This is a genomic window from Allobosea sp. P4_C6 (assembly GCF_056402015.1).
Genome location: NZ_JBFUIF010000010.1, coordinates 1 through 109,721 on the forward strand (window position 1 = coordinate 1; position 109,721 = coordinate 109,721).

At 67.0% G+C, this 109,721-nt stretch carries 108 protein-coding genes and 4 tRNA genes (1 of these 112 running past the window's edge); 61 read left to right on the forward strand and 51 right to left on the reverse strand.

The window, feature by feature from the left end; genetic code table 11:
- Positions 1–242: 242 nt before the first annotated feature.
- From AC1DVA_RS09500 to AC1DVA_RS09545, 10 genes are all read right to left on the reverse strand, one after another.
- Positions 243–1,016, reverse strand: coding sequence for a hypothetical protein (locus AC1DVA_RS09500; protein ID WP_476805730.1), 774 nt, complete (start codon positions 1,014–1,016; stop codon positions 243–245).
- Between the two features lie 47 nt (positions 1,017–1,063).
- On the reverse strand, positions 1,064–3,796 hold the full coding sequence (gene tssH, locus AC1DVA_RS09505) for a type VI secretion system ATPase TssH (protein WP_476805731.1): 2,733 nt from the start codon (positions 3,794–3,796) through the stop codon (positions 1,064–1,066).
- 11 nt (positions 3,797–3,807) lie between these two features.
- Positions 3,808–4,872, reverse strand: coding sequence for a type VI secretion system baseplate subunit TssG (gene tssG, locus AC1DVA_RS09510; RefSeq protein ID WP_442864990.1), 1,065 nt, complete (start codon positions 4,870–4,872; stop codon positions 3,808–3,810).
- Complete coding sequence (gene tssF / locus AC1DVA_RS09515) at positions 4,869–6,830, reverse strand: type VI secretion system baseplate subunit TssF (RefSeq protein WP_265053805.1); 1,962 nt, start codon at positions 6,828–6,830, stop codon at positions 4,869–4,871. Before tssF ends, tssG begins: the two co-directional genes overlap by 4 nt.
- A gap of 4 nt (positions 6,831–6,834) precedes the next feature.
- Positions 6,835–7,383: a type VI secretion system baseplate subunit TssE gene (locus tag AC1DVA_RS09520; protein ID WP_265053806.1), complete on the reverse strand. Its 549-nt coding sequence runs from the start codon at positions 7,381–7,383 to the stop codon at positions 6,835–6,837.
- Positions 7,384–7,441: 58 nt separating this feature from the next.
- Entirely contained in the window at positions 7,442–7,924 is a 483-nt protein-coding gene (locus AC1DVA_RS09525) for an Hcp family type VI secretion system effector (protein ID WP_265053807.1), read from the reverse strand.
- Positions 7,925–8,060: 136 nt separating this feature from the next.
- A complete protein-coding gene (tssC, locus tag AC1DVA_RS09530) occupies positions 8,061–9,566 on the reverse strand; it encodes a type VI secretion system contractile sheath large subunit (RefSeq protein ID WP_265053808.1) in 1,506 nt (501 codons plus the stop codon).
- A 58-nt stretch (positions 9,567–9,624) separates the two neighbouring features.
- Entirely contained in the window at positions 9,625–10,155 is a 531-nt protein-coding gene (tssB, locus tag AC1DVA_RS09535; protein ID WP_265053809.1) for a type VI secretion system contractile sheath small subunit, read from the reverse strand.
- A gap of 122 nt (positions 10,156–10,277) precedes the next feature.
- Entirely contained in the window at positions 10,278–11,723 is a 1,446-nt protein-coding gene (locus tag AC1DVA_RS09540) for a type VI secretion system protein TssA (protein WP_476805732.1), read from the reverse strand.
- Positions 11,724–11,793: 70 nt separating this feature from the next.
- On the reverse strand, positions 11,794–12,351 hold the full coding sequence (locus tag AC1DVA_RS09545) for an OmpA family protein (protein ID WP_476805733.1): 558 nt from the start codon (positions 12,349–12,351) through the stop codon (positions 11,794–11,796).
- Between the two features lie 118 nt (positions 12,352–12,469).
- Between AC1DVA_RS09545 and AC1DVA_RS09550 the strand changes: the two genes are divergently transcribed.
- The 3 genes from AC1DVA_RS09550 to tagH all read left to right on the forward strand — a co-directional run bounded on the left by AC1DVA_RS09550 (position 12,470) and on the right by tagH (position 16,401).
- On the forward strand, positions 12,470–14,329 hold the full coding sequence (locus AC1DVA_RS09550; RefSeq protein WP_476805734.1) for a type VI secretion system Vgr family protein: 1,860 nt from the start codon (positions 12,470–12,472) through the stop codon (positions 14,327–14,329).
- Positions 14,330–14,346: 17 nt separating this feature from the next.
- A complete protein-coding gene (locus AC1DVA_RS09555; protein ID WP_265053813.1) occupies positions 14,347–14,895 on the forward strand; it encodes a DUF6931 family protein in 549 nt (182 codons plus the stop codon).
- Positions 14,896–15,012: 117 nt separating this feature from the next.
- On the forward strand, positions 15,013–16,401 hold the full coding sequence (gene tagH, locus AC1DVA_RS09560; protein WP_476805735.1) for a type VI secretion system-associated FHA domain protein TagH: 1,389 nt from the start codon (positions 15,013–15,015) through the stop codon (positions 16,399–16,401).
- 212 nt (positions 16,402–16,613) lie between these two features.
- Here tagH and AC1DVA_RS09565 read toward each other — a convergent pair whose 3' ends face one another.
- The 3 genes from AC1DVA_RS09565 to AC1DVA_RS09575 form a co-directional block, all read right to left on the reverse strand.
- Positions 16,614–16,967, reverse strand: a complete 354-nt coding sequence (locus AC1DVA_RS09565; RefSeq protein WP_265053815.1) for a RidA family protein — start codon at positions 16,965–16,967, stop codon at positions 16,614–16,616.
- Positions 16,968–17,029: 62 nt separating this feature from the next.
- Entirely contained in the window at positions 17,030–17,818 is a 789-nt protein-coding gene (locus tag AC1DVA_RS09570; protein ID WP_265053816.1) for a hypothetical protein, read from the reverse strand.
- Between the two features lie 68 nt (positions 17,819–17,886).
- Positions 17,887–18,387 (reverse strand): PAAR domain-containing protein, encoded by a 501-nt coding sequence (locus AC1DVA_RS09575; RefSeq protein WP_265053817.1) that lies wholly within the window; start codon positions 18,385–18,387, stop codon positions 17,887–17,889.
- 177 nt (positions 18,388–18,564) lie between these two features.
- Here AC1DVA_RS09575 and tssK point away from each other — a divergent pair, with 177 nt between their 5' ends.
- The 6 genes from tssK to AC1DVA_RS09605 are packed head-to-tail and all read left to right on the forward strand — an operon-like array spanning position 18,565 to position 28,542.
- Positions 18,565–19,902 (forward strand): type VI secretion system baseplate subunit TssK, encoded by a 1,338-nt coding sequence (gene tssK / locus AC1DVA_RS09580; RefSeq protein WP_265053818.1) that lies wholly within the window; start codon positions 18,565–18,567, stop codon positions 19,900–19,902.
- On the forward strand, positions 19,899–21,338 hold the full coding sequence (tssL, locus tag AC1DVA_RS09585) for a type VI secretion system protein TssL, long form (RefSeq protein WP_476805736.1): 1,440 nt from the start codon (positions 19,899–19,901) through the stop codon (positions 21,336–21,338). The genes tssK and tssL overlap by 4 nt, the downstream gene beginning before the upstream one ends.
- 9 nt (positions 21,339–21,347) lie before the next feature.
- Positions 21,348–24,977, forward strand: a complete 3,630-nt coding sequence (gene tssM, locus AC1DVA_RS09590; protein WP_476805737.1) for a type VI secretion system membrane subunit TssM — start codon at positions 21,348–21,350, stop codon at positions 24,975–24,977.
- A gap of 4 nt (positions 24,978–24,981) precedes the next feature.
- The gene (gene tagF / locus AC1DVA_RS09595; RefSeq protein ID WP_476805738.1) at positions 24,982–25,686 is read left to right on the forward strand and encodes a type VI secretion system-associated protein TagF; all 705 of its coding nucleotides are present in this window, start codon (positions 24,982–24,984) and stop codon (positions 25,684–25,686) included.
- Positions 25,655–26,494: a PP2C family protein-serine/threonine phosphatase gene (locus AC1DVA_RS09600; RefSeq protein WP_265053822.1), complete on the forward strand. Its 840-nt coding sequence runs from the start codon at positions 25,655–25,657 to the stop codon at positions 26,492–26,494. Before tagF ends, AC1DVA_RS09600 begins: the two co-directional genes overlap by 32 nt.
- The gene (locus tag AC1DVA_RS09605; protein ID WP_476805739.1) at positions 26,491–28,542 is read left to right on the forward strand and encodes a serine/threonine protein kinase; all 2,052 of its coding nucleotides are present in this window, start codon (positions 26,491–26,493) and stop codon (positions 28,540–28,542) included. The genes AC1DVA_RS09600 and AC1DVA_RS09605 overlap by 4 nt, the downstream gene beginning before the upstream one ends.
- 112 nt (positions 28,543–28,654) lie before the next feature.
- On the opposite strand, the gene AC1DVA_RS09610 is transcribed toward AC1DVA_RS09605, so the two are convergent.
- The 3 genes from AC1DVA_RS09610 to AC1DVA_RS09620 all read right to left on the reverse strand — a co-directional run bounded on the left by AC1DVA_RS09610 (position 28,655) and on the right by AC1DVA_RS09620 (position 32,410).
- Positions 28,655–28,933 carry a hypothetical protein gene (locus tag AC1DVA_RS09610; protein ID WP_265053824.1) on the reverse strand — a complete coding sequence of 93 codons (279 nt, stop codon included), beginning with the start codon at positions 28,931–28,933 and terminating at the stop codon, positions 28,655–28,657.
- A gap of 73 nt (positions 28,934–29,006) precedes the next feature.
- Positions 29,007–30,791 (reverse strand): transglycosylase SLT domain-containing protein, encoded by a 1,785-nt coding sequence (locus tag AC1DVA_RS09615; RefSeq protein WP_476805740.1) that lies wholly within the window; start codon positions 30,789–30,791, stop codon positions 29,007–29,009.
- Positions 30,792–30,856: 65 nt separating this feature from the next.
- Positions 30,857–32,410, reverse strand: a complete 1,554-nt coding sequence (locus AC1DVA_RS09620) for a methyltransferase regulatory domain-containing protein (RefSeq protein ID WP_476805741.1) — start codon at positions 32,408–32,410, stop codon at positions 30,857–30,859.
- 63 nt (positions 32,411–32,473) lie between these two features.
- On the opposite strand from AC1DVA_RS09620, the gene AC1DVA_RS09625 reads away from it, so the two are divergent.
- The 3 genes from AC1DVA_RS09625 to AC1DVA_RS09635 all read left to right on the forward strand — a co-directional run bounded on the left by AC1DVA_RS09625 (position 32,474) and on the right by AC1DVA_RS09635 (position 33,868).
- On the forward strand, positions 32,474–32,635 hold the full coding sequence (locus AC1DVA_RS09625; RefSeq protein WP_265053827.1) for a hypothetical protein: 162 nt from the start codon (positions 32,474–32,476) through the stop codon (positions 32,633–32,635).
- Between the two features lie 54 nt (positions 32,636–32,689).
- Positions 32,690–33,718, forward strand: a complete 1,029-nt coding sequence (locus tag AC1DVA_RS09630; protein ID WP_476805742.1) for a trans-3-hydroxy-L-proline dehydratase — start codon at positions 32,690–32,692, stop codon at positions 33,716–33,718.
- A gap of 76 nt (positions 33,719–33,794) precedes the next feature.
- A tRNA-Gly gene (locus AC1DVA_RS09635) sits at positions 33,795–33,868 on the forward strand.
- 196 nt (positions 33,869–34,064) lie between these two features.
- On the opposite strand, the gene AC1DVA_RS09640 is transcribed toward AC1DVA_RS09635, so the two are convergent.
- Positions 34,065–34,310 (reverse strand): hypothetical protein, encoded by a 246-nt coding sequence (locus tag AC1DVA_RS09640; protein ID WP_476805743.1) that lies wholly within the window; start codon positions 34,308–34,310, stop codon positions 34,065–34,067.
- A 56-nt stretch (positions 34,311–34,366) separates the two neighbouring features.
- On the opposite strand from AC1DVA_RS09640, the gene AC1DVA_RS09645 reads away from it, so the two are divergent.
- From AC1DVA_RS09645 to AC1DVA_RS09680, 8 genes are read left to right on the forward strand one after another with little or no spacing between them, the layout of a single operon-like run.
- Positions 34,367–35,134 (forward strand): flavin reductase family protein, encoded by a 768-nt coding sequence (locus AC1DVA_RS09645; protein WP_476805744.1) that lies wholly within the window; start codon positions 34,367–34,369, stop codon positions 35,132–35,134.
- A gap of 22 nt (positions 35,135–35,156) precedes the next feature.
- Positions 35,157–36,161, forward strand: coding sequence for an MsnO8 family LLM class oxidoreductase (locus tag AC1DVA_RS09650; RefSeq protein WP_265053830.1), 1,005 nt, complete (start codon positions 35,157–35,159; stop codon positions 36,159–36,161).
- A gap of 26 nt (positions 36,162–36,187) precedes the next feature.
- Positions 36,188–37,531, forward strand: coding sequence for an LLM class flavin-dependent oxidoreductase (locus AC1DVA_RS09655; RefSeq protein ID WP_476805745.1), 1,344 nt, complete (start codon positions 36,188–36,190; stop codon positions 37,529–37,531).
- Positions 37,532–37,566: 35 nt separating this feature from the next.
- Positions 37,567–38,103, forward strand: a complete 537-nt coding sequence (locus tag AC1DVA_RS09660) for a GNAT family N-acetyltransferase (RefSeq protein WP_265053832.1) — start codon at positions 37,567–37,569, stop codon at positions 38,101–38,103.
- A 37-nt stretch (positions 38,104–38,140) separates the two neighbouring features.
- Complete coding sequence (locus AC1DVA_RS09665; protein ID WP_476805746.1) at positions 38,141–39,940, forward strand: amino acid ABC transporter permease/ATP-binding protein; 1,800 nt, start codon at positions 38,141–38,143, stop codon at positions 39,938–39,940.
- A 32-nt stretch (positions 39,941–39,972) separates the two neighbouring features.
- Positions 39,973–40,905, forward strand: coding sequence for an ABC transporter substrate-binding protein (locus tag AC1DVA_RS09670; protein ID WP_476805747.1), 933 nt, complete (start codon positions 39,973–39,975; stop codon positions 40,903–40,905).
- 43 nt (positions 40,906–40,948) lie between these two features.
- The gene (locus AC1DVA_RS09675) at positions 40,949–41,884 is read left to right on the forward strand and encodes an ABC transporter substrate-binding protein (protein ID WP_265053834.1); all 936 of its coding nucleotides are present in this window, start codon (positions 40,949–40,951) and stop codon (positions 41,882–41,884) included.
- Positions 41,885–41,919: 35 nt separating this feature from the next.
- A complete protein-coding gene (locus tag AC1DVA_RS09680; protein ID WP_476805748.1) occupies positions 41,920–42,957 on the forward strand; it encodes an LLM class flavin-dependent oxidoreductase in 1,038 nt (345 codons plus the stop codon).
- 161 nt (positions 42,958–43,118) lie between these two features.
- On the opposite strand, the gene AC1DVA_RS09685 is transcribed toward AC1DVA_RS09680, so the two are convergent.
- Entirely contained in the window at positions 43,119–44,129 is a 1,011-nt protein-coding gene (locus AC1DVA_RS09685) for a DUF2891 domain-containing protein (RefSeq protein ID WP_476805749.1), read from the reverse strand.
- A complete protein-coding gene (locus AC1DVA_RS09690; RefSeq protein WP_476805750.1) occupies positions 44,126–45,052 on the reverse strand; it encodes a hypothetical protein in 927 nt (308 codons plus the stop codon). Before AC1DVA_RS09690 ends, AC1DVA_RS09685 begins: the two co-directional genes overlap by 4 nt.
- A 75-nt stretch (positions 45,053–45,127) precedes the next feature.
- Between AC1DVA_RS09690 and AC1DVA_RS09695 the strand changes: the two genes are divergently transcribed.
- On the forward strand, positions 45,128–46,057 hold the full coding sequence (locus tag AC1DVA_RS09695; protein ID WP_476805751.1) for a LysR family transcriptional regulator: 930 nt from the start codon (positions 45,128–45,130) through the stop codon (positions 46,055–46,057).
- Between the two features lie 20 nt (positions 46,058–46,077).
- Here AC1DVA_RS09695 and AC1DVA_RS09700 read toward each other — a convergent pair whose 3' ends face one another.
- A complete protein-coding gene (locus AC1DVA_RS09700) occupies positions 46,078–47,049 on the reverse strand; it encodes a Bug family tripartite tricarboxylate transporter substrate binding protein (protein ID WP_476805752.1) in 972 nt (323 codons plus the stop codon).
- Positions 47,050–47,251: 202 nt separating this feature from the next.
- On the opposite strand from AC1DVA_RS09700, the gene AC1DVA_RS09705 reads away from it, so the two are divergent.
- From AC1DVA_RS09705 to AC1DVA_RS09720, 4 genes are all read left to right on the forward strand, one after another.
- On the forward strand, positions 47,252–47,953 hold the full coding sequence (locus AC1DVA_RS09705) for a GntR family transcriptional regulator (RefSeq protein ID WP_476805753.1): 702 nt from the start codon (positions 47,252–47,254) through the stop codon (positions 47,951–47,953).
- On the forward strand, positions 47,943–48,860 hold the full coding sequence (locus tag AC1DVA_RS09710; protein WP_476805754.1) for a dihydrodipicolinate synthase family protein: 918 nt from the start codon (positions 47,943–47,945) through the stop codon (positions 48,858–48,860). The genes AC1DVA_RS09705 and AC1DVA_RS09710 overlap by 11 nt, the downstream gene beginning before the upstream one ends.
- A gap of 196 nt (positions 48,861–49,056) precedes the next feature.
- The gene (araD, locus tag AC1DVA_RS09715) at positions 49,057–50,790 is read left to right on the forward strand and encodes an L-arabinonate dehydratase (RefSeq protein WP_476805755.1); all 1,734 of its coding nucleotides are present in this window, start codon (positions 49,057–49,059) and stop codon (positions 50,788–50,790) included.
- A gap of 2 nt (positions 50,791–50,792) precedes the next feature.
- The gene (locus tag AC1DVA_RS09720; RefSeq protein ID WP_476805756.1) at positions 50,793–51,716 is read left to right on the forward strand and encodes a 3-hydroxyacyl-CoA dehydrogenase NAD-binding domain-containing protein; all 924 of its coding nucleotides are present in this window, start codon (positions 50,793–50,795) and stop codon (positions 51,714–51,716) included.
- A gap of 3 nt (positions 51,717–51,719) precedes the next feature.
- On the opposite strand, the gene AC1DVA_RS09725 is transcribed toward AC1DVA_RS09720, so the two are convergent.
- Together AC1DVA_RS09725 and AC1DVA_RS09730 are read right to left on the reverse strand one after the other, a co-directional pair.
- Positions 51,720–53,114 carry a DUF2793 domain-containing protein gene (locus tag AC1DVA_RS09725; protein ID WP_476805757.1) on the reverse strand — a complete coding sequence of 465 codons (1,395 nt, stop codon included), beginning with the start codon at positions 53,112–53,114 and terminating at the stop codon, positions 51,720–51,722.
- Between the two features lie 86 nt (positions 53,115–53,200).
- Entirely contained in the window at positions 53,201–53,938 is a 738-nt protein-coding gene (locus tag AC1DVA_RS09730) for an aspartate/glutamate racemase family protein (RefSeq protein WP_476805758.1), read from the reverse strand.
- Between the two features lie 209 nt (positions 53,939–54,147).
- Here AC1DVA_RS09730 and AC1DVA_RS09735 point away from each other — a divergent pair, with 209 nt between their 5' ends.
- Entirely contained in the window at positions 54,148–54,522 is a 375-nt protein-coding gene (locus tag AC1DVA_RS09735) for a VanZ family protein (RefSeq protein WP_476805759.1), read from the forward strand.
- Positions 54,523–54,667: 145 nt separating this feature from the next.
- Positions 54,668–56,110, forward strand: coding sequence for an undecaprenyl-phosphate glucose phosphotransferase (locus AC1DVA_RS09740; RefSeq protein WP_476805760.1), 1,443 nt, complete (start codon positions 54,668–54,670; stop codon positions 56,108–56,110).
- Between the two features lie 44 nt (positions 56,111–56,154).
- On the opposite strand, the gene AC1DVA_RS09745 is transcribed toward AC1DVA_RS09740, so the two are convergent.
- The 4 genes from AC1DVA_RS09745 to AC1DVA_RS09760 form a co-directional block, all read right to left on the reverse strand.
- A complete protein-coding gene (locus AC1DVA_RS09745) occupies positions 56,155–56,376 on the reverse strand; it encodes a hypothetical protein (protein WP_476805761.1) in 222 nt (73 codons plus the stop codon).
- 177 nt (positions 56,377–56,553) lie between these two features.
- On the reverse strand, positions 56,554–58,104 hold the full coding sequence (locus tag AC1DVA_RS09750; protein WP_476805762.1) for a DHA2 family efflux MFS transporter permease subunit: 1,551 nt from the start codon (positions 58,102–58,104) through the stop codon (positions 56,554–56,556).
- Positions 58,097–59,314, reverse strand: coding sequence for an HlyD family secretion protein (locus AC1DVA_RS09755; protein WP_476805763.1), 1,218 nt, complete (start codon positions 59,312–59,314; stop codon positions 58,097–58,099). Before AC1DVA_RS09755 ends, AC1DVA_RS09750 begins: the two co-directional genes overlap by 8 nt.
- A 25-nt stretch (positions 59,315–59,339) precedes the next feature.
- Positions 59,340–59,810: a MarR family winged helix-turn-helix transcriptional regulator gene (locus AC1DVA_RS09760; protein ID WP_476805764.1), complete on the reverse strand. Its 471-nt coding sequence runs from the start codon at positions 59,808–59,810 to the stop codon at positions 59,340–59,342.
- 174 nt (positions 59,811–59,984) lie between these two features.
- Between AC1DVA_RS09760 and AC1DVA_RS09765 the strand changes: the two genes are divergently transcribed.
- From AC1DVA_RS09765 to AC1DVA_RS09780, 4 genes are all read left to right on the forward strand, one after another.
- The gene (locus tag AC1DVA_RS09765) at positions 59,985–61,688 is read left to right on the forward strand and encodes an alpha/beta hydrolase (RefSeq protein WP_476805765.1); all 1,704 of its coding nucleotides are present in this window, start codon (positions 59,985–59,987) and stop codon (positions 61,686–61,688) included.
- Between the two features lie 303 nt (positions 61,689–61,991).
- Positions 61,992–62,426, forward strand: a complete 435-nt coding sequence (locus AC1DVA_RS09770; RefSeq protein ID WP_265053853.1) for a hypothetical protein — start codon at positions 61,992–61,994, stop codon at positions 62,424–62,426.
- A gap of 16 nt (positions 62,427–62,442) precedes the next feature.
- Positions 62,443–63,069, forward strand: a complete 627-nt coding sequence (locus AC1DVA_RS09775) for a L,D-transpeptidase (protein ID WP_476805766.1) — start codon at positions 62,443–62,445, stop codon at positions 63,067–63,069.
- A gap of 41 nt (positions 63,070–63,110) precedes the next feature.
- Positions 63,111–64,142, forward strand: coding sequence for an amino acid ABC transporter substrate-binding protein (locus AC1DVA_RS09780; protein WP_476805767.1), 1,032 nt, complete (start codon positions 63,111–63,113; stop codon positions 64,140–64,142).
- A 104-nt stretch (positions 64,143–64,246) separates the two neighbouring features.
- On the opposite strand, the gene AC1DVA_RS09785 is transcribed toward AC1DVA_RS09780, so the two are convergent.
- Together AC1DVA_RS09785 and AC1DVA_RS09790 are read right to left on the reverse strand one after the other, a co-directional pair.
- A tRNA-Tyr gene (locus AC1DVA_RS09785) sits at positions 64,247–64,331 on the reverse strand.
- Between the two features lie 164 nt (positions 64,332–64,495).
- The gene (locus tag AC1DVA_RS09790) at positions 64,496–65,050 is read right to left on the reverse strand and encodes an AAA family ATPase (RefSeq protein ID WP_476805768.1); all 555 of its coding nucleotides are present in this window, start codon (positions 65,048–65,050) and stop codon (positions 64,496–64,498) included.
- 114 nt (positions 65,051–65,164) lie between these two features.
- On the opposite strand from AC1DVA_RS09790, the gene rlmB reads away from it, so the two are divergent.
- On the forward strand, positions 65,165–65,968 hold the full coding sequence (gene rlmB, locus AC1DVA_RS09795) for a 23S rRNA (guanosine(2251)-2'-O)-methyltransferase RlmB (RefSeq protein WP_476805769.1): 804 nt from the start codon (positions 65,165–65,167) through the stop codon (positions 65,966–65,968).
- A 6-nt stretch (positions 65,969–65,974) separates the two neighbouring features.
- On the opposite strand, the gene AC1DVA_RS09800 is transcribed toward rlmB, so the two are convergent.
- Entirely contained in the window at positions 65,975–66,496 is a 522-nt protein-coding gene (locus tag AC1DVA_RS09800) for a hypothetical protein (protein ID WP_476805770.1), read from the reverse strand.
- Positions 66,497–66,812: 316 nt separating this feature from the next.
- Here AC1DVA_RS09800 and AC1DVA_RS09805 point away from each other — a divergent pair, with 316 nt between their 5' ends.
- From AC1DVA_RS09805 to AC1DVA_RS09845, 9 genes are all read left to right on the forward strand, one after another.
- A complete protein-coding gene (locus AC1DVA_RS09805; protein WP_476805771.1) occupies positions 66,813–68,471 on the forward strand; it encodes an MFS transporter in 1,659 nt (552 codons plus the stop codon).
- 188 nt (positions 68,472–68,659) lie between these two features.
- A tRNA-Thr gene (locus AC1DVA_RS09810) sits at positions 68,660–68,734 on the forward strand.
- Positions 68,735–68,779: 45 nt separating this feature from the next.
- Positions 68,780–69,061 carry a hypothetical protein gene (locus tag AC1DVA_RS09815; RefSeq protein ID WP_476805772.1) on the forward strand — a complete coding sequence of 94 codons (282 nt, stop codon included), beginning with the start codon at positions 68,780–68,782 and terminating at the stop codon, positions 69,059–69,061.
- A gap of 393 nt (positions 69,062–69,454) precedes the next feature.
- A complete protein-coding gene (locus tag AC1DVA_RS09820; RefSeq protein WP_476805773.1) occupies positions 69,455–69,817 on the forward strand; it encodes a hypothetical protein in 363 nt (120 codons plus the stop codon).
- Between the two features lie 104 nt (positions 69,818–69,921).
- Entirely contained in the window at positions 69,922–70,209 is a 288-nt protein-coding gene (locus tag AC1DVA_RS09825) for a hypothetical protein (protein ID WP_476805774.1), read from the forward strand.
- Between the two features lie 257 nt (positions 70,210–70,466).
- Entirely contained in the window at positions 70,467–70,859 is a 393-nt protein-coding gene (locus AC1DVA_RS09830; RefSeq protein WP_476805775.1) for a hypothetical protein, read from the forward strand.
- Positions 70,860–70,995: 136 nt separating this feature from the next.
- Positions 70,996–71,460 (forward strand): hypothetical protein, encoded by a 465-nt coding sequence (locus tag AC1DVA_RS09835; RefSeq protein WP_476805776.1) that lies wholly within the window; start codon positions 70,996–70,998, stop codon positions 71,458–71,460.
- A gap of 188 nt (positions 71,461–71,648) precedes the next feature.
- Positions 71,649–72,518, forward strand: coding sequence for an MBL fold metallo-hydrolase (locus AC1DVA_RS09840; RefSeq protein ID WP_476805777.1), 870 nt, complete (start codon positions 71,649–71,651; stop codon positions 72,516–72,518).
- Between the two features lie 359 nt (positions 72,519–72,877).
- Positions 72,878–73,651: an NAD kinase gene (locus tag AC1DVA_RS09845; RefSeq protein ID WP_476805778.1), complete on the forward strand. Its 774-nt coding sequence runs from the start codon at positions 72,878–72,880 to the stop codon at positions 73,649–73,651.
- Positions 73,652–73,660: 9 nt separating this feature from the next.
- On the opposite strand, the gene AC1DVA_RS09850 is transcribed toward AC1DVA_RS09845, so the two are convergent.
- Both AC1DVA_RS09850 and AC1DVA_RS09855 read right to left on the reverse strand, forming a co-directional pair.
- Entirely contained in the window at positions 73,661–74,875 is a 1,215-nt protein-coding gene (locus AC1DVA_RS09850; protein ID WP_476805779.1) for a DUF2336 domain-containing protein, read from the reverse strand.
- On the reverse strand, positions 74,872–75,960 hold the full coding sequence (locus AC1DVA_RS09855) for a lytic transglycosylase domain-containing protein (RefSeq protein WP_476805780.1): 1,089 nt from the start codon (positions 75,958–75,960) through the stop codon (positions 74,872–74,874). The genes AC1DVA_RS09850 and AC1DVA_RS09855 overlap by 4 nt, the downstream gene beginning before the upstream one ends.
- A 176-nt stretch (positions 75,961–76,136) precedes the next feature.
- Here AC1DVA_RS09855 and AC1DVA_RS09860 point away from each other — a divergent pair, with 176 nt between their 5' ends.
- Genes AC1DVA_RS09860 through AC1DVA_RS09870 form a run of 3 tightly spaced genes read left to right on the forward strand, consistent with a single transcriptional unit; the run spans position 76,137 to position 77,753 of the window.
- Positions 76,137–76,634: a MaoC family dehydratase gene (locus tag AC1DVA_RS09860; protein ID WP_265053869.1), complete on the forward strand. Its 498-nt coding sequence runs from the start codon at positions 76,137–76,139 to the stop codon at positions 76,632–76,634.
- Between the two features lie 5 nt (positions 76,635–76,639).
- Complete coding sequence (locus tag AC1DVA_RS09865) at positions 76,640–77,518, forward strand: HpcH/HpaI aldolase/citrate lyase family protein (protein WP_265053870.1); 879 nt, start codon at positions 76,640–76,642, stop codon at positions 77,516–77,518.
- Positions 77,519–77,537: 19 nt separating this feature from the next.
- Positions 77,538–77,753: a heavy-metal-associated domain-containing protein gene (locus tag AC1DVA_RS09870; RefSeq protein WP_265053871.1), complete on the forward strand. Its 216-nt coding sequence runs from the start codon at positions 77,538–77,540 to the stop codon at positions 77,751–77,753.
- Between the two features lie 139 nt (positions 77,754–77,892).
- Here the strand turns inward: AC1DVA_RS09870 and AC1DVA_RS09875 are convergent, their stop codons facing one another.
- A complete protein-coding gene (locus AC1DVA_RS09875) occupies positions 77,893–78,501 on the reverse strand; it encodes a flavin reductase family protein (protein WP_476805781.1) in 609 nt (202 codons plus the stop codon).
- Between the two features lies 1 nt (position 78,502).
- On the reverse strand, positions 78,503–79,072 hold the full coding sequence (locus AC1DVA_RS09880) for a nitroreductase family protein (RefSeq protein WP_476805782.1): 570 nt from the start codon (positions 79,070–79,072) through the stop codon (positions 78,503–78,505).
- A gap of 103 nt (positions 79,073–79,175) precedes the next feature.
- Between AC1DVA_RS09880 and AC1DVA_RS09885 the strand changes: the two genes are divergently transcribed.
- Positions 79,176–80,084 (forward strand): hypothetical protein, encoded by a 909-nt coding sequence (locus AC1DVA_RS09885; protein ID WP_476805783.1) that lies wholly within the window; start codon positions 79,176–79,178, stop codon positions 80,082–80,084.
- 107 nt (positions 80,085–80,191) lie between these two features.
- Here AC1DVA_RS09885 and AC1DVA_RS09890 read toward each other — a convergent pair whose 3' ends face one another.
- The 6 genes from AC1DVA_RS09890 to yidD form a co-directional block, all read right to left on the reverse strand.
- Complete coding sequence (locus AC1DVA_RS09890; RefSeq protein WP_476805784.1) at positions 80,192–81,034, reverse strand: SGNH/GDSL hydrolase family protein; 843 nt, start codon at positions 81,032–81,034, stop codon at positions 80,192–80,194.
- On the reverse strand, positions 80,941–82,167 hold the full coding sequence (locus tag AC1DVA_RS09895; protein WP_476805785.1) for an OpgC family protein: 1,227 nt from the start codon (positions 82,165–82,167) through the stop codon (positions 80,941–80,943). Before AC1DVA_RS09895 ends, AC1DVA_RS09890 begins: the two co-directional genes overlap by 94 nt.
- A gap of 408 nt (positions 82,168–82,575) precedes the next feature.
- On the reverse strand, positions 82,576–83,196 hold the full coding sequence (locus AC1DVA_RS09900; protein WP_476805786.1) for a GDYXXLXY domain-containing protein: 621 nt from the start codon (positions 83,194–83,196) through the stop codon (positions 82,576–82,578).
- A complete protein-coding gene (locus AC1DVA_RS09905) occupies positions 83,193–84,485 on the reverse strand; it encodes a DUF2157 domain-containing protein (RefSeq protein WP_476805787.1) in 1,293 nt (430 codons plus the stop codon). The genes AC1DVA_RS09900 and AC1DVA_RS09905 overlap by 4 nt, the downstream gene beginning before the upstream one ends.
- 156 nt (positions 84,486–84,641) lie before the next feature.
- Positions 84,642–86,639, reverse strand: coding sequence for a threonine--tRNA ligase (gene thrS, locus AC1DVA_RS09910; protein ID WP_476805788.1), 1,998 nt, complete (start codon positions 86,637–86,639; stop codon positions 84,642–84,644).
- Positions 86,640–86,691: 52 nt separating this feature from the next.
- Positions 86,692–87,054, reverse strand: a complete 363-nt coding sequence (yidD, locus tag AC1DVA_RS09915; RefSeq protein WP_265054843.1) for a membrane protein insertion efficiency factor YidD — start codon at positions 87,052–87,054, stop codon at positions 86,692–86,694.
- 105 nt (positions 87,055–87,159) lie between these two features.
- Between yidD and AC1DVA_RS09920 the strand changes: the two genes are divergently transcribed.
- Entirely contained in the window at positions 87,160–87,933 is a 774-nt protein-coding gene (locus tag AC1DVA_RS09920; RefSeq protein WP_476805789.1) for a phosphatase PAP2 family protein, read from the forward strand.
- On the opposite strand, the gene AC1DVA_RS09925 is transcribed toward AC1DVA_RS09920, so the two are convergent.
- Positions 87,934–88,380, reverse strand: coding sequence for an iron-sulfur cluster assembly scaffold protein (locus tag AC1DVA_RS09925; RefSeq protein WP_476805790.1), 447 nt, complete (start codon positions 88,378–88,380; stop codon positions 87,934–87,936).
- Between the two features lie 294 nt (positions 88,381–88,674).
- Here AC1DVA_RS09925 and folE point away from each other — a divergent pair, with 294 nt between their 5' ends.
- From folE to AC1DVA_RS09940, 3 genes are all read left to right on the forward strand, one after another.
- Positions 88,675–89,319 carry a GTP cyclohydrolase I FolE gene (folE, locus tag AC1DVA_RS09930; RefSeq protein ID WP_476805791.1) on the forward strand — a complete coding sequence of 215 codons (645 nt, stop codon included), beginning with the start codon at positions 88,675–88,677 and terminating at the stop codon, positions 89,317–89,319.
- 76 nt (positions 89,320–89,395) lie between these two features.
- The gene (hisI, locus tag AC1DVA_RS09935; RefSeq protein ID WP_476805830.1) at positions 89,396–89,803 is read left to right on the forward strand and encodes a phosphoribosyl-AMP cyclohydrolase; all 408 of its coding nucleotides are present in this window, start codon (positions 89,396–89,398) and stop codon (positions 89,801–89,803) included.
- A gap of 194 nt (positions 89,804–89,997) precedes the next feature.
- A complete protein-coding gene (locus AC1DVA_RS09940) occupies positions 89,998–90,975 on the forward strand; it encodes a patatin-like phospholipase family protein (protein ID WP_476805792.1) in 978 nt (325 codons plus the stop codon).
- Positions 90,976–90,995: 20 nt separating this feature from the next.
- On the opposite strand, the gene AC1DVA_RS09945 is transcribed toward AC1DVA_RS09940, so the two are convergent.
- Together AC1DVA_RS09945 and AC1DVA_RS09950 are read right to left on the reverse strand one after the other, a co-directional pair.
- Positions 90,996–91,427 carry a CBS domain-containing protein gene (locus tag AC1DVA_RS09945; RefSeq protein ID WP_265053884.1) on the reverse strand — a complete coding sequence of 144 codons (432 nt, stop codon included), beginning with the start codon at positions 91,425–91,427 and terminating at the stop codon, positions 90,996–90,998.
- 197 nt (positions 91,428–91,624) lie between these two features.
- Positions 91,625–92,437, reverse strand: coding sequence for a rhomboid family intramembrane serine protease (locus AC1DVA_RS09950; protein WP_476805793.1), 813 nt, complete (start codon positions 92,435–92,437; stop codon positions 91,625–91,627).
- A 403-nt stretch (positions 92,438–92,840) separates the two neighbouring features.
- On the opposite strand from AC1DVA_RS09950, the gene AC1DVA_RS09955 reads away from it, so the two are divergent.
- From AC1DVA_RS09955 to AC1DVA_RS09965, 3 genes are all read left to right on the forward strand, one after another.
- Positions 92,841–93,410, forward strand: coding sequence for a PAS domain-containing protein (locus AC1DVA_RS09955; RefSeq protein WP_476805794.1), 570 nt, complete (start codon positions 92,841–92,843; stop codon positions 93,408–93,410).
- A 60-nt stretch (positions 93,411–93,470) separates the two neighbouring features.
- Positions 93,471–94,085, forward strand: coding sequence for a PilZ domain-containing protein (locus AC1DVA_RS09960; protein ID WP_265053887.1), 615 nt, complete (start codon positions 93,471–93,473; stop codon positions 94,083–94,085).
- A 545-nt stretch (positions 94,086–94,630) separates the two neighbouring features.
- On the forward strand, positions 94,631–95,266 hold the full coding sequence (locus AC1DVA_RS09965) for a transglutaminase-like cysteine peptidase (protein ID WP_476805795.1): 636 nt from the start codon (positions 94,631–94,633) through the stop codon (positions 95,264–95,266).
- A 142-nt stretch (positions 95,267–95,408) separates the two neighbouring features.
- On the opposite strand, the gene AC1DVA_RS09970 is transcribed toward AC1DVA_RS09965, so the two are convergent.
- Together AC1DVA_RS09970 and AC1DVA_RS09975 are read right to left on the reverse strand one after the other, a co-directional pair.
- Positions 95,409–95,939, reverse strand: a complete 531-nt coding sequence (locus AC1DVA_RS09970) for a gamma carbonic anhydrase family protein (RefSeq protein WP_476805796.1) — start codon at positions 95,937–95,939, stop codon at positions 95,409–95,411.
- Between the two features lie 56 nt (positions 95,940–95,995).
- Positions 95,996–96,322 (reverse strand): DUF6949 family protein, encoded by a 327-nt coding sequence (locus tag AC1DVA_RS09975; RefSeq protein ID WP_476805797.1) that lies wholly within the window; start codon positions 96,320–96,322, stop codon positions 95,996–95,998.
- Between the two features lie 163 nt (positions 96,323–96,485).
- Between AC1DVA_RS09975 and AC1DVA_RS09980 the strand changes: the two genes are divergently transcribed.
- Positions 96,486–97,205 carry a hypothetical protein gene (locus AC1DVA_RS09980; RefSeq protein WP_476805798.1) on the forward strand — a complete coding sequence of 240 codons (720 nt, stop codon included), beginning with the start codon at positions 96,486–96,488 and terminating at the stop codon, positions 97,203–97,205.
- A gap of 162 nt (positions 97,206–97,367) precedes the next feature.
- On the opposite strand, the gene AC1DVA_RS09985 is transcribed toward AC1DVA_RS09980, so the two are convergent.
- The gene (locus AC1DVA_RS09985; RefSeq protein WP_265053892.1) at positions 97,368–97,580 is read right to left on the reverse strand and encodes a DUF3126 family protein; all 213 of its coding nucleotides are present in this window, start codon (positions 97,578–97,580) and stop codon (positions 97,368–97,370) included.
- 164 nt (positions 97,581–97,744) lie between these two features.
- Here AC1DVA_RS09985 and AC1DVA_RS09990 point away from each other — a divergent pair, with 164 nt between their 5' ends.
- Positions 97,745–99,124: a serine hydrolase domain-containing protein gene (locus AC1DVA_RS09990; RefSeq protein WP_476805799.1), complete on the forward strand. Its 1,380-nt coding sequence runs from the start codon at positions 97,745–97,747 to the stop codon at positions 99,122–99,124.
- 86 nt (positions 99,125–99,210) lie between these two features.
- Positions 99,211–99,552: a hypothetical protein gene (locus AC1DVA_RS09995; RefSeq protein WP_265053894.1), complete on the forward strand. Its 342-nt coding sequence runs from the start codon at positions 99,211–99,213 to the stop codon at positions 99,550–99,552.
- A 28-nt stretch (positions 99,553–99,580) separates the two neighbouring features.
- Here AC1DVA_RS09995 and AC1DVA_RS10000 read toward each other — a convergent pair whose 3' ends face one another.
- A complete protein-coding gene (locus tag AC1DVA_RS10000) occupies positions 99,581–100,903 on the reverse strand; it encodes an aminotransferase class I/II-fold pyridoxal phosphate-dependent enzyme (protein ID WP_476805800.1) in 1,323 nt (440 codons plus the stop codon).
- 121 nt (positions 100,904–101,024) lie between these two features.
- Here AC1DVA_RS10000 and AC1DVA_RS10005 point away from each other — a divergent pair, with 121 nt between their 5' ends.
- Positions 101,025–101,927: a LysR family transcriptional regulator gene (locus AC1DVA_RS10005; RefSeq protein ID WP_476805801.1), complete on the forward strand. Its 903-nt coding sequence runs from the start codon at positions 101,025–101,027 to the stop codon at positions 101,925–101,927.
- On the opposite strand, the gene cysE is transcribed toward AC1DVA_RS10005, so the two are convergent.
- Both cysE and AC1DVA_RS10015 read right to left on the reverse strand, forming a co-directional pair.
- Positions 101,918–102,766 (reverse strand): serine O-acetyltransferase, encoded by an 849-nt coding sequence (cysE, locus tag AC1DVA_RS10010; protein ID WP_476805802.1) that lies wholly within the window; start codon positions 102,764–102,766, stop codon positions 101,918–101,920. The genes AC1DVA_RS10005 and cysE overlap by 10 nt on opposite strands.
- A 187-nt stretch (positions 102,767–102,953) precedes the next feature.
- On the reverse strand, positions 102,954–103,721 hold the full coding sequence (locus AC1DVA_RS10015; RefSeq protein ID WP_476805831.1) for an alpha/beta fold hydrolase: 768 nt from the start codon (positions 103,719–103,721) through the stop codon (positions 102,954–102,956).
- 102 nt (positions 103,722–103,823) lie between these two features.
- Between AC1DVA_RS10015 and AC1DVA_RS10020 the strand changes: the two genes are divergently transcribed.
- The 4 genes from AC1DVA_RS10020 to AC1DVA_RS10035 all read left to right on the forward strand — a co-directional run bounded on the left by AC1DVA_RS10020 (position 103,824) and on the right by AC1DVA_RS10035 (position 106,772).
- Positions 103,824–104,804: a heparan-alpha-glucosaminide N-acetyltransferase gene (locus tag AC1DVA_RS10020; protein ID WP_476805803.1), complete on the forward strand. Its 981-nt coding sequence runs from the start codon at positions 103,824–103,826 to the stop codon at positions 104,802–104,804.
- A 78-nt stretch (positions 104,805–104,882) separates the two neighbouring features.
- On the forward strand, positions 104,883–105,134 hold the full coding sequence (locus AC1DVA_RS10025) for a zinc-finger domain-containing protein (RefSeq protein WP_265053899.1): 252 nt from the start codon (positions 104,883–104,885) through the stop codon (positions 105,132–105,134).
- An 84-nt stretch (positions 105,135–105,218) separates the two neighbouring features.
- Entirely contained in the window at positions 105,219–106,400 is a 1,182-nt protein-coding gene (locus AC1DVA_RS10030) for an FAD-dependent monooxygenase (protein WP_476805804.1), read from the forward strand.
- Positions 106,401–106,457: 57 nt separating this feature from the next.
- Positions 106,458–106,772: a hypothetical protein gene (locus tag AC1DVA_RS10035; protein ID WP_265053901.1), complete on the forward strand. Its 315-nt coding sequence runs from the start codon at positions 106,458–106,460 to the stop codon at positions 106,770–106,772.
- A 3-nt stretch (positions 106,773–106,775) separates the two neighbouring features.
- Here the strand turns inward: AC1DVA_RS10035 and AC1DVA_RS10040 are convergent, their stop codons facing one another.
- The gene (locus AC1DVA_RS10040; protein WP_476805832.1) at positions 106,776–108,041 is read right to left on the reverse strand and encodes a hemolysin family protein; all 1,266 of its coding nucleotides are present in this window, start codon (positions 108,039–108,041) and stop codon (positions 106,776–106,778) included.
- A 126-nt stretch (positions 108,042–108,167) separates the two neighbouring features.
- Between AC1DVA_RS10040 and AC1DVA_RS10045 the strand changes: the two genes are divergently transcribed.
- On the forward strand, positions 108,168–108,815 hold the full coding sequence (locus tag AC1DVA_RS10045; RefSeq protein WP_265053902.1) for a class I SAM-dependent methyltransferase: 648 nt from the start codon (positions 108,168–108,170) through the stop codon (positions 108,813–108,815).
- Positions 108,816–108,930: 115 nt separating this feature from the next.
- On the opposite strand, the gene AC1DVA_RS10050 is transcribed toward AC1DVA_RS10045, so the two are convergent.
- Positions 108,931–109,017: transfer RNA gene (locus AC1DVA_RS10050), tRNA-Leu, on the reverse strand.
- A gap of 67 nt (positions 109,018–109,084) precedes the next feature.
- A protein-coding gene (locus AC1DVA_RS10055; protein WP_265053903.1) for a DUF1190 domain-containing protein crosses the window boundary here: on the reverse strand, positions 109,085–109,721 show its 3' portion. Its footprint extends 20 nt past the window's final position; the window shows 637 of its 657 coding nt (coding positions 21–657); its start codon lies off the right edge, out of view; it ends in the stop codon at positions 109,085–109,087.

Consider the following 109,721-nt stretch of genomic DNA (forward strand, 5'->3'; position numbering starts at 1 on the left):
CCGGTCTGGAGGCCGAATGCCGCCCGTCGGCGAAAGCACCGAGAACACCGAAGAGGACTCCCGATCGAACCGCCGCCCAATCGAACTCATCGACTCGCCGGCCTTCCAGCGATCCCAGATCTCAGCCCGCTGGGCCGCCGAATAGTAGATCCGCCGCCGCTGCTTCATCACCCACGCTCCATCTCCAAAGGAAAAGTAGCGTGTTGCGATTACCGATTGAGACCACCGCCGGTTCCAGACGCTCACGGAATCCAGGCCGGCGGGCGCACGATGATGACCTTGCCGGTGCTGTCGACCTGGATGTACTTGCCGTTGGCCCCGGTCTTGACCTCATCCCAGCCGAGCCGGCCATGCTTCGGGCCGAAATGGCCGGAGCCGTCATTGGCGCCGTTGGAATGCGCGATCAGCAGCGCGTCCGGAACCACGTTGTTGTAGGACACCAGCGCGATATGGCCGGGCTTGCGCGTCTCGAGAAGCTGGTCTGTCATCCAGACCACCATGTCGCCGGTCCGCACCTCGTCGAAATCCCAGATCAGCGCGCTGGCGAGGCCGGGCGGCTTGCCCTTCTTGGCCGCACCGACGAGGAACGGGCAGCTCGCGCCACCCGAATATTTGTCGAGGCTGATCCGCTCCAGCTCGCTGTAATAGGCGACGACGAAGCCTGTGCAGTCGACGCCGAGGCTCTGGTCTGCCCAGGCCTGGATCGTGTCCTCCGTCGCCTTTCCGGTCTCCAGCGCAAGGTTCAGGATATGCTCGCAATCGTCGGGGCTGACCTTGCCCATGCTGGCGCGGTTGAAGGCCTTCTTGTCGACGTAGAGCTTTTTCCTGGTCGCTTCCTGCATCACGAGGCCGCGCTTTGTCGCGCCCGCATCGGCATTGTGAATCCCGATCATGTACTTGTTGATCGAGACCGTCGTATCGCCGGCCGGCACGTTCCAGTAGCGGTCGACCCAGGCGCCCGGCGAAGGCGAGGCGTTGGCGATATCCGTCGGGTTGCCGGAATCCGGAACAGCCATGGCAAATCTCCTCGGTGGAGTTGAAACCGGGTGCTAACTCGCCTTGCTCACGCCACCTGATAGGCGAAGCTGCCGTTCTCGACGGAGACCTTAGCTTCGGTCAGCGGCTTCTTCTCGAGCTGCAGATTGAGGATCGCCCGCGAGAGCGCCGGCAGCATCGAGTTGGTGATGATGTTGTCGATCATGCGCCCGCCCGAATCCGGGTCGTTGCACTGCGCGACGATGTGCTCGACCACCGCGTCGTCATAGCCGAAGCTCGCCTTGTGGTTCTCCGCCAGCCGCTTGCCGATGCGCCCGAGCTGGAGCCGGACGATGCCGCCCAGCATCTCCGGCGAGAGCGGATAATAGGGGATGGTGACGAGCCGCCCGATCAGCGCCGGCGGGAAGACCTTGAGCAGCGCCGGCCTGAGCGAGACCGCCAGTTCCTCCGGGTCGGGCTTCGCCGCGCCATTCCCGGCCTGCCTCATGATCTCGTCGGTGCCGACATTCGAGGTCAGGATGATCAGCGTGTTCTTGAAGTCGATGCGCCGGCCGGTGCCGTCCTCCATCTGGCCCTTGTCGAAGACCTGGAAGAACAGCTCGTGCACGTCGGGATGCGCCTTCTCGACCTCGTCGAGCAGCACCACCGAATAGGGCTTGCGCCGCACCGCCTCGGTCAGCCGCCCGCCCTCGCCATAGCCGACATAGCCAGGAGGCGCGCCTTTCAGCGTCGAGACGGTATGCGCCTCCTGGAACTCGCTCATATTGATGGTGATGACGTTCTGCTCGCCGCCATAGAGCGCTTCGGCCAGGGCCAGCGCCGTCTCGGTCTTGCCGACGCCCGAAGGGCCGCAGAGCATGAAGACGCCGATCGGCTTGTTGGGGTTGTCGAGCTTGGCGCGGTTCGTCTCGATCCGCTTGGCGATCATGCCGATGCCATGGCCCTGGCCGACGACGCGCCGGTTCAGCGTCTCGGCGAGGTTGAGCACCGTCTCGATCTCGTCCTTGACCATCCGCCCGACCGGGATGCCGGTCCAGTCCGACACGACGGAGGCGACCGACTGCTCGTCGACATGGGCATAGATCATCCGGTTGGCCGGATCGATCGCGCCGAGCGAGCTGAACTTCTCCTTCAGGCTGGCGCGCGTCGCCTCGGGATCGACTGGCGCTTCAACCGGCGCCGGCCCGGACTGCGTGTCGTCATTGGCGGCAGCGGCCTCGCCGCCGGCCGGCGGGGTCATGCGACCATCCCCCTTGTCGCTGGTCTCCCCGAGCTTGCCGCGCAGCAGGGTGATCTCCTCGACCAGCGCCAGCTCCGAGGCCCAGTCGGCCTCCAGGGCTTCGAGCTTGGTCTTCAGCTCGGCGCTTTCGTCGTCGATCTTGCCGAGCCGCTCGTCGGTGGCGTCGCCGAGATCCTTGTCGGCGACCAGCGCCGCCCTCTCGTTCTCAAGCGCCGAGATCGCAACGCGCGCATCCTCGATCGCAGCCGGCGTCGCAGTCTGGCTGATGGCGACGCGGGCGCAGGCGGTGTCGAGCAGGCTCACGGCCTTGTCGGGAAGCTGGCGTGCCGGGATGTAGCGCGAGGAAAGCGTCACCGCCGCGACGATCGCAGCGTCGGAGATGCGCACCTTGTGGTGCTTCTCCATTGGCCCGATCAGCCCGCGCAGCATGGTGCAGCAGCGCAGCACGTCCGGCTCGTCGACCTGCACCGGCTGGAAGCGCCGGGTCAGCGCCGGGTCTTTCTCGAAATACTGCCGGTATTCCGACCATGTCGTCGCGGCGATCGTCCTGAGCGTGCCGCGCGCCAAAGCGGGCTTCAGCAGGTTCGCGGCATCGCCCGTGCCGGCCTGCCCGCCGGCGCCGATCAGCGTATGTGCCTCGTCGATGAACAGGATCACGGGGGTCGGCGAGGACTGCACCTCGTCGATCACCGAGCGTAGACGCTGCTCGAACTCGCCCTTCATCGAGGCGCCGGCCTGCATCAGCCCGATATCGAGCGCACAGACCTTCACGCCCCTCAGTGGCGGCGGCACGTCGCCCGAGGCGACGCGCTGGGCGAAGCCCTCGGCGATCGCCGTCTTGCCGACGCCGGCCTCGCCGGTGAGGATCGGGTTGTTCTGGCGCCGGCGCATCAGCACGTCGATGACCTGCCGGATCTCGTCGTCGCGGCCGAGGATCGGGTCCATCGTGCCGGAGCGAGCCTTGACGGTGAGGTCCTGCGAGAAGCGGTCGAGCGCCGTGGTGCCCTTCGGTCCGTCGGCAGCCTCGGCACCGGGCGTCCCGGCGGCGCGCAGGCCGGAGCCGTCCATCGGCCGGAGATTCTCCTCGCCCGAGCTTTCCCAGATCTTGCCGTAGCCCGCCGCAAGCTCCTCGACCGGGATCTTGGCGAACTCCTTGGAGAGGCCGGAGAGCGCCCGGCGCAGATCGTTCGACTTCAACGCCGCCACCAGAAGATGGCCTGTCCTGATCTGCGTCTCGCCGAAGAACAGGGTCGCATAGTGCCAGCCACGGTCGAGGATATCGACGATGTGGTTGGCGATGCCCGGCATCTCCGTCTCATTCTTGCGGAAGCCCTCGACGACACCGCCCAGATCCATCAGCAGCCGGGCGCGATCGAGCTTGTAGTGGTCCGCCGTCAGGGTGAGGTCGTTCGCGCTGCCCTGCAGGATCTGGACGAGCCAATGCGCCAGCTCGACATTGCGGTTGCCCGCTCCCTTGGCCTGCCTGAGAGCCTGAAGGAAGCTGTCGTAGCCGACGCGGTTGAGCTTGCCCGTGACGGATTCGAGGCTGATATCGGCCATGGTCGTCCCCTTCAGTGTCCGGCGGTCGCAGTGCGGCTTCGTTTCAGGCGCAGGCTTTCGGCGGGATGGAAGCGGGCGTCGCGGCGCAACGCGCCGGGCTCGACATCCCAGTTCGGCGCCATCCAGCTCGTCCAGCCGAGATGGCCGGATCGCCCGAGCCGCACCGGTTTCACCTCGCCGACCGGCAAGGCGAGCTCGACATCCCATTCGAACTGCTCGCCGAGATGGAAGAACACCGCATCGGCCAGCGGCTCGCAGCGGTCGCCGTTGGGCAGGAAGCGCTCGAACTGCGCGAGGTCGCCAGCCACGATCTTCACGCGGAACTTGTCCTCGACGCTATAGACGCTGGCCCCAAGCAGCGCGTCGCCTCCCAGCGTGCAATGTGCGCCGCCGAGCCGTGTCCGGTCGGCGGGATCGAAGACGAGCCGCATGCCGACGAACTGTTCGATCTCGACATCCGCCTTGAACAACCCCGCCAGGAAACGCCTGAGCCGCGAGGCCGATTTCGCCTGCGCGCCAATCAGCCCTGCATGGGCGAGCTTCTCGGCATCGGGAACGCTGTCCCGGCCGGCATAGGGCTTCGAGCCCAGCCCGACCGTGCTGCCGATGTAGGCGGCGAAGCGGTCGAGATCGGGCCGGTCATGCTGCGCGATCGGCCGCGAATCCGCCCAGGCTCGATAGAACAGCTGCAGGAAGCGGTGGTTGAAGATGTCGAGGAATCGCGGGAAGGCGTCGTCCCGCGCGATCTGCCAGTGGTAGGTCTCCTCGGTCGTCGCCAGCGGCAGCGCGCCCTGTGGCCCGAGCAGGCCGAGGAACTTGACCAGCAGCCGCAGACGCCCCTGCCCGTCGCGATCGGCCTCGGCGATGCTGGAGGCCGGAAAGTCGAGATAGGCCGGCTCGCCCAGCGCGACATATTCGTCCCGCCGCGCCGCGACGTCGCCGATCTTGCCCCGCTCCGGAAAGCTGCGCTCCAGCCGGCGCATCACCGCATAGAAATCGAAGCGCCAGGGCTCGGCCTCCAGCCGCGCCTGGTAGCTCGGCGCCTTCTCCAGCGGGTTGGCCGGTTCCTCGCTCACAGGATGCGCCTCGAACCGGCCCGCGGCGGAAAGCGCATGACTTCGCCGCGCTCCACCGTACGGATCACCGTCTGGGTGAAATGGTTCATCGCTGCGTATTCGGCGAAGAAGCGGTCGAGCGCCGCGCCCAGCAGGAAGACGCCCGAGCCTTCGAAGGCCTTCTCGTCGAGCAGCACGGTGATCTCGAGCCCGCGCGCCGCGCCCGTCCCCGCCCGCTGCGGAAAGCGCCGCACGACGGCCCGGCTGTCGACGCTCTTGATGCCGCGGATGCGCCGCTCGGTCGCGCTGTCGGCGAGGTCGGCGAAAAGCGAGAGCAGCTCCCGCAACGCCTCGCCGTTCTGGCCCGCACCGCGCTGGACGAGGCCGAGCTGGTTGAGGCTGAGCAGGTTGATCAACCGCCAAGTGACGACACCCGTGCTCGCCGTCTCCGCCCGCAGCTTGAGCTGGGAGACGATCGGCTCGCGCGGCGGCGTCGGCCCGGCAAGGCAGGAGACATCCAGCGAGACATTGTCGATCAGCCGGAAATCGGCCCCGCCGATGCCGGTCGGCAGATGCTCGGTCAGGTGCCGGTTCGAGCAGAGCGCGCGCACGCTGAGCTCGGCGACCGATGCGGTTTCCGAAAGGCTCGCCGGCTCGACCAGCGAGATGAACATCTCCGTACCCGTATAGTCGGAGGCGCGGCCCTGCCGACGCTCGGCGGAGGAGCGCCGGCGCGGCAGCCGGCGCTGCGTGTAGTGCAGGCCATGCACCGGCGAAGCGCCTTCCGGCGATGAATAGAGCGGATGGACCGGCTGCTTCTCGCGCCCGCCGATATAGTGGGCGTGGACCGAGAGAACGCTGTGCGGCTCGTAGTCGAGCGCCCGGCTGCGATCCGGCACGACATGGAACTCGTGCTGGTTCGTCTTCACCGGGATGCGGTCGGCCGTCTTCTCGAAGAGGTTGATCGCGGGCGCTGCGTAAAGCGCGAACATCTCCTTGCGCACGGCGCCCGGCAGCCGCGTATTGACCTCGTCGAAGACGAAGATCAGCTCGACCGTCTTCGCGGTGAGCTTCGGCAGGACCCTGTTCAGCCCCTCCAGCCGGAAGCCGAGGAACTTGCGCGGGAACCAGAAGAGTTCGCGCAGCAGCTCGAAGCCGCGGAAGACTCGCGTATCGGCCGGCAGCAGCGCCTCGTCTTCGTCGAAGCCGATCTGCTCGAGCCGGCAATCCTCGCCCGGCGTCACCACCGGATCGCCGAAGGCGTCGAGATGGCGGAAATGCAAGCCGATGCAGTTCGCGAAGAGCTGCTCGTAGAGCGCGACCGCGTCGCCCTCCCCGCCGAGGAGATGGAAGCTCAATTCGCGGGCGCGGCAGCCGGCAAACCAGCTCGCCGGATTCTTGAGCGCGTCCGCCGCGGAGGGCTCCTGCTCGCGATCGGCCATGACGCGATGGGTCAGCGTCAGGCGCAGGCCCGCCAGAGCGCGCGGACCGACCTTGAGACCGAGCGCCTGCAATGAGCCGGGTGCCGGGATGTACTCCGCCGCCGTAACCTCGAAGGGCCAGAGCATGATATCGGAGCCGAGGCGGTAGCGGCAGGCGACGCGGCGCTCGCGCTCGAGATAGGTCGCATCGACATAGGAGCCGCGCGGAATGCGGACACCCTCGCGAAGGCCGGGATCGGAATAGGGCGGCTCGATGCCCGCCAGCAGCGCCGAAGGCGTCGGTGCCAGGTAGTTCGGCAGCAGCTGCTCAAGCAGGTTGTTGGTGAACTCGGGAAACTCGTGCTTCAGCTTGAGCTGCACGCGGGCGGCGAGGAAGGCCGCGCCCTCCAGCAGGCCCCCGACCATCGGGTCCATGCGCTCGCCGGCGAGCCCGCCGAGCCGCTCGGCAATGCCGGGATACTCCTCGGCGAACTCCTTGCTGTGCTCCATGAAGAGCCGGAGTTCCTGGTTGTAGAGGTCGAGAAACTCCTGGTTCATCGCGTCAGCGTCCCTTGATCGCGATCTTGCCGGTGTCGAGCTCGAGATCGGCGACGAACTGCACGGGCACGTTGAGCGGCTCGCAGTTGAGGTCGGCCCGGACCAGGAAGCGCACCTTGAGTTCCGCCGGATCCACCGTCTGGTCGCGCTCCACGGCGATCGACTTGCGGATCAGGCGCGGCTCGTAGCCGATCAGCACATCCGCCAGATCCTCGCGGATCGCATCGACGCGGTGCTCGTCGATCGACAGCCGCGTCATGTCGGGGAAGCCGTGGTTGAGCACGGACCGGCGGACATGCTCCAGCCCCGAGAGATCGAGCGCGGAAGCCAGGTTGATCGTGTTCACCAGCGCGTCCAGATCGATGCTGATCTCGCGCCTGAGCTTCTGCTCGGTGATCGCCGCGCGCGGCGCGGCGCGGCGGTTCGCGATCACGCGTTCGCCGCCCTCGTCCCGCAGGTCGAGCGCGGTCCTCGCATCCTTTTCCAGATGCGCCTCCCGGAATGCGAACATCAAAGGCGGCCGCAGCCGCTTCTTCGAGATCGGATCGGCCATCATGTCCTGTCCGGCAGTAGTGCGCCGGTTCCGGAGACCCGGAACCGGCGCACTGTCCTCACTTCGCGTTGGCCTTGATGTCCCAGGTCATCGTTATCGGCGCATCGAGCGCGCCGTCCTGCTTTTGCGGCTTATATTCGTATTTGATCTTCGCGTAGTTCAGCGAGAACTGGTCGGTCGGGATGCTGGTCCCGCCGGCCGCGTCGCCGGACTGGTAGCTCGACACCAGCAGGTCCTCCAGCGTCACGACATAGTAGTCCTGCTGCGTCTCGCCCTGCTTGCGGACATAGAGCACGGCCTTCTTGATGTGCTTGCCGCTGGCGCAGGACAGCGCCAGGTTCGCCGACGCCTTGCCGACCGACGAGGTGAAGTGAATGTCCTGGAAGCTCGCCTTGCCGGCRCCACCGCCGGCGTTGGATGCATGCGAGCCGGCATTGCTGACGCCCCAGGAGAAGGAATCGACCTCGATCGTGTCCTTGTGGTTCTTGTCCTTGCTTTCGCCCTTGATGCCATCGATCTCGAGCAGGAAGTCGCTAGCCATGTTTACCTCCAAGGTGGAATGTTGTGACGCTCGCTGGTGCGAACGGGTTTGGGGACGCACTTCTCCTGTCGCGCCGCCTCGACCGGCCGGCGCGCCGAAGATTCTCGTTGGCCATCACCTGCTGATCAGGTGACGGTCACTGCTTGGGAGCTGGCAGTCGCGAGACCAGGCTCAGGCCGATATCCATGCCTTCGAGCTGGAAGTGCGGCCGCAGATAGAACTTGGCCGAGTAGTAGCCAGGGTTCTCCTCGTCCTCGAAGACGTCGATGCGCGCATCGGAGAGCGGGCGCCGCGCCTTCGTCTCTTCGCTGGAATTGACCGGATCGCCGTCGACATAGTCGGTGATCCACTCCTGCAGCCAGCGGCGCAGCGGCTCCTTTTCCTTGTAGGAGCCGATCTTGTCGCGAACCATGCACTTCAGGTAGTGCGCGAAGCGCGAGACCGCGAACATGTAGGGCAAGCGCGCCGACAGGTTGTCGGAGGCTGTCGCCGCCACCCCGTCCGGCCCCGAGAAGGCCTTGGGCTTGTAGAGCGACTGCGCACCGATGAAGGCCGCCTTGTCGGTGTTCTTGCGATGGATCAGCGGGATCAGGCCGGATTTGGCCAGCTCCGCCTCGCGCCGGTCGCTGATCGCGATCTCGGTCGGGCATTTCAGGTCGATGCCGCCATCGTCGGTCGGGAATGTGTGGGTCGGCAGGTTGAGCACCTCGCCGCCCGACTGGACGCCGCGGATGCGGGTGCACCAGCCATATTCCTTAAAGGCGCGGTTGATGTTGACGGCCATGGCATAGGCCGCGTTCATCCAGGCGTAATTCTCGCCCTTGTGGCCGTCGGTGTCTTCCTCGAAGGCGAACTCCTCGACCGGCTCGGACTTGGCGCCGTAAGGCACCCGCGAGAGCACCCGCGGCAGGCACAGCCCGACATAGCGGGAGTCGGCCGCGTCGCGCAGGCCCTTCCAGGCCGCGTAGTCCGGCGTGTCGAAGACCTTGCCGAGATCGCGCGGGTTGGAGAGTTCCGTCCAGCTGTCCATGCCCATCAGGGTCGGCTCGGCGCCGGCGAAGAAAGGAGCATGCGCCGCCGCGGCCACCTTCGACAGATCGCGCAGGAGCTGCACGTCGGTCGGTACATGGCTGAAGTGGTAGTCGCCGACCAGGCAGCCGAAGGGCTGGCCGCCGAGCTGACCGAACTCCTGCTCGTAGACCTGCTTGAACAGCGGGCTCTGGTCCCAGCGCGCGCCGGGATAGGTCTTGAGATTGCGCGCCAGCTCGTTCTTCGAGACGTTCATCACCTTGATCTTCAACTGCGCGTCCGTCTCGGAGTTGAAGACGAGGTAGTTGAGGCCGCGCCAGGCGCTCTCGATCTTCTGGTATTCCGGTGCGTGCAGCACCGCGTTCATCTGCTCGGTCAACTTGGCGTCGAGCCGGGCGATCATCTCCTCGATCGTGTCGATGACGTCGCCCTTGATCAGGGTCTGATCCGCCAGCGCCTGGTTGACCAGCGTCGCGACCGCGTTCTCGACCTCGGTCGCCGCCCTTTCGGTCTTCGGTTTGAAACTCTGCTTCAGGACTGCCGAGAAATCATCGATCTCGCGGGTCTCTACAGCCGCGCCACCGGGCTGCTGGGTTTGTGCTTCCGCTGCCATTGCCGCCTCGCTTGCTTAACCGCCTGGCAGACCCGCAGCGGCGGGCCCGCACCCATGATCAATTCTGCTTCTTGTCCTCGGCAGGCTCGCTCTTGCCGAGCCTGTCCTTGAGGGTGGCCATCAGCTGCGGGTCGGCGAGCAGCGCCTTGATCTGGTCGCTCGCGGCCATCTTGCCGTCCATGTAGCGCAGCAGATTGGCGAGTTGCTCGCGCGCCTCCAGCAGCTTCGCCGTCGCCGGGATCTGGCGGGCGACCGCAGCCGGGTTGAAATCCTCGAACTTCGAGAACTTCAGCGCCACCGACAACTTCTCGTTGCTGTCGTCGCCGAGCTTGTTGGCGACGTTGAAGGACACGGCAGGCTCGATCGCGGCCATGCGCTGATCGAAATTGTCCATGTCGAAATCGAGGAACTTGCGCTGGGAGATTTCCGGCTTCTCGATCGCCGAGGCGTTGCCGGAGAGATCGGCCAGCACGCCCATCACGAAGGGCAGCTCGATCTTCTGCTCGGCGTTGTACGGATCCTCATAGGTGATGTGCACCCGAGGCGGCCTGTTGCGGCGGATGAACTTCTGTCCTGAATCCCCGGCCATGTGACGTGCCCCTCTGCATCCGTGCCACGCCGACGTAACGTGACATCCTATCCGTTTTCGTCCGTCATCGATATAGTCGCGCCATCGCGACGGAAGGTTCAAAGCAAAGGCAAAAAACTGACCTAGCTGTCGGTCTCCGGAACCTGAGCGACGTCTGGCAGGATATTGCCCAGAAGAGACATGAAATCATGCTGCGCCAGAGCGCAGGCCTTGTCCATCAAGAGCGGCGTCGGATGCGAGGGCTCGACCCGCCGATAGAAGGCGGCGACCGCCCTCATCGCGTCCACGGCCTCGCTGCGGCTGCCGATCGCGATAGCGGATGCTGCGACAGGCGGCGCGGGAGCGACCTCGATCGCCGCAGGCTCGCCGGCTTCGGCGTCGTCCTCCACCGCTTGTTCGTCATCGCCATCGTTTCCGTAGCCGCTATCCTCGGCCTCATCGGACGCTTCGGCGTAGCCCTGATCGGCTTCGCTCTCCGCCTCGTAGCCATCCGGCGCCGGCAAGCGTTCGAGCGGCAGCCGAAATCGGCGCAATTCGCCGATCTCGATGACAGCCTTGTCGACATGCTCGGGAAACATGATCTGGATGACCTCGATCAGCGACTTTCCGATCAACTGCTGGGCTTGTCCGATCAGCAGGACCGCCGGGCTGGAAGGCTCGGTTTTGCGAAAGTAGCCGAGGCAGGCCGAGAGCGTATCCTTCACTTGGAGGATGTTCGAAACGCTGCCGGGACCGAAGCTTGCGGCGCTCGCTGCCGGCACCGGCGCGCCGCTCGCCACTGGCGCTGCACCGGCCGATTGATGGCCCGGAATGCGCCGTGCGACTGCAGCGTCCAGAAAGGCGGCGATCTGGTCCAGAAGCGCCGCCAGGCGCGGAAAGCCGAGCGGATGATCGACACCGACCTTCTCGAGCCAGACCATGCGCATGCGGGCGAGCGCATCGCGCGCGGCGCTGACATGACCGAGTATCGCCGTCAGGTCCTCCGGCTCGACATCGCCCAGCGCCGCCTGGATGGCTCCGGCATCGGGATGCTGCTCGCCCTCGACGAGACGGGTCTCGCCGCTGGCGACGAGCTGGCTGCGGAAGGCGAAAGGGCCGATCCGGCGGCTGACGAAGAGCGGCGCATGCTGCAGCGGCAGCACCACGGTCGCCAGTTCGTCGAGGCCCTGGAGTGCGACTTCGCGCATGACGAAATCGCCATCCATCGCCCGCGGATGAACCTCCTCCCAGTAATCGCCGAGGAGGTCCGCCATGGTTGAGAGGCTGGCTGCGAAACCCGGAACGTCGCGGTTGAGGATCGTCAGCTTCGCGCCGAGCACGAGCACGCGCAGGTCGCGCGAGCGCTCCAGCAGCTTGCCGAGATCGGCGAAGGCAGTCGGAAACTCGATGCCGCTGCGATCGAAAGCGACCTGCCGCCCATCATCGTCGCGGCGGAAATACGACGCCGGCAGCGCGACCTCGAGCCGCGCCGTGACATTCATGAAGTCGGTATCGTCCTCGAGATCCGGCCCGCAGGGTTCGTCGGCCGAAACCGGCTTCGTCAGTTCGGCAAAATTCAAGGCCGCCATCGCTCTCCCCGCTTGCAGGATCGGCAGCCCGGACAGGACCGGCGCCGCCTCGGCTGTCTGGCCTGGCCGGTTATTCGGTGCGCAGGCGGGTCTCGACGCGGCGATTGTCGCCGGACAGCGGATCGGGCGCGATCGGCCGGCTCTGGCCGTATCCCCTGGCGACGAGCCTGGTGGGGCTCACGCCGCGATCCCCGAGATAGCGGACCACGGCCTGCGCGCGGCGCTGCGACAGGCTGAGATTGTAGCCGGGCGTGCCGGCCGCATCGGTATGCCCCTCGACCATGAAGCTCTGGGCGGAGAGTTGCGGTGTCTTCAGCGCCTTGGCGAACTCGTCGAGATTGAGCTTCGCCTCGGGCTCGAGCACGTCGGAATTGTATTTGAACTTGACGACGAGATCGAAGGCGCTCGGCGGCTTGGCCACCTCGACGACATGGCCAGCCTTGGCGCATTCGGCCTCGGTGCCGACGCACAGGCCGCGCGTCACCGCGGGCTTGGGCACAGCCGCCGGCCCGAAATGCTTGACGATGTCGTCGGCCTTGTAGGTCTGCGCTCCGGCCGTTGCCGCCATGGTGAGAACCCCGAGGCTGATCAGAGCGACCAATGTGATGAAGCCGGACTGCTTGCGCATGGGAACCCTCCCGATAAGTTGCGCCATTCGGCGTATGAAGACTTTAGGAGTCGACGATGACTCTCCATGTTAGTTACGTCAAGGCAAAAATAGGTTCAATCGGCGAGAGGTTTTGTTGATGACTGCCAATCTAGGGCAAGGTCAAAGAACCGCGTCATTCACGACGCCGTCTGGCCAAGATAAATTTACACTTATCAAGTTTGAAGCCAGCGAAGCTTTGAGCGAGTTATTTACATACAACATCGAGGCGGCGAGCAAGACGGACAACGCCGACCTGCAAAGCATGATGAGCGAGAAATGCTCGATCAAGTTCACGCTGAAGAACAAGAGCGAGCGCGTGCTGAACGGCACGCTGGTCGACGCGCAGTGGCTCGGCGAACAGGACGATCTCTACATCTATCGCTTCACGCTCAGACCCTGGCTCTGGTTGCTCTCGCAGCGGGCCGACTGCCGGATCTTCAAGAACAAGAGCGCGATCGACATCATCAAGGAGATCTTCGGCAAGGAAGGCTCGGCGAGCTTCGATGACCGCACCAGCGAGACGCTGCAGCCAATCGACTACTGCGTGCAGTATCGCGAAACCGATCTGGATTTCGTGCTGCGGCTGATGGAGCAGTACGGCATCTATTATTATTTCAAGCACAGCGACGGCGACCACAAGCTCGTGCTCTGCGATTCCCGCTCCGCTCACGACCAGGTCACGGCCGCAGCCGAGCCGAGCTTCCAGGGCGATGCCTCGGCCTATTCATTGGTCAAGCAGGGCAACCGCTTCCCGCGCTCGCAGGTCGAGCACCTCACCCACTGGTCGACGATGCGCCGCCTGCGCACCGGCAAATTCGAGCTCAAGGACTACGACTTCGAGAAGTCGGAATCGGACCTCACCGCCCGTGCCGAAGAGGGCTTTCCCAAGGCCAAGTCCTACGAAGCCTATGACTACCCCGCCGCCTACACCAAGCGCGACCAGGGCGAGCATTTCGCTCGCGTCATGGCCGAGGCCGAGCAGGCCAGGGACGACCGGCGCCATGCCGGTGGCGACGCCGCAAGCCTCTATCCCGGCGCCCTGATGAAGCTCGCGGACCATCCGGCCGGCACCGAGAATGTCGAGTACCTCGTTGTCCGGGCAACCCATGCCTTCGGCGTCCAGAGCTATCGTTCCTCCTCCCGGCAGGACGAGGCGCTCTATCACGGCTCCTACGAACTCCAGAAATGCGAGCGGCGCTTCCGCGCGCCCATCGTCACGCCGCGCCCCACCGTCTACGGGCCGCACACCGCCAAGGTGGTCGGCGAGCGCAACCAGGGTGAGGAAGGCGACATCGACGTCGACGAATACGGCCGGATCTGGCTGCGCTTTCATTGGGATCGCGAGGACGGCTCGACCTCCTGCCGCACCCGCGTCGCGCAGATGTGGGCCGGCAAGGGCTGGGGCGGCCAGATCATCCCGCGCATCGGCCAGGAGGTGATCGTCGAGTACATCGAGGGCAACCCCGACCTGCCGCTCGTGGTCGGCGCGGTCGTCAACGACCAGCACAAGCCGCCCTATGAACTGCCGGCGAACAAGACCCAGTCGGGCCTGAAATCGGAATCGACCGATGGAGCCGGCTTCCCCGACACCTACAACGAGATCAAGTTCGAGGACCGCAAGGACCACGAGGTCTTCGAAATGCATGCCGAGAAGGACCACAAGGTCGTCGTCAACAACATCGAGACGCGCGAGATCGGCGAACGCTACCAGGACGGCGGCTATTCGCGAAAGACGACGCTCAAGAAGGGCGACGACAGGCTCGACGTCGAAAACGGCAAGATCGACGTCGAGGCGCTGACCGAGATCAATCTCAAGGTCGGCGAGAGCAAGATCAAGATGACGCCCGGCAGCATCGAGATCACCTCGCCGAGCATCAGGATCAAGAGCGTCGGCATGACCGAGGTGGGCAGCGATGGCACCGTCGTGATCAAGGCCCCCATGATAACGATCAACTGAGAATGGCCGGGGCCTCCATGTCACGCCTGCGCTTCAGCACCGCCCGCGAGGTGTTCGAGACCTTTCCCTCGGCGCACGAGGCCGTCACGATGCCGCCGACCACGGAGCCGCCGCTTGCCTTCCTTGCCCGGCTGATCAGGGGCCCGGCGCCGTCGGAGGCGGTCGGCTTCTGCGCCTTCCTGCTTCCGCGGCGCGAAACCGTCTGGTGGGCGCTGCAGGCCGTGCGTGCGATGCAGCCGCCCGGCACGCAGGATCCCGGCCTCGCCGCCGCCGAAACCTGGGTGCGCGAGCCCGGAGACCGCACCCGCTTCGACGCGCTGAAGCTCGCCCAAACGGGCGACCGCGCCCGGCCGGGCACCTGGGTCGCCTGGGCGGCCGGGTATTCCGGCGGCAGCATGATCGAAAGCCACGGCGTGCCCTGCCCGCCCGACCTCACCGCCAAGATGGCGCGCATCGCCGTGCTCAACGCGATCAATCGCCTGCCCTCACGCGACCGCGAGGGCGCATTGCATCGCTGCGTCGAAGCATGCATTCGTTTGGCTGAAGACGATGCCGGCAAGCGCTAGAGCATCGGCCCGAAAAGTGGGGCCCGGTTTTCGGAGAAAGCCGATGCAAAATCAAAGAGCTACAGCATCGGTCCGAGTACGATATTCGGTTCGATGCTGTAGAAGCGGTTCGCTACCATGGCGCTGACACTGACGATCGAGAACGAGACCTCCCTGCCGGATGGCGGCCCGCTGAGCGTGACCGCCAGCGGCGGGCGCGGCCTCGACATCGGCCGCGACCAGCATCTCGACTGGGCTCTGCCAGATCCCACCCGCGCCATCTCCGGCCGCCACTGCGAAATCCGCTTCCGCGACGGCGCCTGGTGGCTGCGCGACATTTCGACCAATGGCACTTTCGTCAATGGCGGCGATCATCGCGTGCAGTCGCCCTATCGGCTCCAGAACGGCGACCGGCTCGAAATCGGCCACTACGTCATCGCCGTCGTGATCGACGACGATGCCGGTCAGGCTCCGGCCCAATCCCTCGCCCCGCCGCCCTATGTGGCCCAGCCGGAATCGCTCTGGGCGGCGAGCGAGGAAGCTGCGCCGCCGATTTCGCGCCGGGAGCTGATGCCGCCCAGCCACGCTAAACCGGTCCATGCCAGCTTCATCGACTGGGCTACGGACATCCCTGTGCCCGATGCAGGGCCTCCTCCGCCACCGGCCACTCCGGGCTGGCCCGCGCCGGCCGCGCAAGGGGACGACTTTGCCTGGGCGCCGATGCAGCCGTCGCCGGTCGCCCCCGTCGAACCCATCGCGCCGATCCCGACGCCACGCCGCCCGGCCCCGAGCAGCGCGCCTGCCGCAAACCCCTGGGACGAGCCGGGCATCGACCCGGTCCCGGCCGATGCGGCAACCGAACCACAGCCGGCTCCTCCTCTGGCTTTCGCGCCCGAACCTCCCTTCGCAGCCGAAAGCGCCGCGCAGCCCGCAGCCGCAGCGCCGATCTCGATGGGCGAGTTCATGCAGCGCTTCGCCAAGGGCGCCGGCGTCTCGCCGCAGTCGCTGTCGTCGCAGGACCCCGGCGCCTTCGCCGAGCAGCTCGGCGGGCTGATGCGGCTGATCGCGGAGGAGCTCAAGGGCCTGCTCGCCGCCCGCGCCGAGAGCAAGCGCATCGCCCGCAGCACCAACCAGACGATGATCCAGGCGCAGGACAACAACCCGCTGAAGTTCTCGCCGACCGTCGACGATGCCCTGCAATTGATCTTCGGCCAGCCGCGCAGCGGCTATCTCGACGCCAGGCGCGCCTTCGACGAGAGCTTCCGCGACCTCAAGGCCCACCAGATCAAGACCTATTCGGCCATGCAGCATGCGCTGAAGATGCTGGTCGAGGACCTCGACCCCCAGGCGGTCGCCGAGAGCACCGCGCAGGACGGCGGCATCGGCGGCCTGATCGGCTCGCGCAAGGCGAAGATGTGGGACGCCTATGTCGCCCGTTGGGAGGCCAAGACAGCCCCTTACGAAAACGGGCTGGTCGACGCCTTCATGATCTATTTCGCCGAGTGCTACGACCGCGGCGGGAAATGACGGCCGGGTTATGCGGCCGTCATGCTCGGGCTTGACCCCAATCACCTCCACACCGTCATTCCGGGGCGGGCCGCAGGCCTGAGCCCGGAATCCAGAACCGATGCCGCCCATCGGAAGGGCGGCGGCATCCGGTCACTTCCTTGCCGAAGCGCATCGGTTCTGGGTTCCGGGCCCATTGCTTCGCAATGTCCCGGAATGACGAGAGGTATCCGTCAGCGCTTCGCCGCCACCGCTGTGATCTCGATGCCGTAACCGGGCGAGGCGAGCTTCGCCTCGACGGTCGCACGCGCCGGCGCATGGCCTGCCGCCACCCACTTGTCCCAGACAGCGTTCATCTCGCCGATCTTGCCGATATCGGTGAGGAAGATCTGGACGCTGAGGATGCGCTCCTTGCTGCTGCCGGCCTGCGCCAGCGTGTCCTCCAGCAGCGCCAGCACCTCTTCCGTCTGCTCGGTCAGGGAAGCGCCCTCGGTCTTCTCCGGCACATGGCCGGCGAGGAAGACGATGCCGTTGAAGATGGCGGCGTCGCAGTAGCGGGCGGCCAATCCGATGCGTTCGATGGTCATGGGCTTGCGTCCTGTCGCGCGAGAAAATGGAAGCGCCCGCTTGGCCCGCCCGTCCGCGTCGGTCAAGCCGTTGGCAGCGCCAGGATCTCGCGGATCGCCCGGAGCTGAAGCTGGCGCGGCTCCTCGTCCATAGCCGCCTTGTAGTAGCCGAGGATGCTGAGCTGCTCGTAGGTCGCCCAGATCGACTCGTCCTCGAAAGCGGCCACCCGCTCCTCCAGGTTGAGGATCATGCCGTATTCGACGCCGCCGGGCTCGCCATAGACGATCGGCGGCGGCGTCGGCTTGCTGCGCTTCTGGGCTTCTGCCGCGGCGAAGGCCGCGAGCGCACCGGGATGCCAGAACTGCTCGTAAGCGGCGACGATGTCTGTCGCCGCGTCGCCCCTCGTCGCCAGCACGCGCCGGCAGGCCGCTGCGAAGGCGTCGGTCAGGCCGTTCGCCTCGGCGGCCGAATCGGCCTTGTTGTAGTCGGCCCGCAGCGGCTCGACATAGCCGAAGAGGTTTTCGAGCTGCCGCGCCGCCGGCCCCGACAGGAACAGCCAGGGAAAGGCACCATCGATCGAGATCTGCCCCGGCAGCAGATGGGCGGCCTGCTCGCCGTCATCAGCCCGGAAGAACTGGCGCACGGCCGCCGTGCAGCTGACGTTCGGCACCGGCAGCATCGGCCGCTTGCGCCGGGCGGGATCGCGGATCAAGGCCATGAAGCACAAAGTCTCGGCGATGCGGCCGTTGCGGGCCGTGCCGTGGTTCAGCGCCCGACGCTGATCGGAGGAGAGCCGCTGCACGATCTTGTGGCGGAAGCGCTCGCTCTTGGCCTCCTGGCGATCGGGAACGGTCCGGTTATTCTTGCCCATCGCACCCACTGAAGAAGAAAATGCTTGAGGATCAGCCGCTTGCGCCGTTTTCCTGAATCAATTCGCGATCATCCGCCGATGATGACAGTCGGCAACCCTATGACGATCTTGTTGGGCGGGCCGAGCGCCTCGGTGATCGTGTCGCCCACCCGGCAAGCCGGCAGGTTGTTGATCAGCACGGTCTGCGAACCGTCGATGACGACGCCGGGCCCATGCGGCTGCGGCGGCATCAGGGTCAGGCAGTTATGGATGTCGGCGCCGCCCGAAGCGCCGGTGATGGTCGAGCTCATCGCCGAGAGCGCAGCCGTCTTGGCTGCCTCCTCCGCCGCCTTGGCGGCGGGCGCACCCGGTGTTCCGGCCGCCGCCAGCGTCGCGGCGGCAGCAACCTGAAGTGTCGTATCGGACGCCGCCTTGGCGGACTGGATGGCGGCTGCCGCGGCCGCCGGCACGCCGCGCCAGGCCGGCAGGCTGCCGATCAATACGTTGGGGCTGCCCGGCCCCGGCTGCAGGATGCCCGGCAGCGGGTGGATCACGGGGTCGAGGATGCGGGCGGCCGGTCCCTTGGGCATGCGTCGCTGGCTCCCGGGCGGATTCGTTGCTGTCAGCACTGCCGCGAAATTCTCGGCGCCGCATCCTTCAAGTCAATGACGGCGGCCCGCGCGCGAGGGGAATAGGATTCCCTTGGTGACGCTGGGTTACGTCCTCGATAAGCTCACCATGCCTGCCTTCGAGTGAGCGAGACCGGAATGTCGTGGTACAGCAAGGTCGTCTGGTCGGAAGGGCTTTTCCTCAGGCCGCATCACTTCCAGCAGAACGACCGCTATCTCGAAAATTTGCTGGAAAGCCGCGTCAGGACCATCTCGCCCTATCCATGGGGCTTCTCGGTGCTGGAGATCGACCGCGACCTCGCCCAGCAGAGCCGCATCGGCCTGCGCCGCGCCGTCGGCGTGATGCCGGACGGCACCCCCTTCGCGCTGCCCGACAACAGCCCCCTGCCGGCCGCGATCGAGGTGCCGGAGAATGCTGCCGGCCAGATCGTCTGGCTCTCGCTGCCGCTGGCCGCCGCCAATACCCGCGAGGTCGAGGACGCGCTGAACGGCTCGGCCAGCCGCTACGTCCCCGCAAACGAGATGCTGATCGATTCGACCGCCTCCCTGCGCACCGAGGAGGAGATCGACGTCGCCCATCCGCGCCTGACGCTGGAGCTGCGCAAGACCTCGAAGGCCGGCTATGTCGGCCTCGCGCTCGGCCGCATCCTCGAGGTGCGCGACCGCGCCATCCTCTTCGACGAGAAATTCGCCCCGCCGGTGCTGGTCTGCTCGGCCTATCCGGTGATCGAGGGCTGGCTCGACCGGGTCATCGGCTGGATCGACAACAAGCTGGAGGAGCTCGCCCGCTACGCCGCCGATCCGACGGCGGGCGGCGGCCTGCAGAGCGCGGACTACTTCGTGCTTCAGCTTCTCAACCGCAACATCCCCGTGCTGAAGCACATGCGCCGGTCGCGCTTCATCCATCCCGAGCGGCTGTTCACGGTCTTCCTTGCGCTCGCCGGTGAGCTCGCGACCTTCACCACGGCCGAGCGCCGCGCCCGCGACTATCCGGCCTATGACCACGACGATCTGGAGAACTGCTTCGCGCCCGTCGTGCGCGACATCCAGGATTTCCTCTCGGCCAATCTCGGCCGCCGCGCCATACGGCTGGAAATCATCGAACGCGCGCCCAACGCCTTCATGTCGACGATCCGGGATCGCAGCCTCGTCCGCAACGCGACGCTGGTGCTGGAAGTCGCGGCGCGCCGGCCGCTGACCGAGATCCAGGCGCAGTTCCCACAGCTCTTCAAGATCGGCCCCAACACCAAGATGAACGAGATCGTCCATGCCCATCTGCCGGGCATCAGCCTCGTCCATCTGCCGACGCCGCCGCCGCAGATCCGCGCGCTCACGGATCATGTATACTTCTACCTCGACCGCACCTCGCCGCTCTGGCCCGAGTTCAGCACGGCGAGTTCGATCGGCATGCATTTTTCCGGTGACTGGCCCGATCTCGAACTCGAGCTCTGGGCCGTTCTGGAGGGCAGGCGATGAGCGACGACGGTTCGTCCGACCCGTTCGGCCGTTCCGAACGGACCATCATCCGGCCGAACCCCGGCGGGCGCCGCGCGCCCCTGCCACAAGCTCCCGCACCGCCTTCACCCGCCGCGCCGCAAGCGCAGCCCTACGCCCCCCCACAGGTGCCCTCGCCCGGCGTGCCCGGCGGCGGCGACGAATGGATGTCGAACCCGGCGCCGATCCCGCAGCGCCCGCAGGTTCCCCCGCCTCCGGGAGGAGGCCACTCGCTGCCGCGCCGCGACCAGTTGTTGACGCCGAACGCGAACCCGCTGCTGCGCGCCGCCGGTCCGCTCCTGCTGCTGCTCGGGCGGATGCGCGCCAATCTCTCCAACGCGCCCTTCGCCCAGTTGCTGGGCCAGGTCGGCGAAACGATCGAGGCCTTCGATCATGAGGTCCGCGCCGCCGGCGTCTCCGCCGAGACCGCCCGCACCGCGAAATACGTCCTCGCCGCCACCGCCGACGACATCGTCCAGAACACTCCCGGTGACGACCGCCATGTCTGGACGCAGTACAGCATGCTCTCGCGCTTTTTCGGCGAGCGCACCGGCGGCGTGCGCTTCTTCGAGGAGCTGGACAAGGCCAAGGCCGACCCCTCGGTCAATTACGACCTGCTGGAACTGATGCATGCCTGCCTGGCGCTGGGCTTCCAGGGCATCCATCGCACCTCCTCCGGGGGGGCCAACAACCTGCAGATGATCCAGCGCAACCTCTTCGAGACGCTGCGGCGGGTGAAGCAGCCCGACCCCGAACTCTCGCCGCGCTGGCGCGGGCAGGCCATCGCGGCAACGGTCGCAGGCTTCAAGGTGCCGGTCTGGTCGGTGGCGGCGATCGCTGCGGTCGCCCTGCTCGGCATCTATTTCGTGTTCCGCGCCCTGCTCTCGGGCAATGCCGAGGCGGCCTCGACTGCCCTGCTCTCCGTCCACCCCAAGGGCGAGATCGGCATCATGCGCAAGGTCTTCGCGGCCCCGCCGCCGCCTCCCCCGCCTCCGCCTCAGCCGCCCAAGGTCTGCGCCGCCGTGCAGCCGCCGATCGTTTGCCTTGTCACGCCCAACGTCATCATCGTCCGCCTCGTCGGCATCACGCTGTTCGAGCCGGGCCAGGCGGCCGTGCGCGCCGAGTTCCAGCCGCTGATCGAGCGCATCGCCGCCGTGCTGGAGCAGGAGGGCGGCGCGATCAAGGTCATCGGCCATACCGACAACGTGCCGATCCGCACCGCCCGCTTCCCCTCGAACGTCGAGCTCTCGCAGGCGCGCGCCAAGGCGGTCGGCGACGTGCTGAAGACCAAGCTCAGCAAGGCGGATCGCATCAGCTTCGAGGGCAAGGGCGCGGACACGCCGATCGCGCCCAATACCGCCGCCGACGGCCGCGCCCAGAACCGGCGCGTCGAAATCCTGATCCAGCGTCAGGGCTAGGAGGCGCGCATGAACCTCGCCACCTGGCTCCGCATCCTCGCAATCCTCATCGGCGCGCTCGCGCTCGCGGCGCTGGTCTGGTTCGGCGGCCCCTTCCTCGCCTTCGGCGACGTCCGGCCCTTCGAATCCTTCTGGGTGCGCCTGCCCGTCGTCGTGCTGCTGCTGGTCGGGGCGCTCGGCTGGATCGCCTTCGTCGTCATCCGACGCCGCAAGGCGACCGCTGCGCTCTCCGAAGCGCTGGAGAAGGAGGAGACGACTGGCGACGGCGCCGCGATCTCCAATGCGATGCGCGACGCGCTGGCGACGCTCAAGACCGCGCGCGGCAAGGGCGGCGGCGACTATCTCTACGACCTGCCCTGGTACGTCATTATCGGCCCGCCCGGCGCCGGCAAGACGACCGCGCTGGTCAATTCCGGGCTGAAATTCCCGCTCGCGCGCGGCGCAACGCCGGCCGCCGTCGCGGGCTCCGGCGGCACGCGCTATTGCGACTGGTGGTTCGCCGAGGATGCGGTACTGATCGACACCGCCGGCCGCTACACCACGCAGGACACGGACACCAGGGCCGAGAAGACGAGCTGGTTCGCTTTCCTGGACCTGCTCAAGACCAACCGCCCGCGCCAGCCGATCAACGGCGTGCTCGTCGCGATCAGCGTCGAGGATCTGCTGACCTCGACGCCGGAGGAGATCGCCGCCCATGCCGACGCGATCCGCTCGCGCCTGCTCGAATTGCACGAGCGGCTGAAGGTCGATTTCCCGGTCTATGCCGTCTTCACCAAGGCGGACCTCATCGCCGGCTTCAACGAGTATTTCGGCGCGCTGACCGAGCCGCAGCGGCGCATGGTCTGGGGCCACACCTTCCAGACCGCCGACAAGACGCGCAACATGATCGGCGACGTGCCGCCGGAATATGACGCGCTGATCGAGCGGCTGAACGAACGTCTCTCAGACCGGCTGCAGGACGAGCACAACCCGACATCCCGCGCCCAGATCTTCGGCTTCCCGAGCCAGATGGCCACGCTGAAGCGTTCGATCGTCGATTTCCTCACCCGCGTCTTCGAGCCGACGCGCTACCACGCCAACGCCACCCTGCGCGGCTTCTATTTCACCTCGGGCACGCAAGAGGGAACGCCGATCGACCAGCTCATCGGCGCGCTCTCCCGCAATTTCGGCTCGGATCATGCCGGCGCCGCCGCCTTCTCCGGCAAGGGCAAGAGCTATTTCCTCACCGACCTCATCCAGAAGGTGGTGATCGGCGAATCCGGCTGGGTCTCGACCGATCTCGGCGCCGCGCGCCGCTCGACCATGCTGCGCATCGCCGGCTTCGCGACGGTCGCGATCTTGTCGCTCGCCGCGCTCGGCCTGTGGTGGACGAGCTTCTCGCGCAACAGCGACCTCATCACCGCGACCAATTACGGCCTGTCCGACTATCGCAGCGCCGCAGCCCCGGTCCTTCAGGAGACCACCGTCTCCGACCGCAATTTCAGCCGCATCCTGCCGCTGCTGCACAAGCTCCGGAACATGCCGGCGGGCTACGCCACCCAGAACGAGCCGACGCCGACGCTCGCCACCCTGGGCTTGAGCCAGCGCGACCGCCTGCAGAACGCGACCGAGATCACCTATCAGCAGGCGCTGGAGCGGATGCTGCGCCCGCGCATCATCTTCCGGCTGGAGGAGCAGCTCGAGGCCAACGCCAACAATCCCGGCTTCGTCTACGAGGCGTTGAAGGTCTACATGATGATCGGAGGCCAGGCGAAGATGGACCGCGACCTCGTCACCTCCTGGATGCGCCTTGACTGGGCCGAGAACCTCTTCCCCGGCCCCGCCAACGCCAAGGGCCGCGAGGCGCTGGAGGAGCATCTGGCCGCGATGCTCGACCTCGACGAGGGCTCGGCCGAGCCGATGGTCAAGCTCAACCAGTCGCTGATCGAGCAGAGCCAGCGCACCTTGCGCCGCCTCAGCATCGCCGAGCGCGCCTATGAACTGCTGCGGACGCAGGCGCGCGGCGAGAGCCAGAAGGACTGGGTCGCCTCCCAGCGCGGCGGGTCCGATGTCCGCCTCGTCTTCGAAGGCAGCGGCGGCGAGGACCTCGACCAGATCCGCGTGCCCTATTTCTACACCTATGACGGCTTCCAGACCGCCTTCATCGGCCGGCTCGGCGACATCGGCGACCGCATCGAGAAGGAGCGCTGGGTGCTGGGCGAGAATGTCGACCAGCAGGCGATCACCGCCCAGTATGCGACGCTCTTCCAGGACCTGATGAAGCTCTATGCCCGCGACTATGTCGCTAGCTGGCAGCGCATGCTGAAGCGGCTGAAGCTGCGCCCCCTCAACGCCGACAAGCCACGCTATGTCGCGCTCAGCGCAATCTCGGCGCCGACCTCGCCGTTCAAGCAGGTGCTCGAATCGCTGCGCGACGAGACACAGCTCACCAAGGAGCGCCCGAACGCGAAGAAAGCCGTGGCGCAGGCCGCCGCCGCTGCTGCGGCGCAGACGCTCGACCAGCGCGCGAGCCAGGCGCTCGGCCGCCTCGGCAGCAATCTCCCGCTTGCCGCGCCGGGGGTCGATCGCGTGCTTGCCGGCGGCACGGACCCGGCATTGGGGGCCGACATCGAAGGCCAGTTCAAGCCCTTCCAGGTCCTCGTCGACGGCGATCTCGGCCGCCGGCCGGTCGACCAGCTCCTGCAGACCTTCTCCGAGATCAACCAGAACCTCGCCACCGCCGCGACCAATCCGGCGCAGTCGGCGGCGGCGAACGCCGCGCTCGTGCCGCTGATCGCGACCTTGCGCGCCAACTCCTCGCGCTACCCTGCCCCCTTCGACGGCATGATCATCCAGGCGGTCAACGACTTCGAGGGCGATGCCACCGGCGCGACCGTCGCCCTGCTCCGGCAGGCGCTGGCCGAACAGGTGACGCGCATCTGCACCGAGGTGATGAACAACCGCTACCCCTTCACCAAGGCCAGCACCCGCGATGTGCCGCTCGCCGATTTCGCCCGGCTCTTCGCCCCCGGCCAGATCATGGACAAGTTCTACAAGGACCGGCTGGAGCCCTTCGTCGACACCTCCAAGCCGCAATGGAGCTGGCGCGTCGACAGCCGCGTGGCGCGCGCGCTGTCTCCCACGACCTTGCGCGAATTCCAGCGCGCCAGCGAGATCAAGGACGCATTCTTCCCGACCGGCGGCAACCTGCCCTCCTTCCAGATGGTGGTGACCCCGACCGCGCTCTCGGCCGACGCCGCCAACGCCAAGCTCGAGATCAACGGCTTCACGGTGACGAGCCAGCAGGGCGTCAACACGCCGACGCCGGTGATGTGGCCGGGCGGGGGCGTCGGCAAGACGGCGATCACGCTGACGCTCGGCGGCGGCAGCGGCAATTCCGGCGGCATGTTCGGCGGCGGCTTCTTCTCCTCGGGCTCGCAGAATGCCGCGCAGGGCGAGGCCAAGCTCTTCGAGAAGGACGGCACCTGGTCCTTCTTCCGCCTGCTCGATGCCGGCTCGGTGCTGAAGCAGGGCGACAATGTCGGGTTCACGCTGAACGGCGGCGGCCGGCAGGTCGGCTATTCCTTCGGCGTCGGCTCGCTCAAGAACCCGCTGATCCTGCCGGCGCTGCGGGAAATCCGCTGCCCCGCGGGGATCTGACGCGGTGCCCTGCGGCCTCTTCGGCAAGCTCCCCGCCAAGCGCGACTTCATCGCGCTCAACGCCCCCACAGGCTTCCTGGCCGTCTACGAAAAATGGCTGCAGGGCGGGCTGACCGCGAGCCGGCTCGAACTCGGAGGCCGCTGGCAGGAGGCCTATCTCAACGCACCGATCTGGCGCTTCTGGCTGGGCGCCGGCCATGGCGGGCAGACGGTGGCCGGCGCCTTCATGCCCTCGGTCGACGGCATCGGCCGCTATTTCCCGCTGACCGTCTTCGCCGTGGCCGCGCCGGGCGCCGCGATCCCCCCGCCGGAACTCGATCCGCAGGACGGATGGTTCGCGGCGATCGAGGATTTCCTGCTGCAGGCCCTGGAACCCGATTCGAGCTACGAGGCCGTCGCACAGCGCCTCGCCGCGCTGCCCGTGCCCAACGACCATCACCTCGCCGCCCCGCCGCAGGATATGGTGCGGCTCTCGGACGGGACCATCGTCAGCGCGGCCATTGCGTCCGGCTTTCCGGAGCGGCTGGTGGCGCTGCGCGTCGAGGATCATTCGCGGGCCTATGCCCATGCCTCATATCTCTGGACCGTCGGCGGGCCGAATTTCGAGGCGCTGGCGCTGACCGGCCAGGCCCTGCCCGATCCCTATCTCTTCACCGGCCTGCTGACGGGACGCTTCGATGCCCATCTCGCAGCCGAACGCGCCGGATAATGAGGGCGATGCCATGAACGATGCTCCGCGCGCGGCCTCCGATTTCGAGACCGGCTGCATCAGCCATACCGGCAAGGTCCGCAAGGCGAACGAGGACAACTTCCTGCTGCGCCCCGAAGTCGGCCTCTGGGCCGTGGCGGACGGCATGGGCGGGCACGAGAACGGCGCGCTCGCCAGCGCCACCGTCGTTGCCGCGCTGGAAGGCGTCGGCGCGACGAACTCGGCCTCGGAGCTGCTCGCCATGCTGGAGGGCAGCGTGCTCGAAGCCAACCACACCCTGCGCGAGGAAATCCGCCAGCGCGGCGCGACGATGGGTGCGACCCTCGTCGTCCTGCTGATCCACCAGCGTCATTTCGCCTGCCTCTGGTCGGGCGACAGCCGGATCTATCTCGTCCGCGCCGGACGCATCACGCAGATATCACGCGACCATACCGAGGTGCAGGACATGGTAGATCGCGGCCTGCTGACGCCCGACGAAGCGAAGAACTCGCCACGCCGGCACGTCATCACCCACGCGATCGGCGTGCACGAAACGCCGGAACTCGACCTCGAGAACGGCGAGATCGCCGATGGCGACGCCTTCCTGCTCTGCTCGGACGGGCTGACGGAGCACGTCGCCGATGCCGAGATCCTGCAGGCCGTCGAGGCTGGCGGCGCGCAGGCCGCCTGCGACACCCTGCTGGCGCTGACGCTGGAGCGCGGCGCGCGCGACAACGTCACCGTCGTCATCGTCCGCTATCGACAGGGCGCGAGCGAGAGAACACGCTGGATGCCGAACCGGCGCGCACCAGGGAGCTCCACGCCATGAGCGACGACTCCGAGCGCACCGTCTTCGCCCCGCGCGCCAATGCCCGCATCGGCACCAGGCTCAACGGCATCTACGAGATCGAGAGCCTGATCGCGGTCGGCGGCATGGGCGAGGTCTACAAGGGCCGCGCCATCCAGACCGGCGACGCGGTCGCGATCAAGATGATCCGCCCCGACATGGCCCGCGACGAGGCCGTGATCGCGCTGTTCCGGCGCGAAGCGGCAGCGCTGCACAACCTCTATAACGAGGCCATCGTCCGCTACTACGTCTTCGCCATCGATCCGGCGAGCGAGTCGCCCTACCTCGCCATGGAGTTCGTCGACGGCCAGCCGCTCTCCGAGCGCATCAAGCAGCAGCCTTTGACGATCGAGGAAGCCGATGTGCTGCGCCAGCGGGTCGGGCCCGGGCTGCACGCCGCCCATCGCCTCGGCATCGTCCACCGCGACATCTCGCCGGACAACATCATCCTGCCCGGCGGCGATCCCTCCCGCGCCAAGATCATCGATTTCGGCATCGCCCGCTCCAGCCTGCTCGGCGAAGGCACGGTGATCGGCTCCGGCTTCGCCGGCAAATACAACTATGTCTCGCCCGAGCAACTCGGGCTCTATGGCGGCGAGGTCACCGGCCGCTCCGACATGTATTCCTTCGCGCTGGTGCTGGCCGAAGCCGTCGCCGGCCGCGCGCTCGATATGGGCGGCTCGCAGGTCCAGATCCTCGACAAGCGCCGCCGCCTGCCCGATCTCTCCGGCGTCGATGCCCGCCTGCGCCCGCTGCTCGCGCGCATGCTCGCGCCCGACCCCGCAAACCGCCCGGCCGACATGGCCGAGGTCGCCGCCTGGCAATCGCCTGCCGCCGGCAAGAAGGCGGCTGGCCCTGCCGGCCAGAAGAGGCAAGGAAGGTCGCCGATGGCGCTCGTCGCGGGCGTCGCGATCCTCGCGCTGCTGGCAGGAGGCGGCTTCTACGCCTGGAAGAGCTTTCAGCCCGAACAGACGAGCAAGAATGCCCGCCTCCCGAGCGCCGATCCCCCGCCTCTATCCGAGCAGCCTTCCGCAAGCGCCACCGCCAGCAACAACGCGCCAGCCCTGACCGAAGCTCCAGCAGAGAAGCCGGCGCAGGCAGCCGCGCCGAGCACCACAACGCAGACGTCTGCACCGCCGGTCGCTGCCCCGCAGCCCTCGCCGCCACCCTCGGTGCCGAACCCGGCACCTCCCCAGATCGCCACCAACGTCGAGACCGCACCACCGGCGCCGCCTGCGCGCCCGCCCGCAGCCGAGCCTGCCAAGCCTCCGCCGCCCCCCGAGTTAGGGCCTGTTGAGAAGCCGCCGGTCGCCATCGCAAAACCGCCATCCAGCCCGCCCGTGATCCAGCCCTCGACACAGGCGCCGCCGCCCCCGCAGACCGCCGCGCTCGCGCCGGAGCCGGAGCCGCGCACGCCGGCCGAACGGGTCGAGCGCTATGTTCGCGACTACGATGGCGGCTCTTGTTTCTTCCTGTGGCCCCTGGAAATCGGCGACCGCAAGGCGACGCTGGAAGGCTTCGGCAGCGCATCGGGCCCCTTCGTCACCTTCGACAATGCCTTCAAGGCCGCGCAGGGCTTCGAGGCGCAGATCAACCTGCGCCCCGTCACCAGCGCGCAGTGCCCGATGGTCGAGTTCCTGCGCCAGCCGGGCGTCGGCATCGATCGCTCTCCGCGGCTACAGATCGGCGCGTTCAACATGAAGAGCGGCGAAATCCTCAACGGCTCGGTGGAAGCCGGCGGCGGCCAGAGCCTCGATGTCGTGCTGATCGGCGACGACGGGCTCGTCTACAACCTCGAAAGCTTCATGAAGCGCGAGGGCGGCAAGATCACCTTCAACCTCAAGCTCGAATCGACCGGCGGCGCGGCCCGCCCGCAGACTGTGCTCGCCCTCGTCAGCCAGGAACCGTTGCCCGCGCTCGCAGGCCCCAACCCGGCTCCTGCCAGCGAGTTCTTCGCCAATCTCAAGCTCGACCTGGCGCGCCAGCCGGGCAAGCTCGGGCTCGGGATCAAATATTTCCGGATCGAGTGACGGACAGGCGTCATTCTCGGGCTCGATCCGAGCATCTCAGGACCAGCGGGCTCTGGTTTCTGAGATACTCGGGTCAAGCCCGAGCATGACGGAGCCATTCGGCTTCGGCCTCTCACTCCTCCCGGTACAGCACGCCCCATTCGTCCTGCCAGACACCCGCCGCATCCTCGACGACGATCGGCGCCTGGATTTCGTTGGCGAGGCGGATGGCAGTGCGGAAGGCGTCCTTCGCCGCCAGCTCGTCGCTGACGAAATCATTGACGAGATGCCCGCCGGCCAGTTCGGCCGGGCAGAGCACCCGCCCGAAGGCCTCGCCGCTGCGTTCGCTCAGGCTGAGCGTGATCGCGTCGGGCTGCGGCTCGTCGACCTGCTCGAAACGGTTGGCCGGCATGAGCTCTCTCCTCATCGATGCCCGGGAACCGGGCGTGGCTGGCCGCAGGCGGGATCGCACGCGGCGGAAAACGTCATTTCTTCGGTTGCGGCCGGGCGAGGCCCGGCCCCATCGTCGGCCTGACCGCGCTGTAGCGATCGAGCCTGATCTTGATCATGTCGTTGAACTTCTTGTGGACCTCGGAGACCGACAGCACCTTCGTCTCGCCGCCGGCATCGGCATAGAAGATCGGCCGGTTGGCCTGTGCCGGCTTCGGCAGCAGCTCGGCCGCCTTGACGCCCGGCGTCTCCTCCATCGTCTCGATGAAGGTCTGCGCCGCATCCGGCCCGAGGAAGTGGATGAGATAGATCTCGCCGCCGGTGAGGTGGCGCCCCAGAGCGCGCTCCAGCCTCAGCGTGTCGCGCTTCAGCATCTCCGCCGCCAGCAGCGCCGAAACATAGGGTTCGCGCCGCATGTCGAGGATGCGCTGGCGCTCGTCGCCATTGCCGATCGTGAACTGCCTGCCGGAACGGCCTATCAGCTTGGCATCCGCGGCAAGCCCGTGCTTGGCGCCGAACTCGTAGATCACGCCGAGCCAGGTCTGCTCGATGAACTGGTAGAGGCCGGTCGCGGACGAGGTCTTCGCCTTCACCCCGGTGGAGAACGAGGACTCCTTGTCCGCCACCGCCATCAGCAGCGTCGGATCGGCGCCCACGACCTTGCTGGCGCGCACGATCGTATCGACCAGATGCCGGCGGATCTTGATCGGCCCGAAGGTCAGGATCTGGTCGGGATCGCCGCTGGAGATTTGCGGCGGCGGCTGCGGCGCTCCGCTGGGTGCGGTCGGCGCCGTCGGCACGCTCTGCATCTTCGGTGGCACCAGCAGGATGTTGGACGGCAATTGCAGCTGATTGACCGGCACCTGCTGCGTCGGCGCATCCCCCTGCGGCTTGATCGCCGCCAGCGAGGGATCGTTGTCGAGGGCGAACTGGGCCGCCTGCCGCGCCCCCTCCAGATCCTGCTCCACCGAGGACAGGATCAGCGAGGGCCGGGCCGGGCCATCCTTCAGCGCGGGCGCCTCGACCGCCGCGACCTCGTCCGCACCAGCCGGCATGGACCGCTCCGGCTGCTGCAGCCTTGCATAGGCGAGGCCGAGCACGGCCGCCGCCACACAGGCGACGCCCACTCCCACGGCTGCGATCGCCATGCGTCCGGAGAGGCCTTTCCGAGCCGACGAAACCGGATCGAGCGCTTCGCCCGCAGGCATTGCAGACGGCTTATGAGGATGCTTCGGAACGACGGCCGACGGTGGCTGAGCGGCGCCCTGCCGAGATGCAGGCGCAGCACGCGGGCGTCCGGTATCGGGGGTCTTCGCGGGAGGAGCCGCCCCCGCCCTCTCGGTTGCCTTCGCCGGCTGCGCAAGTTGCCGAGCCGGACCGGAAGCGTGCTCCGGTGCAGCAGAGGCGGCACTGTCCGAGACGAGGCGGCGCAGGCCCGCAAGCCAGGCTGCATCGTCGCGCTCGCCTAGCGTCGCAAGCTCGTCGACGAACCGCCGCGCCGTCATCTGCGGCACGCCCGCATCCCGCGCGATCGTCGCGACCGCACCCTTGCCGGGATGTTCCGTCACGGTCTTCAGGGCGAAGAACCAGAGCTGGAGCGGCGTGCGCCGGCTTTCCATCGGCGTGCCCGCCGCCGGATGAATCATGTAGTGGCAGTGGTTACAGGCGAAGCCGCGCAGCTTCGGGCGCATCTCGAACGAGGCGGCGCGTCCGCAGGCCGCGCAGGCCATGATCGTGCCGCCATGGCGCAGCCGCATCAGCTCGGCGAGGCAGGCTTCCTCGGGAAACAGCGCCTGGAATTGCCGGAAGCGCTCGCTCATTCTGACGGCCCGCGCCTCATCGCCCCTTCCGCAAGGTTACGCCCCGCTCCGCGGAGCGACAATCGTCATGCGCGCAGCAGGGCGAGACGGGCGACATCCCTGAGATGCATCGCCACCTCGGCTGCCGTCGCCCGCTCCGGCAGGTTCGGCACGGCGACGCCGGCAGCCCGCGTCTCGGCCAGGAAGGCGTTCATCTCGTCGAGCAGCATGCGCTGGTCGCGCGAGCCGTCGAGCAGGCTGACGAATTTCCGCACCACGATGCTGTCGAGCTGAACGGTGCGGTGGCGCAGATCGGTCACTTCGAGGGCGGTCGCGGCCTGCCAGCGTGCGATCTCGCTTGCGGCCGGCTTCTCGCTGATCTCCGTCGTCAGCACCGGCGGTTCCAGCCGGATGTCGAGCAGCCCGGCCTTGAAGATCGCGATCAGCGCCTCCTCCAGCCGCCCGATTTCGTGGGCGCTATCGGGCCCCAGCCCATCGCCGACTTCGTCGCAGCAACGCGCGACCAATTCGTCCCAGGCAATGCTGGCCGGCCAGATCGCGCTCATAATGCCGAGCGCCGCCTTGCACAGGGGCAGATCGACCGAGAGCCGAACCCCCTCGTCGAACTCGAAACGCTCGACACCGGGCCTTGCATCCTCCGTCACTTGCTGGGCCAGCCGCGCATTGGCGGCAAGGTAATATGGCCGCAGCGCATCGGGGCGGATGCCCCTTTGCAGGGTCAGATCGGCCCGGCACAGCAATGACTCGCGAAACGGACGGCCGATCAGCAGATCGAGCGTCTGTTCGCGCCGGGCCGCCTCCTCCACCGGAATCTGCGCCAGCAACTGCTGTGCCGGCCCCTTGGCGGCGCCGTAGAGGTTCGGGAACGACGCCTCTGCGAGGAATTGCAGCCCGTGACGCTCCGCCGTGGACAAGACCTCGTGCAGAGCGAAGGCGCGCGCTCCGGGGTTCAGGTCGTCATGGTAGAAGACGTTGTCCGGAAGCTCGTCGATCTGCTTCAGGCGCTGGCGCAACGCCGCGCCATGGAAGCTGTCGGGATCGCTGGCTTCGGCGACATCCTTGAGCGCCGCACGCGCCACCCGCACCCGCTCGCGCGGCTCGTCGATATCGCGGACCGCGTAGAGCATGACGTCCCGCGCCAGATCGCGCAGGCGACAGCCCGGCAGCGCGTTATAGCTGAGATAGGCGACGCCCTGCGGCGCCAGCAATTCGCCGAAGAGCGCGACGATGCGCTCCCTCACCGGATCCGGCACCCAGGAAAACACGCCGTGGACGATGATGTAGTCGAAGCGCCCGAGATCGGCCGTCAGCTCCAGGATGTCGCGCTGCTCGAACGCGACATTCGCAAGGCCGAGTTCGCCCGCGCTGGCGTTCGCCTGCCGGATCGAATCCCCGCTGAGGTCGATGCCAAGGAACTGGCTCCGCGGGTATTGCGCGGCCATCGGGATCAGATTGCCGCCTCGCCCGCAGCCGAGTTCGAGCACGCGCATGGTGGATGGCAGTGCCGGGCTCATCCCATGGAAATGCGCGATGGTCGCCAACCGCGATGGATGAGTCTGGGAGAATGAATGGCCGGGATAGGCCACGGCGTCATAGGGATTGATCGCTGAAGCGCTCATGGCCGCCTGTCCGCCTCGGTTCGGACCATACCATCCCAGCGACCTCTCCGGCGCCTCCTTCATTTGAAGGAGCGGACGCTGCGGCTGGACTACACCCACTACGATCTCGGCAACCAGAACCTGACCTTGCAGGACTATACCGGCCTGGCGCCGGGCCAATATGCGCTCATGCGGGCGCGCACCTCCGGCGATATCGTCAAGGCCGGCTTCAACTTCGGCTTCTGAAGCCGATGAGGACCGGGTAACACTGGTCCGGTCGCACCGAGCCGGGCCTCCCATATGCGCAGCAGCAGGATCATCCATGTCGTCGGCTGCCATGCGGCAGGCGAGGTCGGAGACGTCATCGTCGGTGGCGTGCAGCCGCCGCCGGGCGAGACGATCTGGGAACAGTCACGCTTCATCGCCAACGACGAGACCCTGCGCAACTTCGTCCTCAACGAGCCGCGCGGTGGCGTCTACCGCCACGTCAACCTGCTCGTCCCGCCCAAGGACCCACGTGCCCAGATGGGCTGGATCATCATGGAGCCGGCCGACACGCCGCCGATGTCCGGCTCCAATGCGATCTGCGTCGCGACGGTGCTGCTCGACACCGGCATCCTGCCGATGCAGGAGCCGCGCACCGACMTCGTGCTCGAAGCTCCGGCCGGGTTGATCGAGATCAGCGCCACCTGCCGAAACGGCAAGGCCGAGGCGATCAGCCTGCGCAACGTCCCCTCCTTTGCCGCACGGCTCGGCGCGACGATCGAGGTAGCCGGCCTCGGCACTTTGAGTGTCGACATCTCCTATGGCGGCGACAGCTTCGTCATCGTCGATGCCGCCCGCCTCGGCTTCGCGATCGCGCCCGACGAGGCGCGCGAGATCGCCGAGATCGGCATGAGCATCACCCGCGCCGCGAATGAACAGCTCGGCTTCGCCCATCCCGGCGACACCGCCTGGAACCACATCTCCTTCTGCCAGTTCGCCGCCCCGGTCGAGCGCATCGACGGCGTGCTGACCGGCCGCAATGCGGTGGCGATCCGCCCCGGCAAGATCGACCGCTCGCCGACCGGCACCGGCTGCTCGGCGCGGATGGCCGTGCTGCACGCGCGCGGACAGCTCGGCGTCGGCGAACGCTTCGTCGGCCTGTCGATCATCGGCTCGCGCTTCGACTGCGAGATCGAAAGCCTGACGCGGATCGGCGACACCCCGGCGGTCATCCCGCGAATCACCGGCAGCGCCTGGGTCACCGGCACCTCACAGCTCATGCTCGACCCCGACGACCCGTACCCAGCCGGCTATCGCCTCTCCGATACCTGGCCGAAACTGTGACGCACGGCGTTTCGGCTGTGGAACGGCGCGGCGGCCCTTGACACCTGCCGGTGCGATAGGGAATTTGGCCGCTGATGCGGGTGTAGCTCAATGGTAGAGCAGCAGCCTTCCAAGCTGAATACCCGGGTTCGATTCCCGGTACCCGCTCCAACTTCCTGCATCGTCGCCAATTTTCAGCCGTGAGTACGGTCTGACGGCACTCCGCAATCGATGCAGCGGCCCATCGAGCAGCTCATTTCGGATCAGGCTTTCTGACGCCGCTGCGGCGGACAAACGGAATTCTCCCGGCAGACGGCCCCGCCATGGCGCTTCCACCTACGGCCAGCCCGATCTTTGAAAAGCTGTTTCATTGACCGCAGCCCCCTTCACGGAAACAATCGAAGTATCGAGCGATATTCGTTTCGCTCCTTCGCGGGATTTGCTGGAGCAGCTTGCGCCGCGTCAACAACGCTAAAAGCACCACGATGAAATCGTGGGCTCCGAAGCACGGAGACACGCCGGCGATGCCGATGACATGCACGGTCAATTCTGTCGCGCCGCTGCGCAGGCGATGTTCCTGACGGCGTGCCGGCGCCGCTGAGCGCCCGACCACTTCCTTTCCCGGTCTCGTTTTCCCTGCAACGCCGGCCTCCCGGCGAAGGAGGACTCATGTCCCGAGCCGCCACCACCGGCAGCCCCGGAACGCGCCACCCGCCCTCGACCGCCAACAGCGGCGGCCAGATCGTCCAGCTGCCAAGGCGCGGCAGCCATCCGCCGATCCACCGGGCGCCCGCGCCCGGCACCCCCGATCCGCAGTCCCCTTCAGAGGTTTCCATGGCGCTCGTCTCGCTCGCTTCCCAGGCCCCGCATGCTGTCGGCAGGTCGCCGGCGCGCGTCGAGCCGGCCCTCAACGAGCTGGGAGGCGAGTTCCGTTCGGCGCTGCGTCATCTCGCCGGCGGCGTCTCCGTCATCACCACGGGGCGCGGAGAAGACCGGACTGGCCTCACCGTGACGTCGCTGTCCTCGCTTTCGGCCGAGCCACCGACCGTGATGTTCGGGCTCAACCTGTCGTCCTCCACCTTCCCCGTGCTGAAGCGCCATCGCAGCTTCGGCGTGAACTTCCTGACCGCCGCGCAGAAGGAGGTCGCCGACCGCTTCGCCGGCCGCAACGGCGAGAAGGGCCCCGCCCGCTATGCCGAAGCGCGGTGGAACGAAGGCCGCACCGGAGCGCCGCTGCTCGAAGGCGCATTGGCCGCGCTCGATTGCGAGCTGGAAGAGCTGATCGAGCGGCACTCGCACGCCATCGTCATCGGACGGGTGCGCGAGGTCAGGTTCGGCCGCAACGACGCCGCCCTCCTCTACTGGCGCGGCGACTACGAGCGGCTCGGCTGGATGGCCGAGGAAGCCCGCACCGCGCTCGGCCTCCGCTCCCTCTGACACACTCCCACGGCACCCCGACATGACCTACAGCCTCAGCCTGCTCGACAAGAGCCCGATCCTCGAAGGCGAAACCGCCGTAGCGGCTCTCCAGCGCACCACGACCCTTGTCCAAACGGCCGAAAGGCTCGGCTATCGCCGCTTCTGGCTGGCCGAGCATCATGATTTCCCCGGCCTTGCCAGCTCGGCGCCCGAGGTGCTGGCCGCCTATCTGCTGGCGCGCACCCAGCGCATCCACATCGGCACCGGTGGCGTCCTGCTGCCGCATTACAGCCCGTACAAGGTCGCCGAGATCTTCAACCTGCTGGCTTCGCTGGCGCCGGGTCGCGTCGATCTCGGCATCGGCAAGGCGCCCGGCGGCCTGCCTCTGTCGACCAAGGCCCTTCGCGTCCTGCACGACCCGGCGCGCTCGCCGTCGTTCGAGGCCCTGCTGGATGAGCTCGACGCTTTCCTGGCCCCGCCATCCGAGACACCCGGCCCTCAGGAGAAGGCCCGCGCCTTCCCGATGCCGCCCGCGACGCCGGAGCGCTTCCTGCTCGGCGCGAGCCCCGACAGCGGCCGCCAGGCCGGCGAGCGCGGCTGGCAGTTCGTCTTCGCCGGCCACCATAACGGCGACCCGAAGGCGATCGAAGCCAGCCTCGAAGCCTACACCAAGTCCGGCGGCTCATCCGCGCCTCTGCTTGCCGTTGCGGCCTTCGCCGCCCCGACTACCGAGGAGGCGCTGAGCCTCACGGAGAACCATCGCGTCGTCCGGCTCACGCTCGACAACGGCCAGAACCTCAATCTCGGCAGCGAGGAGCAGGCGGCGGAATATGCCCGCCAGGCCGGCGCGGCCTCCTACCGCACCGAGATCCGCACGCCGCACGTTCTCGCCGGCACGCCCGAGCAGGTGCGCCGCGAGCTGGATGCCCTGCACGCCCGCTTCGGCATCGCCGAGTTCATCATTGAAACGCCGGGCGCCCTCACCGCCAAGCGCCTCGCCTCCGTCACGCTGCTCGCCGGCGAGACGCCGGCGCTGGCGGCCTGATCCGCTCTTTTCGAAAGGACGCTCGCATGTCCCGCACCCGCCTCACCTTCGGCCTGATGCTCCAGGGCGCCGGCAGCCACATGAACGCCTGGCGCCACCCGAGCAACCCGCCGGACGCCAGCGTCAATCTCGACTTCTTCATCCGCAATGCCCGCAAGGCCGAGGAGAACGGCATCGCCTTCGCCTTCGTCGCCGACGGGCTCTACATCAACGAGAAGTCGATCCCGCATTTCCTCAACCGCTTCGAGCCGCTGACGATCCTCTCGGCGCTGGCCACGAGCACCAGCAAGCTTGGCCTCGTCGGCACGGTTTCGACCTCCTACAGCGACCCCTTCACGATCGCCCGGCAATTCGCCTCGCTCGACCTGCTCAGCGGTGGGCGCGCAGGCTGGAATGCGGTGACCTCGCCGCTGGAGGGCTCCGGCCGCAACTACAGCCGCCCGCATCCAGAGCACGCGCTACGCTACGAGATCGCACATGAATATCTCGACATCGCCAAGGGTCTCTGGGATTCCTGGGATGACGACGCCTTCCTCCGCGACCGCGAGAGCGGCCGCTTCTTCGACCGCGAGAAGCTGCACGCGCTCAACTACAAGGGCCGCTTCTTCCAGGTCGAAGGGCCGCTCAACATCCAGCGCTCGCCGCAGGGCCAGCCGGTGATCTTCCAGGCCGGCGCCTCCGATGCCGGTATCGGCCTCGCCGGCCGCCATGCCGACGCCGTCTTCGCCAACCACGTCCCGCTCGAGGAGGCGCAGAGCTTCTACCGCAGCATCAAGACGAGCGCGGTCGCCCATGGCCGCTTGGCTGAGGACGTCAAAGTTTTCCCGAGCGCAGGGCCTATCGTCGGGCGCACGCAGGCCGAGGCGGAGGAGAAGTACCGGGCGATCCGCGACCTGATCTCGATCGAGGATGCACTCGCCTATCTCGGCCGCTTCTTCGACCATCACGACTTCAGCGCCTATCCGCTCGACGCGCCCTTCCCGGAGCTCGGCGAGATCGGCAAGAACAGCTTCCGCTCAACCACCGACCGCATCAAGCGCAACGCCGCCCTGAAGGGCCAGACGCTGCGCGAGGCCGCGCTGGAAGCCGCGACGCCGCGAACGGACTTCATCGGCTCGGCCGAGGATGTCGCCGACAGGTTGATCGAGCGTGTCGAGACGCAAGCCGCCGATGGCTTCATCCTCGGCTTCCCGGTGATCGCCCAGGGTCTCGACGATTTCGTCGAGCTTGTCATCCCGGTGCTGGAAGCGCGCGGCGTCTACGACCGCACCTTGCCGGGCGCGACCCTGCGCGACCATCTCGGCTTAGGCCGTCGCGAGAGCCGCTACGCGGTCCCGTCGGATGCGCCCTTCACTCGCCGCGCCGGCTGAGCCGCCCCGCAACGATCTCACGGAAAGGCTCAGCCATGGCCGACGCATTCCTCTACACCACCCCGCTCGATCCGCTCGCCCAGCCGCTGGTCGAGCAGCTCACCTGGGAATACGCCAGCCGCTACGGCGACTATTTCGGCGAGGCGCCCGGTGCCGAGATGAGCCGCTATCCGGCCGAGCTCTTCGCCCCGCCGGACGGCAACTTCGTCCTGCTGCTGCGCGACGGCCGGGCCATCGCCGGCGGCGCCTTCAAGCGCTACGACGAGCGCACCGCCGAAATGAAGCGCATCTGGACCCATAGCGATTTTCGCCGCCAGGGCCTCGCACGTCGCATCGTCATCGAGCTGGAATTGCAGGCCGTGCGGCAGGGCTACGGCAGGATCTTCCTGACCACCGGCTTCCGCCAGCCGGAGGCCAAGGGGCTCTATCTGGAAACGGGCTACACCCCGCTCTTCGACGTCTCGGTCGATCCGGAGACTTACGGCAAGCTGCCTTTTGAGAAGGAGCTCTCCGTCGCGCCGGCTGCGCTGTCGCGACCGCCGGATACTCGCTCGTCGCTCAGCGCTGCCTGACGGCCCGCTCCCTCTCTCACAATAACAAGAGCCAGCCATGACCCTCGCCAGCGACTTCGCGGGCCTGCCCGCGCACGCCCAGACCCCGGCGCCGAACCGCGACTTCAGCCGCTACCGCATCGTTCCGGCTCGTTATCCGGCGCGCATCATCGGCACCATCTTCGCAGGCGTCGTGCTCTTCGCCGTCCTGAACTCGGTGCTTGCGAACCCGCGCTGGGGCTGGGACGTCTTCGCCGAATGGTTCTTCGCCGAGCCGGTGCTGGCCGGGCTCGGCCGCACGCTGCTGCTCACCCTGCTCGGCACGGTCTTCGGCTTCCTGCTGGGCACCGGGCTAGCGCTGGCGCGGGTCTCCGGCTCGCCGCTGCTCGCCTCGCTGTCCTGGGGTTATGTCTGGCTCTTCCGCTCGATCCCCCTGATCGTGCTGCTGCTGATCCTGAACAATCTCGGCTATCTCTACAGCACGGTCTGGCTCGGCATCCCCTTCACCGAGATCACCTTCGCCTCCTGGTCGACGACGCAGCTGATCACGCCCTTCCTCGCCGCCGTGCTGGGGCTGACGCTCAACGCTGCCGCCTTCTCCTCCGAGATCGTCCGCGGCGGCATCCTCTCGGTCGACCAGGGGCAGCTGGAAGCCGCTGCCGCGCTCGGCCTGCCGCGCCGCCGCCAGGTCTCGCGCATCGTGCTGCCGCAGGCGATGCGGTCGATCCTGCCGACCGCCTTCAACGAGGTCATCACCCTCGCGAAAGGCACCAGCCAAGTCTACATCCTCGCGCTGCCGGAGCTGTTCTACACGATCCAGGTCATCTACCGGCGCAATCTGGAGGTGATCCCGCTGCTGATGGTGGCGACGGTCTGGTATCTCGTCATCCTCAGCGTCCTCTCCTTCGTCCAGCATCATATCGAGCGCTATTATTCGCGTGGCGCCCTGCGCAACCCGCCCCCTTCGGTGATCGACAGGGCGCTGCGCTGGCTCGGCCGCAGCCGCGTCCCGGCAGCAGCAGGCAACGGTTTTGCCTCCCCGGCACAGGCGCCGGCCGCGAACGGGGCAACTTCGCTCTCCACGCTCTCCCGGCGCAGCGGCGGCGAGATCCGCATCAGCCACATCTCGAAGAGCTTCGGATCGCTCAAGGTGCTCGACGATGTCAACCTCGCGCTGCGTCCCGGCAGCGTCACCGCGATCATCGGCCAGTCCGGCTCCGGCAAATCGACCCTGCTGCGCTCGATCAACCATCTGGAGCGGGTGGACGAAGGCTTCATCGCCATCGACGGCGAGCTGATCGGCTACCGGCAGGACGGCGAGACGCTGTACGAGTTGAAAGAGAAGGACATCCTGACCCGGCGCGTCGACGTCGGCATGGTCTTCCAGAACTTCAATCTCTTCCCGCACCTGACCGCGATCGAGAACATCGTCGAGGCGCCGGTGACGGTGCGCGGGCTCTCCCGCGAGCAGGCCCTGGCCGAGGCCCGCGAGCTCCTCGCCCGTGTCGGCCTGGCCGAGAAGGCCGATGCCTATCCGCGCCAGCTCTCCGGCGGCCAGCAGCAACGCGTCGCCATCGCCCGCGCCCTCGCCTTGCGGCCGAAGGTCCTGCTCTTCGACGAGCCAACCTCGGCGCTCGATCCGGAGCTGGTCGGCGAAGTGCTCGACGTCATCAAGGAGCTCGCCCGCTCCGGCACGACCCTCGTCATCGTCACCCACGAGATCGGCTTCGCCCGTGAGGTCGCCGACCAGGTCGTCTTCATGGAAGCCGGGCGCATCCTCGAAACCGGCACTCCCGCCCAGGTCTTCGGCAATCCCCATCACCTCCGCACCCGCGAATTCCTCGCCAAGGTGCTCTGACCTTCCGCCCACGCCAGACAAGGAATCCGACCATGATCACGCGACGCGATTCACTGAGCCTCCTCGCCGGCGCCGCCTCGGCTGCCATCCTCCCCGCCCGCACTTTTGCCCAGCAGGCGATCGACCTCTCGCCCGAGYAGGCGGGACGTCCGCGCGCACAGATCGACGAGGCCGCGATCAAGCTCATCGCCAAGGACGCCAAGTTCGTGAAGGACGGCGTCTTCACGATCGCGAACACCGCGGGGCGCCTGCCCTTCGGCAGCTACGCCAACGACACCCGGACGATCATCGGCTCCGAGCCCGATATCGGCCAGCTCATCGCCGATGCGCTCGGCCGCAAGCTCGAGGTCCTGCCGACCGCCTGGGCCGACTGGCCGCTCGGCGTCACCTCCGGCAAATACGACGCCGTCATCTCCAACGTCACCGTCACCGAGCAGCGCAAGGAGAAGTTCGACTTCTCGACCTATCGCAAGGATTTGCTCGGCTTCTACGTGAAGAAGGACAACGAGATCGTCATCCGCGAGCCGCGCGACGTCGCCGGCCTCAAGATCATCGTCTCGGCCGGCACCAATCAGGAGCAGATCCTGCTGCGCTGGAACGAGGCCAATATCAAGGCGGGGCTCAAGCCGGTCGAGCCGCAATATTACGACGACGACGTCGTGCTCTATCTCGCGCTCGAATCCGGCCGCGCCGACGCCTATCTCGGCCCCAACGCATTGTTGAGCTTCAAGGCGGCGCAGGAGGGCAAGACCCGGCTCGCCGGCAATTTCTCGGGCGGCTGGCCGGTTCTCGCGGAGATCGCGGTGACGACCCGCAAGGGCGCCGGCCTCGCCGACGCGATCACCCACGCGCTCAACGGCCAGATAAAGAACGGCAACTACGCCAAGGCGCTCGCCCGCTGGAACCTCTCGGCCGAGGCGATCGAGGAATCGCGCACCAACCCGCCCGGCCTGCCGAAAGCCTGATCGCCCGCGACCGGCCGCACTTTTTCAAGAACTGGAGATCACCATGGTTCCGCGACGGACTCTCCTGTCGCTTCTCGTCGGTGCGCTCGGCGTGGCGGGTCTCTCGCCCGCCTTCGCCCAGCAGGCGCCTTTCGACCTCGGCCCCGAACAGACCGGCCGCATCCGCGCCGAGAAGGACCCGGCAGTCGTCGCCGCGGTCCCTAAGGGCTTCAAATTCGTCGAGCCCGGCATCTTCACGGTCGGCATCAGCCCGGGCGGGCCGCCGCTTGCGACCTATGCCACGGATGCGAGGACCGTGGTCGGCGCCGACCCGGACTTCGCCCAGCTCATTGCCGACAGCCTCGGCCTGAAGCTCAACCTCGTGCCGCTCGCCTGGGCCGACTGGCCGCTCGGCCTGACCTCCGGCAAATACGACGCCGTCATCTCCAATGTCGGCGTCACCGAACAGCGCAAGGAGAAGTTCGACTTCTCGACCTATCGCCAGGGCCTGCACGGCTTCTTCGTCAGGGCCGACAGCAAGGTCGCCAGCATCAAGGAGCCGAAGGATGCGGCCGGCCTGAGCTTCAGCGTCGGCGGCGGCACCAATCAGGAGCGCATCCTGGTCGAATGGAGCAAGAGCAACGTCGCCGCCGGCTTGAAACCGCTGGAACTGCAGCTTTTCGACGATGAAGCCGCACGCCTCGTCGCGCTGCGCGGCGGCCGGGTCGATGTCATCGTCCAGCCCCATGCCCAGCTCGTCTTCGTCGCCGCCCGCGACAAGGACATCAAGCGCGTCGGGACGCTCAGCGCCGGCTGGCCGCTGAAATCCGACGTCGCGATCACCACGCGCAAGGGCAGCGGCCTCGTCGATGCGCTGACGCTCGCCACCAACAACCTCATCGCCAACGGCAAATATCGCCAGCTGCTCGCACGCTGGAGCCTCGAAGAGGAAGCTCTCGAACGCTCCGAGACCAATCCACCCGGCCTGCCCAAGTACTGAGCCTGCGCAAATACTGACATGACGAAACGACTGACATGACGAAACTCTCGATCAGGCAGATCGCCTTCCTGACTCCCGGCAACTACGACGATGTCGATCCGCGCGCCGGGCTCGAAGACACGCTCAGGCTCTTCGAGCACGGCGAGGCGCTCGGCTTCGACAGTGCCTGGGTGCGCCAGCGCCATCTCGAACCCGGCGTGTCCTCGGCGGCGACCTTTCTCGCCGCCGCGACACAGCGGACCCGCCGGATCGGGCTCGGCACGGCGGTCATCCAGATGGGCTACGAGAACCCGTTCCGGCTGGCGGAGGACCTCTCGCTGGTCGATGTCCTCTCCGGCGGCCGGCTGAACGTCGGGCTCAGCGCCGGGCCGCCGCCCTTCAGCAAGCTGCTGGGCGATCGCTTCTTTGACGGCGATCCGGCGGCGATCGACTTCTCGCATGACCGCGTCGCCCGGCTCGCGGCCAATATCGCCGGCGAGTGGCTCGGCGATCCCGAGACGCGCATCACCTCGGCCGCCGGCGAGCATCGGCCCCGGCTGCGACCGCATGCCCCCGGACTGCGCCAGCGGCTCTGGTATGGCGGCGGCTCGCTGCGCTCGGCGCGCTGGGCCGCCGAGACCGGTTTCCAGCTGCTCGTCGGCAACATCAACACCGGCGAGGAAACGAATGACTTCTTCGAGACGCAAAGGCGCCATATCGAAACGTTCCGCGAGCTTTGGCGCGGCGAAGGAACACCGCGCATCGCCGTCGGCCGGGTCATCGTCCCGCTCGACGGTGCCGATTCGGCAACCCGGCAGCGCTATCGCGACTACGCCGCCAGCCGCCATGCCCGCACCCTCGCCCCGCAGGGCGAGCGGCGGACGCTGTTCGCGCCGGATCTGGTCGGCACCGCGGCCGAGCTGATCGAAAAGCTCGCGGCTGACCCGATCCTGCCGCTCGTCGACACGCTGCGGCTGGAGCTGCCGTATAATTTCCGCATCGAGGATTACCGCCAGATCATCGGCGATTTCGCTAGGCTGATCGCTCCGGCGCTCGGCTGGCGCGGAGGAGCGGAGCTGAAGGGCGCCGCCTGACCGGTCTGGAGCGTCCTAACTATTCTCGGAACCGCGGCGTCATCCCGCGCTTGCCCCGGGATCCATCGGAGGGCTCCGAAGCCCCACGATGGATCCCGGATCGGCGCTGCTTTGCAGCTTGTCCGGGATGACGCCCGGTTTCCATCAGAACTCGCCCTGCCCTAGCGCTCCTCGATCGCGAGCACGGCGAAGGTGGCAAGCCAGTGCTCGCCCATATAGTCGCCCGCGATATGAGGCAGTCCGGCCTCGAGATGACGCCGCGCAGCGTCCTCGATGATGGGGCGTCGCGCATCGTCCGGCGGAAGGGCCGCGGCGAGCGCACCCCAGCACCACGCGCGGCTGAGATTGAGGCCGTCGAGATGCGCGATCTTGCCGTCGGTGCGATCCGTCACAGTCGCCGGCTTGAACAGGATCGTCGGCTCGCTCCGCACGAGGCGCGGCAGGAAACGCTCGAACCACGGCAGGAACGCGTTCGGTAGCATCAAGCGGCGCATGCACTCCGCCTCGATCAAGGCGGATGACTGGAAGTCGTCGCCGCTCGGCTCGCCCCAGGCCGGGCAATCGACATCCGCCCCGTACCAGCGCAGCGCCGTCTCGCGCAGCAGCGTCAGGAACGCGCCGTCATCGGTCGACGCCGCATAGTCGGCCGCCATGCGCAGGCCGAAGGCTGTATTGAAATGGGTGCCGACGCGCACCGGATAGGTCGCGATCGGCAGGAAGTCACGGAAGCGCTGGGCGAAGACTTCAGCGAGCGGCGCCAGCGCCCTGCCCCAGCGGCCGTCGTCGAGCCCTTTCAGCTCCGCGGCGAGCTTTAGCAGCCAGCCCCAGCCATAGGGCCGCTTGAAGCCGCGCGCGGTCGGCGCGGCGAGATAGGCGCATTCGATCGCCACCTTGTCCACAACGAGCTGCGCGTCGAACAGCGCCCTGATCTCGGCGGCTGCTTCCATCTTCGGATAGCGCCGCAGCAGGCGGGCCAGCATCCAGTAGCTGTGCACGCAGGAGTGCCAGTCATAGCTCCCGTAGAAGACTGGATGGAGCTCGCTCGGCGTGCGCGCATCCTGCGGCCCGGCCAGCGTATGGTCCGGCTTGTTCGGATATTCCCGGCGGACATGGCCGAGCGCGATCCGGGCGAAGCGGACGGCAATCTCTTCGGTCAAGGCGGAAGCGGTCATGGCTTGGCTGTCTCCGGTTCGGCCCGGCGCATCAGGAAGGCGATCAGGCGTGGGGTCATGTAGATCGGAAACTGCGTCGCCGCGAAGAAAAGCGCCATCGTCGGCGAGGTCGCTGCTCCCATCGCGGACCAGACCAGCCCGACATTGCGGTTGCCGAGGGTCAGCCCGACGGTGAGGCGTTCGCCGAGGCTTCCGGGCGTCAGGACGACGCCTAGCGCCTGCAGCGCGAGGTTGCAGGCGAAGGCCAGCGCGACGCAGGACAATGCCAGCGCCGGGTCCGCCTCGATCTGGGCGCGCACCCCGGCCATCGTCGCGACTGCGAAGACCAGCAAGGCTCCGAAAACGGCTGCATCGACCGCCGCGCCGGTCCGGGCCAGCGCCCGCCTGGCGTAGTGGCGCAGCAGCCCTGCGACCGCTGCGGCTCCGGCGGTCAGGATGAATAGGCGCAGCGCCAGCTCATAGGGATCGAAACCGATTCCGCCGAGCCACTGACCGAGAAGCGGAACCGTCAGCGGCGCAAGCGCCATCGACAGCAAGGTCACGGCCAACGGCAGCGTTGGATCGAAGCCGAGCAGGCGCGCCACCGCCGCGTTTCCCCCGGATGGCGGCGCGCAGACGGAAAGCACCATCGCCAGTGCTAGGTCGGGGCTAAGTCCAGCGCCCCTCGCCGCCGACGTCACCAGCAACGGGCAGACCAGCATCACCATCGCCGGCAGGAAGAGCGAAAGGCGCGGCTGCCGCAGCGTGCGCAGAAAGGCGCTGCCGTCGACCCTGAGCAAGGTGCCGAGAACGATCACGAAGATCGCGACAGCCATGGCCGGACGCGCGGTCTCGGCCAGGGCCGGAAGCGCGATGCCGGTGAACACACCGAAGATCAGCAATGTCGGTCCGCGTGGGATGTAACGCGCAAACGGGAAGGACATCGCACCTGCCGGCAGACCGAGAAGCTCGGGGCAGATCTAGAGGCGAATAGAACATCGTTGAAATCGATTGTTTATATGACCATCATTGGCAGCATGAATTTAGCGGCGGTAGATCTCAACCTGCTCGTGGCGTTCGAGGCGCTGATCGAGGAGCGGCACGTCACGCGCGCAGCCAGCCGCATCGGGCTGGCGCAACCCTCGATGAGCAGCGCCTTGCGGCGCTTGCGCGAGCTGTTCGACGACGAGCTGTTCCTGCGCACCGCGACCGGCATGCATCCGACCGAGAAGGCCCTGGCATTGGCACGGCCGATCGGTGCCGCGCTCGAGCATATCCGGGGAGCGCTCGCGCCGCGGCAGGGTTTCGACCCCGCCACGTCGAAGCGGCGTTTCGTCATCGCCGTGACGGACTATGGCGATCTCGTCGTCGTGCCCGCTTTGGTCAAACGGCTGCGGCGGGAAGCTCCGGGCATCGATCTGGCCGTGCGGCCGATCACCGATGCGCGCGATGCCGTGGCAAGGCTGGAGCGGGGAGAGCTCGATGCGCTGGTCGGCGGCCACCTACCGGATTCGGCGACGGGCATGCGCCGGCGCCTGATCGAGGAGCGCTTCGTCTGCATCCGCGACGCTGCCCATGCCGCAGGATCGGCGGCGCTGAGCCTGAGCGACTACGCCGCCCTGCCGCATGCCTTGTTCTCGGCAGAAGGTGGCGACGGCCTACCGAGCGCGATCGATTCCGCGCTCGATGCGGCCGGGCTGAAGCGCCGCGTCGCCATCACCCTGCCCCATGTGGTGGCGGTGCCCTTCGCGGTGGCCGGGACCGATCTGGTGGCGACGATGGCCGAGCGGGTCGCGCGCCGTTTCGCGGCCGGCGCGGGCGTCGCGGTGTCGCCGCTTCCCTGCAAGGTCCCCGCTTTCGACATCGACCTGCTGCACGCGCGGCGCGCGCTATCGGACCCGGCCCTGCGCTGGTTCACGGATGCGATCGCCGCAGCCGCCGCCCCATAGGCGCAGCATCGCGACCAAGCTCACTCGATCTTCACATTCGCCTTCTGCGCCACCTCGGCCCAGCGCTTCGTCTCGGAGGCGATATGCGCGGTAAACTGCTCCTGGCTCGATCCGACCGGGTCGACGCCGAGCTTCCTGAGCTGCTCGATCACCGCCGGCTCCTTCATGATCGCCTGCGTCTCGATCGAGAGCTTGGTGACGATCTCCTTCGGCACGCCCGAGGGCGCGAAGAAGCCGTGCCAGGAGCTGGCGTCGTAGCCCGGAATGAACTCGGCCAGGGCCGGCAGGTCCTTGGCGACCTCCAGTCGCTTCGGCGTCGCCGTCGCGAGCGCCCTGATCTTGCCGTCCTGCACATGCGGCCAGGCGATGGTGATGTTGTCGAAGGTGATCTGGATCTGGCCGGAGAGCAGGTCCTGCGTCACCTGCCCGCTCGAACGGTAGGGCACATGGGCCATGTCGGTGCCGGTCGCGACCTTGAATAGCTCGGCCGCCATATGGGTCGAGGTGCCCGCTCCGGACGAGCCGAAGGAATACTTGCCCGGATTCTTCTTCAGAAGGTCGATCAGCTCCGGCATCGTCTTGGCCGGCAGGTCGATATTGACCATGAGGATGTTCGGCACGCTCGCCACCTGCGAGATCGGCGCGAAATCCTTGATGTGGTCGAAGGGCAGCTTGGCGTAGACGGCCGGGTTGATCGCATGGGTCGAGACCGTGCCCATGGTCAGCACGTAGCCGTCCGCCGGGGCGCGGGCTACGGCGGCGACGCCGGTGTTGCCGCCTGCTCCGGCGCGGTTCTCGACGATGAATTTGCCGCCGAGGCGCGCGCCGAGCCGGTCGGCCAGGATGCGCCCGAGCAGGTCGGTCGTGCCGCCCGCGGCGAAGGGCACGACGATGGTCACGACCTGGCCGCCGGGATAGCCGCCCTGCGCGAAGGCAGGGCCTGCCGCGGCCAGGCCAGCGGCAACCATCATCGTTCTGCGTGTGATACTCATTGGTTTCGTTCCTCCCGGAGGCGGAAATGCCGCCTTGCGCCTCATGAGCGGGCGCTTGTCACGATCGATAGCACAGGATCGCGAGATTGAAATCTGAAATTTCAGATTGCCGTCTAAACCTGATTGTGCTGTTTAATTGCCGACGTTGCTGCGTGGAAGCCGGATCGCGCGGATTTCCGGCCTCGCCATCCTGGAAGGACGAATGCTGCAGGCCGCCATCGAACCCGTCGCGCCCGATCTGCTGCGCTCCCTGCGCGAGCATGTGCATGAGCGCCTTCGCCGCGCAATCGTCGCCGGGCGCTTCCGCCACGGCGAGCGCCTCAACGAGCGCCATCTCGCCGAGATGCTCGGCGTCAGCACCACCCCGGTGAAGGACGCGATCCGCAAGCTCGAGAGCGAAGGGCTGGTCCGAACCGAGGCGCGCAGGGGCGTCTTCGTCGAGTTCTCGGCCCGGCAGGCAATGGAGATGGCGCTTTGCCGCGCCGCACTCGAAAGCGTCATGGCGCATATCGCCGCGAACCGCCTGTCCCAGGGTGGCGAAGCCGAGCTCGCCAGGCTCGTCGCCAAGATGGAGCAGGCGACGGAGCACGGCGCGCTCGAGGATCTGGTCGCGCTCAACGAGGCCTTTCATCGCGCGATCCATCGCATCTCGGGCTGCCCCTATCTGGAGGGCCGCCTCGACGGCCAGCGCATGTATGACCATGCCCAGCGCATCGCGCTGCATTCGCAACCGGCCGAGCGCCGCCGGGGCTTCGAGGAACACCGCGCCATCTATGTGGCGCTCGCGGCGCGCGATCCTTCGCGGGCCGAACTCACGATGCGCCGTCACATCGTCCGCTCGGCGAAGGCCCATGTTCGGCTGGTCTTCGGCGCGTATGCGGAAGGACTGGACTATGACGAATGACAAGTTGCGGGCCGCGCTGCGCGGCATTTCCGGCGTTCATGTCACCGCCTGGAAGGCCGATGGGGAGGCCGACTGGGCGCTGACGGGCAGGATCGTCCGGCGCGTCGCCGAAGCCGGCATCCACAACATCGTCTCGGCCGGCAATACCGGCGAATTCTACCCGATGACGACCGCCGAGGTGGAGCGCTCACACGCCGTTGCAGCCGAGGCTTCCGCCGGCAAGGCGCTGGTCACGGCGGGCATCGGCCGCTCCCTGCGCGAGGCGATCGCGACCGGCAAGCTCGCGGCCAGGGCCGGCTGCGACGCGGCGATGGTGCATCACCCGCTCGACCCCTTCGCCGCCCCGCAATCCCAGGCCGATTACATCCTTGCCATCGCCGAGGCGCTGCCGCTCCCGCTCGTCGCCTATATCCGCTCCGACGCGATCGGCGTGAAGGACCTGATCCGCGTCGCCACCCATCCGAACGTCTCGGGCGTGAAGTTCGCTTCCACCAACATGATGCTGCTCGCCGACTGCGTGCGCGAGACCGAGGGCACCTCGGCCAACTGGATCTGCGGCCTCGCCGAGGGCTGGGCCGCCCCCTTCTATGCGCTGGGCGCGCGGGGCTTCACCTCGGGATTGATCAATGTCGTGCCCGAACGCTCGCTCGCCGTCTGGCGTGCGCTCGAGGCCGGCGACTACGAGACGGCCCGTCGCGAGGTCGATGCCATCGCCGGCTTCGAGAAGCTGCGCACGAAATATGGCAACGGCGCCAATGTGACGGTGGTCAAGGAAGCGCTCGGCCTGCTCGGCACCGATGTCGGCCCGGTCCGCCTGCCGGGCCTGCCGGAGCTCAACGAGTCCGAGCGTGCGGAGCTGCGCGGCATCGTCTCGGGCTGGGGTGCCGTGAAGGCCGCGGCCGAGTAGGCTCTCCGTCTTTCCGGGGCTTCGCGTAGCGAAGAGCCCGGAACCATGAACACTGGCGGCGCAGGATTTGCGCTGCCATCGCCGCGCCCGTCCTCATGGCTCCGTGTTCATGGGTTCCGGGCTCGGCCCTGCGGGCCGCCCCGGAATGACCGAGAGGTTCGCGCGCCAACAACACCGGGAATTCGAGGAAACGCCCATGCCGACCCGCCCCCACAAGACGCCCGAGACCCTGCGCAGCTGGCGCTGGTTCGGGGCGAGCGACCTGCGCTCCTTCGGGCATCGCTCGCGCGCGCTGCAGATGGGGTTCGGCCATGAGGAGTTCGTGGGCAAGCCGGTCATCGGCATCATCAACACCTGGTCCGAGATCAACCCCTGCCACACCCATCTGCGTGACCGCGCCGAGGCGGTGAAGCGCGCGGTCTGGGCCGCCGGCGGTTTCCCGATCGAGATCCCGGTGATGTCGGTTTCGGAGCAATATCAAAAGCCTACGACGATGCTCTACCGCAATTTCCTGGCGATGGAGACGGAGGAATCGATCCGCTCGCACCCGCTCGACGGCGCCGTGCTGCTCGGCGGCTGCGACAAGTCCACGCCCGCGCTGATCATGGGCGCCTGCAGCGCGGGCCTGCCCTTCATCTTCGTGCCGGCCGGGCCGATGCTGCGCGGCAACTGGGCCGGCAAGGTGCTCGGCTCCGGCGCCGATGTCTGGAAATACTGGGCCGAGAAGGAAGCCGGCAACATCACCGACGGCCAGTGGAAGGACATGGAGAGCGGCATCGCCCGCTCCTACGGCACTTGCATGGTGATGGGCACCGCCGCGACCATGATGAGCCATGCCGAGGTGCTCGGCCTCACCCTGCCCGGCGCCTCCGCCATCCCCGCGGCCGACGCCGCCCATCCGCGCATGGCGGCAGCCGCGGGCAAGCGCATCGTCGAGATGGTCTGGGAAGACCTGACGCCCGACCAGATCCTGACCCGCAAGAGCTTCGAGAACGCGCTGACCGTCCACATGGCCGTCGCCGGCTCCACCAACGCGATCATCCATCTTGTCGCCATGGCCGGCCGCGCCGGCGTGCCGCTGACGCCTGATGATTTCGACGCCTTCTCGCGCAACGTTCCGGTCATCGCGAACCTGCGCCCCTCCGGCGATTTCCTGATGGAGGATTTCTTCTATGCCGGCGGCCTGCCCGCCCTGCTGAAACAGTTGGAGAGCAAGCTCCATACCGATGCGATGACCGTCACCGGCAAGCCGCTGGCCGAGACGATCGCGCTCGCCAATATCTATGACGACAATGTCATCCGCCCGCTCGACAGACCCGTATCGACCGCCAACGGCCTCGCCGTATTGAAGGGAAACCTCGCCCCCGATGGCTGCGTCATCAAGCCCTCGGCCGCCGAGCCCCGCCTGCTCAAGCATTCCGGCCCGGCGCTCGTCTTCGAGGATTATGACGCGATGATGCGGGCCGTGAACGACGAGAGCCTCGACGTCACCGCCGACCACATCATGGTGCTGAAGAACTGCGGCCCGGTCGGCGGTCCCGGCATGCCGGAATGGGGTATGCTGCCGATCCCGAAGAAGCTGCTGAAGCAGGGCGTGCGCGACATGCTGCGCATTTCCGACGCCCGCATGTCCGGCACCAGCTACGGCGCCTGCATCCTGCATGTCGCGCCGGAAGCCTATATCAAGGGGCCGCTCGCCGCGGTGCGGACGGGTGACATCATCAGCGTCGACGTCGAGGCCCGCAGCATCTCGGTCGCGCTGACGGATGCTGAGATCGCCGCCCGCCTAGCGAACTGGTCTCCGCCCGATCGCGATTATCCGCGCGGTTGGGGCAAGATGTCGGCCGCCCATATCCGCCAGGCCGACAAGGGCTGCGATTTCGACTATCTGGAAGGCACCGCCAAGGTGCCGGAGCCAGAGATCCATTGACGATGCAGGATATTCGCGACATCGGGCGCGTCGCCATCATCGGCGCCGGCCTGATCGGCAGCAGCTGGGCCGCACTCGCCATGGCGCACGGGCTGAACGTTTCCGCCTACGACCCCGCTCCCGGGGCTGGCGAGAAGTTTCGTCAGGCGGTCGAGCGCGCCCGGCTCCAGCTCGCCGAACTCGGCCTTGCCAACACCGGCCAGTACAGCTTCACCCACGATCTCGACGAAGCCCTGCACGAAGCCGATTTCGTCCAGGAGAACGGCCCCGAGAACGAGACGATGAAGCGGGAGCTTCTGGTGCGTCTCGACGCCGCGCTTCCAGCGGGCATCATCATCGCCAGCAGCACCTCGGCGCTGCTGCGCAGCACCATCGTCGCCGACTGTCGTGACAAGCGCCGCGTCATCGTCGCGCATCCGTTCAATCCGCCGCATCTCGTCCCGCTGGTCGAGATCGTCGGCGAGGATGAGGCGGTCGTTGCGCGAGCCGTCGCGTTCTACCGCAGCCTGGACCGGCGCCCGGTCGTTCTCCAGCGCGAGATGCCCGGCCACGTCGCCAATCGCCTGGCCTCGGCGCTCTATCGCGAGGCGGTCTATCTGGTCGAGCAAGGGGTGGCGAGCGTCGCCGAGATCGACGCCGCGCTCTGCAACGGCCCCGGCCTGCGCTGGGCGCTGATGGGCCCGCACATGACCTATCATCTCGGCGGCGGCGAAGGCGGCATTGCCGGCTACCTCGCCCATCTCGGCCCGAGCCAGGAGCGCCGCTGGCAATCTCTCGGAAATCCCTCGCTCGACCAGGAGGTTCAGCGCCGGATCGTCGACGGCATTGCCGAGGAAGCGGCGGGGCGTTCGATCGCGGAGCTGGAGGAGCGCCGCGACGAAGGGCTGCTCGCCCTGCTGCGCTCCCGCAAGCTCGTCAGCGAGTAAGCGTCACAGCTCGGCGTCGAAGGCGATGGCGTCGAAAGCCGCCCGCACCCGGCCGAGCGCCTGCGCCGTGACATAGGCATAAGCGCGCTCCGGCGATTGCACGAGGACGCCGTGATCGGCACCCTGCACATTGATCTCCTGCGAGACGGCGAAGGCGACGCTCGGCGTCACCCGCATCGACACCGGCAATCCGATGCTCTGGCGCGATGCAGCGGCGCCAGCCTGATAGGCATCGATCAGCACCTGCCCGTCGGGGCGCCAATGATAGCGCCGGCACAGCATCTGCTCGACGGTGAGCGGGCGCGCCACCCAACCCGTGGCGATCCGGCCGCGTTCGAGCTTGATCCGCGCGAAGCTGACGGCGCCGGCGCTCGGAGATAGCCGGATCTGGAGCGCTCCCGTATCGCCCACGGCCGGCGTCAGCGTCAGCGACCGGCGGCCGGTACCCGCAGCGATGGTGCCGGTCTGGCTGCCGATCGCGACGGAGAGACTGCCACCGGCCAACTCCTCGACTGACAGCGTCAACGGCAGGCCGGCGAAGGACGACAGGCCCCACAGCGCCGGCTCGACCGGCTGGACGATGGCTCCGGAGCTCAAGGTGACGGTGAAGCCGCTGAGCGAGAGGTTGGCGCCGCCCGTCGCAGCCTTCCAGCGATCGAAGCCATAAGCGCCCGCCGCCAGCACCCCACCGGCGAAGCCACGCTGGTTGATCGCCATGTCGCCATTGACCAGCAGGTTCTGCCCGCCGGCCCAGGGCGAGCCCGGCAATGCGACGCCGCCGGTCGCGCGGTCGATGGCGAGCGCATCGTGCCAAGCCGAACCATCTGCGCTGACCTTGACGCGAAAATCGTCGTCGCCGGCAAGGCCGAACTCGGCCCGCCCCGACCAGTTGCTCTGAAACAGCAAGCTGGCCGTATTGCCCGCGCCGGCCTTGTTCAGCTTCAGCCGGTGGTCGCTGCCCGCATGGTTGAACAGGCTGGCTTCGGACGAGACGGTGAGCCGATTGGTTGCGTCGGCCGTTGCGTTCACGCCCCAGCGCTCGGCGCCGAGACCGCTGAGCGGGCTGGCGCGGCGCCATTCCGTGCCGGTCCAGAGATTGTGCTCGGCCTCATCGGCCACCCAGGTCTGCCAGCCGCTGCGCGGCGTCAGGAAAGTCCAGCCGCCATCCTCGAAGAGCGCGATCTGATCGGCCCGCCCCGCAAAGGCGCCGGTACCGCCGGGCGGCACGATATAGGCGGACAGCTCGGTCGGTGAAGCCGGCGGCGCGGCTTGCGTCCGGCTGTCGACGACGAGATGGATCAGCGCGTCCAGGCGCATCAGCGCGTCATTATGGGTGACATGCTTCTGCGCCTGGCCGGCGGCGAGCAGCGGCAGCGAAAGTCTGGGCGTGTCGGTCATGGGGCCTCGCGGGAGGGGCGCAGCGCTATGCTGCGGCGAGGCCGGATTATCCGGCGATACGGATCACCGGGGATAAGTCGGCTGCTTCAGCCGAAGCGGCGCGGCCTCAGGCCGGCATGGAACCAGCTGATCAGCGAGTAGATGTCGTAGACCGGCAGCCCCGTCGCCGCCTGCACATCGGCGGCATAGGGCGGCATGTTCGTGCATTCGAGCACGATCGCGCCAACCTCGGGATGCCCCGCCACGAGATCGAGCGCCGCCTGCACCACATCCTGCCGGGCGAGCTCGATATCCATGTCGTCCTTCTCGGCCTTGATCAGCACGCGGAAGAACTCGCGCCCGTTCTCGGTCCCCGCGATCGGCGTGTCGAGCGGCACCGCGGCCGCCTCGAGATGTGCCGGCGTCAGGCTCGCGGCCGAGACGGTGACGACCCCGACGCGCTTGCCCGGCGGCAGCATCGCCTGCACCCAGGGCACCTGCATCAGCGACGAGGTCGCGACCGGCACGCCGACCGCCGCGGCAAGCTCGCGCTGGAACAGCGAGAGGAAGCCGCAATTGGTGGTGATCGCCTCGGCGCCAAGCCGAACCAGATCGCGCGTGGCCTCGACGAAATCCGGCAGCAGCCCCGCCGCTCCCTTCAGCACGACCTTCTCGGGACTTGCCCCACCGACGACGCGATAGAGCACCGGGAAGGGCCAGGTGGTGCCATTGCCCATATCGCCGGGAATGCGCGGAAACCGCGCCTCCAGCATCAGTATGCCCAGCGGCACGCCGTAGATCGCCTTGCCGCCCCGCGCGATCCGCGCCGCCGAATCACCCACCATGAAACCTCCCCCGCTCCGGCCGGCATGTTATCCTCGCGCCGGCGCGCCAGCCATCAACTCCCGGGCGAAGGCGCCGCCGATCTCGCCTGTGCCATTGCTTCGCCGTTTTCACCCCGCCATAAGGGCGCAGCCGGGCCTCGGCGCGGCACGATTCTTCCAGTGCTGGCCCACATCTTGCTGAACGTCGCGCCAGCCTTCGGAGCTCCGGTTTGAACGCCTCCCTCGACAAGCTACGCCGTTGCGCCATCATCACGGGCTGGATCGCCCTGCTCGTGATCATCGGCTCGACGCTCTCGCCGATAGACGCCCGGCCCCATCTCTCGGAGCTGGGACCGGATGCCGAACGCTTCCTTGCCTATCTTGCCGCCGGTGCCTTGCTGACCTTCGCCTATCCGCGCCAGCGCTGGCTCGTGCTGCCCGGCCTGGTCGCTCTGGCGGCCGGTCTGGAGTGGCTGCAGACCCTGGAAATGTCCCGTCACGGCATGCCCCATGACGCGCTGGTGAAGATCGCCGGCGCTCTTGTCGGCGCCGCAATGGCAAGTTCTTTCGAATATATGGTCCGGCGCTTCCGCAGCGTCGCCTAAGCTTTGACCGCCCCGATGCCTCGATCCGGTTCAAACGCCGGCGGCATACGCTTTGCCACTTAGCCTTCATTACGGATCCGACGCGATGCCATGTTCCAAAGCGGGACATGCATCGGCCGCGCGGATCGGATCAGAAGGTTGGGATATGAGCGTCAACAATCTGGACGGTGCGCTGCTGGCGACGCCCCAAAACCACCCCCGACTCTGGCGGTATTGGCTCGGCCCCTCCACCGCGGCGAGCGACGCGCTCATCGTCGGCACTCTCGTCTATGCGGCGTCGGTCATCTATCATCTCGCAGTTCAGGGCGAGTTTGGAATCGATGGCGCGACGCCGGAACTGGCGGCCATGCTGACGACGATCTTTGTCTTCATCAATCTGATGCAGGGGCGCTACCAGCTCGGCAACTACCTCTCGCCGCGTGGGCAGATCGCATCGGCCTTCGTCGTCTGGAACATCACGATGGTCGCGTTCCTGGCGTTGATCTTCCTCGCCAAGATCGCCGATCACTATTCGCGCACCGTGATCCTCGCTACCTATCTCGCCGGCATTCCCGTCATCGCGCTGTCGCGCTCGCTTCTTGTCCAATGGGTCGCTGCGGGCAGCAAGGCCGGCCGGATCACGGCCGAGCGCGTCTTCCTGATCGGGCGTGAAGAGAACGTCATGTCCTTCGTCGCCCGGCACAAACCCTGGCATGTCGGCTTCGCGATCGTCGATGTCGCGTTCCTGAAATCGAGCCAGGATGGCAATCCGGCGGACATGGCGGCCGATCTGGCCGCCGCCGCGGCGAATTGCCGGGCCAGGCAGCCCGATGCCGTCTTCATCGTCCTGCCCTGGTCCGAGCAGAAGACGATCGAGGCCTGCGTCGGCGCCTTCACCAATCTCCCGGTCGCCATCCATCTTGCGCCCGAGCCGATCATGGAGCGTTTTGAAACGCCGCATATCGTTCGCACCGGCTCGTTTTCGAGCCTGCGCCTGACGCGCCGGCCGCTATCGGGGGCAGAAATCACCGCCAAGCGCGCCTTCGACGTCGTCGCGGCCTCCCTGGGCCTCGTCCTGACCTTGCCGCTCCTCATCATGATCGCAGCCCTGATCCGGCTCGACTCGCCCGGCCCCGTCCTCTTCCGCCAGCGGCGCTATGGTTTCAACCAGCAGGCATTCCGCATCTTCAAGTTCCGGACGATGACCACCACCGACGACGGCCAGGTCGTGGTCCAGGCCAGGCGCAACGATGTCCGCATCACCAGGGTCGGCCATGTGCTGCGGCGCTACAATCTCGACGAGCTGCCGCAGCTCCTGAACGTCATTGCCGGCAATATGTCTTTGGTCGGCCCGCGCCCGCACGCGCTTGCCCATGACGTCGAGTTCCAGCGCAGGATCGCCAATTACGCACGCCGCCACAACGTCAAGCCGGGCATCACCGGCTGGGCCCAGGTGAACGGCTTCAGGGGCGAAACCGATACGGACGAGAAGATGGCCAAGCGCGTGGCCTACGATCATTGGTACATCGACAACTGGTCGTTCTGGCTCGACGTCGCGATCCTCTTCCGGACCGTCTTCAGCCGAAAAGCCTTCGCCAACGCGCGCTGAAGCCTTCCGAGCGTCCCGCCCGCTCCTTGGAAGAGTCGCTTCTCTCAGGCGAAAAGACGCCAGATCGCGCGCCCGAGCCATGCGACCCAGCCGAGCGTGAGCGCCAGCACCGCGACGATGGTGCCGACGATCAGAGACCGCCCGACGATGAGGCTCGCGATGCTTTCATGAATATCGGCGCCGTTGTCGTTCGCCGCCTGCGGCGCCCGATCCGGGCCGGAGATGCGAAATGGCACCGGAATTGGCTGCACGCGCTCTGGTCGCATGACACTGGCTCGTAGCGTTAAAATTGCGTTAACTCGATATGGTCGAAGATGACTGAAATCGATCCGCAAAAAAAGCTCAAGGTAAATTTCCGCTCAAGTTTATCGCAACGCGGTTAACGCTGCGGCATGCCGCGTCGGCACGCAAGCGCCGCGCCCAAGACCGCCGCGGGCAAAAGCTTACTCCATGACGATTGCATGATCGTCGGCCGGCGCCGCCTGCTGGCGCGGCGTGCGCAGCAGCGCCAGGAATGGCAGCGCGGCAAGGCACAGGATCATCAACAGCTTGAAGTCGTCGATGTAGGAGATGATCGTCGCCTGGCGTGTGACCACCTCGTCGAGCGCGGCGCGGCCGGCGAGCTTGAGCGGGTCCCAGGCCTCCCTGATTGCCGGGATGTCGAAGATGCGGTTGAACGGCGTGACGTAGTTCGCGATTTCCGCGTGGTTCACCTGCACGTTGCGGGTGAGCAGATAGGCCACGAGCGAGATGCCGACGCTGGAGCCGATATTGCGCGACAGGTTGTAGAGGCCGGTGCCGTCGCCACGATATTCCGCCGGCAGCGTTGCGAAGGTGATCGTCGTGAGCGGCACGAACAAAAGCCCGAGCCCCGCCCCCTGCAGGAAGCCGGTCAGCATGATCGTCTGCTGCGAAACGTCCGGCGTCCAGCCGGACATGTCGTACATCGCCCAGGCGCTGACCAGCAGGCCGGAGCCGAGCAGGATGCGCGTATCGACCTTGCCGATCAGCTTCCCCACCAGGAACATGCAGGCCATGGTGCCCAGCCCGCGCGGCCCCATGACGATGCCGGCCGTCACCACCGGATAACCCATCAGCGTCTGCAGATAGGGCGTCATCAGCGCCAGCGACGCCAGATAGCAGATGCCGACGATGAAGATGAAGATCAGCCCGACGCAGAAATTGCGGTCGAGGAAGAGCCGCGGCTTGATGAAGGAATTTTCTGCCGTGAAGGTGTGCACCACCAGGATGTAGAGCGCCGCGACGAAGACCGTCGCCTCGACGATGATCTCGAACGAGTCGAACCAGTCGAGCTGGGCGCCGCGATCGAGGAAGAGTTGCAGCGAACCGATCGCGATGCTGAGCGCGCCGAAGCCGATCCAGTCCAGCTTCGCCGCCGCGCTCGACTTGGTTTCCGAGACGAAGATCGAGACGCCCGCCAGCGCCAGGATGCCGAGCGGCAGGTTGATGTAGAAGACCCAGCGCCAGGAGATGTTCTCGGTCAGCCAGCCGCCGATCACCGGCCCCAGCACCGGCCCGACCATCACCGAGACGCCGAACAGCGCCATCGCCGAGCCGCGCTCCTCGGGCGTGTAGATGTCGAGCAGGATGCTCTGCGACAGCGGCACCAGCGCCGCGCCGAAGAAGCCCTGCATCAAACGGAAACCGACGATCTGCGGCAGCGACTGCGCGGCGCCGCACAGGATCGAGGCGACGACGAAGCCGATGATCGCCACGGACAGCACGCGCTTGCGCCCGAAGCGGGAGGCCAGGAAACCCGAAGGCGGCGTCATGATCGCCGCGGCGACGATGTAGGAGGTCAGGACCCAGTTGATCTGGTCCGCGCTGGCCGAGACGCTGCCCTGGATATAGGGCAACGCGACATTGGCGATCGTCGTGTCCAGCGCCTGCATGATCACCGCGAGGATGACGCAGGCGGTGATGGCGCCGCGGTTGGCGACCGGGGTCACCGCCGCGGCGACGGCGCTAGCCATGGTTGTTCTCGGTCTTCTTGCTCATGCCGAAAGCCGAGCCGATGAAATCCGGCAGGCCGCGCGCATGGCCGGTATCGATGTCGAGCGTCACGCTCATGCCTGCGCGCAGTTGCGGCCGCTCTGGCGGCGTCTCGATCTTCACGCGCATGGCGATGCGCTGGACGACCTTGACCCAGTTGCCGCTGGTGTTCTGCGCCGGCAACAGGGAGAAGCTCGCGGCCGAAGCCGGGCTGATGCTGTCGACCGTGCCGCTCCAGCTCGCGCCCGGATAGCTGTCGACATAGATCTCGGCCTTCTGGCCCGGGCGGACCCAGGTCAGCTCGGTCTCCTTGGGATTCGCCTGGATCCAGACATGGTCGGTGGAAACCAGACTGAAGGCGTTGGTCGCCTCCGCCAGATATTGCCCCTTCTGCAGCGAGGGCACGTTGGTGACGATGCCGTCCATCGGCGCGCGCACTACCGTATGATCGAGCTGGCGGGCGGCCTCCGCGCGGGCGGCGACGGAATCTCGGTAGCGTGGGTGTTCCTCGACCGGCGCATCCGGCTTGCCGTTCAGATTGGCGGCGATGCCGGCGAGCTGGTTCTGCAACTGCACCAGCTTCTGCTGCGCGCCGTCGAGGTCGTGCTTGGCCTGGTCGTAGGTCGCCTGCGACGCGACGGACTTCGTGGCGAGGTCCTGCTGGCGCTTGAACGCGGTCTGGTAGAAGGCGATGTCGCTCTCGGCCTGGGCAATCTGGCTCTGCATGCCCTTGTAGCTCGTCTTCAGCGCTTCGAGATCGTTGCGGACCACGCCGATCTGCGCATCAGCCCGTTCGAGTGCGAAGCGGAACGGCTTGTCGTCGAGCCTGAAGAGCGTGTCGCCGGCCTTCACCGGCTGATTGTCGCGGACATCGACCTCGCTGACGATCCCGGCGACGTCGGTGGAGAGGCCCACGATATCGGCCTGCAGATAGGCGTTGTCGGTCGACATCACCTGGCCGCCGCTCACATAATAATATCCGCCCGCGATCAGTGCGATCGGCAGCAGCGCGAACAGGACCTGGCGCTTGCGATTGCGCGCGGGACGCGCTGCCGTAGGCGCGGACGCGATGACCGGCGCGGCCTCGGACGCCTTCGCGACGGGCGCGGATTGCTGCGCCCCCTTCGCGTCCGCCGCGCGGCGGATCTCGGTCACATTGTCGCGTGGCTCAGGCTCGGGCACGGTTTCCATGCCTGCTTCGGTCTTCCTGACGGCGTCATCCATTGCGGGCCTGCCCTTCGGCCGCCGGCGACTGGCAGGCGGCTGCGAGATTCGTCTTCATGGTTTCGAGGAGGTCGAGAAGCCGCGCCCGCTCCGCTTCCGGAATGGCGCCGAAGGCCTCGGCCCGGGTGATCTCGCCGAGGCCCCGCATCTCGTCGAGCTTCGGCCCCGCCTTTTCCGTCAGATAGAGCTGCCAGACCCGCCGGTCGGTCGGATGGGCCTTTCGCTCGACAAGCCCGCAGCCCTCCAGCTTGTCGACGATCCGGCCGACCGTGATCGGCTCGACATCGATGAGCTCGGCGAGCGCCCCCTGCTGGATGCCGGCATTCCGGTCGAGATAGGCAAGCACCTGCCATTGCGAGCGCGTTAGCCCGGTGTCTCGGGCGTTCTGCTCGAAGCGCTTGCGCAGCAGCCGCGCGACGTCGTGCAGGAGGAAGCCCACGGTCGGCGGCGGCTTGGTAGGCATGCTTGTCATAAGCATGTATATAATATTTTGGTACAGCTACGTGCAACCGCCTAGACCGCAACCCTCCGTCGCTTCACTTGCATTGCCAGCGCAGACATGCGGCGACTACGCTTTGCCGATCGGAACATTGGCGGCGAAGCGCCCGGAATGATCCGAGCGAGGGGATAAGCGGTCGTGACGCGTTGGATTCGCAGGCAGTTGTCGTCGTTGTCGGGCGTAGGATTGGTTCTGGGAACGCTGCTTTTCGCAGCTGCTCTGACGCCGACCCTCGTGCCGCGCAGCTATCTCACGCAGGGCGCGCTCGCCGGCATCTGCTTTGCGATCGGTTATGGCCTCGGCGTGCTGTCGCGACAGCTCTGGCGCTATCTCGAACTGCCGAAGCCGTCCGACCGACTGCGGCGGCCAACCAATGCGGTGGCCCTTCTGCTGTCCCTGCTGATCGCACTGCTCTTCCTGTGGAAGGCGGCGGAATGGCAGAACTCCGTCCGCGCCGTCTTCGACCTGCCTCATCTGCCGAGCTCGCACCCGACCAAGCTCTGCCTCGTGGCATTCGCGACCTTCGCGCTCGCGCTGGTCATCGCGCGCCTGTTCAAGCGGCTGGCCGGCTGGCTGGTTGGCATCATCAGGCGTTTCATACCACCTCGGCTCGCCACAGCGATCGGCATCGGCCTGGCAGCGCTGCTGTTCTGGTCGCTGGCGAGCAACGTGCTGGCGAGCGCGGTCTTCCGCGTGCTGGATTCGTCCTATCGCGAATTGGATGCCCGGCTCGAACCCGAGCGTGCGCAGCCGACCGATCCCAAGAAGACCGGCAGCCCGGCCTCCCTCGTCAGCTGGCGAGAACTCGGCCGCGCCGGCCGCGAGTTCATCGCCGCCGGGCCGAGCGCCGAACGAATCGGAACGCAGACCGGGCATCCTGCCCAGGAACCGATCCGGGTCTATGTCGGATTGCGGGGCGCCGAGACGCCGGAGGCGCGCGCGAAGCTGGCGCTGGAGGAGCTCAAGCGCGTCGGCGGCTTCGCGCGTTCGACGCTCATCGTCGTCACGCCGACCGGCACGGGCTGGGTCGACCCCTCGGCGATGAACGCGCTCGAATATCTTCGCGATGGCGACGTCGCCAGCGTCGCGGTGCAGTACTCCTATCTCAGCAGCCCCCTATCCTTGCTGACCCAGCCCGAATACGGCGCCGAGACCGCCCGCGCGCTCTTCCGCGAGATCTACCGCCACTGGACGGCGCTGCCACACGATGCACGTCCGAAGCTCTACCTGCACGGCCTCAGCCTCGGGGCGATGAACTCCGAGAAATCCGCCGAGCTGTTCGAGATGATCGGGGACCCGATCGACGGCGCGCTCTGGAGCGGCCCACCTTTCGAAACCCCGGGCTGGCGCTCGATCACCGAGGCCCGCAACCCCGGGACGCCGCAATGGCTCCCGGAATTCCGCGACGGGCGCGTGGTCCGCTTCATGAACCATAACGGCCCGACCGTACCGGCGGATCGCCCGTGGGGGCCGATGCGGCTGGTCTATCTCCAGTATGCGAGCGATCCGATCGTCTTCTTCGACTACCGGGATGCCTATCGGCAGCCGGCCTGGATGCAGTCGCCGCGTGGCCCCGACGTTTCGTCCGAGCTGCGCTGGTACCCGGTCGTCACCATGCTGCAGCTGGCGCTCGACATGGCCGTCGCGACAAGCACCCCCATGGGCTACGGGCATGTCTATGCACCGGAGCACTATGTCGAAGGCTGGACGGCCGTCCTCGGCACCGGGCGCTGGTCGGCGGAGAAACTGGCGGCCCTGAAGCAGCATCTGGCGGCGCAGGCCAGAGCTCCGGCCGGCACGGATGCATCCAAGGACAACGCCTATGACAACAGGGGCGGATAGGGTTGCAGACGAGCACAAGCATAATTGGGGCTTGATCCCGATCGCGTTTGCGGCTGTGCTGTCGAAATCGCTACCGTATCTCTGGCCAGGGGGCCGCCAGGACGCCGATGAACGCCGAGCGATCAGCCGCTGCAAGATCGATCGCCCGGCAATGCTCCTTTAGCCATCGCGCAGCCGCTCGCCTGACACCACGACGCATCGCTTCGACTTTGACTGCACCGTGATGGAGGACCGATGAGACAGATTGGGTTTAGGGCCGGCGGTGCTGGTTTCGGGGTCGCGTCTCTCGGAGGGAGCGTTCTGGTGGCGCTGCTGCTGGCGGGCTGCGGCGGTGGCGAGGGGCTCTCGCCCCTGGCGAGCGCGACGCAAAGCGCCCCTGCGCCGACCAATGTCACCCGTGACGCCCTTATAGGGCGCTGGGGGATCGCCTCCTTCCACACGGAGAAGGACCGCAAGCGCACCGAGTCGGAAGCGCGGGCGCAGTGCAACCAGCCCTACACGATCGCCAAGGGTGCCGGCGACGGGGTGATGATGCATGTCGCCGATGACCCCAAGCCCTATGAGCTCAGGCTCAAGGCCGGGGCTGGCGGCAGGACCTTCCTCGGCTTCGAGGCGCCGGCAGGCGACCCGCAGGACCGCGAGCTGCTCTCGGTCAAGCCGAACGAACTGGTGATGCGCTTCGTCGATCCCGATGCGCACCGGCGTTACGGCACCTTCATCTTCATCCGCTGCCGCTGACCGGAGCTGACGAGACATGATCCTCTCCCGCAAGACCCTTCCCGGTTTCGTCGCGGCCGGATTCGTTATGACGGCCCTGCTTGGCGGCGCCCTGGCGCAGCCTCGCCCGCCTGGGGCGATGAAGGAGACAATGGAGATCGGCGACGAACCCGGCCGCGTCTCCACCGAGGAGGTCAGCATCACCGACGGGCCCTATGCCCGCCAGATGGTGCTGTTCCGCTCCAGCGAGCCGGCGGGCACGGTCGTGATCCATTCGGGCGAGCGCTTCCTCTACATCGTCCAGGGCAATAACCGCGCCCTGCGCTACGGCATCGGCGTCGGCCGCGAGGGCTTCACCTGGTCCGGACAGGTCCAGGTCAGCCGCAAGGCCGAGTGGCCGGATTGGCGCCCGCCGCCGGAGATGCTGCAGCGTCAGCCCTATCTGCCGCGTTTCATGGCCGGCGGCCCGGGTAATCCGATGGGCGCGCGCGCCCTCTATCTCGGCTCGACGGTGTTCCGCATCCACGGCACCAACCAGCCCGAGACCATCGGAGAGGCGATCTCGTCCGGCTGCTTCCGGCTCGCCAACGGCGACATCGTCGATCTCTACGAGCGCGTCCCGCTCGGGACCAAAGTGATCATCCGCCACAAGGCCACGCTGTGACCGGCGCCATCGGCAGCCACATCCTAAGGGGGAAGAATGCGATGTCGAAGGCCTCATGGTTTCGCCTGCCCGGCCTTGCTGCCGGCGCTGCGCTCGCAGCCGTCCTCGTCGCGCCGGCGATGGCCGGCACGCTCGATACGGTGAAGCAGCGCGGCACGCTTCAATGCGGCGTCAGCGAGGGTGTGCTCGGCTTCTCCGCCAAGGACGCGCAAGGCAACTGGAGCGGCTTCGACGTCGACTTCTGCCGCGCCGTCGCAGCCGCGATTCTCGGTGATCCCGGCAAGGTCGCCTTCACGCCGCTCTCCGCCAGCGAGCGCTTCGACGCGCTGAAGGCCAGCAAGGTCGATCTGCTCGCACGCAACTCGACCTGGACGCTCGGCCGCGAAGCGGAGCTGGGGCTCGCATTCGCGGGTATCACCTATCATGACGGCCAGGGCTTCCTGGCGAAGCGCTCTTTGAAGGTCGACAGCGCACTGTCCCTCGACAAGGCGAAGATCTGCGTCGAGGCCGGGACGACGACACAGCTCAACCTCGCCGACTTCTTCAAGGCCAATTCCATGACCTATGAGGAGAAGGTGTTTCCGAGCGCAGCAGAGGCCTTTTCAGCCTTCGAGGGCGGCCAATGCGATGTGCTGACCCGCGACCAATCGGCCCTGCACGGCGAGCGCGTCCGGCTGGCAAAGCCCGCCGAGGCGATCGTGCTGCCGGACGTGATCTCGAAGGAGCCGCTCGGACCCGTCGTGCGCTCGGACGACTTCCCCTGGTTCAACGTGGTGAAATGGGTGAACTTCGCCCTGGTCAACGCGGAGGAACTCGGCATCGCCACCGCCAATGTCGACGAGGCCCTGAAGTCGCAGAAGCCCGATGTGCGTCGCTTCACCGGCGCCGAAGGCGGCTTCGGCAAGGCGATGGGGCTTGATGCCGACTGGGCGGTCCGCGCCGTCAAGGCGACCGGCAACTACGCCGAGATCTACGAGCGCAACCTCGGCACCGGCTCGAAGCTCGCCATCCCGCGCGGCCTCAACCAGCTCTGGAGCATGGGCGGCGTGCTCTACGCTCCGCCGCTCCGGTAAACGCCGGGCGTCTCGCATAGCTCGATCGGGCGTCGCCGAATCTGGCGACGCCGTTCCGGCGCGGGGTCCGAAAGCCGATCGATATCAGATCTTTAGGAGAGAGGTGGTGGGGGAAGCAGGACTCGAACCTGCGAAGGCATAGCCAGCGGATTTACAGTCCGCCCCCTTTGCCGCTCGGGACATTCCCCCGCCTGCGCCCTCGATCGGCTCAGCGAGCCGAGGGCCACCGATATGTCACTTTCGCGACGACCGGCAGGCGCGGCCGGACTTATGGTGACCGGGCCGCGCCCTGTCAACGGCAAAACGACCGGAGGCGCGAATTCGTTGTGAGGCGCCCATGAGCCGGAATTCGCTCAGGCCGCGGTGCCGAGACGCTTCAGCATGAAATCGATGCGGGCTTCGACGCTGTCACAGGGCAATTCGACGAGATCGTAGCCAAAGCGCGGATAGGTCCGGGCCATGGCCTCGCAGGTCCGCTCGGCCTCCGCGAAATCCTGCCTCCGCTCCGCATCCTGCCCGAAGATGTCGCGCCAGGGCGGAGCGATGAAGACCGTGCTGCGATAACGGAAGCGCTGCGCCGCCTCCTCGATAGGCTCAGGCACCGGCAGGCCACACAATGCGAGATAGCCCGCGATATCGGGCAGGCCCCGGTCGAAGAACACCAGCCCGCTTTGCCGGCGCGCTTCGTCATGACTGCGCAGATCCGCCGCGAGCATCAGCTCGGCGAATGCAGCACGGTCTTTCCAGGGCAATCCCTCGCCGCCGATCGCCTGCTGCTCGCGGATGATCGCCCGGCCGGCCTCCGGCCGTGTGGCGTGTCCGAGCCCTGCCAGCGCCTCGATCAGCGTCGTCTTTCCCGATCCGGGCCCTCCAGTGATCACGATCAGCCGGTCGGTCTCGCTTGTCATGATCTGTCCTTTCCTCTGCGATCCATCTTGGGAGATCCGCCTTGGCCGGGCGCTTCGCACTGGCCAAGCGCGCCGCGCCATGGCACGGCAATCCGGTGAATTCTGGAGAATGCGATGGCCCCGCCATTTCGCCCGAAACAAGCCCGGCCTGCGGGCGGCAGACCCGGCAACGCCCGCCGCACCGGAGCCCCGCCGCCGCATCGCCCCGGCGACATCGACGAGGCCGTGCTCTATGGCGTCCATCCCGTCGTCGAGGCCCTGCGCAACCCGCAACGCCATCACCGGCGCCTGCTCGCGACCGAGAACGGGCTGCGGCGCCTGGAGGAGCAGGTCGGCACGCTGCCGCTCGAGCCGGAGATCGTGCGCCCCTCCGAGATAGACCGCCTGCTGACGCCCGATTCGGTGCATCAGGGCCTCTATCTCGTCTGCGATCCCCTGCCCTCGCCCGAGCTCGACAGCCTGTCGGACGATGCGGTCGTGCTGGCGCTCGACCAGATCACCGATCCGCATAATGTCGGCGCCATCCTGCGTTCGGCCGCGGCATTCGGCGCGGCAGCCGTCATCGTCACCATCCGCCATTCGCCGGCCGCGACCGGCGTTCTCGCGAAATCGGCCTCCGGAGCCTTGGAGCATGTGCCGCTCATCGCCGTGCGCAATCTCGGCGATGCGCTGGACACGCTGGGCGCCCGCGGCTTCCTGCGCATCGGCTTCGATTCGGATGGCGATGTGGCGCTCGACGATGTCGCGCTGGGGCGGCCCCTCGTCATGGTGATGGGCGCCGAGGGCAAGGGCCTGAGACAGCGCACGCGCGAACTCTGCGACCATGTCGCGCGGCTCGAAGTGCCCGGCGCGATCACCAGCCTCAACGTCTCCAACGCCACGGCGATCGCGCTCTATGTCGCGAGTCGCCAGCCCTGACAGCCGTCAGCGGCGCGGCACCGTCAGCAGGAGCGCGCCCGTCTCGGCATGTGCGAAACGGCTGCGTGCGCCGTCTCGCGCATCGTCGGCACCGGCGATCCGGATGACCCGGGCCACCGGACGCGAGCGCGGGCCCTCGAGACGATAGATCGTCGGCTCCGGCGTGGGCGAGGGCCGGATGCCGGCTCGCGGCATCAGGTTCTCGAAGGCGTATGGATCGATCGGCTTCGGTGCCTCGACCTGCCGTTCGATGACGGTGACGCCGCCGGACGCCGTGTCGAAACCGGGCCAGGCCCAGGGATAGTCGAAGCCGCCCCAGCCCAGCTGGCGATGATGCCGGCCATAGGCCCTGCGATCCGCACCACGCCAGGGCCGGACGCCCGGGTGAGGATGGGCGAGGCCCGGCCGCCCGTGGCCAATGCCGACCGGCGCTGCGGGCCCGAAGCTGCGCCCGGCCGCGAACACGCTCGTCGACAGCGTGGCCGCGACGAAAAAACTGCAGGATAGGGTGATGGCAAGCCGCAGCATCGCGCGTCTCCTCGACCGCATCTCGTCAGGCCTCCCGAAGCCGAGTATAGTGGGTTTGCGCGTGCAGGAAAGCCACTGCTTTTCCACAGCTAACCGCCTCTCCCCGCCCCGCCGATAGTCTTAAGACGAACGGTGCAAGACCAAGTGCTTGATTGCCCTGCGACAATCAGGCGCGCAAACCTTCGGTCCAGGCTGGCATGGCAGGATTCGTCCTCCGGCCGGCAGCGCGCTCATCGCCACGTCAGAAACGCGAGACGCGCGGAACGAAGCGGCCGGGACATCCCGGCTTGGAATTTCACCAGGGGAGACAAGCGCCATGAGCATGGCATCGCAGACATCGGGGTCGGCCGCAGCGCCGCGCCCGATGACCAAGGAAGAAAGGAAGGTCATCATCGCCTCGTCGGCCGGAACGGTCTTCGAGTGGTATGACTTCTACCTGGCAGGCTCGCTCGCCGCCAACATCGCCCAGACCTTCGTGCCCGGCGACAACGACACGGCGAAGTTCATCTTCGTGCTGTTCGGTTTCGCCGCCGGCTTCGCGGTCCGCCCGTTCGGCGCGCTGTTCTTCGGCCGCCTCGGCGACATGATCGGCCGCAAATACACCTTCCTCGTGACGATGACCGTCATGGGCCTCGCGACCTTCGTCGTCGGCCTGCTCCCGAGCTTCGCGACGATCGGCTATCTCGCGCCCACGGCCTTCATCATCTGCCGCCTGCTGCAGGGCCTCGCGCTCGGTGGCGAATACGGCGGTGCCGCGACCTATGTCGCAGAGCACGCCCCGATGGGCCGCCGTGGCTTCTACACCTCCTGGATTCAGACGACCGCGACGGTCGGCCTGTTCCTATCGCTGATCGTCATCCTCGGCCTGCGCCTCAGCATGTCGCCGGAGGCTTTCGCCGCCTGGGGCTGGCGCATTCCGTTCCTGCTCTCGATCATCCTGCTCGGCTTCTCGATCTGGATCCGTCTCCAGCTCGCCGAATCGCCGGCCTTCGTGAAGATGAAGGAAGAGGGCACGCACTCGAAGGCGCCGCTCCGCGAGGCCTTCGGCAACTGGGAGAATGCCAAGATCGGCCTCATCGCCCTGTTCGGCGGCACCGCCGGCCAGGCCGTCGTCTGGTACACCGGCCAGTTCTACGCGTTGTTCTTCCTGACGCAGACGCTGAAGATCGACGGCACCACCGCCAACCTGCTGATCGCGCTCTCGCTGCTCGCCGGCACGCCGTTCTTCATCCTCTTCGGCTGGCTCTCGGACAAGATCGGCCGCAAGCCCATCCTGCTCGCCGGCTGCCTGATCGCGGCGCTGACCTACTTCCCGCTGTTCACGATGCTCGCGAACACGGCCAACCCGAAGCTGATCGCGGCCACCGACAACGTGAAGCTGGTCCTCACCTCCGATCCGGCGCAGTGCGGCACGCTCTTCGACCCCGTCGGCGTGCGGACCTTCACCAAGCCGTGCGACGTCGTCCGCCGTACCCTGGCCACCAACTCGATCCACTACGATCTGGTACCCGGACCGGCCGGCTCGCCGCTCAAGGCGACCATCAACGGTGCGGATGCGCCTGTCGGCGCTGCCGAGCTCGTCGCCGCCGCCCAGACCGCCGGCTATCCGAAGGCTGGTGACGCCACGATCCTGAAGACGCCCTCCATCGGCCAGGTGCTGACCGACGGCCGCGCCATGAAGGCAGTGGGCATCCTCTTCGTGCTCGTCCTCTTCGTTACGATGGTCTACGGCCCGATCGCGGCCCTGCTGGTCGAACTCTTCCCGACCCGCATCCGCTACTCCGGCATGTCGCTGCCCTACCACATCGGCAATGGCTGGTTCGGTGGCTTCCTGCCCCCGACGGCCTTCGCCATCGTGGCGGCCAGCGGCAACATCTTCTCCGGCCTGTGGTATCCGATCATCGTGGCGCTCGGCACCTTCGTGATCGGCCTGCTGTTCCTGCCGGAAACCAAGAACCGCGACATCCTGAAGTGATCATCGCCTGACGGCGATCCTGGCCCCGCCTCGGTTGAGGCGGGGCTTTTTCGTTTTAAGTACCCGGAAAGTCGGGGGGAGGCCGAGCATCGCGCTTGCCCTCGGGGCCATCCGCTGATAACCGCTGCACCGATTGCTTGCGCCGTCCGCGAGCGATCCGGTCCAGCCCCGAAACTGGACGCCACGGCGCCGGCGTAGCACAGCGGTAGTGCAGCGGTTTTGTAAACCGAAGGTCGGGAGTTCGATCCTCTCCGCCGGCACCAGCCATCCTTCGGGTAACCGGCAAGCATCGCGTCGAGGAAGCGGGAATGGCAAAGCGAACGAAATCCAAAGCGCTCGACACCGAGTTCACCATGTTCGACGTCGTCTATGAGGATGGCTCCCGAACCTCCAACCGGCGGGTGCCAACCGCATTGCTCGGCGGCCTGGATGGGGACGAGCCTGCGCGCTCGACGATCATGGAACAGGACCAGGCGATTTCGGAGAAATCCGGCAAGCCACCGCTGGCAATCGCGACCATCATGAGGTCGGGCAAGGTGGTGGTCGAGCAGGATAACCGCAAGGACGACCGCAAGAAGCGCTCGGCATAATTGCGGGCTCCCTGTCGAGTCGCGATGCGACCAGACAGGTTGGATCGATCTGCCTCGGCATCGGGAGCACCAGCGAGCCCGCCAGCCGGTACGGCCTCTTCCTGGCCAAGCGTCAGCTTCCGCGTCACCCGAAGATGGCCTCGCAGCTCTCGCTGTGCGGGCCGTTCGGTCTCGACCAGCTTCCTCGCATAGCCCGACAGGCGCCCCACAGGCCCCTGGAAGCGCGTTAGCCAAGTTGCACCTTCGAGAACTCGTCGCGCGTTTTACTCGCGGTCGCGCGAAGATTAGAGCGCATCTCTCCCTTTAAATCGCGCGCGATGATCTGCTCAACGACAGAGCGCCCTTGGTCGGGTCCTGCCCGCCTCGATCACCCGTCCCCTCGCCCCTGCGGAGATGGATGTCTATCGCGCGCCCTTCCCGACCCGCGAAAGCCGGCTGCCGGTCTGGCGCCTGCCGAACGAGCTACCGATCGAGCGCAAGCCCGCCGATGTCTGGGACCGGCTGAGCGAGGCCCATCGCGCGCTCGCGACCTCGACCTATCGCAAGGTGCTTTTCGCGGGCGAGCCCGGAGCGCTGGTTTCGCCGGCTTTCGGTGCCGCCTTCGCCGCAGGCCTGACGAACTGCAAGTTCGTTCTGCTCGGGGCTGGGCGTCACTATCTCCAGGAGGATCACCCCAAGGCCATCGCCGACAAGGTCGCCAGCGAGATCAGGTCGATTACCGCGATCACCGGGCCGCTTGCCGGCGTCGCAGCTTGAGCTGACTGTGTGGGGCAATGCTGGGCAGGATTGACATCCATCCTGCTCTGGGAACGTTTTGGCGGGCGGAACGGTTATCCGCCTCGCCAGGCCCGGAGGCTTCGATGAAGGTCATCGCTCTCACGCTCGCTCTTGTGCTGAATGCGGGGATCGCGACCGCCCAGTCACGCCCCTCGACCGTCTCGCGCCCCTGCGCCGCGAGCCAGAGCGACGTCCAGACCCAAGGCGCCATCGTCCTCGGCACGGGCGGCTTCACCTATGACCGCTTCGTTCGCGACCGCAGCTTCTGCCAGTTCGACGAGGGCCTCGACCCAGCCTGGGTGCCGAGCCGCGACCGCGACGCCTGCTTTGTCGGCTATCGCTGCAAATCGCAGTCGCGCTGGTTCGATTGATCGCTGCGCCGCCGGCGGAACCTGAGCCACCAATCAACGTTCAGTGTTTGGGGTGACTGCCTTTTCGGGGGGAGGTTCGCATGCGCCGTTCTCTGCTCGTCGCCGCTTCCATCGCACCATTGCTGCTAGCCAGCGCCACGGAGACCTTGTCGCAACCTCGTTACGGAGGCGGCGGTTTTCGTGCCGGCGGATTTCATGGTGGCGGGTTTCATGGCGGCGGGTTTCATGGCGGCGGATTTCGCACCCATGGAATCGGAATGAGAGCCTATGGGGTGCGCCCCGGTTTCCCGGGCTACGGTTCCGGATGGCGCGGCGGATGGGGCGCGCGAGGCGGCTGGTACGGCGCCGGCTTTTATCCGCGCCGCGCTTGGGGCGGGTATTACCCCTACCGGCGCTATTGGGGCGGCGGCTATTATCCTTATTGGGGCGTGGCGTCCGGCCTCGCCACCGCAGCGGTGATCGGCGCCGCGGCCTCCTACCCCGCCTATGGGTATCCTGCCTACCCGGCTTACGAGGTTCTCCCCGCGGCAAGTGGTGCCCAGTGCAGCACGCCGGTGAAGATCTGCACGCTCTATGAGCCTGCTCCGCTCGGCACAGGCTGCTCCTGCAGGGTTCCCGGAGGCCGCGCTCGCGGCAATGTCGAGCCCTGACCGGTCGGATCGAGCCTACCTGCAACGCCGGCCGGAACAGATGGCTGGCCGGCACACATCATTCTGGGGTAGATGTCGGGTTAACAGAGCCGCCATCCGGCGGCCTCATCGCTGCTCGATCCCTATGCGAACCGGAATGGACGACCGGACTTATCTCCTGACATTGGCCGCGCGCTGCGAGACCTCCAGCAAGCCCACAAGGGAGCTGGATGCCGATATCTATGAGGCGCTCGGCTACATCGTGCGGCGCAAGCCGACGCGGCTTGCCACGCGCCGCACGCCGGCCGGCGGCATCTATCAGCACGGCTCTTTCTGGAAGACGCTCGGCGCCGTCAGCGCCGATATCGACGTGGCCGTTTCCCTGCTGCGGCAGAAGGCTCCCAGCTGGAGCTGGAGCCTGCAATGCCTCGCCGGCGATGATCCCATGGCTTTCCAGGCGCTGGTCGCCGACTGCTCGGGCCATGGTGTGATGGGTTCTCTCGCTCTGTGTGCGGCCATGCTGCGCGCCCTCGCCCGTCGCGAACCCGTTGCGCGGGCAGAAACCGAAACCGACCAGATAGCGGCAGTGCCCGCATCGGCTTCCCGCCTCACGGAAACTTGACCCATGGGCAGATCATGGCGGTTGAACAGTCACTTCCCCTCGTTAGTTTGCCTGTGACTTGAGGGGAGAAAACCATGCATGACGTCACTATTTCACGCCGCGCCGCCATCGTCGGCGCGGGTGCTCTCGTTGCCGCTACGACCCTGGACCTTCCCGGGGTTGGTCTGGCCCAAGCCCAAGGAGTTCCCGTGAACCAAGCTCCCGGATTCTACCGCTACAAGATCGGCGACATCACGCTGACCGCGATCAATGACGGCTTCGGCAAGCGCCCGCTCGAAGGCTTCGTTCGCAATGCCGAGCTGGCCGACGTCAAGAAGGCGATGGAGCAGGCCTTCCTGCCGCAGGATGCGCTGAACATCACCTTCACCACCCTCGCGATCCAGAGCGGCGGCAAGCTCACGCTGATCGACACCGGCAACGGCGATTCCGGCGCGCCGACATCTGGCAGCTGGATGACGAACTTCAAGGCCGCCGGCTTCGATCCGAAGGACGTCTCGACCGTGGTGTTCAGCCATTTCCACGGCGACCACATCAACGGCTTCCGGCTGAAGGACGGCAGCGCCGTCTTCCCGAACGCGGAAGTGATGGTGCCGGCCGCCGAATGGGCCTTCTGGATGGACGACGCCAAGATGAGCGCCGCCCCGGAGGCCATGAAGGGCGCCTTCGCCGGCGTACGGCGCGTCTTCGGCCCCGTCGCGAAGGATGTGAAGCAGTTCGAGCCGGGCAAGGAGATCCTGCCGGGCCTGACCCCGATCGCGGCGCCCGGCCATACGCCCGGCCACACCGTCTTCGCGCTCACCTCCGGCAACGGCAAGCTGATGATCATGTCGGACACGACCAATCATCCCGCGCTCTTCGTGCGCAATCCCGACTGGTCGGCTGTTTTTGACATGGACGGCCCCCAAGCCGCCGCCACCCGCCGCAAGCTGCTCGACATGGTCTCGGCCGACCGGATGCAGGTCGCCTTCTACCATGCGCCCTTCCCGGCCGTCGGCCATATCGCCAAGGACGGCAAGGGCTTCGAAATGGTGCCGGTGCAGTGGAGCCCGGCGATCTGACGGGCTTCGCCTCAGTGCTTTCGATCGAGGCCGGGCATCCAGCCCGGCCTTTTTCGTCCGAGGCTGCCGTCTTGAGACGGAACCACTCAGTCATTCCGGGGCGGTCTGAAAGACCGAGCCCGGAACCCAGAACCGATGCCGCCTATCTCAAGCATGACCATCGCCGCGCCTTCATCACCGAGGGCACCGGTTCTCGGTTCCGGGCTCATCGCTGGCGCGATGCCCCGGAATGACGGCGCGGTTCCGTCCATAAACGGCGGGCTCCGGCGGGTTTTATCGTCGGCGGAGTCTCGCGGCCTGCGGCCCGGTCGTGTTAAGCCTGCGCCCATGCCGCAAGGCCTGCCGCTTCAGGACACGCTATGACCGAACGTTTCGGCGCGATCTCCTTCGTCGCCAGCGATACCCCTGAGGCGCGGGCAGCGCTCGACAAGCTGGTCGAGCGCTATGGCAATGCCGCTCCGGCCGAGGCCGACGTCGTCGTCGCGCTTGGCGGCGACGGGCTGATGCTGCAGACGCTCCACCGCTTTCTCGGAACGGGCAAGCCGATCTACGGGATCAATCGCGGCTCCGTCGGCTTCCTGATGAACGAATTCAAGGAGCGCGGGCTGCGCAAGCGGCTTGAAATGGCCGAGCGCAGTGTCGTCCACCCGCTCTCGATGGAAGCGGTCGACCGCAACGGCGTGACGGTGCAGTCCAAGGCGATCAACGAGGTCTCGCTGCTGCGCCGCTCCTACCAGGCCGCAAAACTGCGCATCTCGGTCGACGGGCAGGTGCGGCTTTCGGAGCTGATAGCAGACGGGCTTCTGCTGGCGACGCCGGCCGGCTCCACCGCCTACAATCTCTCGGCCAACGGGCCGATTCTGCCGCTGGATGCGCCCCTTCTCGCGCTCACGCCGATCTCGGCATTTCGGCCCCGCCGCTGGCGCGGCGCGCTGCTGCCTGACCATGCCAAGGTCTTCATAGAGGTGTTGGAAGCCGACAAGCGACCGGTCAGCGCTGTCGCCGACCACACCCAGATCGACGAGGTCAGCTCCGTCTCGATCGAAATCGACCGCGATGTCGATCTGGTCATGCTGCACGACCCCGGCCACAGCCTGGACGAGCGCATCCTGCGCGAACAATTCGGTTACTGAGACCTCGTCTCAGGCTGCGTCGCGCAGGTCGCCGGCTTCGAGCTCTATCAGGAAGGATGGGTCGGCCTCGATCATCAGGGCGAGCGCCGCGTCGTCGGCAAGCGAATCCGCCATGGCCTTCGCCTCCTCGCGGGCAGCCTCCGCATCCATGCGCCGCAGCAGCGCCATCAGCGCATCCGCTTCCGGCCCCGCCATTCCCTCGCAAGCGATCAGGACGTCGCGCAGCAATTCGCGGTCGATGCCGTGCCGCGCGCTGCCGGCATCGAAGCCCCGCGCGTTGAGGGCGAGGATCGCGGCGATGAAAGCCAGTTCGAGCGCTGCCGGCAGCCCGGCCTTGCGGCAGAGCGCCTTGAGCCCGGCGCCACGCCGGTCGCGCAGCAGCGCCGCGACCCGGCCGGCCGGCAGGTCCGACAGCGAAACGAAGGCGGCTTCGGCCAGCGCCGGCTCGCCACTGAGCAGCGAACGCAGCATCAGGCCGGGCGTCAGCCGGCCGGTGGCCCGCAGGACCTCGACGATCGCCGGCGCGTCGGTCGCCTCGCCGCCGGCGGCAAGCGCCACCGCGACTCGCTCGGTCGATTCCCGCGCCAGCCTTGCGCTGCGCTCAGGCGTCAGCCAGCCGCATCCCGCGACGAAGCTCGCCAGCGTCTCGGAAACCCTGGCCGCGATCGCCTGGCGCAAGCCGGCGGGAAGATCGGCCCGCTCCAGCAAGGCCTCGCGCAGGCCGCCGCTGTCGCCGAAGCGTTCGACGATGCGTTCGAAGGAGAAATCCGGGATTTCGGCCGTGCGATTGCCGGCCAGCGTGACCAGAGCCTCCTCGCAGCCGACCTCGGCCAGCGCCGCACAGACGCTCACCGGCAGGCAACGGCGCATCGCGATGGCGCGTTGCGCCAGCGTGTCGCCGACGGCGGCGGCATCCACGAGGTCGGCCTCGGTGAGCACCGGCGAGTGTGCCAGCACCAGCGCCGCGACATCGCCCTGATCGGCGATGAGGCCGAGCGCGAGGTTGCGCGGCGTGCGCATCGACGGCGCCATTTCCTCGGCGATCGCCCGGCGCACCAGCGGCGAAGGATCGTCGATCAAGGCGATCAGCGCGGTTTCGGCTTCGCGGCGATCCTCATCTGACATGCCGGACCGCAGATAGGCTCCAGCCAGCGCGGCGGCGCCCGCAGCGCGCGGCTCGGCTGGGGCCGTGCGAGCCCAGAGCAGGAAACGGCGAACGATCATGCTCCGCCTCGCCGGGTCATGAAGGAGGAGAGATCGAGCGGCGCGCGGCGGGCCTTGCCCACGGGCTGTGGCGCGGCAGCAGTGACCGGTGACAGCTCGCTCGGCCGCGAAGGCGGCAGCGGCGCGCTGACGACCTTGCCGGCATCGACGGGCATCGCGCTGGCGGCTGATGCGCTCGCGTCCGACGCCGCGTTCGCATCGCTCTGGCCAGGGCGCGGGAAATAGCGCTCGCCCCCCCCGAGCGACGCCATGCGCGTGCCGCCCTGGATCGGCGTGGTCCAGAGATTGGCGACGGCTTTCGAGACCGGATCGCGCGAGCCGCCTGTCGAGAACAGGCCGACGAGCCCCTTTGCCCGGCCCGGCCGCAGCGCGGCAGCGATCTCGACCTCGGGAATATCGCCCTGCCCCGATTGGGCGCCTTGTGTCGTGGTGGCGGCGACCTGCGTGCTGGCATGGCTTGCGGCCAGCACCCCGTAGACCTCCTGGACGCTGCGCGCCCGGCCCGCCTTGTCGTAGAAGATCGAGCGGTTGGCGGTAGCGGCCTCGGGAAAATCCCTGGCCGCGACCCGGCTCGGATCGCTGGCGGCCGTCCGGATCAGGTCGGAGGCGCCGCGCGCACCCAGCACATGCGCCATATAGAGCTCGCCACCCTGCGGCGGGCGCCCGAGCGCACCGGCTAGCTGGTCGCGATTCTTCTGCGTCAGGGCCCCGGCCATGACGGCCGCGACCTGCGGATCATTGCGCAGCTGCAGGATCTTCTCCCGCGCCGCCGGATCGGAAACGGTAAGCCGCCCGCCGCTCTCGGAGATGGCGTCGGCATATTGCGAGAGCCCCTGCTTCGGGCCCTCCTGCTTCACCATGGAGAGCCAGGTCTGCTCGATGAACTGGAAGAGCCCCGTGGCGCTCGATGTCTTCGCCTTGGCGTCCGGCTCCAGCGAGGATTCGCGCTGCGCCGTCTTAAGCAGATAGTCGAAGCCCGCACCCGTCTTTTCGGCGCCCTGGCGAATGGCGCTGACGACCGGATTGGCGGGCTGCGCGTCGCGGCTCTGCGGCGTGGTGAAGAGGAACATCGAGACCTTCGGCATGCAGCCGCCGCGCAGCGCGGAAGCGCAGTCCGAAGACTGCTCCATTATGGTAAGCGAACCGTTAAGATGCCCTGCCGGAGCTTAACGCCGCGCTTTCCGCTTCCCTACCGGCGGGCGGCATTCTACGACTTCTCGCGCCGGCTCAGCGGCCGGCCTTAGCGAAGGCGGAGGCGTCGATGGCGGATGTGGTGCGTCACAAGCGTGGCGGGATCTATTTCGAGGATTTCCAGGTCGGCGCAGTCATCGAGCACGGCCTGACGCGCACCGTCACGCAGATGGACAACATGTTGTTCTCGAACATGACCCTCAATCCGCAACCTCTTCATATCGATGCGCATTTCTGCGCGACCGAGACCGAATGGGGCAAGCCGCTGATGAACTCGCTGTTCACGCTTGGGCTGATGATCGGCATATCCGTCAACGACACCACCGTCGGCACCACCATCGGCAATCTCGGCATGACCGATGTCGGCTTCCCCGCCCCGCTCTTCGAGGGCGACACGATCAACTGCACCACCGAGATCGTCGCCAAGCGCGAGTCGCGCTCGCGGCCCGATGCCGGCATCGTCGACTTCCTGCACAAGGCCTACAAGCAGGACGGCACGCTCGTCGCGCAGTGCCGCCGCCAGGCCTTCATGCGCAAGCGGCCGGCACCCGCCACGGTCGCGGTCTGACCCGGATGCGCTCGCTCCTGTTCGTGCCGGGCGACAGCCCCAAGAAGCAGCAGAAGGGCCTGGACAGCGGCGCCGACGCCCTGATCCTCGATCTCGAGGATTCCGTCGCGCTCGACGGCAAGCCGCAGGCGCGCGAGATCACCCGCGCCTTTCTCGATTCGGCACGCGCGCTGCCGAAGCGCCCGCTGCTGATCGTGCGCATCAACGGCCTGACCACCGGAATGAGCGAGGCCGATCTCGACGCCGTCATGCCCGGCGCACCGGACGCGATCATGCTGCCGAAATCGGAAGGCGGGATCGATGTCGGCCATCTCGCCGCCAAGATCGCCGTGCGCGAGGCGGAGTCCGACCTCCCCGACGGCGCGACGCGGATCCTTCCCATCGCGACCGAAAGCGGCAAGGGCATCTTCGGCCTCGGCAGCTACGCCCGCTCCTCGCATCGGCTGATGGCGCTGACCTGGGGAGCCGAGGACCTCTCGGCCGATCTCGGCGCCGAAACCAACCGGCTCGAGGACGGCTCCTATACCGACCCCTACCGCCTTGCCCGCGCGCTCACGCTGTTCGGCGCGAGCGCCGCGCAGGTCGACGCGATCGATACCGTCTTCACCAACTTCCGCGACGATGCTGCCTTCCGGGCCGAATGCCTCGCCTCGCGGCGGGACGGCTTCACCGGCAAGATGGCGATCCATCCGGCGCAAGTCGCGCCCATCAACGAGATCTTCTCGCCCTCGCCCGCTGCGCTCGCCAAGGCCGAGCAGATCATCGCGCTGTTCGAAGCCAATCCCGGCGCCGGCGTGATCGGCCTCGATGGCGAAATGCTGGATCGTCCCCATCTGATCAGGGCGCAGCGGCTCGTCGCGCGCGCTCGGAAACTGGCTGAATAAACAGCCGGAGGCGATTCGAATGACTCAGGTTTTTGAAGTTTCAGGCATGCATTGCGGCGGCTGCGCCTCGCGCGTCCAGCGCGCCGCCACGGCGCTGGCACCGGGCGCGACGGTAACGCTAGACCCGCCGCGCCTGACCCTGCCCGAAGGGACAGCCCTCAACGCAGAAACGATCAACAAGGCGCTGGCGGAACTCGGCGACTATCGCGCCAAGGGTCCGCTGGCGCAGGGCTGAAGCCAGTCGACACAGAGCGTCATGCTCGGGCTTGACCCGAGCATCTCACGCGGAAGGAGGCTCCGGTGCTCTCGCATCCCGAGATTCTCGGGTCTGCGCTTCGCTCCGCCCGAGAATGAACGCCCGCGCGACGGCTGCCCTAGCCGCCCGCCGGCCGCTGGATCGAGAACAGGCTGGTCACCTCGGCATAATCGGCATAGCCGCAGCGCGCGATTGGGTTGGCACCGGCCGTGTCGAAGCGCCCGTCCTTGACGAAGGCGTCGTCGACGAAGGTACCGACGACCTGCCCCAGCACCATCCAGCGCGGCACGGCATTGCCGTCGAGGTCCTGCAACTGCTGGATCGAGAGCAGCTTGCATTCGAGCGCGGCCGGCGTGCCGGCGACGCGCGGCGGCTTGACGAAGCGCGACGGCGCCATCTCCAGCCCGGCATGAGGATACTCGCTCTCGCCCCGCGGCAGCGGCGCCGAGGTCAGGTTCATCGGCTGCGCCAACGCCTTCGTCACCAGCGAGCAGGTGAATTCGCCGGTTTCCTCGATGAAGGCGACGGCGTCCTTCTTGTTCTCCGATGAGAACATCACGATGTTCGGCCGCGACGAGATCGCGTTGAAGAAGCTGTAGGGCGAGAGATTGACCTCACCCTTCGCGCTCAGCGCCGTGATCCAGCCGATCGGCCGCGGCGCCACGATGGCCTTGAACGGGTCGTGGGCGAAGCCGAGATCGTCCTTCGTCGCCGAGTAATAGGTCATGTCAGGCCCCGTAATAGCTGACGATGTCGGACATCACGGGCCGGTCGCGATCGGTGATCGGCGCCGTCGGCGTGCCGATATGGATGAAGCCGGCCATCCGCTCATCCTCGGCCAGCCCGAACTCGGTCAAAACCGTCCGATCGAATGAGAACCAGTTCGTCAGCCAGGAGCCGGCATAGCCCATCGCATAGGCGGCGACGAGCATGTTCATGCAGACCGCGCCGGCCGAGAGCTCCTGCTCCCAGAGCGGGATCTTGACGTGCTGGCGCGCCCGCGAGACCACGGCGACGATGACCGGCGCGTGCAGCAGGCGCTTGCGCTCGAATTCGACCTGATCGTCATTCGCCTGCGGATTGCGCTCGCGGAAGACGCGGGCGACCACCTCGGCCGCCTCTTCCCGGGCAGCGCCCGTGAAGATGACGAAGCGCCAGGGCGCGAGCTTGCCGTGATCGGGCACGCGGGCGGCGATCGCGAGCAGCTCGTCGAGTTGCGCCCCTTGCGGCCCCGGAGCGGACAGGAACTGCGGCGGCACGGAGCGACGCAGCTTGAGCAGAGAGAGCGTATCGGTCATGAAACATCCTGACGATGGCGATGGAATTGACCTATTCCTTCGCCATGATGAGGACAAGCGAACCTGCTCCACCATCGCCGCAGGGCCGCCGAGGACGAAAAGCATGCTTGAATTGGATGGTTTTGAAGCTGGTCGCCGCTTGGCCGGCGTCGTCTTCGCCGTGGCCGTCCTGTTCTCGCCGGCTTCGGCCCAGACACCGACGCCCGATACCGGTCCGGGTGCCGACGCCCCGGCACCAGCCGCCCCCGGCTCCGCGACCGCCCAGTCGCGGCTCGCCGTCACGGCCCAGTTCGCAAGTGATCGCAAGCCGATCCGGTCCGGCTTGAACTGGCGTATCCTCAGCGAAACCGTTGACGGCTCCTCGCCTCGGATCGCCGCGCGCTCCACGGAACCCGAGCCGAGCTTCTCGCTTCCGCCGGGTAACTACATCGTTCACGCCGCCTACGGCTTTGCCAGCGGCACCAAGCGCGTCAGCCTCGGGCCGCAAGGATTGCGCGACCAGGTGCAGATCAGCGCCGGCGCGCTGTCGCTGGCGGGCTCGATCGGCGACGCGCCGATATCCGCCGGGCAGCTCTCCTTCTCCGTTTTCGTGCCGTTGCAGGGCAATTCGGAAGGCCGGCTCGTCACCAGCGGGGCCAAGGCCGGCGAGGTCATCCGCCTGCCCGAGGGCACCTATCACGTCGTCTCCACCTACGGCGATTCTAACGCCATCCAGCGCGCCGACGTGAAGGTGGAGACCGGCAAGGTCACAGAGGCGACGCTCCATCACCGCGCCGCCAAGGTCACCTTGAAGCTCGTCGCCGCCGCCGGCGGCGAGGCCTTCGCCGGCACGGCCTTCAGCGTGCTGACGCCCGGCGGCGACGTCATTCGCGAGGCGATCGGCGCTTTTCCGCAGGTGATCCTGGCCGAGGGCGATTACGTCCTGATCGCCCGGCAGGAGGGGCAGGTCTATTCGCGCGACTTCAAGGTCGAATCGGGCAGCGACCGCGATATCGAGGTGCTTGCGAAATAACCCTCCGAGATGCTCGGGCCTGACCCGAGCATCTCGGAAACCAGCGCCTTCCCGGCGGGAGATTCTCGGATCTGCGTTTGGCTCCGCCCGAGAATGACGCGCCCGGCTCAGTTGGTCGGTTTCACGCCCGGCGCGACCGTCTCGATCCGGACATTGCCGATGCCCGAGACGATGCCGTCGGCGAGGCGCAGGCCCAGGCAGCGATAGCCGGCATCGACCAGATGCAGCCCATCCATGCCGAGGAGCTCCTCCGGCGTGAACTGGCGCGAATTCGACCAGCCCTTCATCAGCGCATAGCGCGGGAACACCGAGACGCCCTGCTCTTGCGCCGTCTTCGTCAGCACGGCGCGATACTCGTCGTAATGCGGATAGCGTCCTTCGCGCGGCAGCCACGGCAGGTCCATCAGGATCATGTCGACCCCGGCCGCGCGCGCCTTGCCGATGCCCTTGCTCAGGATCTTGGCGAGCTTCTCCTCGCCGATGTCGCGGATCGCGTCGTTGATCACGGTCTGCCAGATCACGATGGCCGGCTTCTCGTCGATGACGTCCACCTGCATGCGCAACAGCATGTCGTAGGCCGACTGGCCGCCCACACCCTTGTTGACGACCTTGACCTCGGCTCCGGGCAGGCGGCGCCGCAGTTCTGCCTGCAGCACGGCCGGATAGCTCTTGTCCTCGGCGCTGGCGCCGGAACCGGCAGTCGCGGAGGAACCGAGCGCCACGACCGTCAGCCGGCCGGTTTCCTGCAGCGCCTTGCGCGCAGCCGGCAGGCTCGGCTGGAAAGCCGGCTTGGCCGCATCGATCCGGCAGCGGGCATCGGCTGGTGCCGGCATCGGCACGGCGGCGGCGAAGGAATTCAGCGCGAGGAGAAGGAAGGCCGCGGCGCCTGCGCGCCACGTGCCGGGGTAGGCTCGGCGCTTGCGCCGCGTTTCGTGATCGAACGGTACCACGACAGGAAAATCCCTAAGCCTGTCAGCACTGTAACGCCGGCGGTGCAGATCAGCAACTGAACGTCCAGAGCGAAGGACGTCTCCGCCAGCACGATCTGGCCGATGATCGAAAGCACGATCCCGACACAGAAGACATGGAGGGAGTTCTGCCCGGCGCAAGCCAGCGCGCGTCCAAGCGCCGATTTTGCCATCGCGCCCCCGGCCGGCAGCCAGCGGATCGCGAGCCAGCTCAGCGCTCCGACATGCATCAGCCGGGTCCAGGCGAGGTTCGTCTTGTCCGAGCCGAGCTGGACGGAATCGACCCAGTCGCTCAGCGCGCCGATTCCGGTCGGATTGCCGGCCGACGTCTTCATCACCCATGCGAAGAGAATGAACGCGACCGCCACGACATCGAGCCAGACCAGCCGCGGCAGGCCGACGCCGAGCTGCGCCGCGCGGCCGATGATGATTCCCAGCGTGAAGACGACCTGCCAGGCGAAGGGGTTGAAGAACCAGATGCCGGCGTTGCCATTCGGCAAGTTGAGCTCGAAGGCGAGCGCCGCCTGCCAGATCGCCAGTGAAACGGCGAGCGTCAGCAGCGGGCTGATCCGCACGGCGTAATAGATCGCCGGAAACAGCGCGAGCAGCACGATATAGAGCGGCAGGATATCGAGATAGGACGGCTGATAGGTCAGCGTCAGCGCGCCGATCAGCGCCTCGACCGTGTCGCGGAAGAAGGGCTGGATGTTGATCGCCTCGATATAGAGCGGGTTCTGCGTCTGCGTCACGGCCGTGGCGACGACGCCGCAGACGATGATGAACACTGCGATATGGGCGATGTAGAGCGTCCAGAGGCGCCCGCCGAGCTTCAGCGCCGCGACCGGGAAGCCGCGCTGCTCGATCAGCCCGCCATAGGCCAGGGTGGCCGAAACGCCGGCCAGCAGCACGAAGATATCGGCTGCGTCCGAGAAGCCGAAATTATGCGGCATATAGGCCGATACGACGTTCCCGGGCATGTGGTTGATGAAGATGATCAGCAGCGCCAGCCCGCGCACCACGTCGATGCGTGCATCGCGGCTGCCCCCCGAACGCGCCGTGCTTTCGGCCGGCTGGCCGAGGAGCAGGAAGCGCCTGAAGGAGGAAATGGACGACACGGACGGCTGTCCTTCAGCAGGCTAGTGCGGAACGCGGCGGCCGGGCGCGGGTTCCCCGCCGGCGGCCCTCAAGATGAACGTTCCCTGTCGAGATCGTTCATCTGCCGTTCATATAACCGAAGAGGAGTGGCGTCACGCGGCGCATTGTCACAAGCGCGTGTGGCGGACCATCAGCGCGCTTTGCGGCAGGGTTGGGACGAAGCGTCCGCGACACGGCAATGTGATGCTCGAAGCCCGTGACGCTCGAAGACAATACGCGGGTCATCCCGAGCTTGATCCGGATCCATGCCGGAGCGCGGCCGGCAAAGGTTCAGGAATGGATCCCGAATCTCCGCGTCGCTGCGTCCGGGATGACCCTCGCTTTTACTGGAATGCAGCGCGCTCTGGACGCTGTCGGCCGGCGCGGTCTCAGTATGGCGGCTCGGCGTAGACCGGCTTGCCATCGATCAGCAGGCGCTTGATCGCAGCCTCGCCTGATGCGGAGACGCCAGCGACGACTTCTATGCGGGCCTTGTCCGTCGTCTCGATTGCCTTGCCTTCGCCCTGGGGCACGAAATAGCTCTCGAGCCCATAGGCGATACGAAGCCGGTTGCGATTGCCGCTGCAGTCGAAGTCACCGTCGGCATTGGTGGCGCAACCGCCTGCCGCGGTCACGCGCCCCGCGATCACGACCGCATCGTTGCTGTTCTTCGGCCAGTCGCGCGAAACCCCGGTCGCCCGCGCGAAGCCCTGCTCGTCGCGCCCCAGCGTCACGAAAACGGTCTCCCCGCGCCGATAGGGCTGCGTGCCGTCCTGCCCCGCCTCGACCGTGCTGATCGGGTACGCGAGCACGACATAATCGCCGCGGAAGAGATCGCGCGGATCGACCGGAACAGTCTTGAGACGCACTTCCGCGCCGCCACGCAGGATGCGCGCCCGCTGCTCGACAAGCGCAAGCAATGCGAGCCCCAGCAGCAACGCAGCCGCAATCGCGCGCCAGAGGAGCGGGATCCTCGTTGCGATCGCGTCGGCCGAGAACGGGCGCATCATGCGGCCTCCTTCTCGGCGGGCGGGTTCAACCGCGCGAACAGGCGCCGCGCGCCGGAGGCGACCGCCAGCAGAGCCGCGCCCGCGACGAGGAAGAACAGCGACTGGTCGAGCAGCGTGCCGATCGTCTGCCAGAGCAGGATCAGGATCGCAACGCCGAACAGGATCGAGCCCGCCATCACCAGCCGCCTGACGCCTCCGGCCGCACCTGCTACCATCAGCGCGGTCGCCGAAAGCAAGACGAGGCTCGCCACCGTGATCTTGCCGGCCATGCCGATGGCGCTGCCGCTCCAGAACACGGCGGGCACGAGCAGCGCCAGGACGAGCGCCGCCGCCAGCGGCCAGGTGAAGCGTCGGTCGCGTGCCGTCGCAGCCGCCAGGACCGTCAGCGGAACTGCAACGGCATAGGCATAGAACACGAACAGAAAGGCACGCCCCGCCCGCGCCTCGTCATTGTCGAGAATGCGGACCAGCTCGAAATTCAGGCAGAGCACGAGCCCAAGCAGGCCCCATGGCAGGCAGGCGGTCAGCAGGCTGGGGCCGCCGCGATCGAGCGCAATCGCACCCAGCGCCACATAGAGAGCCGATACCGCCAGACCATAGGCGAGCAGGCCGTAATCGAAGCGATCGAACAGTTCGTAGCCAGGGACCATGCCGATCCAGAGCGCCCCGGCGAGCACGACGAGATGATGAATCAGCCGGTTGCTGCGCGAGAGGGCCAGCCACAGCGCCGGCAAATAGAGAATGAAGAAGCCGAAATGGGCACCGCCGCGCGCCTCCTCCCAACGCCCGCCACTCCAGGCGCAGATCGCCAAGAGCGCAATCGCCAGCGCCCCGCTCGACCGCATCAGGAATGAGGCAGCGAGCCCGCCAAGCGCGATCAGCATCGCGCCGCCCGGCCAATCTGTCGGCAGATGGTACATCTGGCCGACCAGCGCGAGCCCGGCGGCGAAGATCAGCACGCCACAGGTGACGGCCGCATCGCTGCCACGCGGCGAACCGCCCCGCTCAAGCCGGAAAGCAATGGCGAAGCACGCCAAGATGCCCGCCAGGATCGCGCCGAGTTTCGCCAGCCGTGGGATCGCCTCCCAGTTCGCCGCGACGAAAGCCGCCACGCTCGATGCGATCAGCAGGCCGCCGAGCAAGCCGAGCAGTGCCGGCAGGCGGACGCCGCTGTGCTCGCTGGCGACGGAGCGGCGGATCGCTCCGGCGCTGTCGGCGTTGAGCAGGCCGCCATCGACCCAGCGGATGAGATCGGCCTCGAGCCGCTTGCGATAGGAACCCGTCAGCATCGCCGGCAATCTGGCATGGTCGGAGCGGAATTAGCTAGAGGCTACGGCCTCGACCGTCATTCTCGGGCAGCGCGAAGCGCAGACCCGAGAATCTCGCGACGGGTGACGCTGGTTTCCATCATGCTCGGGTCGAGCCCGAGAATGACGGCCAGGGCCTCACGCCCTCTTCAAGGCCTCCCGGCGCGCCAGATCCGGCGCCAGCGCCTCCCGCGTCAGAGACGCAATCGCCTCGGACAGCGTCATCACGGTCTGCGCCTGGCTGCCGAGGCGGCGGATCGTGACCGTCTTTTCCTCGGCCTCGCGCTTGCCGACGGCCAGGATGACCGGGACCTTGGCGAGCGAGTGCTCGCGCACCTTGTAGCTGATCTTCTCGTTGCGGAGATCGGCGCGGGCGCGCATGCCGGCTCCGAGGAAGGCCATCGTCACCTCCTCGGCATAGGCGTCGGCGTCCCAGGTGATCGGCGCGACGACGACCTGCTCGGGCGCCAGCCAGAGCGGGAAATGCCCGGCATGGTGCTCGATCAGGATGCCGGTGAAGCGCTCCAGCGAACCGCAGATGGCGCGGTGGACCATCACCGGCTGCTTCTTCTCGCCATCGGCACCGATATAGAAGGCGCCGAAGCGCTCCGGCAGGTTGAAGTCGACCTGCGTCGTGCCGCACTGCCAGTCGCGGCCGATGGCGTCGCGCAGCACATATTCGAACTTAGGCCCGTAGAAGGCGCCCTCGCCCGGATTGATCTCGGTCTTGATCCGGTTGCCGGACTGGCGCGCGATCTGCTCCAGCACCTTGGTCATCACGTCCTCGGCATGGTCCCAGAGCGCGTCGGAGCCGACGCGCTTCTCGGGCCGTGTCGAGAGCTTGATGACGAGTTCCTCGGTGAAGCCGAAATCCTCGTAGACCGAGAGGATCAGGTCGTTGATCTTCAGGCACTCGGCGGCGAGTTGCTCCTCGGTGCAGAAGATATGCGCGTCGTCCTGCGTGAAGCCGCGCACGCGCATCAGCCCGTGCAGCGCGCCTGATGGCTCGTAGCGATGGACATTGCCGAACTCGGCAAGCCGGATCGGCAGGTCGCGATAGCTCTTCAGCCCGTGCTTGAAGATCTGGACATGGCCCGGGCAGTTCATCGGCTTCAGCGCGAAGACGCGATGGTCGCGCTCGGCGTCCTGCGGATTCTCGAAGGCCGCGGCGGACTTAACCGCGAACATGTTGTCCTGGTACCAGCCCCAGTGTCCGGAAGTCTCCCAGAGCGACTTGTCGAGGATCTGCGGCGCGTTCACCTCCTCGTAGTCGGCGGCAAGGCGCCGGCGCATATAGGCGATGATCTCCTGGAACAGCCGCCAGCCCTTGGAGTGCCAGAACACGACGCCCGGCCCCTCCTCCTGGAAGTGGAACAGGTCCATTTCCCGGCCGAGCTTGCGGTGGTCGCGCTTCTCCGCCTCCTCGATCTGCCTGAGATAGGCGTCGAGGTCCTCCTGCTTCGCGAAGGCCGTGCCGTAGATGCGGGTCAGCATCGCGTTGTTGCTGTCACCGCGCCAATAGGCACCGGCCGTCTTCATAAGCTTGAAGGCGTTGCCGACCTTGCCGACCGAGGTCATGTGCGGGCCGCGGCAGAGATCGATCCAGTCGCCCTGCGCATACATCTTCAGCGTCTGGTCGGCGGGAATCGCATCGACCAGCTCGACCTTGTAGGCCTCGCCCTTCGCGGCGAAGAAATCCTTGGCCTTGTCGCGGCTCCAGACCTCCTTGGTGAAGGGTTTGTCGCGCGCGATGATCTCGCGCATCTTCTTCTCGATCGCCGGGAAGTCCTCCGGGGTGAAGGGCTCGTTGCGGGCGAAATCGTAGAAGAACCCGTTCTCGATGACGGGGCCGATCGTCACCTGCGTGCCCGGGAAGAGTTCCTGCACGGCTTCGGCGAGGACGTGGGCGGTGTCGTGCCGGATCAGTTCGAGCGAACGCGGGTCTTCCCGGTTCAGGAACTCGATCTTCGCGTCGGTGGTGATCGGATCGGCGAGATCGACGACCGTGCCGTCGAGCGCCATGGCGACGGTGCGCTTCAGGAGCGAAGGGGAAATGCCCTTGGCGAGTTCAGCCCCGGTGATGCCGGAGGGAAATTCGCGCTTGGCGCCATCGGGAAATGTCAGGGAGATCGTCATCGATCGGATATCCTGCTCACTCGGGGATACAAGCCCCGTAAGACAAGGCCGGCTACGGATGTGAAGGGTGCGTTCCGCCGCCCGTGGCCGGTTCGGCGGCGGAATCGAAAGCCGCCGGCACATTTGTCCTGCGCCAGCGGCCATAGGCCCACGGCCTATACCACCTCGCGCCCGGCGGCAATTCCTCGCAGACTATGTCGATACCGCTCGTGCCCCATGGGTTGCAGCGGCATATCCGCGCGCATCCCATCCACCCGCCCCGCCACAACCCGAAGCGCAGGATCGCCTCGTCGGTATAGGCGGAACAGCTCGGCCAATGCCGGCAATGGCGTCCAACCAGCATGGACAGGCTGAGTTGGTAACCACGGATCAGGATATGGGCGAGCCTGCGCGGTAAAAGTGCAAGCCGGCGCAGGCGCGAAAATCTTTGCTTAACAAAGAGACGCTGGAATAGATCATCTACGTCGTTTCGTTCAGCCGTCACCAGAACCGCTTCCCCTCGCCTGATTCCGGAAACATGATGCCCGCCGTTCGCTTTCGCCATGCCCTGCTCCGCCAGGCCCCCCTGCGCCAGGCTCCCCTGCGCAATGCTCTTGCGGGTCTCGGACTGGCGTTCAGCCTCGTGCTTTCCGCGCCGGCATCAGCCCAGCAACGGCCTTACCTCCTCTGGCTCGACGGTGCCAAGCTCGATGTCGCCCATCTCACCGGGCTGCCGCCGGCGCAGAACAGCCCGGAAGCCAAGGCCGAGTTCGAGCAGGTACAGCAGCTTTCGCTGAACCGGACGCCCGAGCGCGAGAAGCAGGCGATCGCCGACCAGCGCCAGGGCCTGGTGAACTTCCTGAACGGCATGGAAACCAGCTATGTCGACAACACCCATCGAGAGGTGCGGCTGCTGTTCCGAGAGGCGCAGGTCGAGCTCAGCATCCTGCTGAAGAGCGTCCATCGCCTCACCAGCCGCCCGCGCCCCTTCCAACTCTGGGCCAAGGTCCGCGTCAAGCCGTGCCCCGGCGCGCGTCCGGAAGGAACCTCCTTCCCTTCGGGTCATGCAGCGACGGCTGCTCTCTATGCGGAGCTGCTCAAGGCGGCCGTCCCCGACATGGCGGACAAGCTGGAAGAGCGGGTTAAGAGCTATGACGAAAGCCGCCTGATCTGTGGCTTCCACTATCCCAGCGACCTCGTCGCGGGTGACAAGGTCGGACGCGCCGTCGCCAAGGCCCTGCTGGCGGAGCGTGCCTTCAAGTCGCGCTTCGACGAGACGATCCCGGAGATCAAGGTCGCCTTCGGCATGAAATGATCAAGCGGCGGCCTCGCGCCGCCGCGTCTCGATCTGGTCGATCGCATCCACGACCGCGTCGAAGGTCAGCATGGTCGAGGCATGCCGCGCCTTGAAGTCCCGCACCGGCACGAGCACGGCGAGATCTGCCCATTTGCCTTCGGGCGGATCAGCGTTCTCCTTCAGGATCGCGCGGGCCTGCTCGCGCACCTGCCGCAGCTCCTCCGCCGTCGAGCCGATGACGTGGCCCGCCATGATCGAGGACGAGGCCTGCCCGAGCGCGCAGGCTTTCACCTCATGGCCGAAGCCGGTGACGACATCGCCCTCCATGGTGACATCGACTGTCACGGTCGAGCCGCATAGCTTCGAGTGAGCCCGCGCCGTGGCGTCCGGAGACGGCAGGCGCTGCAGCAGGGGGATGTTGGCGGCAAGCGAAAGGATGCGCTTGTTGTAGACGTCGTCCAGCATGGCTTGGTCCTAGAGCACGCGCCGATCGGCTTGCAGCGCAAGCTGATCGGACAACGCGTTCTCTATTATGGTTCAGAGACGGATTCACCGATCAGGTTGAACAACCTGATCGGATCCGGCTCTGGCGGCTCTGGAATGACCGGCTCGGAGATCCAATATAGGGTTGATCGCCGTAGAACGGGAGGGCATGGACATCCCTCCCGCCGCAAGGCGTGAAACTTGTCGCAACGGCCTCGTGGCCGCGGCCGCCCGGTCGCAGCGCGGGGCTCCTATCGTCCCAACGGGAGGCACCACATGATCCCTGTGGTTAAGTCCTTGTCCGTCGAGGGGGCCGTCAGCCCCTCCGCCGACAAGTTTCTGGTCCGCAAGCCCACGCAGGAAGAAGCAGAGGCCGCCGTCCGCACGCTCATCCGCTGGGCGGGTGACGATCCGTCGCGCGAAGGCCTGTCCGATACGCCCCGCCGCGTCGCCAAGGCCTACAAGGAATTCTACAAGGGCTATGGCGAGGATCCGCATGACATCCTCGACCGCGTCTTCGAGGAGGTCGAGGGCTATCAGGACATGGTCCTGGTCCGTGACATCCCGTTCTATTCGCATTGCGAGCACCACATGGTGCCCTTCGTCGGCAAGGCGCATATCGGCTACTACCCCTCGAAAGGGGTAGTCGGCCTGTCCAAGCTCGCCCGCATCGTCGACGTCTATGCCCGCCGCCTGCAGACGCAGGAGACGATGACGGCCCAGATCGCCGATGTGATCGAGGAGGCGCTGGAGCCGCGTGGCATCGCCATCCTCGTCGAGGCCGAGCATATGTGCATGTCGATGCGCGGGGTGCAGAAGCAGGGCTCCTCGACCATGACCTCGCAATATCGCGGCCTCTTCCGCAACGATCCGGCCGAGCAGGTCCGCTTCTTCACCATGGTGAAGTCTCCGGGGCTGTGACCGCAGGTTTGGCCGGGCACCGCCCTTGCTCTACAAGGCGCGTCGCATGACGCGCCTTTTTCGTGATGGAACCGAGATGAGCCTGTTTCCCTCCGCAGCCGACAAGCATGCCCTCGAGGAGGGCACGGTGCTCAGCCCCCGCTTCGACGCGAACGGCCTGGTGACGGTCGTCGCTACCGAAGCGGACAGCGGCGCGGTGCTGATGGTCGCCCATATGAACGCCGAGGCGCTGAAGCGCTCGATCGAGACCGGCGAGGCCTGGTACTGGTCGCGCTCTCGCAAGGAACTCTGGCACAAAGGCGCGACCTCCGGCCAGATCCAGACCATCGTCGAGATGCGGATCGATTGCGATCAGGACGCGATCTGGCTCAAGGTCAAGGTCGGCGGCGATGGCGGCTGCTGCCATACCGGCCGCTGCTCCTGCTTCTATCGGGTTAAGCCGCTGCGGGAGGACGCGGAGAGGCCGCTCCTCATTTGCACCTGATACTTGTGCGCATCGGCAATGCTGCTGCTGCGCCTTCACGGTCCCGTCAAATCCAGGCGATAATGACCGCCGATTATGCCGTTCACCTTTCGCTCATCAGCTTCTGAGATTCTCTGTCCCTGTGGAGAGAACGGTCCATGCTGTGGAATGGCGTTGCACGGCGAGCCTTTGGCCTTGGCGGGGGTGGTGCCGTAATGAACGACATGCGCTCGATCAACGGGCAACCGGCGGCCGTCAGACCGAAGATCGGCCTGGCGCTCGGCGGCGGCGCGGCGCGCGGCTGGGCTCATGTCGGTGCCATTGAGGTATTGGTCGAAGCCGGTTTCGCGCCCGATGTCATCGCGGGTACCTCGATCGGCGCCGTCGTCGGCGGCTGCTTCGCCGCGGGCAAGCTGCCCGCACTGACAGAATTCGCCACCAGCCTGACCAAGCGCCGCATCGTCGGCCTGATGGATTTCCATATCGGCGGCGCCGGGCTGATCGCGGGTGGGCGGCTGAAGCGCCTGCTCGACCAGCATCTCGACGGCGTCCGCATCGAGGACCTATCGCATCGCTTCGTCGCGATCGCGACCGAGCTCGGCTCCGGCCACGAGATCTGGCTGACGCATGGCCCGCTGGTCGAGGCGCTCGGCGCCTCCTATGCCCTGCCCGGCGTCTTCGACCCGGTGAAGCTCGGCGGCCGCTGGCTGATGGACGGCGCGCTGGTCAACCCGGTGCCGGTCACGGCCGCGCGGGCGCTGGGCGCCGACATCGTGATCTGCGTCAACCTCAACAACGATCTGTCCGGCCGCGGCACGATCATCCAGAACCATGGCTCCGATCCCGACGAGCTCGTGCCCGAGCTGGAGGTGCGGCCCGAGCCGCGCTGGTATGACGGCATCAGCGGGGCGGCCAAACGCGTGCGCAACATCGTCGGGCGGCCGGCCGAGAATCGCCCCGGCCTCGCCGGTGTGATGATCGAGGCGTTCAACATCACGCAGGACCGGATCTCGCGCTCGCGCCTGGCCGGCGATCCGCCGGACGTGATGATCGGCCCTAAGCTCGGCCGCATCGGCCTGTTCGACTTCCATCGCGCCGACGAGACCATCGAGCTGGGGCGGCAGGCGGCGCAGCGTGCGCTCGACGATATCGCCGCCCTCGTCGCCGCCAGCCATATCGTGCCCCAGGGCTGAGCCGGGGGCGTTAAGACACATCAGGCCATAGCGATGTAGTCGCGCATCGCCTGGCTTTCGGCCTCGATCGCCGCGACGCGATACTTCACCACGTCGCCGATCGAGACGATGCCGGTGACGCGTCCGTTTTCGACGACAGGCACATGGCGGAAGCGCCCGGTCGTCATGATCTCCATCAGCTCGTCGACGCTGGTTTGGGGCCGGCAAGTCACGACCTTGGAGGTCATCGAGCGCGAAACGGCACTCTCCAAAGCCTCGCCACCCTGCTCGCCGAGAGCGCGGATGATGTCGCGCTCGGACAGTATCCCGACGAGCGCACCGTCGCTCCCCATGACGACGACGGCGCCGATGCGCTTCTCGCTGAGCGTGCGGATCGCTTCTGCCAGCGTCCGGTGCGGCTGCACCGAGATGACCTCGCGCCCCTTGCCGCTCAGCAGCTGCTCGACATTCATGGAAGGTCCTCCTCGCAGGCGCGCCGTTGCCGACGCGCGGTTCCGCTGGAACCCTGCGAGCTTACCGGCGGACTCACGACGCCGGATCGGCTCGAAGAGTGCTTCGCAATGCTGCGAGTGTGGGGGAAGAGACCGGTGCAGGCAAGGCTTGCCGGCGATCCGCCGGAACTATCCCGCCCCGTTTTCGGCTGCGGCGCTCAGCGCCGCAGGGCACCCCGGTCGAACAGCGGAAAAAGCAGAAGCCCGACCACGAATCCCCCGATATGGGCTTCCCAGGCAATGCTGGTCTCCTCGCCGAAGATCGGCACCAGACCGGCCCCGAACAGGATGTTCGTCGCGAACCAGATCCCGATGAAGAGCAGCGCCCGGGAATTGCGCCAGAGCTGGCCCAGCGGCTCTGCCGGGATCGCACGGACGACCTCGTCGTTCCCGAGTTCGCCGAAGCGCAGCCCCGGCGCGAAGACGAAGCGGATCGCCGCCGCCGTCGCCCCGGAAACGCCGGCGGAAGCCCCGACCAGCGGCAGAACGTCGAGATCGCGCGAGAACCAGTGCAGCAGCGCGCCGCCGATCGTCGAGAGCGCCATCAGGTTGAGGAACCGATTAGGTCCGAGCCGTCTCGCAACCGGGCTGCCGAAGGCGGCGAGCCAGACCGCGTTCGAAACCAGATGCAGCCAGGAGCCATGCAGGAAGCCGTAGGTGAGCAACGTCCAGAGCCGGACGCCGCCATCGGCCAGCAGCAGCCGCACGAGCTGCAGCCGCTCGACCACGTCCTGCCCCGCCGTCGATTGAGCCATCGCTCCGACGACGTCCTCGAGCCGTCCGGGCGAGAGCCACAGCGTCAGCCGCGCCGGCACGAAGGCCAGCCACGACATCAGCACGTAGTCGTCATAGTCGGAGAGCAGCGACCTGCCGGCCTGGACAAGCGCCAGGGCGGCGAGCAGCCAGACAACGACGGGAGGCAGGTTGAGGGCGGGCTCGCGCGCCGGCCGAGGGGGATCTTGGAACGCCATGGCGCGTCACACTTGCCGAAGCGCCCATGCGGCGCAAGCAAAGGCTGAGCGCCGTGCAACGAAAAAGGGGAGAGGCTCGCGCCCTCCCCTTTTCCGCCGGCTGTGACGCCGCCCGGTTATGCCGGCCGGCATGGTCACGCCCCTCCACCTCGCTTGCGGACATGACTCGATGCCCGCGAATTCCGAGGCATTTGATACGCATTCTAGCGATCTTCCACAAAGGCAAGGTTTGATTAACCCTAACAATCCCCGTTGCCTCGCCCGACTCAGATGGCGGTGGCAAGACGGCATGGCGAATGCGTCCTCGATCTTCCGAGAGAACGATTCGTCCCTCTTTCGAACGGTTCTGCGCCATTCTCGGTCGCTGCACCGTTATCGGGGACAACCGGCAAATGGGCGCGGGATGAAAAACACGAGCACACGTCTGGTTTTCGAATATTGGGACGCGCTGCGCGGCGAACGGGCCGCGCCGGAGCGCGGCGAGATCGAGCCCGGAGCGTTGCGTCATGCCCTGGCCGATACCTTCGTGCTGGAGAACGAGCCGATCGGCCCCGTCTTCCGGCTGGCGGGAACCCGCCTCTGTGCGCTGGTCGGGCATGAGCTGCGCGGGCGCGCCTTCACGGCGCTCTGGCCGGACGTCGAATCGCAGGGCGACATGCGCCGCCTCGTTCAGACCGTGATGGACGAGAGCGCCGGCGCCGTTGCCGGCCTCTCCGGCGAGTCCAGGACCGGCGCGCCGATCTATCTCGAGCTCCTGCTGCTGCCGCTGCGCTACCGCGGCCGGACCCATGCCCGCGTTCTCGGCGCTCTGTCGCCAGCGGTCTCGCCGGATTGGCTGGGCCTCGACACCGTCGAATCGATGCGGATGATCTCCTTGCGGATGCTCTGGCCCGCTGCGGCCTCGCGTCCGCAGCCGACACCGCGCCGGGCGGAGCCGCCCCGCCTCGTCGTTCTCCCGGGCGGACGCGCCTGACCGGAACGATCCGTTAACCAGAACGCACCTAGGATCGGCCGAAATCCAGGTCGGTTCTTGATGTTGAGCGCGCTCCAAACGCCCCGAACGGCTGCCTTTCCTGCCGAACGCAGGCGGCATCACCGTATGAAGGTGGTGCTGCTGGGTCGCTATATGCTGCCCAACCGCATGGAATACCCCTGCCAGACGCTCGACATCTCGCCGGGTGGCGTGCATCTCGCCGCCCCTGCCAAGGCGAAACCCGGCGATCGCGTCATCGCCTACCTCGAACATCTCGGTCGGATCGAAGGCACCTGCGTCCGTACGACGATGGAAGGCTTCGCGATGACCATCACCGCGACCAGCCGCAAGCGCGAGAAGTTCACGGCCCAGCTCACCTGGCTCGCCAATCGCGAAGAGCTCGGCCTTCCGGAGGACCGCCGTCACGAGCGCGTCGTGCCGCGCAACCCGCGCTCGGTGCTGACCATGGACGACGGCTCGGAGCATGTCGTCCGCATCGTCGACATCTCGCTGTCCGGCACTGCCTTTTCGAGCGATCTCGACCTGCCGACCAATACGCCTGTGCGGATCGGCTCGACGCCGGCGCGCATCGTCCGCCGGTTCGATGGCGGCTACGCGGCGGAGTTCCGCTTCCCGCTCTCAGCCGACCTGCTCGACGAGAACCTCGAGCTCTGAGGGTCGGCCCCGGCCCGACTCTTCCGCACCAAATCTCCGACAGCTCTGAAGGCTAAGCGCGAGCGCGGCGTGCCGTGATCGCTAGGCGCGCCGATTTTTGCGCGGAACCACGCAGTCGTCCCGGGCTTGACCCGGGATCCATGCCGGAGCGCGTCCGCTCAAGGTTCAGGCATGGATCCCGGATCTCCGCTTCGCTCCGTCCGGGATGACCAGCCTTCTGAAGCCTGACGTTCGTCGGCAAGCCGGAACCCCTTGGCGCGCAATCGCTGCCTGAGCGCTGCAAACGGCAGAGCGCAGCGCTTTCCGGCGAACGCCCCCCTTAACCGATGCGTAGGTTAATCATCCGCTGCAGACCAAGAAAGAATTAATAGTTAACATACCGTTCCACGATCGATACGAATCGTTACTTCCTCGTTCTGGCAAGATTGATGCTGATCTATTCTTCGCCGAGTGCGGGGCCGAATACATAAATTTGTACGTTTCCATTTCAACCGGAATCCATTTGCCAGCACGCATCGTCAGCCCCGGGACAGAAAGGGGACGACATGCTCTCTCGACATCGCAATCTGATTGGTATCGCGCTGACTGCTCTGGTCATCCTTGGCGGAGCAGCTTCCGCCAGCGCTCAAGGCTCCGCAGGCATCCCGGTCGCAAGCGCGCCGGCCGATGCTTCCGGCGACGCCCGCGCGCCCTATGCCTGGACGGATTTCTGCAAGCGCTCCCCGATGGAGTGCCGCACCGATACCCGCGAGCCCGAGCGGATCGAAATGACCGCCAAGCTCTGGAAGACGATCGTTGCCACCAACAACAGCGTCAATCGCGAGATCGAGGCCGTCACCGACGACGAGCATTGGGGCGTCGTCGATCGCTGGGACATCCCGACGGACGGCAAGGGCGACTGCGAGGACTATGCGCTGCTGAAGCGCAAGCGCCTTGCCGAGGCCGGGCTGCCGCGGCGCGCCATGCTGATGACCGTGGTCATCGACGAGGAGAATGCCGGCCATGCCGTGCTGATGATCCGCACCGATCGCGGCGACTTCGTCCTCGACAACAAGCGCAACGCGATCCTGCCGTGGAGCCAGACCGGCTACGTCTACGTCAAGCGCGAGTCGCAATACCGCACGGGCTGGACCTCGCTCGGCGGCGCGCAGACCCCGACGGTCGCCTCGGTGCAGCGTTGATGAAGGTTTCCGCGGCCACGGATCGGCTGCGGCGATAGGACGGCGAGGCTCGGTCACGTCCCCACCCACCCGTCCCCAAGGATCGGGTTTCGCCAGGGCCGGCTTTCCTCCCCGGAAGGCCGGCCCGCTTCTTTTTTAACCGTCAGTCTAGCCGTTCGAGCCCGGCTGCGAATTGCCGCCAGCGCTGGACATAAGCGTTTGCCGAAGCGGTGATGCCGGCTGCGGCCTTGTCGTCCAGCGTCCGCACGGCCCGCGCCGGCGAGCCGACGATCAGCGAATTATCCGGAAACTCCTTGCCCTCGGTCACCAGCGCATTCGCACCGACAAGGCTGTTGCGGCCGATCTTCGCGCCGTTCAGCACGGTCGCGCCCATGCCGATCAGGCTGTTCTCGCCGATGGTGCAGCCATGCAGGATGGCGCGATGGCCGATCGTGCAGCGGGCGCCGACCGTGAGCGGGAAGCCCATATCGGTGTGCAGCACGCAGCCTTCCTGGATGTTGCTGCCCTCGCCAATGCTGATCCACTCATTGTCGCCGCGCAGCACGGCACCGAACCAGATCCCGACATCCGCGGCGAGGCGCACACGCCCGATCAGATGCGCGTCAGGTGCCAGCCACCAGGCGCCATCGCCGGGCACCTCCGGCCTTGTTCCATCGAGCGAATAGAGCGGCATGGCAGTAACCCTGATGCGTCAACTGCCCGAGGATTGCAGAGGATCGGCCCCCGCCGTCAAGCGCCGGCCATATGCAGCAGGTCGAGCACCACCCGGCCGGACGCCATGCTCCAGACCGACGCCGTCATGCTGGCGAGCATCACGAACATGAAGGGGCGCCCTCCGACCTGCCGGCCCTGCACCGTGTTACGCAGGATCAGGAAGGGCGCGCTGAAGACCACGACCGGCACGCTGGCCACGGCGGCGAATCCGCCCATCTCCAGCAGCTTGAAATCCGCCCGATGCGCGGTGAACAGCTCGAATGCGCTCGCCAGCAGACCCGCGAAGGCGAAGCCGATGAAGAGCGACTGGAGCGCCTCGAGCGCGGCGGGCTGAATGGTCAAGGCGCGGTCCCTCCCCGGAACGACGCGCGGAACCTGCCGCATGGTTTACGAAGAGTGAAGACAAGTCTTCACCAATGGTTAACGCTACCGGCCCGGTTATGGTTTACGCGGTGTTAAGCGGGCGGTGATTCAGTGGTGCAAAGCCGATCCGAGAGTACCCGGAATGACCGCGTCCCTGTCCCATCACCGGCCTGCCCAGCAGGCCGCCCATCTGACCTCGATGGTCCGCATGCGCCTGCAGCGACCGCCCGCGCCGCTGCCGCGGGCCGACGGGGCCCTGCTGAAGGCCGCGCTGACGATCCTGGTGGCCGGCGCGTTGGGGACGGCGCTGGCGATTTACCTCACCCATCGCCGTGTCGAGGAACCCGCAACATTGCAGCCGGCCCGCATCGGCAATGTCGCGCTGATGATCCCGAAGGACCTGACCGGGCTCGATGAGGACGACGACACAAGCCGCCTCGTCGGCATGGCGCGGCTGCGGCTCGACTGGCCGAGCCTCGGCCCGGCACAGCCGCAGCACCGGAAGCGTTTGCTGATCACGCTGAGCCCACCCGACAAGGTCAACGAGCCGGCCCGCCAGCTCGCGACCTATGCCCGCTTCCTCACGCCCACGGTCTGGTCGAACCCCGGTGGACTCGTCGTGCGCAGCTTCCGCAAGGGCTCGCCCTATGAAGGCGATGAATTCTACGTCTCGGTGCCGGACGGCAAGGGCTTCGCCGCTCGCTGCCCCACGGAGACGGCCGCCAATCTCGACGAGCCCTGCCGCATCACCTTCCAGCACCGCGGCATGGACGTGAATATCCGCTTCCCCCGCAGTATCATCGCAGACTGGGCGCTGATGCTCGGCGGCGTACGCCGGACGCTCGACGGACTGATCCGCTGAATTCAACAGGTACGGGACTTCCTGGCATCCTGCGCAGCCCTCATCCTGAGGAGCCGGGCAGCGGCGTCTCCAAGGATGCTCCAGACGGTTCCGGAGCCTCCTGGAGCATCCTTCGAGACGCGCTCGCCGAGCGCTCCTCAGGATGAGGGCTGACAGGGAACATCAACCCTCGAGATCGACGTCGAGGATCGCCATGGTGAAGTTGAAGGAGCGGTCGCCGTCCTCGTCGTCGACATGGATGATGCCGATGAACTCTTCGCCCAGATAGACCTCTGCCGAGTCGGTCTTCTTCATGCGGGCGCGCACGCTGATCGCGTGGTTGTTGAAGGTGCGACGCAGATAAGCCTCGAGTTTGGCGAGTTCTGTCTTGTCCACGGTAAGGTCCTTTCGATTGGCCGGGAGCGATGCCACGGCGGGCCGTGAAGGGCAAGCGAAAGCAGCCGCTACGGGCATGACGGCCCACCGCCCGCGCCGCTTGCCGGACGCCTGCGGAATCGTGCCATGTTCGCGCTCTGACGCAACCCTGACGGACCCCGACGATGAAGCCGTGGCTAGCCCCCGCCCTCGCCTATGTCGCGAGCTGGCTCGAATTCCAGCGTCGCTACCACGATCAGCCCGGCTGCGCTGTCGCGATCGCGAGCGGCAGCGAGATCGTGCTCGATGCCGCCTTCGGCAGCGCCAACCTCGACACCGGCGAAGCGCTGACCCCGCGCCATGGCTTCCGCATCGCCTCTCATTCCAAGAGCTTCACCTCGGCCGGCATCCTGCGACTGGTCGAGGACGGACGGCTGCGGCTCGACGACAAGGTCGGCCGCTTCATCGACGGTCTGCATCCCGAGATTGCCGCCGCGACCGTCGGCCAGGTTCTTTCCAACAGCGCCGGCCTGACACGCGATGGGCCGGATAGCGGCCAGTTCGTCGACCGCAAGCCCTATTGCAGCAAGGCGGAACTGCTCGCCGACCTCTCGGCCGCCCCGGCCTATCCGGCTTCGCAGCGCTTCAAATACTCCAATCACGGCTTCGCCCTGCTCGGCCTCGTCATCGAGGCGGTGACCGGGCTGAGCTACAGCGAATGGATCACGGACGAGGTCGTCACGAAGGTCGGACTGCTCGAAACCAAGGCCGATATCGAGCTCTGGGGGCACCGGCCGATGGCGAAGGGCCATAGCGGCACGCAGCCGCTCGGCCGGCGCGTCGTCATCCCCGCCGACAATCCCGGCCACGCCATGACCTCGGCCGCCGGTTTCGTTGCCACAGTGGCGGATGTCGCGCGCTATTTCGCGCAGCTCTCGCCGAAGGCCGAGACAAGCATTCTCTCAGCCTTGAGCCGCCGCGAGATGACGCGCCGCCTCTGGCCGGATGATGAAGCCAGCCTCGGCCGGCATTACGGGCTCGGCACGATCTCCGGCGGCGAGGGCGATTGGCGCTGGTTCGGCCATTCCGGCGGCTTCCAGGGTTTCATCACCCGGACCTCCGTCTTCCCGGAGCAGGATCTCACCATCTCGGTCCTGACCAACGCCATCGACGGCCTCGCCCATCCCTGGCTCGACGGCGTCGCCCATATCCTGAAGACCTTCGCCGAACGTGGCGCCCCGCCGGCGGAGGCGCAGGACTGGTCCGGGCGCTGGTGGAGCATCTGGGGTGCCGGCGATCTCGTTCCGGTCGCCAAACATGTGCTGGTCGCCAACCCGGCCCTGTTCACACCCTTCCTCGATGCGGCCGAGATCATGCTCGAAGCCCCGGATCGCGGCCGCATCACCCGCGCCTCCGGCTTCAACAGCCCCGGCGAGCCGGCGGAGCTGCAACGCGATGGCGCTGGCGCCGTGCGCTCGGTCCAGCTCGGCGGAGCACATTTCGTCGACGAGCAGGCGATGCGCGCCGAGATGCTGGCGCGCTACGTCGGGAAGGCAACGGCCTAGCCGCACTCGCCGGCGATTGGAGCCGAGACCAACGCGCCACGCATTCGCCGCCTTCGCACCGCACCTTCAGGCGCGAGGGCTGGCTGATGCGCATGATCGCTCCACTCGCCCTGGCGGCTTTGCTGTCTGTGGGGGCGACACGCGCACTCTCCCATCAGTCTCCAAGCGGCTGGGAATACCCATTCTACTGCTGCTCCGGCGCGGATTGCGCGCCGATCGAGGCGGAATCCGTGCGAGAAAGTCGAACGGGTTTCATCGTGACTATCGCCCCCGGAGAGCATCCGATGTGGCCGAAGGAGCGGCGCGCTTCCTTGAAGCTCGAGATTCCCTACGACAAGGCTACGCCAGCCCCGGACGGCCACTGGCATCTCTGCATCAACGATGCCGGCGAGCTGCTGTGCTTCTTCGCACCGGCCGGAGGTTCGTGATCGTCACCGAGCCGTCAGGAGTCTTTGCCTAACGCATGAAATGCAGCTCGCGGAACCGGGCGCGGAATGCAGTCACGTCCTTCGCCACCGCTTCAGCCGGGCGCGAGCCGTTGAGTCCTTCGGCGATGTACCCGGCCAGTTCCGGCATGTCGGCCGCCGTCATGCCGAAGCGGACGATCTCCGGCGTGCCGAGCCTGAGCCCGTTCACGTCGCCCTCGACCGCCGGCAGCGGCAAGCCGATGCCGCAGGAGAGGATGTTGACCGCGCGCAGCCGCTTCGCCGCCGCCTGCCCGCCGCCATAGGCGGCCGCCTCGATCGCGAACTGGTGCGAGGTCGTCATGCCGCGGTCGCGCGCGAAGACCGGCACCTGCCGCTCGGCCAGCGCCTCGGCCAGCGCCTTCGCCGTCTTCGCCATCTCCTGCGCATAGGCCCGGCCATGCGCCTTCCAGTCGAGCAGCGAGACTGCGAGCGAGGCCGATTTCGCCGCGTCGAAATTGGCGGTGAGGCCGGGATAGGCAATGGCGTCGAGCTTCCGCGCGATCTCGGCATCATTGGTCACGATCAGGCCCGAAGGTGGCCCGCCGAGGCTCTTATAGGTGCTCATCGTCATCAGATGGGCGCCCTCCTCCAGCGGCTGCTGCCAGCCATGGCCGGCTATCATGCCCGACATATGCGCGGCATCGAACAGCACGAGCGCGCCGACCTCGTCGGCGATCGCCCGAATCTCGCGGATCGGATGCGGGAAGAGGTTGAGGCTGCCGCCGATCGAGATCAGCTTCGGCCGGAGCCGCAGCGCATCGGCCCGCAGCCGCTCGATATCGACCGTATAGTTCACCGGATCGACCGGCGCCGGATGAGTGACGATGCCGTAGAGCCCGGCCGCCCCCGCGCCGTGATGGGTAACATGGCCGCCGATCTCGCCCGGTGGTGCGATGATGCAATCGCCGGCCTTCGCCGCGACCATGAAGGCATAGAGATTGGCGATCGCGCCCGAAGGTACGCGAATCTCGGCATATTTCGCACCGAAGACCTCGGCCGCAAGCTCGGCGGCGATGATCTCGATCTGCTCGATCGCCTCCAGCCCCATCTCGTATTTGTCGCCGGGATAACCGAGCGAGGGCCGCGCGCCGATCCCGGCCGAGAGCAGCGCCTCGGCCTTCGGGTTCATCACATTGGTGGCGGGGTTGAGGTTGATGCAGTCACGCTCGTGGATGATGCGATTCTCGGTCGCCAGCGCCTCGATCCGCGCGGCGATCGCATCGAGCGGCTGGCTCGCCGTCTCGCCCGCGACCTTCAGCACATAGTCCTCGCTCGCCTGCGGAACCCATTCGCGCCTGCCCAGTGCGGTCATCCCCGTCTCCCGAACATCTGCTGTTGCGTGGCAGCATAACAGCGGTTTGCAGACGCTTGCGCAAACGAGTATTGCTCGCTCGCAGGCTGAGAAAACCTCAACCTCAGCCCGGAAATCCGTCATGCCCGTCAAGCCGCCCCGCCCACGGCTGCCCTCGCTCAACGCCTTGCGCGCCTTCGAGGCAGCCGCACGGCTGGAGAGCTTCACCAAGGCGGCGGATGAACTCGGCGTCACAGCCGGCGCTATCACCCAGCAAATCAGGCAGCTCGAAGCCGCTCTTGGTTTCCCGGTCTTCCGCCGGCTGGCTCAGGGCGTCGCGCTCACCGAAGCCGCGCGAGAAGCCTTGCCGCGGCTGACGCGTGGCTTCGACATGCTGGGCCAGGCCGTCCAGGCTCTGCGCGAGGCCGAGCCGAACCGGCCGCTCGCCATCGCGGCCCTGCCCTGCATCGCCCAGCTCTGGCTTTCGCCACGCCTCCCGGCGCTCCATCGCGCTTTTCCCGATCTGCAGATTTCGGTTGCCGCGATGGAAGAGCCGCCCGATCCGCGCCGGGAGCCCTATGATCTCTCGCTGTTCTACAGGGAAGCCGCCGAAGCCGGCGCCGTGCAGTCAGGCGTCGACGCCATCCTGCCGGTCTGCACGCCCGCCATCGCCGACAGGCTCGCTTCGCCGGCCGATCTCGCCGGAGAGACGCTGCTGCACGATGCCGTCTGGCGCGGCGATTGGGCCCGCTGGCTCGCCTTCGCGGCACCGGACGCGAAGATCGATGCCGGGCGCGGCCCGGCCTTCTCGCTCTACAGCCTGGCGCTGGATGCCGCCTTGTCGGGCTCGGGAATCCTGATGGGCCGGATGAGCCTCGTCGCGCCTCATCTTGCGGCGGGCCGGCTTGCCGCGCCGTTCCGGCAGGCGATGCCAACGCCCGACAGGCTGACGCTGGCGCCCGCCATGGGCCCCGGCGCGCATGCGCGCCGGCTGGAGATCATGGAATGGCTCGCCGGCTCGGAGGAGAGCCGCGTTCAGATATAGGCGCCGCAATCGCCTTCGAGGATCTGGTCCATCGAGCGCGAGGGCTCGGCACAGCCGGCCTCCCCGACGACCTTGGCCGGCACGCCCGCCACCGTCTTGTTGCGCGGCACAGCCGCCAGCACCACCGAGCCCGCTGCGACACGGCTGCATTGGCCGACCTCGATATTGCCGAGGATCTTGGCGCCGGCACCGATCAGCACGCCCTTGCGGATCTTGGGATGGCGGTCGCCGCCCTGCTTGCCCGTGCCGCCCAGCGTGACCGCATGCAGCATCGAGACATCGTCCTCGATCACCGCCGTCTCGCCGACGACCAGGCCCGTCGCATGGTCGAGGAAGATACCCTTGCCGATCTTCGCCGCCGGGTTGATGTCGGTCTGGAAGACCTCCGAGGAGCGGGCCTGCAGATAAAGCGCGAAATCCCGGCGATCCCGCATCCAGAGCCAATGCGCCAGGCGATGGGCTTGCAGGGCATGGAAACCCTTGAAGAACAGCACCGGCTCGAGCACGCGGTAGCAGGCCGGGTCACGGTCGAGCACGGCCATCACGTCGGCACGCATGCCGACCCCGATCGTCTCGTCATCGGCCATCGCTTCGGTGAAGCCCTGCTCGATCAGGTCGGCCGTCACGGCCGGATGGCCGAGCCGGGCCGCGACGCGATGGGCGACGGCGCATTCGAAGCTCGGCTGGTTCAGCACGGAGGCGACGATCAGCGTGCCGAGCGCCGGCTCGGCGGCGACGGCGGCCTCGGCCTCGTCCCGCAGGCGCGACCAGACGGGGTCGAGCCGGTCGAGGCCAGTTGCAGGATCCCGTGCTTCCACGGCGGAGCGCCCTGACGGCATGATCATTCTCCGGAGATGGTCGTTCGGCGGAAGGACAGCCTAGCCCTAAGCTGGCACCCGCACCAAAGGTCAAGCCGAACGAAGTTGAATCGAAAAGCGAGGCGGCGGAATCAGTTTTTCAGGGAACGTCGACAACACATTGGCGTCGCCTGCTTTTCCAGAGCGCCTCTATTCGCCCGGGACGTTCTCACAAACGCGCGAGAAAGTCGAGAACGGCCTGCTTGTGGCTCTTGTCCCCGACGGCGAGATTGTGATCGCGACCCTCTATCGCAAAGGATTCCGCGTCGGGAATGAGCTTCGCCAGCTCCGGACCGGAGCCGGAAACATCGTCCTTCGTGCCGACGCTGATCAGGGTCGGCATGGCGATCTGCCCGACCTGCGCGGCGGTCAGCGTCTGGCGCGAGCCGCGAATGCAGGCCGCGAGCGCCCTGAGGTCGCTCTTCGTCTGCTCTGCGAAAGCCCGGAACATCCGCTGCATGGGGTCGGTCAGCACATCCAGCGAGGGCGCCTCCATCGCATCGGCGATGCCGAGCGGGAGGCCCACGCCCTCGACCAGATGGATGCCCAGCCCACCGAGCAGCAGCGCGTCGAGCCGGCGCGGGTGGGCGAGCGCCAGATGCGCCGAAATGCGCGCGCCCATCGAATAGCCCATCACCGCGGCGCGCGGGATGTCGAGATGGTCCATCAGCCGGCGGACATCCTCCGCCATGATGTCCGACGAATAGGCCGCGGGATCGTAGAGCTTTTCGCTCTCGCCATGGCCGCGATCGTCGAGCGCGACGACGCGATAGCCGGCATGGGTCAGCGTCTTCGTCCACTGGGTGTTCACCCAATTCGTCATGTGCGAGGAAGCGAAGCCATGTACCAGTACGACGGTCCGATGCTGCGAGACGTCGCCTGTGGGCGCGAGGTCGATATAGGCGATCTTCACGCCGTCGGAGGAGAAGCTCTGCATGCGGATATCGAGGCCGGACGATCGGAAGGGGTCACTCATCCCTGCCATGGCGAAGCCGCTTTGGGTAGCCGCTGACGCGCAGCTTGCTTATGAAACGTCGCCATGAGCCAGACCGCCTCCAGCGCAACAGTCGTCTCCCCCGCAGACACCCGATCGCCGCGCTTCGCCTTCGTCGACATCGCCCGCGGCGTCGCGCTACTGGCGATGTTCGTCTACCATTTCGCCTATGATCTCTCCTTCTTCGGGCTGATCGAGACCGATATCGTCGCCGAGCCCGGCTGGCGACTGTTCGCGCGCTGTATCGCTGGCTCCTTCCTGACGATCGTCGGTTTCAGCCTCGTGCTCGCGACGCAAAAGGGCCTGAACCGCCGCGCCTATCTGAAGCGCCTCGCCATGGTCGCCGGCGCCGCCGCGCTGGTTACGCTCGGCACCTGGTTCGCCATGCCGGGCAACTTCATCTTCTTCGGCATCCTCCACCACATCGCGCTGGCGAGCCTGCTAGCCCTGCCATTCCTGCGGCTGCCTGTTGTCGTCGTGGCGCTGTCGGCAGCCCTGGCCTTCGCCGTGCCACGCTTCATAGCTCACCCGCTGCTCGACCAGCCCTGGATGTCCTGGCTCGGCTTCTCGCGCGCGCCGTTCCAGACGGCCGATTTCGTGCCGGTCTTTCCGTGGTTCGGCTGCGTTCTGACGGGTGTCGTGCTGGCGCGCCTGCTATTGCCGCGCCTTGCCGCTACGGCTTTCGCCCGCTGGCGACCGACCGCACGGCCAGCGCGAATCATCGCCTGGGGCGGGCGCCACAGCCTGCTCGTCTATCTCGTGCATCAGCCGCTCTTCATCGGTTTCCTGACGCTTGTGGTCCAGTTCGTGCCGCCGCCTTCGCCGGGCGAGCGCGCCTTCCGGGCCGAATGCCAGCGCAGCTGCGGTCCCGATGTCCCGGAGCGGCTCTGCCGCGCCGTTTGCGCTTGTACGATCGACGGGCTCAAGCGCGAGAAGCTCTGGCAGAAGGCGCTCGACGACCTGCTCTCGCCGGAGGAAGGCACACGCGTGGCCGAACTCGCCCAGAGCTGCCTGCGCGAGCGCTGATGCGAATCCCGCACTGGCGTCCGGCCGGCTGACGGGATAGGTTGCGCGCGAATTCCAGGCTTTCGAAGAGCGACGACCATGGCCGCGACAGGCATTCCGCATTTCCACAACGATCCCGGCGTCGCCGTCATCCATGTCGGCGCGCATGAGTTCATGTGCATCGGCGCCAAGCCGCCCTTCGACCATCCGCATGTCTTCCTCGACATGGGCGCCGATCACGAGATCATCTGCCCCTATTGCTCGACGCTGTTCAAATACGAACCGTCGCTCAAGGGCTCGCAGTGCAATCCCCCGGAATGCGCCTATCAGGACGCCGCCAAAGCGGCCTGACCCTCATGCCAATTCGTCGATGGCGCGGGTTCTGAGGGGCACCCGCACCTCTCCTTTCGACCGTTCATCAAAGGCATCGACCCCGTGTCCGCTCCTCATTTCGTCATCGCCGGAGCCGGCATCGGCGGCCTGACCATGGCGCTGTCGCTGGCGCGCCGCGGCATCGCCTCCACCGTCGTCGAGAAGCGCACCGGCTTCGGCGAATCCGGTGCAGGCCTTCAGCTCACCTCGAATTCCGGGCGCGTGCTCGATGCGCTCGATCTCGCTTTGCCGCTGAAGCGCGTCAGCGTCTCCTCGCATGGGCTGATGATCCGGCGCTGGCGCAGCGGCTCGGAGCTGCTGGAAATGCCCTCCAGCCCGGAGCGCATGCCGACGCCGTTCCGGATGCTGAAGCGCAGCGATCTCCACACCGTCCTGCTCGACGCCGCCCGTGCCATGCCGAACATCCGCCTGCTGGTCGGCCGCGGCGTGCAGGACGTCAGCCAGGACGAGAACGGCGTCTCGGTCACGCTGAGCGGCCAGAGCGGCACTGGCGAGACCATCCAGAGCCTCGGCCTGATCGGCGCCGACGGCTTGTGGTCGCGCGTCCGCGATCTCACCGGCGATCCCTCGCCGCCGGTCTTCACCGGCTATGAAGCCTGGCGCGCAGTCGTTCCGGCGCGCGCAGTCGACAAGCCGCGGGTGACGCTTCACCTGGGGCCGGGTCGCCATGCCGTGCATTACCCCGTCGACGGCGGCAAGCAGATCAACATCGTCGTCGTGCGCCAGGCGAAGGAAGCTCGCGAGGGCTGGTCGCGCGACGGCGAGCCCCGGATCGTGACCGAGCATCTCGCAGGCGCCTCACCGGCGCTGCGCGAACTGGCCGGAGCTGCCGAAGGCTGGCAGGTCTGGTCGCTGTTCGACCGCAAGCCGGCGGCCATGGCCCAAGGCCGGATCGCGCTGATGGGCGACGCCGCCCACCCCATCCTGCCCTTCCTGGCGCAAGGCGCCTCCCTCGCCATCGAGGACGCCGCCGTGCTGGCGCGGCTGCTTGCCGAGAAGCTCGGCAGCGAAGGCGCAGCCGGCGTGCCGGCGGCGATCGCGAGCTATGCCGCCGCCCGCGCGAGGCGCGTCGCCCGCGTGCAGGAGGAAAGCCGCGGCAACGGCCGCAGCTACCATCTCGGCTGGCCGCTCAGCATCGCCCGGGATTTCGCGCTGAAGCGACTCGGACCCGAGGGGCTACGCAACCGTTACGGCTGGCTCTACGATTGGCGTGACGAGGGCTGATCTCGCCATCGCCGCATTTCATCCCTATCTCTCCCTGCGGGAAGGAATGAAAAAGACATGATCCGCGTCAACCTCTACGACCAGCTCAACGGCCGCACCCGCGCAATGCCGCGCTGGGCCGCATGGCTCGCCATGGCGGCGAGCTTCGTCGTCGGCATCACCCTGTTCCTGGTCGCCGCCAGCCTGGCGCTGATCCTGATCCCCATCGTCGCCATAGCCGGCGCGATCGCGGTCTGGCGTCTCAAGGCCAAGCTGAAGGCGGCGGGCTTCGACCGTGGCGGCCCCTTTGCAGGCAGGCCGCAGCCGGCGGAACGCATCGAGGTGATCGACGCCGAATACCGCATCATCGAGCCGGACGAGCCACGCCGCTGACGGCTACGCCTCGATCCGGCTGACCAGGATCTTGTCGATCCGGCGACCATCGAGATCGACGACCTCGAAGCGCCAATGCCCCTTGTCGAAGGTCTCGCCGACATTGGGGAGGTGGTTCATCTCGGCCAGAACGAAACCGGCGACCGTCTGGAAATCGGCATCGCGCGGCATCTGGATGCCGAGCTCGTGCGAGAATTCATCGACCTGCATCCAGCCTGCGACGAGGTAGGAGCCGTCCGCCCTCGTGACGATGGCCGGCTCGTCCTCCTCTTCCTCCTGGAAGGCGCCGATGATCGCCTCGAGCACGTCGCCCGGCGTGATGATGCCCTCGAAATGGCCGTACTCGTCGAAGACCAGCGCCATGTGCACGCGGCTGGAGCGGATCTCGCGCAGCACATGCAGCGAGTCGGCGGTGTCCATCACCACCGGTGCTTCCTGCACGTGCTGGCGTAGCTGCTCCGTATCGCCCGCGGCGAGGAAGTCGATCAGGTCCTTCATCAGGACGACACCGATGATCGAGTCCGACTCGCCGTCCTGGACGGGCAGCCGGGACCGGCGGCTCGCCTTGAGCTGCTCGCGCAACTCTTCAGGAGGGTCCGACAGGTCGATGACCTCGACCTCGCGGCGGGGCGTCATCAGGGCGCGCGCCGAGCGGTCGGCGAGGCGCATCACGCCCGCGATCATCTCGCGCTCGTCCCGCTCCAGCACGCCGGCGGTCTCCGCCTCGGCGATGATGGTGCGCACCTCCTCCTCGGTGACTCTCTCCTCGGACTCGCCCTTCTGTCCGAGCAGGGCGAGCACGGCTTTGCCGGAGATATCGAGCAGGAAGACCAGCGGCGCGCCGACTTTCGACATCAGGGCCATCGCCGGCGCGACGCGCGCAGCCACCCGCTCGGGGTCGCGCAAGGCGACCTGCTTCGGCACGAGTTCGCCCAGGATCAGCGAGAGATAGGTGATCGCGACCACGACGAGGCCGACGCCGAGCGTGTCCGAGACGGAGGGCGAGAAGCCGTGGGTGCCCAGCCATTCGGAAAGGCGCGCGCCGAGCGTGGCGCCGGAGAAGGCGCCGGACAGAACGCCGACAAGCGTGATGCCGATCTGAACGGTGGAGAGGAAGCGGCCGGGATCCTCGGCCAGGCGCATCGCCGTCGTGGCGCCCTTGTTGCCCTGGTCGCTGAGGACCTTGAGGCGTGCCGTCCGCGACGAAACGACGGCGAGCTCCGACATGGCGAGCAGTCCATTGATGACCGTCAGCGCCACGACGACCAGGATTTCGGTTAACAAAACCAATCCGTTTGCTGCGAAGCTGCAACATTTGGCAGCTCGCTTCGAGCCCCCTTATAGCGGATCGTTGCCCCAACGCGATGGGCGCGACGAAAGATTTGTGAGCGAATTATGACCAGGCCCACCTTCTGGCAACCGACACAAGCGGATCAGGCGGGAGGCGATCGGCGCCTGCGAGCCCCTGCTACCCAGCGCAACCGCGACGCGATCCTTGCCGTATTGCGAGACATGCTGCCGCCTTCCGGGCTCGTATTGGAGGTCGCCAGCGGCTCGGGCGAACACATCGTTCATTTTGCCGAGACGCTGCCCGCCCTCTCGTTCCAGCCCAGCGATCCGATGGCCGATGCGCTGGCAAGCATCGCTGCCTGGGCGCGGGAGTCAGGGTTGGGCAACATTCTGCCGCCGCTGATGATCGACGCGAGCGCGCAGGAATGGCCGATCGGTTCAGCCGACGCGATCCTCTGCATCAACATGATCCATATCGCGCCCTGGACGGCGGCGGAGGGCCTGTTCCGCCAGGCGGGACGCCTGCTGAAGACCGGCAGCCCGCTCTATCTCTACGGCCCTTATCGCCGCTCCGACCGTCCCCTCGAGCCCAGCAATGCCGCCTTCGACGAAAGCCTTCGCAGCCGCGACCCTGAATGGGGCCTGCGAGAGCTCGGCGATGTGGCCGCTCTGGCTTCTGCAAATGGTTTCGGCTCGCCGGAGATCATCGAGATGCCGGCCAACAATCTCAGCCTCATTTTTCGGAAGGCCTGAGGCTCGCAGCCGCAAGCGCGGGTCAGCCTGACCCGTGCATGCACCTGCGCCGGCTCAATCTCGCATCCACGAACCGCCTAGACAGTGGCGCTTGTGAATCGTCGCAATGTCAGATTGGTGCGGACGGCGGGACTCGAACCCGCAAGCCTTTGAAGGCGCAAGATTTTAAGTCTCGTGCGTCTACCAGTTTCGCCACGTCCGCGAGCGCGACAGCGATAGCGGGCGGGCTCGATGCGCGCAAGCCTCTGCGAAGCGGTCGAGAACGATCCTCAGTGCGGGCGCGCCGGCTTGTACCACTCGACCCCGTCGGGATCGACATAGAGCCCGGGCTTGACGTCCGATCCGATGCTCTTCTCCTCCATCGGCACGCGCATCGTGTCGTCGCGGTCGCCGCGCTTGACATAGGTGCCGGAGGGCTGCCCGGCATGGCCATGGGAGCCACGGCCGACGCTGCTCGTCAGCCCGATCACGCCCTGCCGGCCGGAGACCTTGTCCAGCAGCTCCGTCACCGGCCGTCCGACGAAGGCGACCTTGGTGCCGCCCTCGACGACCGGCAGCGTCCGCCGCGCGGCGCCCTCGCCCGTCACCCTGACGCCGACGAAGCGCGGAACATAGGTCGCGCCGCCCTTGCCGAAGGATTCCCAGCCGCCGGCAGAGACGATTTGCGCCCCGCAGCGCTTGTGGCTGCGCTCGCATGCAGCGCGCGAGGCATAGCGCGGCGCGCGCTGCTCGAACTCGGCCCTGGCGTTGCGATAGGCAAACTCGCATTGCTCCGCCGTCAGCAGCCCAGCCGCGATGCACTCGTCGCGGCGCACATAGGTGTTTCCGGGGGCCTGAGCCGCGAGATCGGTAGGGTTCGCGAACGACAGGACGGGTGCAAGCGTGGCGACGCGCAGGGTGGCGAGA

What these genes read in the sequence shown, in the direction of transcription:
- AC1DVA_RS09925 (WP_476805790.1), bottom strand. Translation starts at nt 88,380, where the DNA reads ATGCTGGACGACGTCTACAACAAGCGCATCCTTTCGCTTGCCGCCAAC.
- AC1DVA_RS09755 (WP_476805763.1), bottom strand. Translation starts at nt 59,314, where the DNA reads ATGGAAACCGTGCCCGAGCCTGAGCCACGCGACAATGTGACCGAGATC.
- AC1DVA_RS09745 (WP_476805761.1), bottom strand. Translation starts at nt 56,376, where the DNA reads ATGCGACCAGAGCGCGTGCAGCCAATTCCGGTGCCATTTCGCATCTCC.
- tssH (WP_476805731.1), bottom strand. Translation starts at nt 3,796, where the DNA reads ATGGCCGATATCAGCCTCGAATCCGTCACGGGCAAGCTCAACCGCGTC.
- AC1DVA_RS09820 (WP_476805773.1), top strand. Translation starts at nt 69,455, where the DNA reads ATGGATGTCTATCGCGCGCCCTTCCCGACCCGCGAAAGCCGGCTGCCG.
- folE (WP_476805791.1), top strand. Translation starts at nt 88,675, where the DNA reads ATGATCCCTGTGGTTAAGTCCTTGTCCGTCGAGGGGGCCGTCAGCCCC.
- AC1DVA_RS09855 (WP_476805780.1), bottom strand. Translation starts at nt 75,960, where the DNA reads ATGCCGAAGGTCTCGATGTTCCTCTTCACCACGCCGCAGAGCCGCGAC.
- AC1DVA_RS09845 (WP_476805778.1), top strand. Translation starts at nt 72,878, where the DNA reads ATGACCGAACGTTTCGGCGCGATCTCCTTCGTCGCCAGCGATACCCCT.
- AC1DVA_RS09870 (WP_265053871.1), top strand. Translation starts at nt 77,538, where the DNA reads ATGACTCAGGTTTTTGAAGTTTCAGGCATGCATTGCGGCGGCTGCGCC.
- AC1DVA_RS09710 (WP_476805754.1), top strand. Translation starts at nt 47,943, where the DNA reads ATGACGAATGACAAGTTGCGGGCCGCGCTGCGCGGCATTTCCGGCGTT.
- AC1DVA_RS10015 (WP_476805831.1), bottom strand. Translation starts at nt 103,721, where the DNA reads ATGCAGAGCTTCTCCTCCGACGGCGTGAAGATCGCCTATATCGACCTC.
- AC1DVA_RS09945 (WP_265053884.1), bottom strand. Translation starts at nt 91,427, where the DNA reads ATGAATGTCGAGCAGCTGCTGAGCGGCAAGGGGCGCGAGGTCATCTCG.
- AC1DVA_RS09995 (WP_265053894.1), top strand. Translation starts at nt 99,211, where the DNA reads ATGCGCATGATCGCTCCACTCGCCCTGGCGGCTTTGCTGTCTGTGGGG.
- AC1DVA_RS09690 (WP_476805750.1), bottom strand. Translation starts at nt 45,052, where the DNA reads ATGTCCTTCCCGTTTGCGCGTTACATCCCACGCGGACCGACATTGCTG.
- AC1DVA_RS09965 (WP_476805795.1), top strand. Translation starts at nt 94,631, where the DNA reads ATGCTCTCTCGACATCGCAATCTGATTGGTATCGCGCTGACTGCTCTG.
- tssM (WP_476805737.1), top strand. Translation starts at nt 21,348, where the DNA reads ATGAACCTCGCCACCTGGCTCCGCATCCTCGCAATCCTCATCGGCGCG.
- AC1DVA_RS09990 (WP_476805799.1), top strand. Translation starts at nt 97,745, where the DNA reads ATGAAGCCGTGGCTAGCCCCCGCCCTCGCCTATGTCGCGAGCTGGCTC.
- AC1DVA_RS09860 (WP_265053869.1), top strand. Translation starts at nt 76,137, where the DNA reads ATGGCGGATGTGGTGCGTCACAAGCGTGGCGGGATCTATTTCGAGGAT.
- AC1DVA_RS09605 (WP_476805739.1), top strand. Translation starts at nt 26,491, where the DNA reads ATGAGCGACGACTCCGAGCGCACCGTCTTCGCCCCGCGCGCCAATGCC.
- AC1DVA_RS09880 (WP_476805782.1), bottom strand. Translation starts at nt 79,072, where the DNA reads ATGACCGATACGCTCTCTCTGCTCAAGCTGCGTCGCTCCGTGCCGCCG.
- AC1DVA_RS09920 (WP_476805789.1), top strand. Translation starts at nt 87,160, where the DNA reads ATGCCCGCCGTTCGCTTTCGCCATGCCCTGCTCCGCCAGGCCCCCCTG.
- AC1DVA_RS10005 (WP_476805801.1), top strand. Translation starts at nt 101,025, where the DNA reads ATGCCCGTCAAGCCGCCCCGCCCACGGCTGCCCTCGCTCAACGCCTTG.
- AC1DVA_RS09875 (WP_476805781.1), bottom strand. Translation starts at nt 78,501, where the DNA reads ATGACCTATTACTCGGCGACGAAGGACGATCTCGGCTTCGCCCACGAC.
- cysE (WP_476805802.1), bottom strand. Translation starts at nt 102,766, where the DNA reads ATGCCGTCAGGGCGCTCCGCCGTGGAAGCACGGGATCCTGCAACTGGC.
- AC1DVA_RS09800 (WP_476805770.1), bottom strand. Translation starts at nt 66,496, where the DNA reads ATGCTGCGGCTTGCCATCACCCTATCCTGCAGTTTTTTCGTCGCGGCC.
- AC1DVA_RS09555 (WP_265053813.1), top strand. Translation starts at nt 14,347, where the DNA reads ATGTCACGCCTGCGCTTCAGCACCGCCCGCGAGGTGTTCGAGACCTTT.
- AC1DVA_RS09565 (WP_265053815.1), bottom strand. Translation starts at nt 16,967, where the DNA reads ATGACCATCGAACGCATCGGATTGGCCGCCCGCTACTGCGACGCCGCC.
- tssC (WP_265053808.1), bottom strand. Translation starts at nt 9,566, where the DNA reads ATGGCAGCGGAAGCACAAACCCAGCAGCCCGGTGGCGCGGCTGTAGAG.
- thrS (WP_476805788.1), bottom strand. Translation starts at nt 86,639, where the DNA reads ATGACGATCTCCCTGACATTTCCCGATGGCGCCAAGCGCGAATTTCCC.
- AC1DVA_RS09900 (WP_476805786.1), bottom strand. Translation starts at nt 83,196, where the DNA reads ATGATGCGCCCGTTCTCGGCCGACGCGATCGCAACGAGGATCCCGCTC.
- tssF (WP_265053805.1), bottom strand. Translation starts at nt 6,830, where the DNA reads ATGAACCAGGAGTTTCTCGACCTCTACAACCAGGAACTCCGGCTCTTC.
- AC1DVA_RS09650 (WP_265053830.1), top strand. Translation starts at nt 35,157, where the DNA reads ATGACCTACAGCCTCAGCCTGCTCGACAAGAGCCCGATCCTCGAAGGC.
- AC1DVA_RS09835 (WP_476805776.1), top strand. Translation starts at nt 70,996, where the DNA reads ATGGACGACCGGACTTATCTCCTGACATTGGCCGCGCGCTGCGAGACC.
- AC1DVA_RS09790 (WP_476805768.1), bottom strand. Translation starts at nt 65,050, where the DNA reads ATGACAAGCGAGACCGACCGGCTGATCGTGATCACTGGAGGGCCCGGA.
- AC1DVA_RS09970 (WP_476805796.1), bottom strand. Translation starts at nt 95,939, where the DNA reads ATGCCGCTCTATTCGCTCGATGGAACAAGGCCGGAGGTGCCCGGCGAT.
- AC1DVA_RS09575 (WP_265053817.1), bottom strand. Translation starts at nt 18,387, where the DNA reads ATGCCCAAGGGACCGGCCGCCCGCATCCTCGACCCCGTGATCCACCCG.
- AC1DVA_RS09540 (WP_476805732.1), bottom strand. Translation starts at nt 11,723, where the DNA reads ATGGCGGCCTTGAATTTTGCCGAACTGACGAAGCCGGTTTCGGCCGAC.
- AC1DVA_RS09700 (WP_476805752.1), bottom strand. Translation starts at nt 47,049, where the DNA reads ATGAGTATCACACGCAGAACGATGATGGTTGCCGCTGGCCTGGCCGCG.
- AC1DVA_RS09665 (WP_476805746.1), top strand. Translation starts at nt 38,141, where the DNA reads ATGACCCTCGCCAGCGACTTCGCGGGCCTGCCCGCGCACGCCCAGACC.
- AC1DVA_RS09615 (WP_476805740.1), bottom strand. Translation starts at nt 30,791, where the DNA reads ATGAGCGAGCGCTTCCGGCAATTCCAGGCGCTGTTTCCCGAGGAAGCC.
- AC1DVA_RS09730 (WP_476805758.1), bottom strand. Translation starts at nt 53,938, where the DNA reads ATGGTGGGTGATTCGGCGGCGCGGATCGCGCGGGGCGGCAAGGCGATC.
- AC1DVA_RS09660 (WP_265053832.1), top strand. Translation starts at nt 37,567, where the DNA reads ATGGCCGACGCATTCCTCTACACCACCCCGCTCGATCCGCTCGCCCAG.
- AC1DVA_RS09675 (WP_265053834.1), top strand. Translation starts at nt 40,949, where the DNA reads ATGGTTCCGCGACGGACTCTCCTGTCGCTTCTCGTCGGTGCGCTCGGC.
- AC1DVA_RS09825 (WP_476805774.1), top strand. Translation starts at nt 69,922, where the DNA reads ATGAAGGTCATCGCTCTCACGCTCGCTCTTGTGCTGAATGCGGGGATC.
- AC1DVA_RS09705 (WP_476805753.1), top strand. Translation starts at nt 47,252, where the DNA reads ATGCTGCAGGCCGCCATCGAACCCGTCGCGCCCGATCTGCTGCGCTCC.
- AC1DVA_RS09950 (WP_476805793.1), bottom strand. Translation starts at nt 92,437, where the DNA reads ATGGCGTTCCAAGATCCCCCTCGGCCGGCGCGCGAGCCCGCCCTCAAC.
- AC1DVA_RS10025 (WP_265053899.1), top strand. Translation starts at nt 104,883, where the DNA reads ATGGCCGCGACAGGCATTCCGCATTTCCACAACGATCCCGGCGTCGCC.
- AC1DVA_RS09655 (WP_476805745.1), top strand. Translation starts at nt 36,188, where the DNA reads ATGTCCCGCACCCGCCTCACCTTCGGCCTGATGCTCCAGGGCGCCGGC.
- AC1DVA_RS09980 (WP_476805798.1), top strand. Translation starts at nt 96,486, where the DNA reads ATGACCGCGTCCCTGTCCCATCACCGGCCTGCCCAGCAGGCCGCCCAT.
- AC1DVA_RS09610 (WP_265053824.1), bottom strand. Translation starts at nt 28,933, where the DNA reads ATGCCGGCCAACCGTTTCGAGCAGGTCGACGAGCCGCAGCCCGACGCG.
- AC1DVA_RS09720 (WP_476805756.1), top strand. Translation starts at nt 50,793, where the DNA reads ATGCAGGATATTCGCGACATCGGGCGCGTCGCCATCATCGGCGCCGGC.
- AC1DVA_RS10045 (WP_265053902.1), top strand. Translation starts at nt 108,168, where the DNA reads ATGACCAGGCCCACCTTCTGGCAACCGACACAAGCGGATCAGGCGGGA.
- AC1DVA_RS09520 (WP_265053806.1), bottom strand. Translation starts at nt 7,383, where the DNA reads ATGGCCGATCCGATCTCGAAGAAGCGGCTGCGGCCGCCTTTGATGTTC.
- AC1DVA_RS09680 (WP_476805748.1), top strand. Translation starts at nt 41,920, where the DNA reads ATGACGAAACTCTCGATCAGGCAGATCGCCTTCCTGACTCCCGGCAAC.
- AC1DVA_RS09805 (WP_476805771.1), top strand. Translation starts at nt 66,813, where the DNA reads ATGAGCATGGCATCGCAGACATCGGGGTCGGCCGCAGCGCCGCGCCCG.
- AC1DVA_RS09725 (WP_476805757.1), bottom strand. Translation starts at nt 53,114, where the DNA reads ATGACCGACACGCCCAGACTTTCGCTGCCGCTGCTCGCCGCCGGCCAG.
- AC1DVA_RS10035 (WP_265053901.1), top strand. Translation starts at nt 106,458, where the DNA reads ATGATCCGCGTCAACCTCTACGACCAGCTCAACGGCCGCACCCGCGCA.
- AC1DVA_RS09545 (WP_476805733.1), bottom strand. Translation starts at nt 12,351, where the DNA reads ATGCGCAAGCAGTCCGGCTTCATCACATTGGTCGCTCTGATCAGCCTC.
- AC1DVA_RS09550 (WP_476805734.1), top strand. Translation starts at nt 12,470, where the DNA reads ATGACTGCCAATCTAGGGCAAGGTCAAAGAACCGCGTCATTCACGACG.
- AC1DVA_RS09750 (WP_476805762.1), bottom strand. Translation starts at nt 58,104, where the DNA reads ATGGCTAGCGCCGTCGCCGCGGCGGTGACCCCGGTCGCCAACCGCGGC.
- araD (WP_476805755.1), top strand. Translation starts at nt 49,057, where the DNA reads ATGCCGACCCGCCCCCACAAGACGCCCGAGACCCTGCGCAGCTGGCGC.
- tssL (WP_476805736.1), top strand. Translation starts at nt 19,899, where the DNA reads ATGAGCGACGACGGTTCGTCCGACCCGTTCGGCCGTTCCGAACGGACC.
- AC1DVA_RS09865 (WP_265053870.1), top strand. Translation starts at nt 76,640, where the DNA reads ATGCGCTCGCTCCTGTTCGTGCCGGGCGACAGCCCCAAGAAGCAGCAG.
- AC1DVA_RS09780 (WP_476805767.1), top strand. Translation starts at nt 63,111, where the DNA reads ATGTCGAAGGCCTCATGGTTTCGCCTGCCCGGCCTTGCTGCCGGCGCT.
- AC1DVA_RS09600 (WP_265053822.1), top strand. Translation starts at nt 25,655, where the DNA reads ATGCCCATCTCGCAGCCGAACGCGCCGGATAATGAGGGCGATGCCATG.
- AC1DVA_RS09830 (WP_476805775.1), top strand. Translation starts at nt 70,467, where the DNA reads ATGAGAGCCTATGGGGTGCGCCCCGGTTTCCCGGGCTACGGTTCCGGA.
- hisI (WP_476805830.1), top strand. Translation starts at nt 89,396, where the DNA reads ATGAGCCTGTTTCCCTCCGCAGCCGACAAGCATGCCCTCGAGGAGGGC.
- AC1DVA_RS09570 (WP_265053816.1), bottom strand. Translation starts at nt 17,818, where the DNA reads ATGGGCAAGAATAACCGGACCGTTCCCGATCGCCAGGAGGCCAAGAGC.
- AC1DVA_RS09815 (WP_476805772.1), top strand. Translation starts at nt 68,780, where the DNA reads ATGGCAAAGCGAACGAAATCCAAAGCGCTCGACACCGAGTTCACCATG.
- rlmB (WP_476805769.1), top strand. Translation starts at nt 65,165, where the DNA reads ATGGCCCCGCCATTTCGCCCGAAACAAGCCCGGCCTGCGGGCGGCAGA.
- AC1DVA_RS09960 (WP_265053887.1), top strand. Translation starts at nt 93,471, where the DNA reads ATGTTGAGCGCGCTCCAAACGCCCCGAACGGCTGCCTTTCCTGCCGAA.
- AC1DVA_RS09685 (WP_476805749.1), bottom strand. Translation starts at nt 44,129, where the DNA reads ATGACCGCTTCCGCCTTGACCGAAGAGATTGCCGTCCGCTTCGCCCGG.
- AC1DVA_RS09695 (WP_476805751.1), top strand. Translation starts at nt 45,128, where the DNA reads ATGACCATCATTGGCAGCATGAATTTAGCGGCGGTAGATCTCAACCTG.
- AC1DVA_RS09500 (WP_476805730.1), bottom strand. Translation starts at nt 1,016, where the DNA reads ATGGCTGTTCCGGATTCCGGCAACCCGACGGATATCGCCAACGCCTCG.
- AC1DVA_RS09885 (WP_476805783.1), top strand. Translation starts at nt 79,176, where the DNA reads ATGCTTGAATTGGATGGTTTTGAAGCTGGTCGCCGCTTGGCCGGCGTC.
- AC1DVA_RS09620 (WP_476805741.1), bottom strand. Translation starts at nt 32,410, where the DNA reads ATGAGCGCTTCAGCGATCAATCCCTATGACGCCGTGGCCTATCCCGGC.
- tssB (WP_265053809.1), bottom strand. Translation starts at nt 10,155, where the DNA reads ATGGCCGGGGATTCAGGACAGAAGTTCATCCGCCGCAACAGGCCGCCT.
- AC1DVA_RS10000 (WP_476805800.1), bottom strand. Translation starts at nt 100,903, where the DNA reads ATGACCGCACTGGGCAGGCGCGAATGGGTTCCGCAGGCGAGCGAGGAC.
- AC1DVA_RS09850 (WP_476805779.1), bottom strand. Translation starts at nt 74,875, where the DNA reads ATGATCGTTCGCCGTTTCCTGCTCTGGGCTCGCACGGCCCCAGCCGAG.
- tagH (WP_476805735.1), top strand. Translation starts at nt 15,013, where the DNA reads ATGGCGCTGACACTGACGATCGAGAACGAGACCTCCCTGCCGGATGGC.
- AC1DVA_RS09740 (WP_476805760.1), top strand. Translation starts at nt 54,668, where the DNA reads ATGAGCGTCAACAATCTGGACGGTGCGCTGCTGGCGACGCCCCAAAAC.
- AC1DVA_RS09940 (WP_476805792.1), top strand. Translation starts at nt 89,998, where the DNA reads ATGAACGACATGCGCTCGATCAACGGGCAACCGGCGGCCGTCAGACCG.
- AC1DVA_RS09645 (WP_476805744.1), top strand. Translation starts at nt 34,367, where the DNA reads ATGTCCCGAGCCGCCACCACCGGCAGCCCCGGAACGCGCCACCCGCCC.
- AC1DVA_RS10020 (WP_476805803.1), top strand. Translation starts at nt 103,824, where the DNA reads ATGAGCCAGACCGCCTCCAGCGCAACAGTCGTCTCCCCCGCAGACACC.
- AC1DVA_RS09955 (WP_476805794.1), top strand. Translation starts at nt 92,841, where the DNA reads ATGAAAAACACGAGCACACGTCTGGTTTTCGAATATTGGGACGCGCTG.
- tssK (WP_265053818.1), top strand. Translation starts at nt 18,565, where the DNA reads ATGTCGTGGTACAGCAAGGTCGTCTGGTCGGAAGGGCTTTTCCTCAGG.
- AC1DVA_RS09775 (WP_476805766.1), top strand. Translation starts at nt 62,443, where the DNA reads ATGATCCTCTCCCGCAAGACCCTTCCCGGTTTCGTCGCGGCCGGATTC.
- AC1DVA_RS09905 (WP_476805787.1), bottom strand. Translation starts at nt 84,485, where the DNA reads ATGCTGACGGGTTCCTATCGCAAGCGGCTCGAGGCCGATCTCATCCGC.
- AC1DVA_RS09760 (WP_476805764.1), bottom strand. Translation starts at nt 59,810, where the DNA reads ATGCCTACCAAGCCGCCGCCGACCGTGGGCTTCCTCCTGCACGACGTC.